The 111035-nt window shown below is 67.0% G+C and carries 104 protein-coding genes and 3 tRNA genes; 54 read left to right on the forward strand and 53 right to left on the reverse strand.

Features of this window, described 5'->3' with window-relative positions:
- Positions 1 to 79 precede the first annotated feature (79 nt).
- The 9 genes from AC3RCC_RS15125 to AC3RCC_RS15165 form a co-directional block, all read right to left on the reverse strand.
- Positions 80 to 904 (reverse strand): transporter substrate-binding domain-containing protein, encoded by an 825-nt coding sequence (locus tag AC3RCC_RS15125; RefSeq protein WP_291638363.1) that lies wholly within the window; start codon positions 902 to 904, stop codon positions 80 to 82.
- A gap of 25 nt (positions 905 to 929) precedes the next feature.
- Positions 930 to 1649 carry an amino acid ABC transporter ATP-binding protein gene (locus AC3RCC_RS15130; protein WP_492255782.1) on the reverse strand — a complete coding sequence of 240 codons (720 nt, stop codon included), beginning with the start codon at positions 1647 to 1649 and terminating at the stop codon, positions 930 to 932.
- Positions 1646 to 2377, reverse strand: a complete 732-nt coding sequence (locus AC3RCC_RS15135; protein WP_492255783.1) for an amino acid ABC transporter permease — start codon at positions 2375 to 2377, stop codon at positions 1646 to 1648. The genes AC3RCC_RS15130 and AC3RCC_RS15135 overlap by 4 nt, the downstream gene beginning before the upstream one ends.
- On the reverse strand, positions 2374 to 3057 hold the full coding sequence (locus AC3RCC_RS15140) for an amino acid ABC transporter permease (protein WP_291638366.1): 684 nt from the start codon (positions 3055 to 3057) through the stop codon (positions 2374 to 2376). The genes AC3RCC_RS15135 and AC3RCC_RS15140 overlap by 4 nt, the downstream gene beginning before the upstream one ends.
- A gap of 124 nt (positions 3058 to 3181) precedes the next feature.
- A complete protein-coding gene (locus AC3RCC_RS15145; RefSeq protein ID WP_492255784.1) occupies positions 3182 to 3544 on the reverse strand; it encodes a RidA family protein in 363 nt (120 codons plus the stop codon).
- Positions 3545 to 3568: 24 nt separating this feature from the next.
- The gene (locus tag AC3RCC_RS15150; RefSeq protein ID WP_492255785.1) at positions 3569 to 5041 is read right to left on the reverse strand and encodes a hypothetical protein; all 1473 of its coding nucleotides are present in this window, start codon (positions 5039 to 5041) and stop codon (positions 3569 to 3571) included.
- A 25-nt stretch (positions 5042 to 5066) separates the two neighbouring features.
- Positions 5067 to 6326 (reverse strand): NAD(P)/FAD-dependent oxidoreductase, encoded by a 1260-nt coding sequence (locus AC3RCC_RS15155; protein ID WP_492255786.1) that lies wholly within the window; start codon positions 6324 to 6326, stop codon positions 5067 to 5069.
- Positions 6327 to 6565: 239 nt separating this feature from the next.
- Entirely contained in the window at positions 6566 to 7465 is a 900-nt protein-coding gene (locus tag AC3RCC_RS15160; protein ID WP_492255787.1) for a LysR family transcriptional regulator, read from the reverse strand.
- Positions 7466 to 8148: 683 nt separating this feature from the next.
- A tRNA-Lys gene (locus AC3RCC_RS15165) sits at positions 8149 to 8223 on the reverse strand.
- Between the two features lie 194 nt (positions 8224 to 8417).
- On the opposite strand from AC3RCC_RS15165, the gene AC3RCC_RS15170 reads away from it, so the two are divergent.
- From AC3RCC_RS15170 to lpdA, 8 genes are all read left to right on the forward strand, one after another.
- The gene (locus AC3RCC_RS15170) at positions 8418 to 9497 is read left to right on the forward strand and encodes a hypothetical protein (RefSeq protein WP_492255788.1); all 1080 of its coding nucleotides are present in this window, start codon (positions 8418 to 8420) and stop codon (positions 9495 to 9497) included.
- Between the two features lie 34 nt (positions 9498 to 9531).
- Positions 9532 to 9843 carry a septum formation initiator family protein gene (locus AC3RCC_RS15175; RefSeq protein WP_291642354.1) on the forward strand — a complete coding sequence of 104 codons (312 nt, stop codon included), beginning with the start codon at positions 9532 to 9534 and terminating at the stop codon, positions 9841 to 9843.
- A 174-nt stretch (positions 9844 to 10017) separates the two neighbouring features.
- Entirely contained in the window at positions 10018 to 11109 is a 1092-nt protein-coding gene (gene pdhA, locus AC3RCC_RS15180) for a pyruvate dehydrogenase (acetyl-transferring) E1 component subunit alpha (protein ID WP_291642356.1), read from the forward strand.
- Between the two features lie 65 nt (positions 11110 to 11174).
- Positions 11175 to 12578, forward strand: a complete 1404-nt coding sequence (locus AC3RCC_RS15185; protein ID WP_492255789.1) for a pyruvate dehydrogenase complex E1 component subunit beta — start codon at positions 11175 to 11177, stop codon at positions 12576 to 12578.
- Positions 12579 to 12602: 24 nt separating this feature from the next.
- On the forward strand, positions 12603 to 12965 hold the full coding sequence (locus AC3RCC_RS15190) for a hypothetical protein (RefSeq protein WP_291642359.1): 363 nt from the start codon (positions 12603 to 12605) through the stop codon (positions 12963 to 12965).
- Positions 12956 to 14320: a pyruvate dehydrogenase complex dihydrolipoamide acetyltransferase gene (locus tag AC3RCC_RS15195; protein ID WP_492255790.1), complete on the forward strand. Its 1365-nt coding sequence runs from the start codon at positions 12956 to 12958 to the stop codon at positions 14318 to 14320. The genes AC3RCC_RS15190 and AC3RCC_RS15195 overlap by 10 nt, the downstream gene beginning before the upstream one ends.
- 7 nt (positions 14321 to 14327) lie before the next feature.
- Positions 14328 to 15020, forward strand: a complete 693-nt coding sequence (locus AC3RCC_RS15200; RefSeq protein ID WP_291641826.1) for an SGNH/GDSL hydrolase family protein — start codon at positions 14328 to 14330, stop codon at positions 15018 to 15020.
- A 74-nt stretch (positions 15021 to 15094) separates the two neighbouring features.
- The gene (lpdA, locus tag AC3RCC_RS15205) at positions 15095 to 16534 is read left to right on the forward strand and encodes a dihydrolipoyl dehydrogenase (protein WP_492255791.1); all 1440 of its coding nucleotides are present in this window, start codon (positions 15095 to 15097) and stop codon (positions 16532 to 16534) included.
- 9 nt (positions 16535 to 16543) lie between these two features.
- On the opposite strand, the gene AC3RCC_RS15210 is transcribed toward lpdA, so the two are convergent.
- Positions 16544 to 17167, reverse strand: a complete 624-nt coding sequence (locus tag AC3RCC_RS15210; RefSeq protein ID WP_492255792.1) for a hypothetical protein — start codon at positions 17165 to 17167, stop codon at positions 16544 to 16546.
- A 404-nt stretch (positions 17168 to 17571) separates the two neighbouring features.
- On the opposite strand from AC3RCC_RS15210, the gene AC3RCC_RS15215 reads away from it, so the two are divergent.
- The 5 genes from AC3RCC_RS15215 (at position 17572) to AC3RCC_RS15235 (ending at position 20140) form a co-directional block, all read left to right on the forward strand.
- On the forward strand, positions 17572 to 17820 hold the full coding sequence (locus tag AC3RCC_RS15215) for a GlsB/YeaQ/YmgE family stress response membrane protein (RefSeq protein WP_291641832.1): 249 nt from the start codon (positions 17572 to 17574) through the stop codon (positions 17818 to 17820).
- Positions 17821 to 17866: 46 nt separating this feature from the next.
- Complete coding sequence (locus AC3RCC_RS15220; protein WP_291641834.1) at positions 17867 to 18208, forward strand: GlsB/YeaQ/YmgE family stress response membrane protein; 342 nt, start codon at positions 17867 to 17869, stop codon at positions 18206 to 18208.
- A gap of 76 nt (positions 18209 to 18284) precedes the next feature.
- Positions 18285 to 18560, forward strand: a complete 276-nt coding sequence (locus AC3RCC_RS15225) for a GlsB/YeaQ/YmgE family stress response membrane protein (protein WP_291641836.1) — start codon at positions 18285 to 18287, stop codon at positions 18558 to 18560.
- A gap of 94 nt (positions 18561 to 18654) precedes the next feature.
- Positions 18655 to 19656, forward strand: a complete 1002-nt coding sequence (gene lipA, locus AC3RCC_RS15230) for a lipoyl synthase (protein ID WP_291641838.1) — start codon at positions 18655 to 18657, stop codon at positions 19654 to 19656.
- A gap of 13 nt (positions 19657 to 19669) precedes the next feature.
- The gene (locus tag AC3RCC_RS15235) at positions 19670 to 20140 is read left to right on the forward strand and encodes a type II toxin-antitoxin system RatA family toxin (RefSeq protein ID WP_492255793.1); all 471 of its coding nucleotides are present in this window, start codon (positions 19670 to 19672) and stop codon (positions 20138 to 20140) included.
- Here AC3RCC_RS15235 and AC3RCC_RS15240 read toward each other — a convergent pair.
- Positions 20132 to 20629 carry a CinA family protein gene (locus AC3RCC_RS15240; protein ID WP_452116197.1) on the reverse strand — a complete coding sequence of 166 codons (498 nt, stop codon included), beginning with the start codon at positions 20627 to 20629 and terminating at the stop codon, positions 20132 to 20134. The two genes, AC3RCC_RS15235 and AC3RCC_RS15240, sit on opposite strands and share 9 nt — an antisense overlap.
- Before the next feature lie 4 nt (positions 20630 to 20633).
- Entirely contained in the window at positions 20634 to 21821 is a 1188-nt protein-coding gene (locus AC3RCC_RS15245; protein WP_291645610.1) for a bifunctional 2-C-methyl-D-erythritol 4-phosphate cytidylyltransferase/2-C-methyl-D-erythritol 2,4-cyclodiphosphate synthase, read from the reverse strand.
- A gap of 214 nt (positions 21822 to 22035) precedes the next feature.
- On the opposite strand from AC3RCC_RS15245, the gene dusB reads away from it, so the two are divergent.
- The 3 genes from dusB to ntrC all read left to right on the forward strand — a co-directional run bounded on the left by dusB (position 22036) and on the right by ntrC (position 25695).
- Positions 22036 to 23058: a tRNA dihydrouridine synthase DusB gene (gene dusB, locus AC3RCC_RS15250; RefSeq protein ID WP_492255794.1), complete on the forward strand. Its 1023-nt coding sequence runs from the start codon at positions 22036 to 22038 to the stop codon at positions 23056 to 23058.
- A 109-nt stretch (positions 23059 to 23167) separates the two neighbouring features.
- A complete protein-coding gene (locus AC3RCC_RS15255; RefSeq protein ID WP_492258789.1) occupies positions 23168 to 24220 on the forward strand; it encodes a two-component system sensor histidine kinase NtrB in 1053 nt (350 codons plus the stop codon).
- A 23-nt stretch (positions 24221 to 24243) separates the two neighbouring features.
- Positions 24244 to 25695: a nitrogen regulation protein NR(I) gene (gene ntrC, locus AC3RCC_RS15260; protein WP_291645448.1), complete on the forward strand. Its 1452-nt coding sequence runs from the start codon at positions 24244 to 24246 to the stop codon at positions 25693 to 25695.
- 77 nt (positions 25696 to 25772) lie between these two features.
- Here ntrC and AC3RCC_RS15265 read toward each other — a convergent pair whose 3' ends face one another.
- Positions 25773 to 26573, reverse strand: a complete 801-nt coding sequence (locus AC3RCC_RS15265) for a bestrophin-like domain (RefSeq protein WP_492255795.1) — start codon at positions 26571 to 26573, stop codon at positions 25773 to 25775.
- A 252-nt stretch (positions 26574 to 26825) separates the two neighbouring features.
- Between AC3RCC_RS15265 and AC3RCC_RS15270 the strand changes: the two genes are divergently transcribed.
- The 4 genes from AC3RCC_RS15270 to hflX all read left to right on the forward strand — a co-directional run bounded on the left by AC3RCC_RS15270 (position 26826) and on the right by hflX (position 32285).
- On the forward strand, positions 26826 to 29075 hold the full coding sequence (locus AC3RCC_RS15270; RefSeq protein ID WP_492258790.1) for a sensor histidine kinase NtrY-like: 2250 nt from the start codon (positions 26826 to 26828) through the stop codon (positions 29073 to 29075).
- On the forward strand, positions 29072 to 30439 hold the full coding sequence (ntrX, locus tag AC3RCC_RS15275; protein WP_492255796.1) for a nitrogen assimilation response regulator NtrX: 1368 nt from the start codon (positions 29072 to 29074) through the stop codon (positions 30437 to 30439). The genes AC3RCC_RS15270 and ntrX overlap by 4 nt, the downstream gene beginning before the upstream one ends.
- A 196-nt stretch (positions 30440 to 30635) precedes the next feature.
- Complete coding sequence (hfq, locus tag AC3RCC_RS15280; RefSeq protein ID WP_066469118.1) at positions 30636 to 30884, forward strand: RNA chaperone Hfq; 249 nt, start codon at positions 30636 to 30638, stop codon at positions 30882 to 30884.
- A 3-nt stretch (positions 30885 to 30887) separates the two neighbouring features.
- On the forward strand, positions 30888 to 32285 hold the full coding sequence (gene hflX, locus AC3RCC_RS15285; RefSeq protein ID WP_291641854.1) for a GTPase HflX: 1398 nt from the start codon (positions 30888 to 30890) through the stop codon (positions 32283 to 32285).
- A gap of 174 nt (positions 32286 to 32459) precedes the next feature.
- Here the strand turns inward: hflX and hspQ are convergent, their stop codons facing one another.
- From hspQ to AC3RCC_RS15330, 9 genes are all read right to left on the reverse strand, one after another.
- Positions 32460 to 32789 (reverse strand): heat shock protein HspQ, encoded by a 330-nt coding sequence (hspQ, locus tag AC3RCC_RS15290; protein WP_291641856.1) that lies wholly within the window; start codon positions 32787 to 32789, stop codon positions 32460 to 32462.
- Positions 32790 to 32910: 121 nt separating this feature from the next.
- A complete protein-coding gene (locus AC3RCC_RS15295; protein WP_291641857.1) occupies positions 32911 to 33960 on the reverse strand; it encodes an HpcH/HpaI aldolase/citrate lyase family protein in 1050 nt (349 codons plus the stop codon).
- A 167-nt stretch (positions 33961 to 34127) separates the two neighbouring features.
- Positions 34128 to 35222, reverse strand: a complete 1095-nt coding sequence (locus AC3RCC_RS15300; RefSeq protein ID WP_492255797.1) for a DUF2865 domain-containing protein — start codon at positions 35220 to 35222, stop codon at positions 34128 to 34130.
- A gap of 157 nt (positions 35223 to 35379) precedes the next feature.
- Entirely contained in the window at positions 35380 to 36339 is a 960-nt protein-coding gene (locus AC3RCC_RS15305) for a DUF2865 domain-containing protein (RefSeq protein WP_492255798.1), read from the reverse strand.
- 152 nt (positions 36340 to 36491) lie between these two features.
- Complete coding sequence (locus AC3RCC_RS15310) at positions 36492 to 39632, reverse strand: efflux RND transporter permease subunit (protein WP_492255799.1); 3141 nt, start codon at positions 39630 to 39632, stop codon at positions 36492 to 36494.
- Positions 39632 to 40891, reverse strand: coding sequence for an efflux RND transporter periplasmic adaptor subunit (locus tag AC3RCC_RS15315; RefSeq protein ID WP_291642400.1), 1260 nt, complete (start codon positions 40889 to 40891; stop codon positions 39632 to 39634). The genes AC3RCC_RS15310 and AC3RCC_RS15315 overlap by 1 nt, the downstream gene beginning before the upstream one ends.
- Positions 40892 to 41117: 226 nt before the next feature.
- Positions 41118 to 41528, reverse strand: a complete 411-nt coding sequence (locus AC3RCC_RS15320; RefSeq protein ID WP_492255800.1) for an MAPEG family protein — start codon at positions 41526 to 41528, stop codon at positions 41118 to 41120.
- 49 nt (positions 41529 to 41577) lie between these two features.
- Positions 41578 to 43071 (reverse strand): IMP dehydrogenase, encoded by a 1494-nt coding sequence (gene guaB / locus AC3RCC_RS15325; protein WP_492255801.1) that lies wholly within the window; start codon positions 43069 to 43071, stop codon positions 41578 to 41580.
- 164 nt (positions 43072 to 43235) lie between these two features.
- On the reverse strand, positions 43236 to 43565 hold the full coding sequence (locus AC3RCC_RS15330) for a hypothetical protein (RefSeq protein WP_291642393.1): 330 nt from the start codon (positions 43563 to 43565) through the stop codon (positions 43236 to 43238).
- Positions 43566 to 43858: 293 nt separating this feature from the next.
- Here AC3RCC_RS15330 and AC3RCC_RS15335 point away from each other — a divergent pair, with 293 nt between their 5' ends.
- The 4 genes from AC3RCC_RS15335 to AC3RCC_RS15350 all read left to right on the forward strand — a co-directional run bounded on the left by AC3RCC_RS15335 (position 43859) and on the right by AC3RCC_RS15350 (position 48580).
- A complete protein-coding gene (locus AC3RCC_RS15335) occupies positions 43859 to 45298 on the forward strand; it encodes a DHA2 family efflux MFS transporter permease subunit (protein ID WP_492255802.1) in 1440 nt (479 codons plus the stop codon).
- A gap of 58 nt (positions 45299 to 45356) precedes the next feature.
- Positions 45357 to 47159, forward strand: coding sequence for a single-stranded-DNA-specific exonuclease RecJ (gene recJ / locus AC3RCC_RS15340; RefSeq protein ID WP_492255803.1), 1803 nt, complete (start codon positions 45357 to 45359; stop codon positions 47157 to 47159).
- A gap of 98 nt (positions 47160 to 47257) precedes the next feature.
- Positions 47258 to 47332, forward strand: a tRNA-Glu gene (locus tag AC3RCC_RS15345).
- A gap of 330 nt (positions 47333 to 47662) precedes the next feature.
- Positions 47663 to 48580, forward strand: coding sequence for a DMT family transporter (locus AC3RCC_RS15350; RefSeq protein ID WP_492255804.1), 918 nt, complete (start codon positions 47663 to 47665; stop codon positions 48578 to 48580).
- Positions 48581 to 48828: 248 nt separating this feature from the next.
- On the opposite strand, the gene AC3RCC_RS15355 is transcribed toward AC3RCC_RS15350, so the two are convergent.
- On the reverse strand, positions 48829 to 49254 hold the full coding sequence (locus AC3RCC_RS15355) for an Lrp/AsnC family transcriptional regulator (protein WP_291640977.1): 426 nt from the start codon (positions 49252 to 49254) through the stop codon (positions 48829 to 48831).
- Positions 49255 to 49386: 132 nt separating this feature from the next.
- Between AC3RCC_RS15355 and ocd the strand changes: the two genes are divergently transcribed.
- Positions 49387 to 50403, forward strand: a complete 1017-nt coding sequence (ocd, locus tag AC3RCC_RS15360) for an ornithine cyclodeaminase (RefSeq protein ID WP_492255805.1) — start codon at positions 49387 to 49389, stop codon at positions 50401 to 50403.
- Positions 50404 to 50493: 90 nt separating this feature from the next.
- Here ocd and AC3RCC_RS15365 read toward each other — a convergent pair whose 3' ends face one another.
- A complete protein-coding gene (locus AC3RCC_RS15365; RefSeq protein ID WP_492255806.1) occupies positions 50494 to 52059 on the reverse strand; it encodes a methyl-accepting chemotaxis protein in 1566 nt (521 codons plus the stop codon).
- A 172-nt stretch (positions 52060 to 52231) separates the two neighbouring features.
- Complete coding sequence (locus AC3RCC_RS15370) at positions 52232 to 53686, reverse strand: protoglobin domain-containing protein (protein WP_492255807.1); 1455 nt, start codon at positions 53684 to 53686, stop codon at positions 52232 to 52234.
- A 152-nt stretch (positions 53687 to 53838) separates the two neighbouring features.
- Here AC3RCC_RS15370 and AC3RCC_RS15375 point away from each other — a divergent pair, with 152 nt between their 5' ends.
- The 3 genes from AC3RCC_RS15375 to AC3RCC_RS15385 all read left to right on the forward strand — a co-directional run bounded on the left by AC3RCC_RS15375 (position 53839) and on the right by AC3RCC_RS15385 (position 56870).
- Positions 53839 to 54573 (forward strand): Crp/Fnr family transcriptional regulator, encoded by a 735-nt coding sequence (locus AC3RCC_RS15375; protein ID WP_492255808.1) that lies wholly within the window; start codon positions 53839 to 53841, stop codon positions 54571 to 54573.
- 189 nt (positions 54574 to 54762) lie between these two features.
- Positions 54763 to 55734 carry an AEC family transporter gene (locus AC3RCC_RS15380; protein ID WP_291640987.1) on the forward strand — a complete coding sequence of 324 codons (972 nt, stop codon included), beginning with the start codon at positions 54763 to 54765 and terminating at the stop codon, positions 55732 to 55734.
- The gene (locus AC3RCC_RS15385; RefSeq protein ID WP_492255809.1) at positions 55731 to 56870 is read left to right on the forward strand and encodes a CaiB/BaiF CoA transferase family protein; all 1140 of its coding nucleotides are present in this window, start codon (positions 55731 to 55733) and stop codon (positions 56868 to 56870) included. The genes AC3RCC_RS15380 and AC3RCC_RS15385 overlap by 4 nt, the downstream gene beginning before the upstream one ends.
- A 15-nt stretch (positions 56871 to 56885) precedes the next feature.
- On the opposite strand, the gene AC3RCC_RS15390 is transcribed toward AC3RCC_RS15385, so the two are convergent.
- Positions 56886 to 58064 (reverse strand): UbiH/UbiF family hydroxylase, encoded by a 1179-nt coding sequence (locus tag AC3RCC_RS15390; protein WP_492255810.1) that lies wholly within the window; start codon positions 58062 to 58064, stop codon positions 56886 to 56888.
- A gap of 54 nt (positions 58065 to 58118) precedes the next feature.
- Complete coding sequence (locus AC3RCC_RS15395) at positions 58119 to 59783, reverse strand: SulP family inorganic anion transporter (protein WP_492255811.1); 1665 nt, start codon at positions 59781 to 59783, stop codon at positions 58119 to 58121.
- A gap of 148 nt (positions 59784 to 59931) precedes the next feature.
- Here AC3RCC_RS15395 and AC3RCC_RS15400 point away from each other — a divergent pair, with 148 nt between their 5' ends.
- From AC3RCC_RS15400 to AC3RCC_RS15410, 3 genes are all read left to right on the forward strand, one after another.
- Positions 59932 to 60906 carry a quinone oxidoreductase family protein gene (locus AC3RCC_RS15400; protein ID WP_492255812.1) on the forward strand — a complete coding sequence of 325 codons (975 nt, stop codon included), beginning with the start codon at positions 59932 to 59934 and terminating at the stop codon, positions 60904 to 60906.
- 191 nt (positions 60907 to 61097) lie between these two features.
- On the forward strand, positions 61098 to 62213 hold the full coding sequence (locus tag AC3RCC_RS15405; RefSeq protein ID WP_492255813.1) for a hypothetical protein: 1116 nt from the start codon (positions 61098 to 61100) through the stop codon (positions 62211 to 62213).
- Between the two features lie 114 nt (positions 62214 to 62327).
- Positions 62328 to 62540: a hypothetical protein gene (locus AC3RCC_RS15410; protein ID WP_291641000.1), complete on the forward strand. Its 213-nt coding sequence runs from the start codon at positions 62328 to 62330 to the stop codon at positions 62538 to 62540.
- 25 nt (positions 62541 to 62565) lie between these two features.
- On the opposite strand, the gene rimO is transcribed toward AC3RCC_RS15410, so the two are convergent.
- The 21 genes from rimO to AC3RCC_RS15515 all read right to left on the reverse strand — a co-directional run bounded on the left by rimO (position 62566) and on the right by AC3RCC_RS15515 (position 83040).
- Complete coding sequence (gene rimO / locus AC3RCC_RS15415; protein WP_492255814.1) at positions 62566 to 63885, reverse strand: 30S ribosomal protein S12 methylthiotransferase RimO; 1320 nt, start codon at positions 63883 to 63885, stop codon at positions 62566 to 62568.
- Between the two features lie 188 nt (positions 63886 to 64073).
- Complete coding sequence (locus tag AC3RCC_RS15420) at positions 64074 to 64937, reverse strand: sulfurtransferase (RefSeq protein WP_291641003.1); 864 nt, start codon at positions 64935 to 64937, stop codon at positions 64074 to 64076.
- The gene (locus AC3RCC_RS15425; protein WP_291645422.1) at positions 64934 to 65371 is read right to left on the reverse strand and encodes an OsmC family protein; all 438 of its coding nucleotides are present in this window, start codon (positions 65369 to 65371) and stop codon (positions 64934 to 64936) included. The genes AC3RCC_RS15420 and AC3RCC_RS15425 overlap by 4 nt, the downstream gene beginning before the upstream one ends.
- 63 nt (positions 65372 to 65434) lie before the next feature.
- Positions 65435 to 66481, reverse strand: coding sequence for a sulfate/molybdate ABC transporter ATP-binding protein (locus tag AC3RCC_RS15430; protein ID WP_492255815.1), 1047 nt, complete (start codon positions 66479 to 66481; stop codon positions 65435 to 65437).
- 11 nt (positions 66482 to 66492) lie between these two features.
- Positions 66493 to 67386: a sulfate ABC transporter permease subunit CysW gene (cysW, locus tag AC3RCC_RS15435; RefSeq protein WP_492255816.1), complete on the reverse strand. Its 894-nt coding sequence runs from the start codon at positions 67384 to 67386 to the stop codon at positions 66493 to 66495.
- Positions 67379 to 68224 (reverse strand): sulfate ABC transporter permease subunit CysT, encoded by an 846-nt coding sequence (cysT, locus tag AC3RCC_RS15440; RefSeq protein WP_492255817.1) that lies wholly within the window; start codon positions 68222 to 68224, stop codon positions 67379 to 67381. Before cysT ends, cysW begins: the two co-directional genes overlap by 8 nt.
- 3 nt (positions 68225 to 68227) lie before the next feature.
- Positions 68228 to 69268, reverse strand: a complete 1041-nt coding sequence (locus tag AC3RCC_RS15445; protein ID WP_291641013.1) for a sulfate ABC transporter substrate-binding protein — start codon at positions 69266 to 69268, stop codon at positions 68228 to 68230.
- Between the two features lie 162 nt (positions 69269 to 69430).
- Positions 69431 to 70885 carry a siroheme synthase CysG gene (gene cysG / locus AC3RCC_RS15450; RefSeq protein ID WP_492255818.1) on the reverse strand — a complete coding sequence of 485 codons (1455 nt, stop codon included), beginning with the start codon at positions 70883 to 70885 and terminating at the stop codon, positions 69431 to 69433.
- Positions 70882 to 71121 carry a hypothetical protein gene (locus AC3RCC_RS15455; RefSeq protein ID WP_492255819.1) on the reverse strand — a complete coding sequence of 80 codons (240 nt, stop codon included), beginning with the start codon at positions 71119 to 71121 and terminating at the stop codon, positions 70882 to 70884. The genes cysG and AC3RCC_RS15455 overlap by 4 nt, the downstream gene beginning before the upstream one ends.
- 5 nt (positions 71122 to 71126) lie before the next feature.
- A complete protein-coding gene (locus tag AC3RCC_RS15460) occupies positions 71127 to 71639 on the reverse strand; it encodes a DUF934 domain-containing protein (protein WP_492255820.1) in 513 nt (170 codons plus the stop codon).
- On the reverse strand, positions 71629 to 73296 hold the full coding sequence (locus AC3RCC_RS15465) for a nitrite/sulfite reductase (protein ID WP_492255821.1): 1668 nt from the start codon (positions 73294 to 73296) through the stop codon (positions 71629 to 71631). Before AC3RCC_RS15465 ends, AC3RCC_RS15460 begins: the two co-directional genes overlap by 11 nt.
- Positions 73297 to 73299: 3 nt before the next feature.
- Positions 73300 to 73656, reverse strand: coding sequence for a DUF2849 domain-containing protein (locus AC3RCC_RS15470; protein ID WP_291641023.1), 357 nt, complete (start codon positions 73654 to 73656; stop codon positions 73300 to 73302).
- Positions 73657 to 73878: 222 nt separating this feature from the next.
- Positions 73879 to 74574, reverse strand: a complete 696-nt coding sequence (locus AC3RCC_RS15475; RefSeq protein WP_291645412.1) for a winged helix-turn-helix domain-containing protein — start codon at positions 74572 to 74574, stop codon at positions 73879 to 73881.
- On the reverse strand, positions 74571 to 77297 hold the full coding sequence (locus AC3RCC_RS15480) for a DUF4118 domain-containing protein (RefSeq protein ID WP_492255822.1): 2727 nt from the start codon (positions 77295 to 77297) through the stop codon (positions 74571 to 74573). The genes AC3RCC_RS15475 and AC3RCC_RS15480 overlap by 4 nt, the downstream gene beginning before the upstream one ends.
- 90 nt (positions 77298 to 77387) lie before the next feature.
- Positions 77388 to 77969 (reverse strand): potassium-transporting ATPase subunit KdpC, encoded by a 582-nt coding sequence (kdpC, locus tag AC3RCC_RS15485; protein ID WP_492255823.1) that lies wholly within the window; start codon positions 77967 to 77969, stop codon positions 77388 to 77390.
- A 21-nt stretch (positions 77970 to 77990) separates the two neighbouring features.
- Positions 77991 to 80027, reverse strand: coding sequence for a potassium-transporting ATPase subunit KdpB (kdpB, locus tag AC3RCC_RS15490; protein ID WP_492255824.1), 2037 nt, complete (start codon positions 80025 to 80027; stop codon positions 77991 to 77993).
- A 20-nt stretch (positions 80028 to 80047) separates the two neighbouring features.
- Positions 80048 to 81757: a potassium-transporting ATPase subunit KdpA gene (gene kdpA, locus AC3RCC_RS15495; protein WP_492255825.1), complete on the reverse strand. Its 1710-nt coding sequence runs from the start codon at positions 81755 to 81757 to the stop codon at positions 80048 to 80050.
- 25 nt (positions 81758 to 81782) lie between these two features.
- The gene (gene kdpF, locus AC3RCC_RS15500) at positions 81783 to 81869 is read right to left on the reverse strand and encodes a K(+)-transporting ATPase subunit F (protein ID WP_365879107.1); all 87 of its coding nucleotides are present in this window, start codon (positions 81867 to 81869) and stop codon (positions 81783 to 81785) included.
- Between the two features lie 303 nt (positions 81870 to 82172).
- Positions 82173 to 82334 carry a hypothetical protein gene (locus AC3RCC_RS15505; RefSeq protein ID WP_291641876.1) on the reverse strand — a complete coding sequence of 54 codons (162 nt, stop codon included), beginning with the start codon at positions 82332 to 82334 and terminating at the stop codon, positions 82173 to 82175.
- Positions 82335 to 82476: 142 nt separating this feature from the next.
- Positions 82477 to 82911, reverse strand: a complete 435-nt coding sequence (locus AC3RCC_RS15510; protein ID WP_291641878.1) for an acyl-CoA thioesterase — start codon at positions 82909 to 82911, stop codon at positions 82477 to 82479.
- A 39-nt stretch (positions 82912 to 82950) separates the two neighbouring features.
- Positions 82951 to 83040, reverse strand: a tRNA-Ser gene (locus AC3RCC_RS15515).
- Between the two features lie 409 nt (positions 83041 to 83449).
- Between AC3RCC_RS15515 and AC3RCC_RS15520 the strand changes: the two genes are divergently transcribed.
- The 7 genes from AC3RCC_RS15520 (at position 83450) to AC3RCC_RS15550 (ending at position 90824) form a co-directional block, all read left to right on the forward strand.
- Complete coding sequence (locus AC3RCC_RS15520) at positions 83450 to 84604, forward strand: septal ring lytic transglycosylase RlpA family protein (protein WP_492255826.1); 1155 nt, start codon at positions 83450 to 83452, stop codon at positions 84602 to 84604.
- Between the two features lie 66 nt (positions 84605 to 84670).
- Positions 84671 to 85864, forward strand: a complete 1194-nt coding sequence (locus tag AC3RCC_RS15525) for a D-alanyl-D-alanine carboxypeptidase family protein (protein ID WP_492255827.1) — start codon at positions 84671 to 84673, stop codon at positions 85862 to 85864.
- Positions 85865 to 85872: 8 nt separating this feature from the next.
- Positions 85873 to 86559 carry a dTMP kinase gene (tmk, locus tag AC3RCC_RS15530; protein ID WP_291645405.1) on the forward strand — a complete coding sequence of 229 codons (687 nt, stop codon included), beginning with the start codon at positions 85873 to 85875 and terminating at the stop codon, positions 86557 to 86559.
- Positions 86556 to 87626: a DNA polymerase III subunit delta' gene (locus AC3RCC_RS15535; protein WP_492255828.1), complete on the forward strand. Its 1071-nt coding sequence runs from the start codon at positions 86556 to 86558 to the stop codon at positions 87624 to 87626. The genes tmk and AC3RCC_RS15535 overlap by 4 nt, the downstream gene beginning before the upstream one ends.
- Positions 87627 to 87649: 23 nt before the next feature.
- On the forward strand, positions 87650 to 89209 hold the full coding sequence (metG, locus tag AC3RCC_RS15540) for a methionine--tRNA ligase (RefSeq protein WP_492255829.1): 1560 nt from the start codon (positions 87650 to 87652) through the stop codon (positions 89207 to 89209).
- A complete protein-coding gene (locus tag AC3RCC_RS15545; protein WP_492255830.1) occupies positions 89209 to 90009 on the forward strand; it encodes a TatD family hydrolase in 801 nt (266 codons plus the stop codon). The genes metG and AC3RCC_RS15545 overlap by 1 nt, the downstream gene beginning before the upstream one ends.
- Positions 90010 to 90026: 17 nt before the next feature.
- On the forward strand, positions 90027 to 90824 hold the full coding sequence (locus AC3RCC_RS15550) for an MBL fold metallo-hydrolase (protein ID WP_291645401.1): 798 nt from the start codon (positions 90027 to 90029) through the stop codon (positions 90822 to 90824).
- 146 nt (positions 90825 to 90970) lie between these two features.
- Here the strand turns inward: AC3RCC_RS15550 and AC3RCC_RS15555 are convergent, their stop codons facing one another.
- Positions 90971 to 91348 carry a hypothetical protein gene (locus AC3RCC_RS15555; RefSeq protein ID WP_492255831.1) on the reverse strand — a complete coding sequence of 126 codons (378 nt, stop codon included), beginning with the start codon at positions 91346 to 91348 and terminating at the stop codon, positions 90971 to 90973.
- Between the two features lie 387 nt (positions 91349 to 91735).
- On the opposite strand from AC3RCC_RS15555, the gene AC3RCC_RS15560 reads away from it, so the two are divergent.
- The 5 genes from AC3RCC_RS15560 (at position 91736) to AC3RCC_RS15580 (ending at position 96271) form a co-directional block, all read left to right on the forward strand.
- On the forward strand, positions 91736 to 92740 hold the full coding sequence (locus AC3RCC_RS15560) for an ABC transporter substrate-binding protein (protein ID WP_291639876.1): 1005 nt from the start codon (positions 91736 to 91738) through the stop codon (positions 92738 to 92740).
- A gap of 4 nt (positions 92741 to 92744) precedes the next feature.
- Positions 92745 to 93569, forward strand: a complete 825-nt coding sequence (locus AC3RCC_RS15565) for an ABC transporter ATP-binding protein (protein ID WP_492255832.1) — start codon at positions 92745 to 92747, stop codon at positions 93567 to 93569.
- Positions 93570 to 93577: 8 nt separating this feature from the next.
- Positions 93578 to 94483 carry an ABC transporter permease gene (locus AC3RCC_RS15570; protein WP_492255833.1) on the forward strand — a complete coding sequence of 302 codons (906 nt, stop codon included), beginning with the start codon at positions 93578 to 93580 and terminating at the stop codon, positions 94481 to 94483.
- 55 nt (positions 94484 to 94538) lie between these two features.
- The gene (locus AC3RCC_RS15575; RefSeq protein WP_291639869.1) at positions 94539 to 95513 is read left to right on the forward strand and encodes a Bug family tripartite tricarboxylate transporter substrate binding protein; all 975 of its coding nucleotides are present in this window, start codon (positions 94539 to 94541) and stop codon (positions 95511 to 95513) included.
- A gap of 74 nt (positions 95514 to 95587) precedes the next feature.
- Positions 95588 to 96271, forward strand: a complete 684-nt coding sequence (locus tag AC3RCC_RS15580; RefSeq protein ID WP_492255834.1) for an RraA family protein — start codon at positions 95588 to 95590, stop codon at positions 96269 to 96271.
- A 10-nt stretch (positions 96272 to 96281) separates the two neighbouring features.
- On the opposite strand, the gene AC3RCC_RS15585 is transcribed toward AC3RCC_RS15580, so the two are convergent.
- The gene (locus AC3RCC_RS15585; protein ID WP_291642602.1) at positions 96282 to 97208 is read right to left on the reverse strand and encodes a LysR family transcriptional regulator; all 927 of its coding nucleotides are present in this window, start codon (positions 97206 to 97208) and stop codon (positions 96282 to 96284) included.
- 266 nt (positions 97209 to 97474) lie between these two features.
- On the opposite strand from AC3RCC_RS15585, the gene AC3RCC_RS15590 reads away from it, so the two are divergent.
- The 10 genes from AC3RCC_RS15590 to AC3RCC_RS15635 all read left to right on the forward strand — a co-directional run bounded on the left by AC3RCC_RS15590 (position 97475) and on the right by AC3RCC_RS15635 (position 108193).
- A complete protein-coding gene (locus tag AC3RCC_RS15590) occupies positions 97475 to 98254 on the forward strand; it encodes an RraA family protein (protein ID WP_492255835.1) in 780 nt (259 codons plus the stop codon).
- Complete coding sequence (locus tag AC3RCC_RS15595) at positions 98251 to 99174, forward strand: NAD(P)-dependent oxidoreductase (protein WP_492255836.1); 924 nt, start codon at positions 98251 to 98253, stop codon at positions 99172 to 99174. The genes AC3RCC_RS15590 and AC3RCC_RS15595 overlap by 4 nt, the downstream gene beginning before the upstream one ends.
- Positions 99175 to 99194: 20 nt before the next feature.
- Positions 99195 to 99866, forward strand: a complete 672-nt coding sequence (locus AC3RCC_RS15600; protein WP_291645395.1) for a 4-carboxy-4-hydroxy-2-oxoadipate aldolase/oxaloacetate decarboxylase — start codon at positions 99195 to 99197, stop codon at positions 99864 to 99866.
- A gap of 76 nt (positions 99867 to 99942) precedes the next feature.
- On the forward strand, positions 99943 to 100917 hold the full coding sequence (locus tag AC3RCC_RS15605; RefSeq protein ID WP_492255837.1) for a quinone oxidoreductase family protein: 975 nt from the start codon (positions 99943 to 99945) through the stop codon (positions 100915 to 100917).
- A 20-nt stretch (positions 100918 to 100937) separates the two neighbouring features.
- The gene (locus AC3RCC_RS15610; protein WP_492255838.1) at positions 100938 to 102128 is read left to right on the forward strand and encodes a mandelate racemase/muconate lactonizing enzyme family protein; all 1191 of its coding nucleotides are present in this window, start codon (positions 100938 to 100940) and stop codon (positions 102126 to 102128) included.
- Positions 102129 to 102151: 23 nt separating this feature from the next.
- Positions 102152 to 102799, forward strand: a complete 648-nt coding sequence (locus AC3RCC_RS15615) for a 4-carboxy-4-hydroxy-2-oxoadipate aldolase/oxaloacetate decarboxylase (RefSeq protein WP_452116253.1) — start codon at positions 102152 to 102154, stop codon at positions 102797 to 102799.
- 54 nt (positions 102800 to 102853) lie between these two features.
- Positions 102854 to 103246, forward strand: coding sequence for a carboxymuconolactone decarboxylase family protein (locus AC3RCC_RS15620; RefSeq protein WP_492255839.1), 393 nt, complete (start codon positions 102854 to 102856; stop codon positions 103244 to 103246).
- 76 nt (positions 103247 to 103322) lie between these two features.
- Positions 103323 to 104711, forward strand: coding sequence for an FAD-binding oxidoreductase (locus tag AC3RCC_RS15625; protein WP_492255840.1), 1389 nt, complete (start codon positions 103323 to 103325; stop codon positions 104709 to 104711).
- A 19-nt stretch (positions 104712 to 104730) separates the two neighbouring features.
- Complete coding sequence (locus tag AC3RCC_RS15630; protein ID WP_492255841.1) at positions 104731 to 107043, forward strand: molybdopterin guanine dinucleotide-containing S/N-oxide reductase; 2313 nt, start codon at positions 104731 to 104733, stop codon at positions 107041 to 107043.
- Positions 107044 to 107212: 169 nt separating this feature from the next.
- Entirely contained in the window at positions 107213 to 108193 is a 981-nt protein-coding gene (locus AC3RCC_RS15635; protein ID WP_291642624.1) for a Bug family tripartite tricarboxylate transporter substrate binding protein, read from the forward strand.
- Between the two features lie 27 nt (positions 108194 to 108220).
- Here AC3RCC_RS15635 and AC3RCC_RS15640 read toward each other — a convergent pair whose 3' ends face one another.
- The gene (locus AC3RCC_RS15640; RefSeq protein ID WP_492255842.1) at positions 108221 to 108778 is read right to left on the reverse strand and encodes a regulatory protein RecX; all 558 of its coding nucleotides are present in this window, start codon (positions 108776 to 108778) and stop codon (positions 108221 to 108223) included.
- Positions 108771 to 109190: an alternative ribosome rescue aminoacyl-tRNA hydrolase ArfB gene (gene arfB, locus AC3RCC_RS15645; RefSeq protein WP_291642628.1), complete on the reverse strand. Its 420-nt coding sequence runs from the start codon at positions 109188 to 109190 to the stop codon at positions 108771 to 108773. The genes AC3RCC_RS15640 and arfB overlap by 8 nt, the downstream gene beginning before the upstream one ends.
- 37 nt (positions 109191 to 109227) lie before the next feature.
- Here arfB and mazG point away from each other — a divergent pair, with 37 nt between their 5' ends.
- Positions 109228 to 110067, forward strand: coding sequence for a nucleoside triphosphate pyrophosphohydrolase (mazG, locus tag AC3RCC_RS15650; protein WP_492255843.1), 840 nt, complete (start codon positions 109228 to 109230; stop codon positions 110065 to 110067).
- Between the two features lie 81 nt (positions 110068 to 110148).
- Here the strand turns inward: mazG and AC3RCC_RS15655 are convergent, their stop codons facing one another.
- On the reverse strand, positions 110149 to 110970 hold the full coding sequence (locus tag AC3RCC_RS15655; protein ID WP_291641737.1) for an invasion associated locus B family protein: 822 nt from the start codon (positions 110968 to 110970) through the stop codon (positions 110149 to 110151).
- Positions 110971 to 111035 lie beyond the last annotated feature (65 nt).

Here is a 111035-nt window from a genome sequence, read left to right on the forward strand (position 1 = left end):
GAGCTGTCCCGCCTGTGCGATTCTATTGTACGGCGTCCGGTAGGGAGCGCGGAGCCGCGCTCCCCCGGCCACGGATGGGCTACTGGATCAACTCGACCTTGAAGCTGCGTGGCATGTTGAATTTCGAGCTCTTGCCAAACCATTTGTCGTAAATTCGATCGATCTCACCGTTCTTGTCGGCCGCGACCAAAGTCTCGTTGATCTTGGCGAGGAGCTTGTCCTCGCCCTTGCGCACGCCGACGCCGACCTTCTCGATCATCAAGGTGGAGTCGTCGAGGACCGTCAGCGCGGTGTTGGTGTCCTTGCTGGTCACCGCGAAGTCGCGCAGCATCAGCTCCGACAAGACGAGCCCGGAGACCTTGCCCTGATTGAGGGCAAGCAATGCCTGCGGAACATCCTGGAAGGATATCACCTCGGTCGTCGGCAGCTTCTGCTTGGCGACCGCTTCCGAGGTCGAGGCGGTCTGGGCGGAGACGCGCTTGCCGTCGAGCTCCTTCATGGAGCGGAGCCCGGTCTTGGCCAATACGCCGATCATCTGGTTCGAATTGAAATAGGCATAGCTGTAGTCGACCTGCTTGGCGCGTTCCGGCGTCCAGCCGAGCGTTCCGGTGATCACGTCGAGCCGGCGCTGGTTGAGCTCGGGGATGCGCGCCGCACCCGCGACCAGCGCCAGCTTCGGCTGGACGCCCAACGCCTTGGCAATGAGCTGACAGATATCGGCATCATAGCCGACGGTCGTTCTGGTTGCCGGATCCTGGAAACTGAACGGGGGAACCGTGCCGATGGTCCCGCAGACGATCTCGCCCTTCGCCTGGATGTCGGCCAGTTGGTCGGCCGCGGCCGGAGCGGTAGCCGCCAGAAAGAACAAGCCGATGGCCGCGATATTCCTGGGTATCCTGGTCATTGTACATTCCCCGTTATTGCACTTGTCAGATTTGCTTGAGGAACTCGCGAGCGCGAGGACCTGCCTCTCCCTTGAAAAACTGTTCAGTCGTCGCGTCCGCCTTGAGTTCCCCCCTTTCCATGAACCAGATCCGGTTGGCGACGCGCTGCGCGAAGCCCATTTCATGGGTCACGCACATCATGGTCAGCCCATCCGCCGCGAGCGCCTCGATCGCACGCAGGACCTCGCCGACCATTTCCGGATCCAGCGCCGATGTGGGCTCGTCGAGCAGCAGGACGGCGGGTTTCATCACCAGTGCGCGCGCGATCGCGACGCGCTGCTGCTGCCCGCCGGAGAGTGCGCTCGGCATTTGTCGGGCCCTTTCGGCCAGGCCGAGGCGTTCGAGCTGCGCCAGGCCGAGGGCCTCAGCCTCCTTGCGCGGCAGGCCGCGGACATGCCGCAAAGCGAGTGTGACATTGTCCAGAGCGTTCAGGTGCTGAAAGAGCCCGAAAGACTGAAAGACGAAGCCGACCCCGCTCCTCAGCGCATTGACGGACCAGCCGCGCTCATGAATGTCGCGGCCGCCGATGAGGATCTGGCCGCTATTGATCGGCTCGAGCCGGTTGACCGTGCGGATCAGAGTAGACTTGCCCGATCCCGACGGGCCGCAGACGACCGTAACCTCGCCAGCGCCGACCTCGCCGCTGACCCCGCGCAGGGCGGGCAAGGCGCCATAGAATTTCGAGACCTCGGAGAAGCGGATCATGTTCGCACCGCCGCGGCGAGCGGTACGAACTCCGCAGCCGCCGCCCGCTGGCGCTGCTGCAGGATCCGTCGTTCGAGCATCTTCGCGATTCCCGCGATGCCGCCGCACAGGATGTAGTAACCCGCCGCCAGAACGCCGAAGACCGCGGCCGGCTTGGTGATCTCGAGATTGTTCGCCTGTGTCGCGGCGAAGGTCAGTTCCTGGGCGCTGATGATGTAGCCGATCGAGGTTTCCTTCACGATCGACGCAAACTGCGTGATCAGGCTCGGCAGCATGTTGAACAGCGCCTGCGGCAACACGATCCGCAGCGTGCGCACCCCATAGCGCAACCCCAGCGCGTGCGCGGCCTCGATCTGGCCCTTCGGAATCGCCTCGATGCCCGCGCGGACGATCTCCGAGATATAGGCCGCCTCATAGATCGTCAGGGCGACGATCATCGTCGTCGTGCCGCCGAGGGAAATGCCGAACAGCGCGGGAACGCCGAAATAGACCCAGAAGACGAACATTAGGAACGGCAGGCCGCGCACCAGCGAGACCAGCAGCGCCAGCGGCCGGCCGAGCCAGGCGATGCCGCTCGTGCGGGCGAGTGCGATCGCGATCGCCAGTGGCATCGAGATCGCCAGCACCGTCAACGCGATGATCAGCGTCATGGCGAGGCCGCCGAGCGGACCGTGCGGATACTGCCCGATCAGGAGCAGCAGCCAGTATTTCTGGATGATCTCGATCATCGCGCAGGCACCCCCTCGCGGCGGCGCAGCCATTCGCTGCCCGACATGATCAGCAGCGAGATCGCCAGATAGAGTGCGGTGGCGACCGCGAAGGTCTGGTAGGTCAGATAGGTGGCGTTGTTGATGGAGTAGGCGGCGTGGGTGAGCTCGGCAGCGCCGATCGCCGAGGCGATGCTCGTCGCCTTGAAATAGAGCAGGAACTGGTTCGTCAGTGCCGGCAGCGAGATGCGTGCGGCCTGCGGGATGATCACCAGCCGCATCGCCTGGATGTAGCTCAACCCGACGGCGCGCGCCGCCTCGTACTGAACCGGCGGCAAGGCGCGAATGCCGCTCCGCAAATCCTCCGAGACATAGGCGCCGAACGCCAGGCTGATCGCCCAGACCGCGAAATAGACTTCGCTCGAGCGTTGGTTGACCCAGTCGACGATGGCCGAGGGCAGCAGCTCCGGCGCGCCGAAATACCAGAACATCAGCTGGACGAGCAGCGGCACGTTGCGGTGGCAGGAAATGTAGAAAGCGATGACGGGATCGAGGCCCGGCACTGCCCGCAGCATGGTGAGAACGATTCCCCACAGCCCGCCGATCAGCACGAAGGCGACCGTCATCAGCAGGGTGAGCACGAGGCCGCTGGCGAACTGCTCCAGATAGGGCGAGGACAGGATGGTCGCAAAGCCGCTCATCGCGAGGGCCTCGTCGCTTTCGGATCGCGCCGGAGGGGACAGAACCAGGGCCGCGCGGCGGTGGCCCGACGGCTCCAGGCCGCCGGCCGGCGGCCCTTCTCCGGCCTTCGGGGCTTGCGGGAGATCATCGCGACGGCATCGCGGCGATGACGGAGATCTCGAGCTGGGCGCCGCCCTGCAGCGTGGCCTGGACGCAGGCGCGGGCCGGCTCGCGCTTGGCGACGAGCCAGCTGTTCCACGCCTCGTTGAATGCGGCGACGTCGCGATTGACGTCGTGCATCCAGATGGTCGCCGAGAGCAGCCGGCTCTTGTCGGTGCCGGCCGCCGCGAGCCGCTCGTCGATCTGCGCCAGCGCCTGCCGGGTCTGATCGGCGATCGTCACGCTGTTGTCGGCCGGAACCACGCCGGAAACATAGGCGACGCCGTTGAAGACGACCGTGTCGGACCGATGCTTGAGGCCCTTGGGGTTGAGATAGGTCGGTTCCATGGGAGCTCCGCTCGGTTGGATGCGCTAGGTTTCGGTAGCAGGCACCGCAGAGAAGGCGACCCGGCCGAACTGGCCGAAGGTCGTCGGTCCCTTGGTATGGCTCGCCGCTGCACCGAGTTCGACGAAGCCTGACATCGCATCGCTCGCACAGTTCTCGGCGACGAAACGGAAGCTCACCGTATTGCCCTCGACCATGTGGAAGGCCTGAAGCTCGAAGCCGTTCTCGGTCATGACGCCGCTGGCCGCGACCTCGCCGAAGGGCGTGAGGTGCTGGCCCTCCAGCCTGCCACCTTCGCGCCGCAGCCTCAGCTGATGGATGGCGGGCCGGACGGCGAAGTCCAGCGTGACGGTCCATTGGCCGGAGATCTCGACCTCGGTCGGCGGCGGGGCGGCCGCCGGCTGCCGTGCTGCCGTCAGCGCAACCTGCAGCGCGTCGCCGACCAGATCGATCTGCTCGTCGCCCAGGGCGAACGGGCTGATCATGGTCGAGTGCTCGCTGCCGCCGTAATCGTCGATCAGGATGCGCGGGCGCCGTTCGAGCAGCTCGCGTCGCAGCTCGCGGAAGGTCAGGTTCGGCTGCGCTTCGCTCCAGTCGATCTTCAGCCGCGGAATGCCGCCGGCCAGCGCGGAAATGTCGAGCTTGAGCCCGGGGATCGCTGCGAGCCGATCGCGCAGCGTCTGGACGCGCTGCCGCCATTGCCGGCGCTCGGCCTCGAGGTCGCGTGCGAACCACTGCTCCACCGCCGCGACCGCGCCTACCATCTCTTCCTTGGCGATCTTCATCGCGCGGCCGAAGCTCTGATGGGGCGGGCCGTTGAACCATGCCGCCTGCACGAGCGGCTTGCGCCCGAGCAGCAGGCCGGCAGCCGCAGGGCCGCGGATCAGCTTGCCGATGCTGTAGACGGCCAGATCGGCCCCGCGCGACGTCCAATGTTCGGGGCAGGCGAGCGGCTCCGACGCGGCGTCGACGAGGATTGGCAGTCCGGCCTTTCGGGCCAGCGGCAAGATCTCGTCGAACTTCAGGGAGGAGCTGGCGTCGCGCTCGCCGAAGAGCAGGATCATCACGACATGGCGCCTTCCCAACGCCTCGGCTAGCTCCGCCACATCCGAGACTTCGATGATGCGCGCGCCGGCGAGGCGCACGCTTTGATCATAGGCGAAGCGCTGCCCCTTCGGCGTCAGCACCACCCGCTCCTCGTTATGGAAGGGTTGCGGCAGCCGCAGCATCCGCAGCGGGTCATTGGCGGCGATGCAGGCTGCCGTGCCGAGGGCCAGACCACCGGCCGACCCGGCCGAGACGACTCCCCATTCGGCGCCGGTGAGTTCGGCGAGACGGCGGCCGACGGCGTCGCCTAGCTCCGACATCAGGACATAGTCCCGCGAGGCGCTGTCGATAGCCTCGCGCACCGGGTCGCTCATGATGCTGCTGCCGTAGAACGAGCGCGACGCGCCGCAGTTCACGACCGGTTCGATTCCGAGCTTCTGAAATACCGACATGGCTGTCTCGTTCCGCGGCGCAGGTCTAGGCCGCCCGCGCAAAGCGGGTCGGGCTGAAGGGGGAAAGGTCGCTCGGCTGGATGCGCTTCGCCAGGAGGTCGGCGATCAGCTTTCCGGTGGTGCCACCGAGCGTGAGGCCGGAATGGTTGTGGCCGAAGGCGAAGATGATGTTCGGATTGGCTGGCACGGGACCGAGCAGGGGCAGGCTGTCCGGCGTCGACGGCCGGTGCCCCATCCACAGGCTTTGCCCGGCCTCGTTCAACCCCGGCAGCAAATGCCTCGCGAGCGGCAGCAAGCGCATCGCGCGCTCGTAATTGGGAGGCGCGCCGACCCGGGCCAGCTCGGAGGAGCCGACGATCCGGACCTTGCCGTCGATCGGCGACAGCGCGAACTTGTACTCGCCCGACACGACGGTCCGGTTCAGCGCAACGCCCGGCTCCGGCAACATGACATGATAGCCGCGCTCGGAGTCGAGCTGCACCGCGATGCCGAGCTTTCTCGCCCAGGGCTTCGAGAAGGCGCCGAAGGCGAGGACGACCATCTCGGAGACGATTTCCCCGCCATCCGTCGTGATCGCGACCGGGCCGCCTGGGTGCAGGGCGATATCGGTGACTTTCGCCTTGATGAAGTGGCCGCCATTATCAGTGAAGTTTCGCGCGAGCGCGGCGACGAAGCGCTGCGGATTCACGGTCTGGTAGCAGTCCGGCAGGAACAGGCCGTGCCGGACGCTGCGCGCGAGGCCAGGCTCCATTTGCCGGACTGCGTCCGCATCGAGTTCGTCGACCCGTACGCCATGGGCCCGTCTGATGGCGAAGTTCGCAGCCTTGGCGTTCTCGAAGGCCGCGTCGGTTTCGAAGACGTGGAGCTCGCCGCTCGGCCGTACCATCGACTGGATGCCGGCGGCTTCGATCAGGGGGCGGTAGTCCTCATAGGCGCGCGGAACCAGGCTGGAGAGCGCGCGGGCATTCGCCTCGACCCGTGCAGGCTGTGCCTCCCGCAGGAAGCGCAGCAAATAGGGCGCCAGCGAGCCGAGATGGCGCCAGCGGATATGCAGCGGCTGGTTCTTGTCGAGCAGCATGCGCGGCACCGCGCCGACGATGCCGGGAGTCGCGACCGGCACGACGCTGGCGCATTGGATCAGACCCGCATTGCCATAGGAACATCCGCTTCCGGGTTCGTCCTGATCGATCAGGACGACGTCACGGCCGTCACGCTGGAGATAGAGCGCCACCGACACGCCGATCGCCCCGGCCCCCAACACCGCAATCGTGCCGCGATGCGTCATGGCCGGTCCTCGGTGCGGAGGGCTATGCCGTCGTCGCGATACGGCCGGCGGATGCGGACCAATCGGATACGCGGCGGCCAGCCGGACGGGTTCCGGCCCGGCATCCCCACGCTGCATCGGCGTCCTTCGAATGGGCTCAAGACGATCCTCCAGGCCAGCTCGCCCGAGGATTAGACCGCGATGCACTCTCCTAAAAAAGCGATATTTTTGACGCCTGACTGATGCATTAAAGTAATCAATCAGCCGTCCGCGGGCGGTGCGAAATCATGCTGCTGCCGCGCCATCTCGGCGATGCGCGCGCAGATCGGCGCCATCCGGTCGTTGCGATAGGCGGCGACGAAGCGCAGCGAAGGCGGAGGCGGCGTGGTCCGGATGATCCTGAGCGCGCCGCTGGCGACCTGCGGCAGGAAATAATTCGTCGGCAGGCAGGCCATGCCGAAGCCGGCCTTGGCGAGCTCCGCCACGGCTGAGGTGTGGTTGCAGATGATCGTGCGGTTGATCGAAACGTTGTGCTCGTTGAACCAGGCCGCCAGCAGATCGTAGATCGACGACTTCTCCGACTGGATCAGCACCGGAAACTCGACGATCCGCTCGATCGGCAGCATGTCGGGTCCCGCATAGAGGGAATGGCTGCACATCCATGACGTCGCGACGTCGCCGAGCGGGACATAGGGGAGGTCGAGCTCCCCACGAAGGCGCGGGGTCAAGACAAGGTCGAGGCTTCGGTCCCGCAGACCGCTGAACAAGGTCCAGGCGTCGTCGATCACCGGCTCGAGGACCACCTTCGGATAGGCTTCCTTGATCGCCGAAACCAGCTTGGGCAGCCAGCTCACCGCGATCATCTCGGTAGCTCCGAACTTGAAGCGCCCGGCGAACTGATCGGGGCTCCGCGCCAGCTGCCGGATCTCGTCCTGAAGATGCAGGCTCTGATCGACGAGGCCGATGATGCTGCGGCCGGTGGGCGTGAGTTCGACATGCCGCGTGGTACGGTCGAAGATCTCGCGTCCGAGGATCGTCTCGCATTCCTGGACACGCTTCGAGGCGGTCGATTGCGAGATGTTCAGATGGCGGGCTGCGGCATGGAATGTCCCGAGCTTGTTGACCCAGTAGATCGCCTCCATCTGCTTGTGCGAGATCATGCGCCGTTCCTTTTCGGCATCAGTCGAAAATCCTCATTGGTAGGGAGTATCTTCCCCCCGATCCGTCAAGAACAGTTCTGCACGCTGCGCGCTTGCCGCGTTCTTCCAGCTTGCCGGCGGCTTTAGCGAGCGCGGAAGGCCCAAGACCTGACCCCTTTTCTCACTCGACGTGTCGCTCGAGGAGCCGACTCCATAGGCCGGCAACTCTGATCGACTGCACAGTGCCTCTATGATCGTAGCCCATTGTCGTGCTGATCTGCGTGCGGGCCGCAGCCTTCAGCACATCGGCTGGATCCGCGCCGGCTCCGAAAGATTCGGATATGGCTCCCGCCCGACGGTCCATATTCCACAGACCCTTCGGCCAGCCGGTCGCGTCTGCGAGCTTTCGGAGCTGCCTAGAAAATGCTCTCGCCGATATGGCTGCTTGAAGCTGATTGCGATTATCGCGTCGCGGAGATCAAAGCCGACTGGAACCCGTATTAGCCCCGGATTCCTGCGGGGCGAATCTGGCCATCGGCGAACAAATGCGGGGGGCTTTGTACAAGTTTCGTACAGGCGCGGCGCAGGTAGAGGCTGTATGTTCCCGGCCTGTTCAGGGCAGGAGCCGGCTTCTCAGCCTCGGCAGGAGGGCTCTGGAGACCTCTCGAACGACCCAAGTCTTTGATAATAAACGACCTGGGCCGTGGTGAGCGGGGAGGGGATCGAACCCTCGACCACATGATTAAAAGTCACGTGCTCTACCACTGAGCTACCCGCCCTCACCGGGCGCTGAATAGGGAGCGACGGCTTTCCGGTCAACATTGTTCGCAGGCTTTCCTCATGGCAGAAGCGCCGCAGAGATTTTCGAGGTCGCCATCGCGCATGTTCCAGACGTCCCAGTCCACGCATTTTCCGGCCGCAACCGCGTCCCCGCGGCCCTTGCGGACGAGATGCGCCCGGAGCGCCTGAAGTTATGGAAAATCGCGATAGCCGCCGCTGGACGGGCTGGATCAAGGCGTTTTCGCTGGCTGCACTCGGAGTTGCCGGCGCGCTTTTCGGCTTCGTCGCCCTGCTCGATCCTTATGGCGTGCGAGTCGAGGCAGGCGAGTCGCCGCGCCCGCTGATGGATCTCAACCAGCGCTTCATGTACCCGCAGCTGGTGCGGTCCGGCGCCTTCGATTCCGCGATCATCGGAACCTCGACCATCCGGCTGCTCGACCCGGCGATTCTGTCGCAGGGCCTGCAGGCACGGTTCGTCAATCTCGGCATGAACGCGGCGACCCCATGGGAGCAGGTGCAGATCGCCGCATTGTTCGCGCGCAAGACCGCGGCGCCGAAGCTCGTGATCTGGGGCATCGACCTGCCCTGGTGCGAGGCCGATGCGACGAGCGAGGCGCGCAAGCTGACACCGCGGCCGTTTCCGCCCTGGCTCTATGACGACAGCGGCTGGAACGACTGGGCAAAGCAGCTCAATTTCACCACGCTCGAGATCGCCGTCAGGCTCGCCGGGAATCGTTTCGGCCTGGTACCGCCGCGGATCCGCGGCGACGGCTACGAGGTCTTCACGCCGCCGGAGGCGAGCTATGATCTCGACCGCGCCCGTTTCCACCTCTACCGCGGCAGCCAGGGCAAGGCGCCCGAGATTGCGCCGCTGACGCCGCCCGAGGCGGTCACGCCGGAACAGCGGGCGACATGGCGTTTTCCGGCGCTGGCCTGGCTCGATCAGGCCCTGGCGGTCTTTCCGTCGCAGACCAGGCGCATCCTTGTCCTGCCTCCGATCTATGGCGGCGCATTGCCTCGCGAGGGCACTGCCGCCCATCAGCGGGAACTCGCCTGCAAGGCGCAGATCGGCGCGATCGCGGCCCGGCACGGGGCGGTCGTCGCCGACTACGCCCATGTCTCGCCCCTGACCCGCGAGGATGCCAATTACTGGGATCCGGCACATTACCGACTGCCGATCGCCCGCCGGATCGAGGCCGATCTGATCGCACTCGGCAAGGGTGAGCCTGCGCCGGAGGATCCGGCCTTGCGGGTGTCGGCGCCTATTCGTTAACGCGCCATAAACCAAGCCGTTCTAGCGTCACGCCATGGTCATTCGTCGCGGCGTCCGCTCCATCCTGATCGCTCTGGCGCTCTACCTCGTGTCGGGCGCGGTCGTCGGCTATTTCCTGTTCCACGCCCAGCATGGCGCGCGCGGCCTCGAGGCGCTCGGCGGCCTGCGCGAGAAGCTCGGCGAGATGGAGGTCGAGATCGCCGCTCTGACGGCCGAGAGGCAAGGCTGGGAAAAGCGCCTCAGCCTGATGCGCGACCAGGCCGTCGATCGCGATCTTCTGGAGGAGCGCGGGCGCGCGGTGCTTGGCCGCATCCACCGTAACGATGTCGTGGTGATGGGGCGCTGAGCCGGCTCAGGGGGCGACGATAGTCGCAAAAAGATCGATTAACCGATATCAAGTTAATCGTTGATCTCTGAAATATATCAACAAACTAGCTCATGTTGCAGTGCGAGATGTCCATCTCGCCAAGGCTTTTGCGTTCCTCTACAACCGAAGCAGTTGAGCTTCGGAGGACTGCTTATGGCCATTGCCGCGCGTAAGACGAAGGCAGGCGATTCTGCCAAGGTGGCCGGAAAGACCCCGGCGAAGACCGCCACGCGGGGCAAGAGCGAGAGCAAGGCGATCTCCAACATTCCTGTCTTCGACAAGGAAGAAGAGCTGCACGCCTATCGCGAGATGCTGCTGATCCGCCGCTTCGAGGAGAAGGCCGGCCAGATGTACGGCATGGGCCTGATCGGCGGCTTCTGCCATCTCTATATCGGCCAGGAAGCCGTGGTGATCGGCATGCAGATGGCCTCGAAAGAGGGCGACCAGATCATCACCGGCTATCGCGACCACGGCCATATGCTGGCCTGCGGCATGGAATCGCGCGGTGTGATGGCGGAGCTGACCGGCCGGCGCGGCGGCTATTCGCGCGGCAAGGGCGGCTCGATGCACATGTTCAGCCGCGAGAAGAACTTCTATGGCGGCCACGGCATCGTCGGCGCCCAGGTCTCGCTCGGCGCCGGTCTCGGCTTCGCCAACTGGTACCGGCAGGACGGGCGAGTATCGATGGCCTATTTCGGCGACGGCGCCGCCAATCAGGGCCAGGTCTACGAGAGCTTCAACATGGCGCAGCTCTGGAAGCTGCCGGTCGTCTTCGTGATCGAGAACAACCGCTACGCCATGGGCACCTCGGTCAATCGTGCTTCGGCCCAGACCGATTTCTCGCGCCGCGGTGTCTCCTTCGGCATTCCCGGCGAGCAGGTCGACGGTATGGACGTCCGGGCGGTGCGCGCCGCCGGCCAGCGCGCCATCGATCATGCCCGCTCCGGAAAGGGGCCCTACATCCTCGAAATGCAGACCTACCGCTATCGCGGCCATTCGATGTCCGACCCGGCGAAGTACCGCTCCAAGGACGAAGTCCAGCGCATGCGCGAGGAGCACGATCCGATCGAGCAGGTGCGCGGCCGCCTGACGCGTGAGCACAAGGTCGGCGAGGATGAGTTCAAGGCGATCGACGCCAAGGTGCGCGAGATCGTCAACGACGCGGCCGAGTTCGCGACGCATGATCCCGAGCCGGACGTCTCGGAGCTCTTCACCGACATTCTGCTGGAGCCGGCGCAGGCCTGACCGGCGCTGCGCTCCCAAATCGCATTTTTCAGCCCGACGGGCTTTCCAGAAATCCAGGTGCGTTCATGCCGATCGACATTCTCATGCCTGCGCTGTCGCCGACCATGGAACAGGGCAAGCTCGCAAAATGGCTGAAGGCCGAGGGCGACAGGGTCAAGGCCGGTGACATCATCGCCGAGATCGAGACCGACAAGGCGACCATGGAGGTCGAGGCGGTCGACGAGGGCGTCCTCGCCAAGATCCTGGTCGCCGACGGCACCGAGAACGTCGCGGTGAATACGCCGATCGGCGTGATCGCCGCCGACGGCGAGGACGTGAACGCCGCAGCGAGTGGCGCCGCGAAGGCCCCCCCCGCGCCGCAGGCGGCGGAGGCTCCCGCACCGGCAGCGCCGGCCGAAGCGCCCGCTGCTCCGGCCGCGCCGCCGAGCGTTCCGGCTCAGGCGAAGTCCTATGACGCCGCGTCGGAATTCCCAGCCGGCGCCGAAATCGTCACGATGACGGTGCGCGAGGCCCTGCGCGATGCCATGGCCGAGGAAATGCGCCGCGACGCCGACGTCTTCGTCATGGGCGAGGAAGTCGCCGAGTACCAGGGCGCCTACAAGGTCACGCAGGGGCTGCTGCAGGAGTTCGGCGCGCGCCGGGTGATCGACACGCCGATCACCGAGCATGGCTTCGCCGGCATCGGCGTCGGCGCCGCCCTGACCGGGCTGAAGCCGATCGTCGAGTTTATGACCTTCAACTTCGCCATGCAGGCGATCGACCAGATCATCAACTCGGCCGCCAAGACGCTCTACATGTCCGGCGGCCAGATGGGTTGCCCGATCGTCTTCCGCGGCCCGAACGGCGCGGCCGCCCGCGTCGCCGCCCAGCACAGCCATGACTATGCCGCCTGGTATTCGAACGTGCCGGGGCTCAAGGTGGTGATGCCCTACAGCGCCTCGGACGCGAAGGGCCTGCTGAAGAGCGCGATCCGCGATCCCAACCCGATCATCTTCCTCGAGAACGAGATTCTCTACGGGCGCTCCTTCGAGGTGCCGAAGGGCGACGACTTCCTGGTGCCGATCGGCAAGGCCAAGGTCGTGCGCCCGGGGACGGACGTGACCATCGTCTCCTTCGGCATCGGCATGACCTATGCGCTCGGCGCCGCCGAGGCCTTGGCCAAGGAAGGCATCGAGGCCGAGGTTATCGACCTCCGCACCATCCGGCCGATGGACATCGAGACGGTCATCGCCTCGGTGCAGAAGACCAATCGCTGCGTCGCGGTCGAGGAGGGCTTCCCGCAATCCGGCGTCACCGCCGAGATCGGCATGAAGATCATGGAGGCGGCCTTCGACTATCTCGATGCGCCGGTCGCCCGTGTCACCGGCAAGGATGTGCCGATGCCCTACGCCGCCAATCTCGAGAAGCTCGCGCTTCCGAATGTCGGCGAGGTCGTCGCGGCGGCCAAGGCCGTCTGCTACAGGGCCTGACGCGTGCAGCTGACGATCGGAGCCATGATCGCTTCGGTCGCCCTCGCTTTGCTCGGGGGGCTGGCGGCCTATGCCTATGTCCAGCCCAAGCGCCGGCTGGCGCCACGCCCGCTGGTTGCCCGTGATCTCGCTCTGGCGAGGCTCAGCCTGCATCGCGTCGACCTTATTTCTTTCGTGCTGGCGGCGGCCGGCGTCCTGACACTCATCCCTGAATCGGTTCAGGCCTTCGCGCCCGAGCTGATAGGGGGACGGACACTCGCCGGCACCGCGCTCGAACGTCTCGACTATATCGCCTTCGTTCTCGTCTCCCTCAGCTTCGGCATGGGCACCGTCCGCCGTATGCTGCTCATCGCATTGGAAAAAGCGAGCCTCCAGCCATGCCCGTGAACATCCTGATGCCCGCGCTGTCTCCGACCATGGAGAAGGGCAACCTCGCCAAGTGGCTCAAGAAGGAGGGCGACAAGATCAAGGCCGGCGACATCATCGCCGAGATCGAGACCGACAAGGCGACCATGGAGGTCGAGGCGGTCGACGAGGGCGTGCTGGCGAAGATCGTCGTGCCGGAAGGCACCGCGGATGTCGCGGTGAACGAGGTCATCGGCGTGATCGCCGGCGAGGGCGAGGATGCCAAGAGCGTCTCCGCGCCGAGCGCCGCTCCGGCCAAGGCCGAGCCGGCTCCGAAGGCCGAGGCCAAGGCGGCCACGCCGGCTCCGGCAGTGTCCGCTCCGGCTGCAGCTGCGGCTACCGCCGCTCCGGCTGCGGCGCCTGCCGCTCGGGCCCCAGCAGCGGCCTCAGGCGAGCGGGCCTTCGCCTCGCCGCTGGCGCGCCGCCTCGCCAAGGAAGCAGGGATCGATCTCGGCAAGGTCCAGGGCTCCGGCCCGCATGGCCGCATCGTCGAGAAGGATATCGAAGCCGCCAAGCAAGGCGGGGCTAAGGCCGCCCCGGCCGCAGCCGCCGCTGCGCCTGCCGCAGCGAAGCCCGCTTCCGCGCCGCTCGCGGCCGGTCCGTCGGACGATCAGGTCAAGAAGCTGTTCGCGCCCGGCTCCTATGAGGAGATCCCGCATGACGGCATGCGCAAGACGATCGCGCGCCGCCTGACCGAGGCCAAGCAGACCATCCCGCATTTCTACGTCACGCTGGATTGCGAACTCGACGCGCTCCTGAAGCTGCGGGCCGAGCTCAATGCGGCGGCGCCGGAGAAGGACGGCAAGCCGGCCTATAAGCTCTCGGTCAACGATATGGTGATCAAGGCCCTGGCGCTGGCGCTCAAGGCGGTGCCGGACGCCAACGTCTCCTGGACCGAAGGCACGATGCTCAAGCACAAGCATGCCGATGTCGGCGTCGCGGTTTCGATCCCGGGCGGTCTGATCACGCCGATCATCCGAGACGCCTGCCACAAGACGCTCTCCCAGATCTCGAACGAGATGAAGGACATGGCGGCCCGCGCCAAGGCGCGCAAGCTGAAGCCGGAGGAGTATCAGGGCGGCACGACGGCGGTCTCCAATCTCGGCATGTTCGGCGTCAAGGACTTTGCCGCGGTGGTGAACCCGCCGCATGCGACGATCCTGGCGGTCGGCGCCGGCGAACAGCGCGCCGTGGTCAAGGGCGGCCAGCTCGCGGTCGCGACGATCATGTCGGTGACGCTCTCGACCGACCACCGCGCCGTCGACGGCGCGCTCGGCGCCGAGCTGCTCCAGGCCTTCAAGGGCTATATCGAGAAGCCGATGGCGATGCTGGTGTGAGGTAGTCATGACCCGTCAGGCGCGCATCCTCGCCTTCGGCGACTCCCTGACCTGGGGGCGCATCGCCAACCGGCCGGAGCGGCATGGCGACGATGTGCGCTGGCCGCGCGTGCTGGAGAAGGCGCTCGGCGGCTACGCCACGGTGATCGAGGAGGGGCTGAACGGGCGGCGGATCGCATTGGAAGACCCGCTGCGGCCCTATCGCTCGGGCATCTCGCTGCTGCCGCTGTTCATCGAGTGCCATGCGCCGCTCGATCTCGTCATCCTGATGCTCGGCACCAATGACTGCCAGCGCCAGCATTCGCTGGCGCCCTATGACGTGGCCCGCTCGATGCGGATGCTGGCCCAGGTGGCGCAGCGCCCGCCGGTCGAGCCCGGCATGCCGGTGCCGGAGGTGCTGATCGTCTCGCCGCCGGTGGTGCGTATGCCCGACGATCCCGAGCATGAAGCCAACTTCTTCATGGAGGGCGCTCCGGAGAAGATGGCGCTGCTGGCGAAATATTATCGGCGCATCGCCGATGAGATCGGTGCTCATTTCTTCGACGCGGCGGTGGTCGCGAGCGTGACCGGCGAAGACGGCATCCATCTTGACGCCGACAACACCCGCGCCATCGGACAGGCGCTTGCGCCGGTCGTCGACGGGCTGCTCGGCCTGCCGCTGCCGGCGCGTGGGCCGGCGCTGCGGATCACCGGTCCGTAAAGGGAATTACCGGGGCCTTGCCCCGCAACGTCAACGCCTCCCGAAAATGGGAGGACAGAGCCGAGGTGCCTTCCATGGCTGACTACGACATCATCATCATCGGCTCCGGCCCGGGCGGCTACATCGCGGCGATCCGCGCGGCGCAGCTCGGCTTCAAAACGGCGATCGTCGAGCGCGAGCATCTCGCCGGCATCTGCTCGAACTGGGGCTGCATCCCGACCAAGGCGCTGCTGCGCTCGGCCGAGATCCTGCATTACGGCCAGCACGCCAAGGATTACGGGCTGACGCTGGAAGGCACGTTCAAGGCCGATCTCGAAGCCGTGGTGAAGCGTTCGCGCGGCATCGCCGCCCGGATGAACAACGGCGTCCAGTTCCTGATGAAGAAGAACAAGGTCGACGTGATCTGGGGCGAGGCCAAGCTCACCAAGGCCAACACCATCGTGGTCGCGCCGACTAAGAAGCCGGCGATGCAGCCGCAGGTGCCGCCGCCGAAGAACGCCAAGGGCGAGGGCACCTACACCGCCGACCACATCATCGTCGCGACCGGCGCCCGGCCGCGCGTGCTGCCGGGGCTGGAGCCGGACGGCAAGCTGATCTGGACCTATTTCGAGGCGCTGGTGCCGCCGACCATGCCGAAGTCGCTGGTCGTGATGGGTTCGGGCGCGATCGGCATCGAGTTCGCTTCGTTCTACCGCACGCTCGGCGCCGAGGTGACGGTGGTCGAGGTGATGTCGCAGGTCGTGCCGGTCGAGGATGCCGAGATCGGCGCCTTCGCCCGGAAGGCGTTCGAGAAGCAGGGCATGAAGATCCTGACCTCGACCAAGGTCACCAAGGTCGAGAAGGGGGCGAACTCCGTCACCGCCCATATCGAGGACGACAAGGGCAACAAGCAGACGATCACCGCCGAGCGGATGATCTCGGCCGTCGGCGTCGTCGCCAATGTCGAGAATCTCGGGCTGGAAGCGCTCGGCGTGAAGCTCGATCGCGGCGTGATCGCGATCGACGGGCTCTGCCGGACCAATGTGAAGGGCGTCTATGCGATCGGCGACGTCGCCGGCCCGCCGATGCTGGCGCACAAGGCCGAGCATGAGGCGGTGATCTGCATCGAGGCGATCAAGGGCCTGCATCCGCACCCGATGGACAAGGCGATGATCCCGGGCTGCACCTATTGCCACCCGCAGATCGCCAGCGTCGGCCTGACCGAGGCCAAGGCCAAGGAGGCCGGGCACCAGCTCAAGGTCGGCCGCTTCAACTTCGTCGCCAACGGCAAGGCCGTGGCGCTAGGCGAGGACTCGGGCATGGTCAAGACGATCTTCGACGCCAAGACCGGCAAGCTGCTCGGCGCCCATATGGTCGGGCCCGAGGTCACCGAGCTGATCCAGGGCTTCGTCGTCGCGATGAACCTCGAGACCACCGAGGAAGAGCTGATGCACACCATCTTCCCGCATCCGACCCTGTCGGAGACGATGAAGGAGGCCGTGCTCGACGCCTATGGCAAGGTGCTCAACGCCTGAGCTGCGGCGCTAACGCAGGTCGATCCTGATCCCGACGCCGATGAAGTTCGAACCGGACTTCTTCGGCGCGATCAGGCCGAAGACACCGGACCGATGATGCAGCCGGGTGACGAACGAGACGCCCGGCGCAGAGGCGTGCGAGAACTCCGCCTCGAAGGCGAGATAGTTCAGCACCCGCGACGGCCGGACGTCGACGGCTCCCTCGAAGCGCGGCCGCTCGGATGCGACCGACAGGCCTTCGGCGATGGCGAGATTGGCTTCGAGCCCGCCGCCGAGTGGGATTTGCCCGGTGCGGAACATCAATGCCAGCGTGCCCTCCCAATGGCTCTGGCCGCCGAAATGCTTGAGAACTTGCCCTTCCAGCTCGATGCGGTTTCCGCGGAAAGCGAAATCGGAGAAGGGCAGCGGGATCGAGAAGGAGGGTACGACCACGCGCGACAGGCCGACGCCGGCGAAATTCGTGTCCGAGAAGCTCAGATTTCCAGTGACCGCCCGGGTCGGCACATCGAGAAGATCGGTGTTGACCCAGCGACTGACATAGCCGGTCGCATGCCAGCGCCGCTCCGTTTCGCGCTCCGAGGCGATTGATGCAGGGGCGCCGCCGAAGGCGGCAGCAAGGAAGCCTCCCGTCATCAGCACGCCCGAGCGGCGTGGACGGGTTCTGCCTTCAGGTGCGAGAGCGCCTTCGCAACAGGGCATGGCCGGCCTCGTCCTCCACGCTGCCGCAGAGCCAGAGCCTCCAGTCCGAGCGGCTAGATCACCGCGCGTCCGTTCGGACGCGGTCACGGTGATCTATGCCATTGTTACCGCATCGGAATTTTCCGAAAAGTGGATTCCACTTTTCGGTCCGATGCTATAGCGAACTCCCAAAACACTGCTCCGTCAACCGCAGCCGCCCGAAAGGCCTGGTTCGGAAGCGCCTTTGGCGCGCCGGCGGTTGTTTCCCGGCTGCTCCCGTCTATTCTCCATGGCCGCGACGCATTTCCGGGAGATCTGCGTCGAACGGGTACAAGGTCGATCGCTTCCGGAGGTTTCCGATGGATATGCGTGCAATCCTCGTCGCCATCGTCATCGGCCTCGTCGCCGGATGGCTCGCCAGCATCGTGGTCGGCGGCGGAGGCCTTATCCGCTACATCGTCACCGGCCTGATCGGTGCCTTCGTCGGCAGCTTCCTGCTCGGCGCCCTCGGCATCAATCTCGGCATCGGTAATCCGCTGATCTCGCAGATCGTCACCGCGACGATCGGTGCGATCGTCGTCGTGCTGCTGGCCCGGCTGATCGCCTGAGCGCTTTCCTCTGGAAACCGGCGAGCGCGATGGGCATATCGCTGCGATGACGACGACACGCACGCGCAAACCCCGCGGTCCCGGCCGGATCATCGAGGACGACAAGGTCGAGATCCTGCCGCCGAAGCGGGGCCTTGCGGTCGACTGGCGCCGGCTGCTGCCGCCGGTTGCCTTCGGTACGGCGGCCGGCTTCATCGCCAGCCTGGTCGTCGGTGGCGGCGGCTTCCTGCGCCATGCCGTGGTCGGCTTGCTCGGCATGCTGGTCGGCCAGGGTATCGTGCGCGTCACCGCCTGGCGGATCTCGACGGGTTCCCGCTTCGCCGACGACATGGCCATGGCGGTGATCGGGGCGATCCTGGTGGTGCTGCTGGCGCGCTTCATAGCCTGAGGCGGAACCGGACGGCACCGCCGGCGTTGTTCGCTCGGTCGCGGCGATTGCGACCGGCGAGGGCAGGGGGACTAGCATGAACAACGAGATCGTCGCCGCGCTCGGCACGCCGGGCTACGGCTTCTTCATGACGTTGCTGATCGGCATCGTTGCCGGCTGGATCGCCGAGCGCGTCACCTCTTCCGATCATGGGCTCTTCACCAACATGATCGTCGGAGTCGCCGGCTCCTTCGTCGGCAGCCGGCTTGCGGATCTGCTGGAGATCCCGGTCTACGGCTTCTGGCGCACGCTGACTGCAGCGATCGCCGGCGCCTGCCTGCTGATCGTGGTCTGGCGCGCCCTGCGCAACTGAGTCACGCGGCAGGGCGGGTTGCCCGCGCGCGCCATCGGGATTAGCTAGACGGCGAGGCCGCCTTCTCCTGCGGCCGCAGGAAACGGACCCATCCATGGCCGTCGTGCTCGACCTTCTGAACCGCGACCCGCGTCCCAATATCGGCAATCCGAAGGCCGAGGCGAAGCAGGGCGAAGTCCGCCATCCCGAAAAGCAGAAGCGCGCGGAGAATCCGATCCTGCGCAAGCCGGACTGGATCCGGGTCAAGGCGCCGGGCTCGCCGAAATGGGCCGAGACCCAGAAGATCGTGAAGGCCGAGAAGCTCGTCACCGTCTGCGAGGAGGCCGGCTGCCCCAATATCGGCGAGTGCTGGGAAAAGAAGCACGCCACCTTCATGATCATGGGCGACACCTGCACGCGGGCCTGCGCCTTCTGCAACGTCAAGACCGGCGTGCCCGAGGCGCTCGACCATGAGGAGCCGCGCAAGATCGCCGAGGCCGTCGCCAAGCTCGGGCTCGAGCATGTCGTGATCACCTCGGTCGACCGCGACGATCTCAATGATGGCGGCGCCGAGCATTTCGCTCGCGTGATCCGCGCGATCCGCGAGGCCTCGCCGACGACGACCATCGAGATCCTGACGCCCGATTTCCTGCGCAAGCCCGGCGCGCTCGAAGTCGTGGTCGCGGCCAAGCCCGACGTCTTCAACCACAATCTCGAAACGGTTCCCGGCAAGTATCTGACGGTGCGCCCGGGCGCCCGCTATTTCCATTCGCTGCGGCTGTTGCAGCGGGTGAAGGAGCTCGACCCGACCATCTTCACCAAGTCCGGCATCATGGTCGGCCTCGGAGAGGAGCGGAACGAGGTGCTCCAGCTGATGGACGATCTGCGCTCCGCCGAGGTCGACTTCATCACCATCGGCCAGTATCTGGCGCCCTCGCGCAAGCACCATGCGGTGATCCGCTTCGTCACACCCGACGAATTCAAGAGCTTCGAGACCATTGCCTATGTGAAAGGCTTCCTGATGGTCTCCGCGACGCCGCTGACCCGCTCTTCGCATCACGCGGGCGAGGATTTCGCCAAGCTGCGGGCGGCGCGCGCCGCGAAGACGGGCGCCTGAGAGCGGCTTTCCGATGCCGATGTTCAACAGCACCAGGCGGGTGAAGCACTCGTCCGCGGAGATGTTCGCTCTCGTGGCGGATGTCGAGAAGTACCCGCAGTTCCTGCCGCTCTGCGAAGGGCTCGTGGTGCGCAGGCGAACGCCGCGTGAAGGGGGAGGCGAAGTGCTGCTCGCCGACATGACCGTCGGCTACAAGGCGATCCGCGAGACCTTCACCAGCCGGGTGACGCTCGATCCGGCCAATCTGAAGATCCTGGTCGAATATGTCGACGGGCCGTTCCGTTATCTCGAGAACCGCTGGAGCTTCCGACCAGCCGAGAAGGGCTCGGAGGTGGTGTTCTTCATCTCCTACGAATTCGCCAGCCGCATGCTCGGCCTGCTGATGGGCGCGATGTTCGACAAGGCCTTCCGCAAATTCGCCGAGGCCTTCGAGCGCCGGGCCGACGCCGTCTATGGCGCCGGGGTGCCTCTCGCTTCAGGCTGAGGTCAGCGAGGCCTCGCGCAGCAGGTCGAGCGCCTCAAGCACGCTGAGGCGGCGGATCTCGTCGCGCCCGAGCGCGCCGAAGCGCTTTTCGCGATGCAGGGTCCGGTCTGCGCCGGCGCAGGCGAAATGCACGAGTCCGACCGGCTTCTCCTCGCTGCCGCCATCGGGGCCGGCGACGCCGGTGATCGAGACGGCGAGGCGGGCGGAGAGCCGTTCCCTTCCGCCTTCGGCCATCGCCCGCGCCACCGGCTCGCTGACCGCGCCATGTCGCAGGATCAGCTCGGCGGGGACGTTGGCAAGCGTGGTCTTGGCCTCGTTCGAATAGGTGACGAGGCCTCCCAGGACCACGCTCGACGAGCCGGCGATCGCGGTCAGGGCGCCGCAGACGAGCCCGCCGGTGCAGGATTCCACCGTCGCGACAGTGATGCCGCGCTCGCGCGAGATGTTCAGGAGCTCGGCAGCCAGCGAACGGGTCTCGAGGTCGAACATGCTCTCACTCCGGTTCCGGCAGACGGATGCTGGCGCAGGCCTGCGCCGCGAGTCCCTCGCCGCGCCCGGTGAAGCCCAGGCGCTCCGAGGTCGTGGCCTTGACCCCGACCTGGTCGAGCCGCAGGCCGGCGATCGCGGCGATGCGGGCACGGATCGCATCGCGATGCGGGCCGAGCTTCGGCGCCTCGCAGATGATCGTCAGATCGAGATGGTCGATCTTCCCGCCGCGGGCTGCGACGCGCTCCGCCGCGAAGGCGAGGAAGCGGTCGGAGGAGGCGCCGCGCCATTGCGGGTCGCTCGGCGGGAAATGGCTGCCGATATCGCCATCGGCAAGGGCGCCGAGCAGCGCATCGGTCAAGGCATGCAGGCCGACATCGCCGTCGGAATGCGCGGTGACGCCACGCGAATGAGGAATGCTGACGCCGCCGATCCAGACATGGTCGCCATCGGCGAAGGCGTGCACATCGTAGCCGGTTCCGATTCGGGGCACGAGATTGCGCCCCAGCCGCAGCTCGGCGGCAGTGAAGTCTTCGGGATGGGTGAGCTTCAGGTTCATCGGGTCTCCAGCGAAGGTCGCGACCTCGTGGCCGGCCCATTCCATCAGGGCGGAATCGTCGGTGAAGCCGTGAGCGCCTGCCGCGAAGGCCGCTTCATGCGCGGCGAGCAGGGGCGCGAAGGCGAAGGCCTGCGGCGTTTGCACCGAGACGAGGCGATCGCGCGGCGGGGTCTCGACGATGCGGCCGTCGGCATCGAGCCGCTTCACCGTATCGGTCAGGGCGAGGGCGGGGACGGCAGCCTGCGTCTTGCGGGCGGCGATGAGCGCCCTGTGGACCAGTTCGGGCGAGACGAGGGCGCGGGCGGCGTCGTGCACCAGCACGGCTCCGGCGAAGCCTGCCTCGGACAGCGCCTTCAGTCCGGCCCGGACCGAAGCCTGGCGGGTTTCGCCGCCATGGGTCGGCGGCAGCAGGCGCGCGCGCTCGGCTTCGCCTAGTTCCGCGACGGCATTGCGATAGCGCGCATCGTCCCTGGCGCCGATCACCACCAGAACGGGGCCGATGCGGGCTTCGGCCAGGAAGGGCGCGAGCGCACGGCAGAGCACGGGCTGACCGCCCAGACGGCGGTATTGCTTGGGCGCCTCGGCGCCGGCGCGCAGGCCGCGGCCGGCGGCGACGATCAGGGCGGCTACGGCCATGGTCATGAATGCGTCGGAAGCTCCGGATTCTGCTGGTGCTGGGTGATAGGCCGCGCAGCGCCGATAGCCAAGCGGCCTGCCGGCCCGATGGTCTGTGCCGACCTTGCTGCACATCGAAAATGCAGTCGTAGCCATCGGCGTGCGACCATGGTGCAATGCAGCATTGTCGAGAATTCCCTTGCGCAGCGCAGCAGATGTCCAATAAATCACCATAATGGAATCTGCCTCAAAATCAGGCGATGCGGTTACGGCCATCGGCGGGCTGATCCCGACCGCCCGTGCCTTCCTCGCGCCGATGTCGGGCGTGACCGATGTGGTCATGCGCCGGATCAGCGCGCGCTTCGGCGCCGGCCTGGTCGTTTCCGAGATGATCGCCTCGGACGAGCTGGTGCGAGGCAGCGAGGAAGCGCGCCTGCGGGCCGAGGGCTCGGGCGTGACACCGCATGTGGTGCAGCTTGCCGGCTGCGAGGCGCGCTGGCTCGCCGAGGCGGCGCAGGTCGCCGAAGCCTCGGGAGCCGAGATCGTAGACATCAATATGGGCTGCCCGGCCAAGAAGGTCGTCGGAGGCTGGGCCGGCTCGGCGCTGATGCGCGATCTCGACCATGCGATCGGGCTGGTCGAGGCCGTGGTCGCGGCCGTGAAGGTGCCCGTCACCGTCAAGATGCGGCTCGGTTGGGACGATGCCTCGCGCAATGCGCCTGAGCTCGCACGGCGTGCCGTCGCGGCCGGGGCTGCGGCGATCACCGTGCATGGCCGCACGCGCCAGCAATTCTACAAGGGCGTCGCCGATTGGGCGGCGATCGCGCCGGTACGCGCCGCAGGTGCCTTTCCGCTGGTGGCCAATGGGGACATCGCGACCGCGGCGCAGGCGCGCGACTGCCTCGAACAGTCCGGCGCCGATTATGTGATGATCGGCCGTGCCGCGCTGGGACGTCCCTGGCTGCCCGGCCAGATCGGCGCGGTGCTCGCCGGACGCGAACTCGAGACGATCGCCGTCGAGACCAAGGCCGAATTGGCGCGCGAGCATTATGATGGCCTGCTGTCACTGATGGGGCGGGAGGTCGGCGTCCGCCATGCCCGCAAGCATCTGGCCGCCTATGCCGACGAGGCGCTGGCCTGCGGGTTCGAGCCCGATGAGCAGGCGCGGCGCGAGCTCCTGACCACGGTCGAGCCGTCCCGCGCGCTCGCGGCGCTCGACCGTCTGTTTTCGACCGAGCGCCTCGGCGCAGCCGCCTGAACCACAGGGAAAACCGCGTATGACCATGGCGATATTCGGCGAAAGCAGAGAGACGCCGGGCGGCGCATTGTTGGATTCTCTCGAGATCCAGGCGCTCAACGTGCTGCCGATGCCGGTCATCGTGGTCGGGGAGGAGCATGCCGTGCTCTATGCCAATACGGCAGCCGAGGATTTCTTCCAGGCCAGCGCCGTGGTGCTGAAGCGCCAGCGGCTCCAGGATCTGATCGCCTTCGGTTCGCCGGTCCTGGCCCTCGTCGACGAGGTTCAGCGGCGCGGCGCCGGCGTCAGCGAGTACCGGCTCGAACTCGGCTCGCCCCGGCTCGGGCTCGACCGGATCGTCGACGTCTTCGCCTCGCCGCTGCCGGGGCAGCCGGAAGCGGTGGTGCTTCTGCTGCAAGAACGGACAATTGCCGAAAAAATGGACAGGCAGTTGACGCATCGCGGAGCAGCCCGCTCGATCACCGCGCTCGGCGCGATGCTGGCGCATGAGATCAAGAACCCGCTCTCCGGCATTCGCGGCGCAGCGCAACTCCTCGAGACCTCGGTGCCGGATGAAGACCGGTTGCTGACGCAGCTGATCTGCGACGAGGCCGACCGGATCGTGAAGCTGGTCGAGCGCGTCGAATTGTTCGGCGACGAGCGGCCGAGCGAGCGCGGCCCGGTCAACGTCCATGACGTGCTCGACCATGTGAAGCGGCTAGCGCAGTCGGGCTTCGCACGGCATATCCGTTTCAGCGAGGCCTATGACCCGTCTCTGCCGCCGGTCTCCGGCAGCCGCGATCAGCTCGTCCAGGTGCTGCTCAATCTGGTCAAGAACGCCGCCGAAGCGATCGGCTCCGATGCGATCGACGGCGAGATCACGCTGACCACAGCCTATCGGCCGGGCATCCGCATGCAGGCGCCGGGATCGCATGCGCGGCTTGCTCTGCCGCTGGAGATCGGCGTGCGCGACAACGGCCCGGGCGTCCCTGCCGATCTGCACGCCCATCTGTTCGATCCCTTCGTCACCACCAAGGCTCAGGGCAGTGGCCTTGGACTTGCACTCGTCGCCAAGGTGATCGGCGATCACGGCGGAATCGTCGAGTGCGAGTCCGTGCCGCGACGTACGACATTTCGGATCCGACTGCCCCTGCACGAAGCGCGCGAGCGTCAGGCAGGCTAAGCGCCACCAGGAAGCAGAGCTGCATGCCGACGGGTAACATTCTCATCGCGGATGACGACGCCGCCATCCGCACGGTCCTCAACCAGGCGCTCGCTCGCGCCGGCTACGAGGTCAGAACCACCGGACAGGCGGCGACCTTGTGGACCTGGGCGGCCCAGGGGCTCGGCGACCTGATCATCACCGACGTCGTCATGCCCGACGGCAACGCTTTCGATCTGCTGCCGCGGATCAAGCGGGTTCGGCCCGAGCTGCCGATCATCGTGATGAGCGCGCAGAACACCTTCATGACCGCGATCAAGGCCTCCGAGCGCGGCGCCTATGAATATCTGCCAAAGCCTTTCGACCTGAAGGAACTGGTCGCGATCGTCGGCCGCGCCCTGTCGCGCCCGCGCGGCGAGGTCGGGCGCGGGCACGCGGCTGAGCCCGACGACATCCCGCTGATCGGCCGCTCGCCGGCCATGCAGGACGTCTACCGCGCGCTGGCACGGCTGATGCCGATCGACCTCACCGTGATGATCAACGGCGAATCCGGGACCGGCAAGGAGCTGGTGGCGCGGGCGCTCCACGATTACGGCAAGCGCCGCAACGGGCCCTTCGTCGCGATCAACATGGCGGCGATCCCGAAGGACCTGATCGAATCCGAGCTGTTCGGCCATGAGAAGGGCGCCTTCACCGGGGCGCTGACCCGCTCCTCCGGGCGCTTCGAGCAGGCCGAGGGCGGCACGCTCTTCCTCGACGAGATCGGCGATATGCCGATGGAGGCCCAGACGCGGCTGCTGCGCGTGCTCCAGCAGGGCGAATACACCACGGTCGGGGGGCGCACGCCGATCAAGACCAATGTCCGCATCGTCGCCGCGACCAACAAGGATCTCCGCATCTCGATCGCGCATGGGCTGTTCCGCGAGGATCTGTTTTTCCGGCTGAACGTCGTGCCGATCCGCCTGCCGCCGCTGCGCGAGCGGGTCGAGGACGTGCCGGACCTCGTCCGCCATTTCTTCGGCCTGGTCGAGAAGGAAGGCCTGCCGCGCAAGCAGATCGATTCCGAGGCGATGGACGTGATGCGGCGCTATCGCTGGCCGGGCAATGTCCGCGAGCTGGAAAACCTCGTCCGGCGGCTGGCGGCACTCTATCCGCAGGAGACGATCACGGCCCCGATCGTCGAGGCGGAGCTGCAACCTGCCGCGGCGACGCCGAACTATGCCGGCGCCGGCGGCGGGCCGGAGCGCGCGGAGACGCTTTCAGGCTCGATGGAGCGTCATCTCACCCAGTATTTTTCGGGTTTCGGCGATCATGTCCCGCCTCCGGGGCTCTATCACCGTATCCTGCGCGAGATCGAGCCGCCTTTGATCGCGGCGGCGCTGGCGGCGACCCGCGGCAACCAGATCCGCGCCGCCGAACTGCTCGGACTCAACCGCAACACCCTGCGCAAGAAGATCCGCGAGCTCGACATGCAGGTGGTGCGCTCGCCGCGTTGAGGCTGCGGGCGAAAGTGATGGAGCATTTTTCGAGCGAACAGGGTGGCGCTTGGCGCACAGAAGGCGCTCCAAGCCAGTCACTTCGCAGCCGACTGCGTTACGAGCCCCTGCATGGCGATCGGCTGGATCGATATCTTGCCGACGAACGGCCTGTCATGCGCCAGGACCACGAAATAGGCCGCGGCGGCGACCAGCACATAGATCTGCGATGCCAGGACCTGCATGCGGAACGTGTGGCTGTGGCAGATAATGATCAATAGCAGAGTCGCCGTCGATATCAGCCACATCGCGCTCCATTGCGCCCATGTCGTCCCGGCCCGGGAGGCTGCGAGGCGGGCGAGCCGGGCGTGCCGGATCTCCAGCAATTGACCGAGCAGCGGTGAATAGCTCGTCCCGTCGCCCAGCGCGCGATTCTGCCGGGCGATCAGGTCGATCGCGCCAAGCAGGTGCTTTTCCGACTGATCGTAGACCTTGTCGTCGAGCGGCGTGCTCCTGGCCATGGCTGGCCAGTCCGTCGCGATGACCTCCTTGAGATAGGCTTGCAGACCACCGTTCAACCGGCTCTGCACCTCGTCCGGCAAGCCGGCCGAAACGACCAAGGCGTTCTCCACGGCATCGGCCTCGCGCTGAACCGCAGTGCGGGCGGAGACGGCGTCGTTCCAGATGCCGGCCGCCGAGAAGGCGACGATCAGGGCAAAGAGCGCGCCGCAGGCATTGATGAGGGAATCGCGAATCGGCAGCGGCTCGCTCAACCGGTAGCCCATGCGCGGCACGGCGAACCGGACGAAGCCGATCAGCAGCCAGCAGATCGCAGTGCTGATCGACCAGACGACCAGGAACATCGCGGCCAACGGTAGTTGATGGAAGGCGATGAGCATGATGGCCTCTGGGATCCGTCTTATGCACAGGCTAGAGACAGTCTGCGAGGGGGTATAGAGCCCTATCCGGGCTTCAACAGATTGGCTTTCACGGAGCTCTTGCCGGCAAGGTTTCCTGCCTTGCCCGTGTCATATTTTGACAACACCGTTGCGGCGGCGCATCACAGCGTCCGTTCGCCCGGCCCGCATTCCGACGGGGGGCGTCCAAGGAGCTTCGACCTCGTCTTGACTGCCTCGATCGGCGACCTTCGCATGACGCCGCGTACGGAAGAGCCTCCCAGGCGTTTCTCGGCCTGGCTCGGGGCGACGGTGGTCTGCTTCGCCCTGGTTTCCGGGCTTGCGACCTTCCTCGTCCTGGCCGGCGCGACGCCGGTGGCGCCGGTCCATGAGGTCGTGCTCGGCCTGTTCGTGCTGAACGGCTTCCTGATCCTGCTGCTGCTGGTCATCGTCGCCATCGAGGCGGCCGTGCTGATCCGCGCCCGGCGGGCGGGCGTCGCGGCCGCCGGCCTGCATGTGCGCATCGTCAGCCTGTTCAGCATCGTCGCCGCCCTGCCGGCCGCTCTGGTCGCCGTGGTCGCGACCGTCACCTTGGAGCGCGGCCTCGAGCCCTGGTTCTCGGACCGGATGCGCGATGTGATCTTCAAGTCGGTCGAGGTCGCCGATGCCTATACGGCGAACCAATGCCGCTCGCTCGGCCGGGAAATCCGCCTGCTGGCGGACGATCTCGCGCGTGCCAAGCCGGCATTCGACGTGGATCGGCCCTGGTTCGAGAATTTCCTGACGGCGCGCGCCACGGCGCTTGGCTTGCCGGTGGTCTGGATCATGAAGCCGCCGGACACTGTGCTGGTGCGGGCCAATATCGACGTGTTGCGCGGCGCCAGCAAACCGGATGCCGCCGCTTTCGAGGATGCCCAGACTTCGCCGGAGCCGATCTGTGTCGTGCCGTCGACAGGACGAATCTTCGGCGCGTTGGTGAAGCTCGCCTCCTATGACGGCGCGTTTCTCTATGTCGCGCGCGAGGTCGACCCGCTGGCGGTCGAATTCCCGGCGGTCGCCCGAGCGGCAGCGGTGGAATATCTCGGCATCGATGCGCGTCGCAAAGGCGTACAGATCGCCTTCGCCTCGATGTACGGCCTGATCGCGGTGATCCTCCTGCTCTCGGCGAGCTGGCTCGGGCTGAACTTCGCCAATGGACTGGTGGCGCCGATCCGACGGATGATCCACGCCACCGATCAGGTCTCCAGCGGCAATTTCTACGTGCAGGTGCCGATCCGGCGAGCCGAGGGCGACCTCGCCCATCTCGGCGAGACCTTCAACAAGATGACGGCCGAGCTCCGCCGGCAGCGCGACGGGCTGGTGACGGCGAGCGAGGTGATCGACCGCCGACGGCGCTTCACCGAGACCGTTCTGTCCGGCGTCTCATCGGGCGTGCTCAGCCTGGACGAGGGCGGGCATGTGACGATCAGCAACCGCTCCGCCGACGCTCTGCTCGGGACGGGCGGGCGCCTGCTCGGGCAGCCGATCGCCGAGATCGCCCCGGAGGTCGCGGAGTTCGTCTCGGAGGCGATGGCCAATCGCCAACGCATGAGCTCCGGTCAGGTCGTGATCACGCGCGGCGGACGCGACCGCATGGTCAACATCCGGGCCGTGCGCGAAGGCGAGGGGGCCGGTGCCGGACTGGTCGTGACGCTGGATGACATCACGGATCTCGTCACGGCGCAGCGCACGGCGGCCTGGGCCGATGTGGCGCGCCGGATCGCGCATGAGATCAAGAATCCGCTGACGCCGATCCAGCTTTCGGCAGAGCGCATCCGCCGCAAATTCGGCCGGGTCATCGTCGAGGACAAGGAGATCTTCGATCAATGCACGGCGACGATCGTGCGCCAGGTCGACGATATCCGCCGCATGGTCGACGAATTCTCCTCCTTCGCGCGCATGCCGAAGCCTTCGTTGGCGCGGGAGGACATCGTCGAGACGGTGCGTCAGATCGTCTTCCTGATGCGCGTCGGCAATCCCGAACTCATCATCGCCGATCGCCTGCCGGCCGAGCCGCTGCTCGCCCAGTTCGATCGCCGGCTGATGTCGCAGGCGCTGACCAATGTCATCAAGAACGCGACCGAGGCGATCGAGGCGGTGCCGGGCGAGGAGCGCGGCAAGGGCCGCATCGATATCTCCCTGGAACGCCACGGCGATGGCCGAATCGTTATCGACATCCTCGACAACGGCAAGGGTCTGCCGGCCGACCAGCGCCACAAGCTGCTGGAGCCCTATATGACGACCCGCGACGGCGGCACCGGTCTCGGCCTCGCCATCGTCGGCAAGATCCTCGAGGACCATGGCGGCGGCATCGAGCTGCTCGACCGGCCCGACAACGCCCGCGGCGCGCATGTCAGGCTCTGGTTCGTCGAGACCGGGCCGGCGGAGAGCGGCGAAGTGAACTCAGAAACGCGCAATAGACCGGCGGAGACAGCCGGAGGACAGATGAACGGGACCAAGGCATGAGCGCTGACATTCTCGTCGTCGACGACGAGGCCGATATTCGCGAACTCGTCGCCGGCCTGCTGGAGGACGAGGGCTACCGGACACGCAAGGCCGGTTCGGCAGACGAGGCCCTGGCGGCGATCGCCGCGCGGCGGCCGAATCTGGTCTTTCTCGACATCTGGCTGCAGGGCAGCCGGCTCGACGGGTTGCAGGTGCTGGAGCTGATCAAGGAGAGCCATCCCGAGCTCGCCGTGGTGATGATCTCCGGCCATGGCAACATCGAGACCGCGGTCTCGGCGATCAAGCACGGCGCCTACGACTTCATCGAGAAGCCGTTCAAGGCCGACAGGCTGGTGCTCGTCGCCGAGCGCGCGCTCGAGGCGTCGCGACTGCGTCGCGAGGTGCGAGACCTCAAGACGCGTTCGGTCCAGGCGAGCCGGATCGTCGGCCGTTCGAGCGCGATCAATCAGCTCAGGCAGACGCTGGAGCGCGTGGCGCCGACCAATGCGCGCGTGCTGATCACCGGCGAGCCCGGCTGCGGCAAGGAGCTGACGGCGCGGACGCTGCACGAAGCCTCGACCCGTTCCGGCGGCCCGTTCATCGTGATCAACGCGGCGACGATCACGCCCGAGACGATGGAGGAGGAGCTCTTCGGCGTCGAAGGCGGCGAGGGGCGCTCGCGCCGGGTCGGTGCGCTCGAGGAGGCGCATGGCGGCTCGCTCTACATCGACGAGATCGGCGACATGCCGCGCGAGACCCAGAACCGGATCCTGCGCGTGCTGGTCGACCAGAACTTCCAGCGCGTCGGCGGCGCGACGCGCGTTCATGTCGACGTCAGGATCATCTCCTCGAGCAGCCGCGATCTCGTCAGGCTGATCGCCGAAGGGCAATTGCGCGAGGATCTTTACCATCGCCTCGGCGTGGTGCCGATCCGGGTGCCGGCGCTGTCGGAGCGGCGCGAGGACGTGCCCGAGCTGATCGAGTTCTTCATGGAGCAGATCTCGGTGGCCAGCGGCCTGCCCAAGCGCCGCATCGGCGGCGAGGCCATGGCGATCCTGCAATCGCATGAATGGCCCGGCAATGTCCGTGAGCTGCGCAACAATGTCGAGCGGCTGATGATCCTGACCAAGGGCGATCCCGGTGCCGAGATCACCGTGGAGATGCTGCCGGCCGAGGTTGGAGCGATGGTGCCGACCACGCCGTCGGGAGCGGGGGGCGAAAAGCTGATGAGCCTGCCGCTGCGCGACGCCCGCGAGATTTTCGAGCGGGAGTATCTGATGGCGCAGATCGCCCGCTTCTCGGGCAACATCTCGCGCACGGCGGAATTCATCGGCATGGAGCGCTCAGCTCTTCATCGCAAGCTGAAATCGCTGGGAGTGGGGTAGCATAGTGCGTCCGCAATGCGTTTCACGCAGGGCGGTCGCCTAAAATTGTTGCACCGCAACCCTTGCGCGACATCGCGCCCTCACGATCTAATGGAGCGTCGGTGTTCCGAGGCTCGGCGGCTGTCGCCGTGCTCCCAACGGAACGATCTGGATCGCATGCGCAAGCCGATTGCGATCCCAACAACAGAGGCACAACATGGCCGCAGAGCGGGCTCAGAATCTCCAGGACACGTTTCTCAACCACGTCCGCAAACAGAAGATTCCCCTCACCATTTTCCTCGTGAACGGCGTGAAGCTTCAGGGCGTCGTCACCTGGTTCGACAATTTCTGCGTGCTGCTGCGCCGCGATGGCCATTCGCAGCTCGTCTACAAGCATGCGATCTCGACGATCATGCCGGGTCACCCCGTGCAGCTGTTCGAGTCCGAGGAACAGGAAAAGGCCTGAGCCATGGCCGGCAAGGCCGGGAGTGATTCCGACGCGTCGATCGCCAAGCCGATCGATGCGGCGGAGCACGCCATCGCGGCCGATACCCGCGCCTTCGTCGTCGGCCCCTATCCGGCCCGCTCCCTCCCGGGCCGGGCCGGCGCGGCCGATGAGAACCAGCGCAGTCATGCGGCACGCCTCGACGAGGCGATAGGCCTCGCCGGCGCGATCGACCTGCAGGTGGTCGACGCGATCCAGGTCATGCTGAGCGCGCTTCGGCCCGCGACCTATCTCGGCAAGGGCAAGGTCGAGGAGCTGGCGGAACGGGTGAAGCTCGAGGAGATCGGGCTCGTCGTGATGGACTGCGCCCTCTCGCCGGTGCAGCAGCGCAATCTCGAAAAGGCTTTCGGCTGCAAGGTCATCGACCGGACCGGCCTGATCCTCGAGATCTTCGGCCGGCGCGCCCGCACGCGTGAAGGCACGCTGCAGGTCGAGCTCGCGCATCTCAATTATCAGAAGAGCCGGCTCGTGCGGTCCTGGACTCATCTCGAGCGCCAGCGCGGCGGCTTCGGCTTCCTCGGCGGCCCCGGCGAAACCCAGATCGAGGCCGACAGGCGGGTCATCCAGGAGCGGATGACCAAGATCGAGCGCGACCTCGAGACAGTGAAGCGCACGCGCTCACTGCATCGCGCCAGCCGCAAGCGCGTGCCCTATCCGATCGTCGCGCTCGTCGGCTACACCAATGCCGGCAAGTCGACATTGTTCAACCGCCTAACCTCGGCCGAGGTCCTGGCGCAGGACATGCTGTTCGCCACGCTCGATCCGACGGCGCGGGCGCTGAAGCTGCCGCATGGCGCCAAGATCCTGCTCTCCGACACGGTCGGCTTCATCTCGGATCTGCCGACCCAGCTCGTCGCCGCCTTCCGCGCGACCTTGGAGGATGCGATCGAGGCGGATGTGCTGCTGCATGTCCGCGACGTCTCGCATGAGGACACGCAGGCCCAGGCCGCGGATGTGCGGGCGATCCTGCGCGATCTCGGCATCGACCCCGATGACGGCCAGCGCGTGATCGAAGTCTGGAACAAGGCCGATCTGCTAGGCGAGGGCGAGCGCGAACGTCAGGCGGCGCTTGCCGGGCTGAGGCCGGAGGCTTCCCGGCCCGTCCTGGTCTCGGCCCTGACCGGCGAGGGGATGACGCGCCTGACCGATGCGATCGAGGCCAGGATCGCGCGGAGCCGCCCGGTCTACCGGCTGGTGCTCGCGCCGGGCGACGGCAAATCGCTGGCCTGGCTGCACGCCAATGGCGAGATTCTGGCGCGCAGCGACGGTGAGGACGGCGCGCTGAGCCTGCTGGTGCGGCTGCCGCCCGAGCGGGAAGGGGCCTTCGCGGCGCGTTTTCCGGAGGCCGAGCCGGAGCGATAGGGCGGCGTCCGAGCAACACGCGCCATCATTCCGGCTGCGCTGCAAAAGGGAGCGCCGGAAGCCATCACAGCCCTCAGCGCTCTGCGATGAATTCCGGAGCTGCGCCGCATCGCGGCTTCCCCGGAGCGAGGTTTCGGTCGGCAGATTCGCTTCGTCCGAACGCTGGGGCCCTGCCTAGTTCAGCTCGGCCTTGTCGAGCCGATAGCGCCCCTTGCGGTCGCGCCGGAAGAATTCGCGCGCCTGGGGATGGCGGATCGGCTGTCCCGTCTCGTCACTGACCAGGTTCTGTTCGGAGACATAGGCGACGTATTCGGTCTCCTCGTTCTCGGCGAACAGATGGTAGAAGGGTTGATCCTTGGACGGGCGCAGATTCTCTGGGATTGCGAGCCACCACTCCTCGGAATTGGAAAAGACCGGATCGACATCGAAGATTACGCCGCGGAACGGGTAAACGCGATGACGTACCACCTGTCCGATGCGGAATTTCGCAGTTCTTGCTTCCATGCTTCTTCGATCTGTTTTTGATATGGCGGGGTTTCACCCCGCCAGAATGCGTCGCCGACCCAAGCCTGACCTAGGATTAGCTCGCCGTCAGGTCAATCTCCGTCGCGGTCACGACTTCGCGTCACAAACCGTAGCGGGCTGCGAGCGCCGGATCGCGCCCCGCGACCTGCCGCGCCAGATCGACGATGACCTTGGCCTGCTTCCAGGTGGCGTCGTCCTGCATCTTGCCGTCGATCATCACCGCGCCGGAACCATCCGGCATGGCGTCCAGGATGCGACGGGCGAAGGCAACCTCGTCCGGGTCCGGGCTGAAGACCCGCTTGGCGATCTCGATCTGGGAGGGATGCAGCGTCCAGGCGCCGGAGCAGCCGAGCAGGAAGGCATTGCGGAATTGTGCTTCGCAGGCGGCGGCGTCCGAGAAATCGCCGAACGGGCCGTAGAACGGCTTCAGGCCAGCGGAGGCGCAGGCGTCGACCATCTTCGCCAGCGTGTAGTGCCAGAGATCCTGCTGGGCTACGGCCCGTGGCCCACCATCGGCCTGGGGATCGGCGATCACTTTGTATTCAGGGTGGCCGCCGCCGACACGTGTCGTCTTCATCGCACGGGAGGCGGCGAGATCGGCCGGGCCGAGGCTCATGCCATGCATGCGCGGGGAGGCCGTGGCGATCGCATCGACATTCTTGACGCCCTCGGCCGTCTCCAGGATGGCGTGGATCAGCACCGGCTTTCGCAGGGCGTGCCGCGCCTCGTATTGCGCCAGCAGCTGGTCGACGAAGTGGATATCCCAGGGGCCCTCGACCTTCGGCACCATGACGACGTCGAGCTTGCCGCCGATCTCGCTCATGATGGCGGCAATGTCATCGAGGAACCAGGGCGAGTTCAGGGCGTTGACGCGGGTCCAGAGACCGGTGGCGCCGAAATCGGTGGCCTTGGCCAGTTCGATGAAGCCGTCCCGGGCGGCCTGCTTGGCCTCGACCGGAATCGCATCCTCGAGATTGCCGAGCACGATATCGACCTGGCCGGCGAGCTCGGGAACCTTGGCCCGCACCTTTTCGAGATGGGGCGGGACGAAATGGATCATCCGCTCCAGGCGCAGCGGCGGCTCCCGATAGGGCTCCGGCGCACCGATCGCCAGGGGGCGGTAGAACTGGCGGGGTGTCTTCGTGCTCATGCTCGGCTCCATGCTGCGCTGCAGCGAATGTGGCCGAGCGTGCTGGCGGCGTCCACTGGGCTTTGGGATAGAGATCTAGGTAAAATTGCCTGGGACTATTTTCTTATTGTAAAAATCAAGAAAATAATCTCATTTGACACCCCTTGGTCGGGCGCCTAGGTCCCAGCTCAATTCCGGGTGAAAGGTGTCTCGAGCACGATCCTCGGCGCAGGGCCCACGCGGTCGCGCGGTCCGAGTCCGCCGCGGAGCATGGGAGCGTCGCTGGCGAAGCTCGGATCCTGCAGACTGGCCTCCCGTACACGAATCCGGCGCTGGAAACTGCGCAGTTCGGCCTCGCGATGCGAGATGCCGACTCTTGCATCGATCTCGCGCCGCTGCCGCGCGTTGAGATCGGACGAGTCGCGGAAGTCGCGGAAATCGGAGGCGGTATAGGGCCATTTGGTCGAGCCGGCGAAGGTTCGCACCTTGCCGTCGAGAACGACGCTGTCGCCGGGACGCAAGGTGATGTCGCGCAGCAGGGAGACGCGGCGTTCGCCGGGGTTGACGATGGCAGGGCGGCAGGCCGGGTCCGAGGCTTGCTCATAGCCATAAGCGACCGGCAGAGCGCGATAGGTCCTGCCGTCCGAGGCGACCGCGCCGTCGATGGTCGTGGCCCCTGCGGCGACCTTGAAGACCTTGACCGGAATGCCGGGATTATTGGCCTGGCAAAGCGCCTCATGCGCCTTCAGATCGCCCTGGCTCCGGAGATAGCCGATCGGCGCGTGGAAGCCGTCGCACAGGCGCACACAGATGGTGCGCGTCATGTCGGCGGCGCCCGAGACGGTGTCAAAGCGGATCGCCGGTTGTCGGGCGGGCGCGCGCTTCGGCGCGGCTTCACGCCGCTTGAACGGGTTCAGCTCGACCTTCGGATGCGCGATCACGCCGTCGGGACGAGCCTGCCAGAGCGGCAGGGTCCAGAGATTGCGCTCGGGGGCATAGGCCCGCGCGGAGGCATAGACCGCTCGCGGCGCAGCCTGGTACCGGGCCTGCCGGGCCGCGGCCTCCTGCCGATGAAAGGCCCTGATTCCGGCGTCGTCCTCGGCCTGGACCAAGGTGACGGTCAGCACCATGCCGCCGGCGCCCAAGGCAAGGCCGAACCCGGTCATCGCCGCCAGGCGCATCAGCTTGCGCCCGCTGCCGACCCGGCCTGCCGCAGCAGGGGTCGAAGCGAGAGCGATGGCTGCCTTGGGAGCAATCGAATCGATATTACGGACACGAAACACCGCGATCACTCCATCGCTCGCTGGTTCAGCTGTCCGCCGCAAACGAGCCATAATTTACTTTTTGTTAGTATTCAATCGCCGGCGGCCGCAACGGCAAACGGGCGCGATGCTTAACGCCGCGCCCGCCGCAGAACTCGGGAGGTGAGCTGCACGCGCCTCAGCGCAGGATTGTCTCCCGCAGTGGCACGGCTATGCGGGTGTCAGAATCGAGCATGCCGCGAAGCTCGGCCACGCTGGCAAGTTCGCGCGGCGCTTCGCGCACCTGAAGGCTCTGGCGCAGGAATTTCTGGCGCGCCTCGGCTTGGCTGATGCCGACGGTCTCGTCGATCATCCGCTTCGTGGCAGAGCCGAGCTTGCCGGCCTGGCGAAAATCCTCGAAGTCGCCGGCCTCGTAGGGAAAGGCCGAGGCGCCCGTGAAGGTCGCAACCTTGCCGTCGAGGACGATGGAGTCACCGGGACGCAAGGTGATGTCGCGCAGCAGAGAAACGCGCCGTTCGCCGGCACCGGCAATGGCCGGCCGGCAGATCGGATCGGCCTTCTTCTCATAGGCATAGGCGTTCGGCAGCGCGGCATAGCGGGTGCCGTCGCCGGCTATGGCACGATCGACCGTCGCAGCGCCCGCCTGCAGTCGGAAGAGCTTGACGGGAACACCGGGGTTCTGCGCCTCGCACAAGGCTTCCTGGGCCCGGAAATCGGCCTGTGAGCGGGCATGACCGAGCGGAGCATGGAAGCCATCGCAAAGGCGCACGCAGACCGTACGGCCGGCACTGCCCATGCCGGCAAAGGAACCGCGATCGTGAGGGGCTGCCAGCCGCGGCTTGGGACGGGCAGGCTGGCCGAGGCGCCCTTCATTCCGTGCGGCGAGGGGCGGGCGGGCGAGCCAGAGAGGCGCCGGGGCAGAGGTCGCGGCCGGCCGGCCGGCCCATCTGGTCGCTTCGGCCCGGTGGAAGGCGCGGATTCCGGCATCGTCCTCGGCGCGTACGAATGAGGAGGCCGCCAACAGGGCGCCGGCGCCGATGGCGACGGTGAGGAGAGCAGAGCCATGAAAGAGCCGGGGCCGATAGCCGGCGGAATGCTTGCCAGCGCCGGGGCCAGCGGCGCGAGGCCACTCTGCCATCCCTTCCCCAACGCCCGGCATGTCCCTGCGCTCCCCCACGAAGCTCGTCATGTGGTGAGCGGTAGGCCGGGCGCTGTTCAGAATGCTCGAAAAAATTCTCGAAAATTTGAAGGATCGGCCCGCAGGCGCGGCGGATCCTTAACGGATCGCGATCAGCGCTCGGCGCGATGCAGGGCCTGCGGGACGGCGACCGGTGCAGCCTCGACCGGCGTTTCGTCGGGCTCGCCGCGGCCGCGCCCGGCGATCCAGCTGTCGACCTTGTCGAGGTAGAAATAGATCACCGGCGTGATGTAGAGCGTCAGGAGCTGCGAAACCAGGAGGCCGCCGACCACGGCGATGCCGAGCGGCTGGCGCAGTTCGGCGCCGGCGCCGGCGCCCAGCGCGATCGGCAGCACGCCGAAGATCGCGGCGAAACTTGTCATCATGATCGGCCGGAAGCGCACCAGCGCGGCTTCGCGGATTGCCGAGAGCGCATCGTCGCCATGGCGGCGGCGCTCGATCGCGAAGTCGACCATCATGATCGCGTTCTTCTTGACGATGCCGACCAGCATCAGGATGCCGATGATCGCGATCACCGACAGGTCCATGTGAAAGTACTGCAGCGCGAGCAGGGCGCCGAGGCCGGCCGAAGGCAACCCGGAGAGGATCGTGATCGGGTGAATGAAGCTCTCATAGAGAATGCCGAGGATGATGTAGATCACCAGGATCGCCGCGAAGATCAGCAGGCCCTGGCCCTTCAACGCATCCTGGAAGAGCTGGGCCGAGCCGGCGAAGCTGGTGACGATCGAGGCGGGGAGGTTCACGTCGCGCTCGGCGGCGCGGATCGCGTTGACGGCATCGCCGAGCGAGACGCCGGGCGCCGTGTTGAACGAGATCGTCACCGCCGGCTGCTGCGAGATCCGATTGACCGCGAGCGGACCGACGCTCGGCTTGATCGTCGCCACGGTTTCCAGCGGGACGTTCTGGCCGTTCGCGGTCTTGAGCAGGAGCCGCGAGAGCACGCCCGGATCCTGCTGATAGGCGCGGTTCGCCTCCATGATCACCTGGTAGTCGGTCGCGGGCGTGAAGATCGTGGCGATCTGGCGCGAGCCGAAGGCGTTGCCAAGCGCTTGGCGGATCTGGTCGCTGGAGATGCCGAGGCTGGCGGCGCGCTCGCGGTCGATGTCGATCGAGAGCTGCGGGTTGCGTAGCTGAAGATCGATGTTGGCGTCGCGCAGTTGCGGAATCTGGGCGAGCCGCTGCTGCATCAGCGGCGCGTAATTGAACAGCGCCGCGAGGTCCGGCCCCTGCAGCGAATAGAGATATTGGGCGCGCGAGGCACGGCCGGCATTGAGATTGATGTTCTGGACCTGCTGGAACACCGCCGTCATGCCGGGCACTTCGGCGGTGGCGCGGCGCAGGCGCGCAATCACCACATCGGCCTTGTCGCGCTCTGATTTGGGCTTCAGCGCGATGAACATGAAGCCATTGTTGGTGGCGTTGAAGCCGCCGATATTCGAGGTCAGGTAGTCGACCGCCGGGTCGGCACGGACGATTTCGGCGACGCGGATCTGGCGCTCCGCCATCGCCTCGAAGGAGGTGTCCGGCGGGCCCTCGGTCGCGCCGCGCAGCAGGCCGGTATCCTCGATCGGAAAGAAGCCCTTGGGGATGTCGATATAGAGCTGGACCGAGACATAGACCGTGCCGAGCGTGAACAGCAGCATCAGGAAGCGGGCCTTCAGCACATGGTCCAGCGTCCAGCGATAGGCTGACAGCATGCCCTGGAAGCCGGCTTCGAAGGTGCGGTCGAGCAGGTTCGGCTTCTTGTGCTGGTCATATGCCTTGAGGAAGCGGGCGCAGAGCATCGGCGTCAGCGTCAGCGAGACGAAGCCGGAGACGATGATCGCCGCGGCGATCGTGCCGGCGAATTCGGCGAAGACCTTGCCGACCACGCCGCCCATGAAGAAGACGGGGATGAAGACTGCGACCAGCGAGATGGTGATCGAGAGAATGGTGAAGCCGATCTCGCGCGAGCCGTCGAGCGCCGCCTGGAACGGCTTCTTGCCCATCTCGATATGCCGGATGATGTTCTCCAGCATGACGATCGCGTCGTCGACCACGAAGCCGACGGCAAGCGTCAGCGCGAGCAGCGAGATGTTGTCGAGCGAATAGCCGAGCGCATACATGATCGCGAAGGTGCCGATCAGCGAGATCGGCAGCGCCAGCGTCGGGATCAGCGTGGCGGTCAGGCTCTTCAGGAAGAGGAAGATCACCATGATCACCAGCACGATGGCGATCATCAGCGAGACCTCGACATCCTCGACCGCCTCGCGGATCGGGATCGAGCGGTCGTTCAACACCGCGAGGTTCATCGCCGCCGGCAATTGCGCGCGATAGGCTTCGAGCCGGTCCTTGATGCTGTCGACCACTTCGACGGTGTTGGCGTCGGATTGGCGATAGACGGCGAGGATGATCGAGCGCTCGCCATTATACCAGCTCGCGGTCTGGTTGTTCTCGACGGAGTCGAAGGTCTGGGCGACGTCGCTGAGCCGGATCGGGATGCCGTTCTTCTGCGAGATGATCAGGTTGCCGTATTCGGCGGCGCGTTCGAGCTGACCGGTGGCTCCCAGGGTCAGGCGCTGGTTGATGCCGTTCAGCGTGCCGACCGGCGAGTTCGAGTTGGCGGCCGAAACGGCGTTTCGGACATCGGCGAGCGAGAGCCCGCGTGCCGAGACCGCATCGGGATTGACCAGGATGCGCACCGCGTATTTCTGCGCGCCGAAGATGTTGACCTGGGCGACGCCCGGCAATTGCGCGATCTGCTGCTGCAGCACGTTCTCGCCGAACTCATGCACCTCGTAGAGCGGCTTGGTCGCCGAGGTCAGCACCATGAACAGCACCGGCTGGTCGGCCGGGTTGACCTTCCTGAAGCTCGGCGGGGCAGGGAGCTCCGGCGGCAGGCGCCGCGTCGTAGCGCTGAGCGCCGCCTGCACATCGAGCGCGGCGCCGTCGATGTTGCGGTTGAGGTCGAATTGCAGGGTGATCGAGGTCGAGCCGAGCTGCGAGACCGAGGACATCGAGGTGATGCCGGAGATCGAGGCGAATTCGCGCTCCAGCGGGGCGGCGATCGACGAAGCCATCGTCTCCGGGCTGGCGCCGGGCAGGCGCGCGCTGACATTGATCGTCGGGAAGTCGACGCGGGGCAGGGCTGCGACCGGCAATTGCTTGAAGGCGAAGAGCCCGAAGATCAGGAACGTCGCCATGACCAGAGTGGTCATGACCGGGCGACGGATGCAGAGCTCGGGCAGGTTCATCAGCCGGCGCTCCCGCGCTGCGAAGTCTGGTTCGGCGGTGGACTCTGGCCGCCGCGATCGCGCTTGCGCTCGACGGTGCGGGCCCCTTCGGTCAGCAGGAGCTGGCCGTCGACGACGACCGTCTCGTCGCCGACGAGGCCGGAGGCGATCACGACACGATCATCGACCGTGCGGTCGACGGCGACCGTCCGGGCCCGGGCGACGCCGTCTTCGACGACGAAGACGAAGGAGCCGTTCTGCCCGGTCTGGATCGCCTCCCGCGGCACGGTAACGGCGTCGGGGTCGACACGCAGCGTCACGCGGACCTGGCAGAGCGCGCCGGGCCAGAGGGTTTCGTCGGCGTTCTCGAAGGAGGCCCGGATCTGGATGGTGCCGGTCGTCGCGTCGACCAGGTTGTCGATGACCGCGATCGTGCCCTCGACGCTTTTCGAGACGCCATGTTGCGTCGCTTGCACGACGGCGGTCCCCGCCGCCATCGCTGTGCGGATATCCGGGAGGTGGCGCTGGGCGACGGCGAAGCTGACATAGATCGGGTCGATCTGGTTGATCGTCACCAGTACGGTCGAATTGTCGCCGGTCTTGGCGATGTTGCCTTCCTTAAGCCCGGCGGCGCCGATGCGGCCGGAGACGGGGGCGAGGATGGTGTAGTAGCTGAGCTGGACCTTGAGCGCCTCGACCGCAGCCTCGCCGCCGCGAATGGCCGCCTTCAGGGTCGCGACCTGGGTGCGCGCGGTATCGAGGCGCTGATCGGTGGCGAAATCGCGCTTGGCCAGTTCCTCGGCGCGCCTGAGATCAGTCTCGGCCGAGGCGAGCGAGGCGCGGTCCTTGGCGACACCGGCTTCCGATTGCTTGATCAGCGCCTCGGCCAAGCGCGAATCGAGCCGGAAGAGCACGTCGCCCTTCTTGACGTAGCCGCCATCCTTGAAGGCCACCTCGGTGATCTGCGTGTCGACGCGCGAGCGGACATTGACCGACGAGATCGCCTGGACGGTGCCGATCGCATCGAGGCGGACCGGCATCGCCCGGCGTTCGGCCTTGGCGGTGACGACCGTCACCGCCGGACGGCTGCCGGAGCCGCGCCCGCCCGGCCCGGTGGCGACCGGCGCAGGGGGCTTCGCCTGTGTCGGGATCAGCTTGCCATAGGGAACCTGGTCGAGTGGCCAGGGGATGGGGCGGCCGGTGTAGTGCAGAGCGGCGCCGACAGCGAGGATTCCTGCCGCCGAGAACAGGGCCAAACGCCCGAGAGACAGCCTTGCCATGAAGAGCCTTGCGCCATGCGAGCGGCCGGGCGGAACCTTACGGAACCGCCACCCCACCAACCATCGCCGCCGCCGAAATCAAGCATGCAGAGGGTTGTTTTCCGGCGCAAGCCGGCATCACGCATTGTTGCGGCCTATCGCGGCACGTCGCGACAATGTGACACGGACGACGAATACCTTGCGCCGCGTCGCTCATCCAAGGATAGCGGGTTAGGGCAAGTCCCGTTCACAGTATCGCGACGACGACACCTATCCACATCAAGAACAGGCAGGCGACGCCGGCGGCGAAGACGAGGGCGCGCCGGCGCAGGTCGTTGCCACCGGTGTGGATCAATGTGTGCACGATCCGCGTCGCCACGAAAGCCCAGGCCAGGGCCGCCATGGCATAGCCGGTGGCACCGACATGGGTCGCGATCAGCACCAGCGCGAAGAACAGCACCGGCGTCTCGAACTGGTTGCTGAAATTCGCGGCGGCGAGCCGGGCCGGCTCCGGATAGCGCTCGGTCGAGACGGCGACATCCGCCATCCCGACCTCGCGATTGTCAAAGGCCTTCTTGCGACGCAGGAACACGATCACCAGCACGACGAAAGTCCAGAAGATCTGGGCGAGCGCCGGATAGATCAGCTTGAGCGTCATGGCCTACCTCGTGAAGGACCCGCTGCAGACGTGCATCAAAGCAGGTTTCTCACGAGCGGGTCGGATAATTGGGGCTCTCGCGCACGATGGTGACGTCGTGGACATGGCTCTCGCGCAGACCGGCGCTGGTGATGCGGATGAAGCGGGCCTTGGCGCGGTAGTCCTCGAGGTTTCGCCCGCCGACATAGCCCATCGCCGCTCGCAAGCCGCCGGCAAGCTGATGCAGCACATTGGCGACGGGGCCCTTATAGGCGACCTGGCCCTCGATGCCCTCCGGCACCAGCTTCAGCGAGTCCTTGATGTCCTGCTGGAAATAGCGATCGGCCGAGCCGCGCGCCATCGCGCCGACCGAGCCCATGCCGCGATAGGATTTGTAGGAGCGGCCCTGATAGAGAAAGGTCTCGCCCGGCGTCTCGTCGGTGCCGGCAAGCAGCGAGCCGACCATGGCGCAGGAGGCGCCGGCGGCAAGCGCCTTGGCGAGATCGCCGGAGTATTTGATGCCGCCGTCGGCGATCACCGGAATGCCGGCCTTGCTGGCGGCGGAAGCGGCATCCATGATCGCGGTCAGCTGCGGCACGCCGACGCCGGCGACGATGCGGGTGGTGCAGATCGAGCCCGGGCCGATGCCGACCTTGATCGCGTCCGCGCCGGCATCGATCAGGGCCTGGGCGCCGCCGGCGGTGGCGATGTTGCCGGCGATGATCTGGACGGCGTTGGAGAGCTTCTTCACCCGCGTCACGGCTTCCAGCACCTTGGCGGAGTGGCCATGGGCGGTATCTACGACGATAATGTCGACGCCCGCGTCGATCAGCATCTCCGAGCGCTCGAAGCCGCTGTCGCCGGTGGTCGTCGCTGCCGCCACCAGCAGGCGGCCATGCGTGTCCTTGGCGGAGTTGGGATGCGCGACCTGCTTCTCCATGTCCTTGACGGTGATCAGGCCGATGCAGCGGAAATGGTCGTCGACGACGAGCAGCTTTTCGATGCGGAACTGATGGAGCAGGCGGCGGGCCTCATCCTGGCCGACACTCTCGCGCACCGTGATCAGCCGATCCTTGGTCATCAGCTCGGAGACCGGCTGCTCGGGATTAGCTGCGAAGCGGACGTCGCGATTGGTCAGGATGCCGACGAGGCGGCCCTTATGACCCTGCGGGCCGCGCTCGACCACCGGGATGCCCGAGATCGAGTTGTGCTTCATGATGGCGAGAGCATCGCCCAGCGTCTCGTCCGGGAAGATCGTGATCGGGTTGGCGATCATGCCCGACTCGAACTTCTTCACCAGCTTGACCTGCGCGGCCTGCTGCTCGGGGTCGAGATTGCGGTGCACCACGCCAAGCCCGCCGGCCTGCGCCATGGCGATCGCCATGCCGGCCTCGGTCACCGTATCCATGGCGGAGGCGATGATCGGCAGGTTGAGCGAGATCGTCTTGGTCAGCTTGGTCGAGACGTCGACATCGGCCGGCATGACCTCCGAGGGGCCCGGCTCGAGCAGGACGTCGTCGAAGGTCAGGCCGTCGCGAATAAGGCCGTCGGTGATCGTTGCCATCGTCAACTCCGGGGCCGGCAGGGCCGGCACTAGTTCATGGCCGGGCAGGGCGCCCATGGCCGAGTTGACGAGGCCCGTTATCACGCGGGAGACGAAGCCGCTAGGGGCTGGCGGCGGAAAGTTGTGTTGGGCGCACCCGCGAGGCGCGCCCAACCACGAGTCGGCTATTGCTGCTGGCCTGGGCGCGAGCGTCCAGCCTCGGCCGTCGAGGGGCTGACGAAGAAGCAGCCGCGCTCCATCATCATCGCGCCCTTGGCATTCGCCATCGCCTGGCATTCCTTCTGGCGGGCGCAGTTATAGGCGCGCAGCGCATCGCCGGAGCCGGGCGAGACCATGCGTTCGGCGCAAGCGCGTTCCCAGCTGTTCGACTGGGCGCTCGCGGCGGTGGAGCCGAGGCCGAGGAAGGCGAAGCCGGCGAGGATGGCGAAGGCGGCGGCGCGAACAGGCACGCCGACTGGCGCCAGGCGGTAAGAATGCTGCACTTGACTAGACATGGGACACCTTCGCCGGCGCGCCGGCCCTTCCGATCTCGAATGTGAAGATCTTCGCCCCGGACTTCACATAGGGACGCGCGCCCGTCTTTGACCTGCATCGAACGCATGGCCAGCTTGCCATCACGTCTTCGTGCCAAGGCTTGCGTCTGTCTCACAGTCACCTTGCGGGCGGTGGATGGATTCGTCATGCGGCAGGCGCAACTCGCGCAAGCCAGCGATTCTTGCCCCTGTCCTCTCGTCAGAGGGCGGATCGCGGATTAAGGCTGACGCGCAGCTCGCCAGAAAGTCCGCCCGTGCAGCGTGCCAAGCTCCTGCCTCTGATCGTCGCCTGTGCGCTGTTCATGGAGAACACCGACTCGACGGTGATCGCCACCTCGCTGCCGGTCATCGCGCAATCGCTCGGCGAGGACCCGATCGCCCTCAAGTTGGCGGTCACCTCCTATCTGGTCAGCCTCGCGGTCTTCATCCCGATCTCGGGCTGGATGGCCGACAGGTTCGGCGCTCGCACGATCTTCCGTACGGCGCTCGGCGTGTTCATGCTCGGCTCGGTGCTCTGCGCGCTCTCGAACTCGCTCGGCGCTTTCGTCGGAGCCCGCTTCCTGCAGGGCATGGGCGGGGCGATGATGGTGCCGGTCGGCCGCCTCGTCATCCTGCGCAGCGTCGAGAAATCGCAACTGGTCAGTGCGCTCGCCTATCTGACCGTACCGGCGCTGGTCGGTCCCGTGGTCGGCCCCGTGCTGGGCGGTTTCATCACCACCTATTTCGACTGGCGCTGGATCTTCTTCATCAATCTGCCGATCGGCCTGCTCGGTATCGTGCTGGCGACGAAGTTCTTCGAGGATATCCGCGAGGAGGACGTGGCGCCGCTGGACATCAAGGGCTTCCTGCTGTCCTCGACCGGCTTCGCCGCCCTGATGCTCGGCCTGGTGACCGGCGGGCGCCATCTCGTACCGGAGAGCGTCTCCTATGCCTGCGTCGCGTTCGGCGCACTGGCATTGCTGGCCTACTGGTTCCACGCCCGGCGCACCCCCCATCCAGTGCTCAATCTCGGGCTGCTGCGGATCCCGACCTATAATACCGGCGTGATCGGCGGCTCGATCTTCCGCATCGGCATCGGCGCGATCCCGTTCCTGCTGCCGCTGATGCTGCAGCTCGGCTTCGGCCTCAACGCGCTGCAATCGGGCCTGATCACCTTCGCCTCGGCGGCCGGCGCGCTGATCATGAAGACCCTGGCGAAGACGATCCTGCAGCGATTCGGCTTCCGCCGTGTGCTGACCTTCAACGCCCTGATCGGCGCCGCCTTCCTCGCCGCCTCCGGCCTGTTCACGCCGGCGACGCCGCATTGGCTGATGCTCTGCGTGCTCCTGATCGGCGGCTGCTTCCGTTCGCTTCAATTCACCGGCATCAATGCGCTGAGCTATGCCGATATCTCGAACCGCGACATGTCGAGCGCCACCAGCCTGTCGAGCGTCGCGCAGCAATTATCGCTGAGCCTCGGCGTCACCATCGGCGCCTTCGCACTGGAAACGGCCAATCTCGTCAATGGTGGGCAGGCGCTTGGCGCCGCCGATTTCTGGCCGGCCTTCGTGCTCGTCGGGCTGATCGCGGCCTCCTCGGCGCTGTGGATGGCGCGGCTCAAGCCCGATGCCGGCGCCGAGGTCTCAGGACATGCACCTGTCAGCGCCCGCAAGGCGACGGCGCAGGCGATCGCCGACCAGAAGCCGCTGGAATGACGGGCGGGCGGCATCGCGCCCCGTTGACGAAAGCGCCCCGCCGGGCGACCGGTGGCGGATGACTTCCCTTTCCCAACGCGCCTTTCTCGGCGTGGAGCGCTCGGCGCTCGGACGCCCCTGGCGTGATCGGCTCGACCTTGCGGGGCTGGCGCGGGCCGAAGCCCTGGCGCAGGTCGAAGGTGTCCCCGACGCCGTGGCGCGCATCCTGGCCGGGCGCGGCGTCGCCGCCAGCGAGGCCCTGCGCTATCTCGAACCGAAGCTGCGCGATCTGCTGCCGGACCCTTCCGTGCTGCTCGACATGGAACCGGCTGCTCAAAGGCTGGCGCAGGCGGCGCTGCGGGCTGAGAAGGTCGCGATCTTCGGCGACTACGACGTCGACGGCGCCTGCTCGGCGGCCCTGCTCGCGATCTTCCTCAAGCAGGCCGGGGCTCGCCCACGCGTGCATATTCCGGACCGGCTGATCGAAGGCTATGGCCCGAACAGCGAGGCGATCGCCATGCTGGCCGGGGAGGGCGCGACGCTCCTCGTCACGGTCGATTGCGGCACGACCAGCCATGAACCGCTGCGCGAGGCCGCGAGGCTCGGCCTCGATGTCGTCGTGCTCGACCACCATCAGGCGCCGGAGCAGCTGCCGGCGGCGGCCGCGATCGTCAATCCGAACCGGCAGGACGATCTCTCCGGCCTCGGCCATCTCTGCGCCGCCGGCGTGGTCTTCCTGACGCTGGTCGCGACCGCACGCGAACTGCGCCGGCACGGGCATTGGTCGGGCCGGGGCGGGGAGCCCGATCTTCTGGCGATGCTCGATCTCGTCGGGCTCGCGACCGTCGCCGACGTGGTGCCGTTGATCGGCCTCAACCGTGCTTTCGTGCGCCAGGGCATCGCCATTCTGAGGCTGCGCCAGCGAGCCGGTCTCGCGGCGCTGCTCGACGCCGCCGGGCTCGATGGCCCGGCCCAGCCCTGGCATCTCGGCTTCCTGCTCGGCCCGCGCATCAATGCCGGCGGGCGGATCGGCGATGCCGGCCTCGGCGCCCGCCTGCTGATGACCGATGACGAGGTCGAGGCACGCAGCATCGCCGCCGAGCTCAACCGGCTGAACCAGGAGCGGCAGGAGATCGAGCGCGCCGCCGTCGAGGAGGCCGTGGCCGAGGTCGAGCACCGTCTCGGCGACGCGGCCGAGCATCCGGTTCTGCTGGTCGGCTCGGCCGACTGGCATCCGGGCGTGGTCGGGCTGATCGCCGCCCGGCTCAAGGAGCGCTTCCGACGTCCTGCCTTCGCCCTGGCGCGGCATGCCGATGGCGGCGCGACCGGCTCCGGCCGTTCCGTCCCCGGCGTCGATCTCGGCGCCGCGGTGCGCCGGGCGGTCGAGGCCGGGCTCGCGATCAAGGGCGGTGGCCACGCCATGGCGGCGGGAATCACCCTGGCACCCGGCCAGGAGGCGCCCTTCATCGCCTTCATGAGCGCAGAGCTCGCGGCCAATGTCGCCGCCTCGCGCGAATCCGAGGCGCTGCTGGTCGATGCGGCGATCAGCGCGGGCGGTGCGAATCCCCGCCTGCTCGCCGAGATCGACCGCGCCGGCCCCTTCGGCTCCGGCTGCCCCGAGCCGGTCTTCGTGCTGCCGGCGCATCGGCTGGCCGATGTTGTCGAGATCGGCAGCGGCGGGCATTTGCGGGTCAGATTGCGCGCGGGCGACGGCGCCAGCATCGGCGGCGTCGCCTTCCGGGCGGCGCAGGAGCCGCTCGGCCAGGCGCTGCTGGCGGCGCGCGGCGAGCAGGTCCACCTCGCCGCGACGCTGACCCTGAATCGCTGGGGCGGTTCGGAGAAGGCGGAGCTGCGCGTGCTCGATCTGGCGAAGCCGTTGTGAGCCGTCGACAGAAATCCGAAAACCGGGCTTGCCCAACCGCGGCAGGGTGACTATAGCTCGCCCCGCTTCGCAGCAACGCCGCTTCGCGGCAGAAGCTCGCGACCTTCGTCTATCGGTTAGGACACCAGCCTTTCACGCTGGGGAGACGGGTTCGACTCCCGTAGGTCGCGCCACCTTTTTCTGGGTGGCCGTGCGAATATGAAATTACACGAAAATTAAAAGCGGAAGATCGATGGCGTCCCCCACGACGCTGCGATGGATGAAAGATCGCGAAGCTCCGACGCGGAAGCGGCCATGGTGCCGGGCATGAGCAACCGCTGAGCGGCGCGGCGCTTGACAGCTGTTTCCGGGCAAGCTGAGGCAAGCGAAGAGGGCGTCCGCAAACTTCGTGACGATCCCGGATAGCAGCAGCGGCGGGGGAGCTTCCGGCGCCGCGTTCCGATTGTCCCGCGCAAGAAGCTGAATTAAGGCTTCGGCCCAGCTTCCGTCTCCCGACTGCCCCCATGAGCGCACCCGCTGCTTCCCCTACCGGCGCATCCTTCCGAAACCTTACGGCGGCGCTATTCCTCGCTGTCGTGTGGGGGCTTTCGATTCCCATCACGAAGCTCGGCCTTCTTACGCTGCCCCCTTTGACCTTGACGGGGTTGCGCTTCCTGATCGCCGTGCCGTTGATGTTCCTCCTCGTCCTCGGAAAGCAGCGTCTACCACTCAGGGCGTTTCCCAAGGTTGCAGCGCTCGGCATCCTTGGCATTGGGATTGGACAGGTTGCTCAAACCTTCGGTGTCGTTGGAACCTCGGCCTCGGTGGCAACGACGATTTCTGCGGCGATTCCCGCTTTCGTCGTCATTTTCGCGGCGATGAGGCTCAAGCAGTCGGTGTCGAGTATCCAGGCCCTCGGCATTGCCGCGGCCTTCGTAGGAATCGCCTTGGTAGCCTGGGGACGCGGCGACGCGACTTCCGCTGCATCGCAGACAAGTTTGACGGGCGCGGCTCTCGTGCTGCTCTCCGCGTTGACGATTGCGTTCTATTATGTGTGGAGCGTCGAACTCTCGGAACGGCACGGGACCGTTGTCGTGGCGGCTTGGAGCACCCTGTTCGGCTTCATCGCGGTGCTGCCCTGGACTGTTTGGGAGATGTCGCGGGTTTCATTCGAGGTAACCGCTGTCGGCATCGCCTCGGCTGTCTATCTCGGCGTCATGGTGACCGTGGCCGGGCTCTTCCTCTGGCTTCATTTGCTACGGACGGTTCCTGCGCGCATCGCGGCAAGTATTCAGTATCTGCAGCCAATCGTTGGCGTCGCGGCTGCGGCGGTGATGTTCGGGGACGCATTGGGGCCGCTTTTCCTCATAGGCGTTGCCCTCGTGCTGATCGGATTGACACTCACTGTCGCAACACGGCGAAAGCAGAAGACCGTAAACTGACCGGGCCCCCGGAGAGCCCTCATCGCCTGAGGCTCCAAACATGAAGTCACTTCACTCTTCGCCACCATCCGGCTGCATCGCCCGCTGCACCCTGATCTTGTCCTCCAACTCCGCGAGCCGTGCCGACTCCTGACAGGGGCCGCAGGTCGCGTTGTCGCGATGAGGGAGGGCTTCGCCGGCTCGTCCTTCTTGCTGTCCCGAGGGCGTCCGACTACGGCGTCGCTTCTGTTGCCGGGCGAGCATGTCGATCAGACCGAACTCAGCAGGATGCTGGTTTCGCTGTTGAGGACGCCGTCGATGGTGCGGACCTCGCGCAGGACACGGTCGAAATCGCTCAGGCTGTCGGCCCGGACCTCGGCGATCAGATCCCAGCCGCCATTGGTGGTGTGCAGCGAATGCAATTCGGGGAAGCCGCGCAGCTGCCGGATCACCGCGGTCGTCGAACGGCCGGTGACCTCGATCATCATGATCGCCCGGATCGCCTTGTCGTCGGAATCCTGCCGGAACCGGACGGTGAAGCCGAGCACGGCCCCCGATTCGATCAGGCGGTCGAGCCGGCTTTGCACGGTCGCGCGCGACACCCCGAGGATCGTGGCGAGCTTCGAGATCGGCGCACGGCCATCCTCGCGCAGGGCGGAGATCAATCGATGATCCAGCTCGTCGAAAACATGCATGACAAAATGCTCAATCCCGATTGGCAGATTGTTCCGATTTCTGCATCTAAGTGCACTTGTTCGCTGTTCTTAGTGCAAATTGCTTTGCCGTAAAATGGAGAGAGAGAACGAGACAACGGAGGAGGGTGCGCGATGATGCGGTATGTGGGCGTCGACAACATGGTCCGGCTGGTCAGGGCCGTCGGGGTCGAGGCCTATCTGACCGGGCTCGCGGACTGTATCGAACAGGACTTCCGGCGCTGGGCCGAATTCGAGAAGGCGCCGCGCGTCGCCAGCCATTCCCGTGACGGCGTGATCGAGCTGATGCCGACCAGCGACGGCGCGCTCTACGGCTTCAAATATGTCAACGGCCATCCGAAGAACACGCAGTCCGGCCTGCAGACCGTGACGGCCTTCGGCGTGCTGGCGGATGTCGGCACCGGCTATCCGCGCCTGCTCTCCGAGATGACGATCACCACCGCCCTTCGGACGGCGGCGACCTCGGCCGTCGCGGCCCGTTATCTCGCGCGCAAGGATGCCGCGGTGATGGCGATCATCGGGCTCGGCTCGCAATCGGAGTTCCAGGCGCTCGCCTTCAAGGCGCTGAACGGCATCAGGCGCCTGCGCGTCTTCGACATCGATTCGACGGCGACCGAGAAATTCCTCGCCAATCTCGCCGGCCAGGGTTTCGAGATCGAGGTGGCGGCGAGCGCGCAGGAGGCGGTCCTCGGCGCCGACATCATCACGACGGTCACCGCCGACAAGCTGAAGGCGACGATCCTCTCCGACAACATGGTCGGAGCCGGCGTCCACATCAACGCGGTCGGCGGCGACTGCCCCGGCAAGACCGAGTTGCAGCGCGAAATCCTGCTGCGTGCCGACGTCTTCGTCGAACTTCCCGAGCAGACGAGGATCGAGGGCGAGATCCAGCAGATGCCGCCCGATTTCCCGGTGACCGAGCTCTGGCGGGTGATCGTGGGCGAGACGGAAGGGCGCCGCACCCGCGACCAGATCACGGTCTTCGATTCCGTCGGCTTCGCCACCGAGGATTTTTCGGCGCTGCGCTATCTCAGCGATCTGATCGAGGGCACGGACTTTTATGACGAGATCGACCTGCTGACCGAGCCGGAAGATCCGCGCAACCTGTTCGGGCTGCTCGCCGCCGCCTGAGGCCGATGGTCTTGCATCGCCGCGGGCCGGACAAGGCCGGGCCGCGGTTCGCGGATCGGGGTAGCGCAAACGGCGCGGCCGCGGCTGATGTCATGCGGCCCCCTTGCCGGCGAACGCGACCGAACGGAGAGGCGCTTCGGAGAGCACTTCCGAGGCAAGCGGCATCGACCGCGGGCCACGGGCCGCCGACAGGTCTACCCTGAACGTCGCGATCAGCCGATCCAGGGCCTGAACCTGGTTTGAAAGGGCCGCCGCGGACGCCGCGCTTTCCTCGGCCAGGGCGGCGTTCTGCTGTGTCGTCGCATCCATCATCGCCAGGGTCTGGCTCATCTCCTCGATGCCATTGGCCTGTTCCGACGAGCCGGCCGAAATGCCCGAGACGGCCGACGCCACCTGCTGCGAGGCGGCCACGATCCTCTCCAGCGCGGAGCCGGCGGAGCGCACCAGGGTGACCCCGCGCGCGACCTCGGCATTCGAGGCGCCGATCAGCGTATTGATGCCCTTCGAGGCTTCGCCGGAGCGTTGGGCGAGCGTGCGGACTTCGGAGGCCACCACGGCGAAGCCGCGGCCTGCATCGCCGGCTCGGGCCGCCTCGACGGCGGCATTGAGCGCAAGCAGATTGGTTTGGAAGGCGATGCCGTCGATCAGCGAGGTGATCTCGGCGATCTTCTTCGAGGCATCGTCGATCCCCGTCATCGCCTCGACCGCCTGACGGACGATCGCGCCGCCCTCTTCGGCGACCAGCATCGCCTCGCGCGCGGCCTGCTCGGCGTTGCGCGAGGTTTCCGCGTTGCTCTTGACCGAGGCGGCAAGCTCCTCGGTCGTCGCGGCGCTTTCCTCCAGCGAGGCCGCCTGTTCCTCGGCCCGCTCGGCCAGATTCTGCGATGCCTGCGAAACCTCCCCGACGCTGGAACGAATGTCCCGCGTCGTCGACAGGATGGTCCGCATCGTATCCTGCAAGGTGGCGACGGCCGCATTGAAATCGTCTCTGAGCTGGCCGTACTCGCCCGGCAGATCATCGGGCATGCGATAGGTCAGGTCGCCTCGGGCGATGGCGGCCATGGCCTGCCCCACCGAATTGACGACCGCCGCGCGTTCCTTTTCAAGCACCTCCCGTTCGGCTGTGAGCCGAGCAGCCTCGGCGGCCTCCAGATAAAGCGAGATCGCAAAATCCATGTCGAGCAGCGTTGCCTTGGCGACGGCGCTCACTTCCGCGGCGACCGATTGCGCGCTGGCCGCGGCGCCGCTCTTGGCCTGGCGGCCGCGAAAGGCCTTTCCCAGGACGCTCGACGCGGCACTTTCACCTTCGCCCCGAGGCCAGCGCGCCTCGATGAGCTTGCCGATCAGAGATTCGAGGACGAGGCCGTAGCCGCCGATATACCATCGCGGAGCAAGCCCGATCCGGGCATGGACCTGGCCGACGATCGAGACGGCGCTGAGATAATCGTCGTCGAACCGCCCACCCGAGATCATCTCCCAATGGGCGATCTGCTTGCCCTTGGCACCGGCGATCTGAGCCTCCCCCGAAAAGAAAGCCCTTGTTTCCGGAAACGCCCGGACCTGCTCGTAGAAATCGTCGAGCGCTTGCGGCAGCGCGCCCATGACGATCGGCTTTGCGCTCTGAAGATTGTCCAGGGCAGTCTTGCCCAGCTTCATGAATCGAAGACGTTCGGATAGGGCGCTAGACGACGACATGTGATGATCCCGATGGGTTGAGTGATGGCTGAAATCGCGGGCAGGCCAGGCTGGTCCAATAGGCCGGGAAAAAAACGCGCGGCTGATCGATCTCGCTTCCGCCGGAAAATCCCCTCCGGCGGCGGCGTGGCGGTCAGGCGGCTCGCACTGTCGCCAGGAAGCTTTCGGCTTCGGAGGAGAGCTTCTCCGCCTGCCGCACCAATTCGGTCGAAGCGGCGAGGGCGTGGGCGGACGCCTCGCTCGACTCCGAAGCGCGCCGGGCCACCCCCACGATGCCGTTCGCCACTTCAGCCGAGCTCTGCCAGGCTTGTCGGAGATTGCAGGCCGTTCGCTCGGTGGCGTGCTCCTGACCAGAGACCGCATGCGCGATCGCCGCTCCGATCTCGTTCATTTCCCGAATGGTCTGCCTGATCGCGTCGGTGGCGAGCGCGACATATTGGGTGAAGTCGCGGATGGCGCCGATCTGTGAGCCGATCTCGGCTGTCGCCTGAGCGGTTTGGGCGGCTAGCAGCTTGACTTCCCCGGCAACCACCGAGAAGCCTCGGCCCGTTTCACCCGCCCGGGCTGCCTCGATGCTCGCATTCATCGCCAGCAGCCTGGTCTTGCCTGCGATCTCGCGGATCGCCTCGACGATGCCGTCGATCTTGTCGACAGAGCCGGTCAATGCGCCCACTTGCAGGCTGATCTGTTCGGCTTCGGTGACGGCGCGCGTGGACACCAGACCGGAAGCTGCGATCTGTTCACCGAACTCGCTGAGGGACGCTGCCAGTTGGTCGGTCGAAAAAGCGACCGTTTCGATGGCCTTCGTCGCCTCCATCGAGGATTCGGTGGCGTCGCTTGCCCTGTGAAGGGTCTCGCTCGCCGAGGCCGCGAGCGACCCCGCCGATGCCTTCAGATCATTCGCGGCGATGGTGACCGAGCGAACGACGGTGGCGACCACCTGTTCGAAACTGCCCGCCAGCCTTTCGAGCGTCTCGCGACGATTGCGGCGCCCGGCCTCGAGATAGACCGAGATCGCCAGGTCCATGTCCAGCAGGGCAGCACGATTGAGCGCGATCGCCGCCCGGCGCATGCGGGGCTCCCGCCCGATCCGCCATGCGGCCTTCGCCTGACCGATACGGGCGGTCAATCCCGCGATGATGAAATTATAGCCGCCGATATACCAATGCGGCTCGAGGCCGAGCCGGCAATGCACCTCGCCGATGCGCCGGACCGAGCTGGCATATTGATCATCGAAGCTTGCCTCGGTGATCAGATCCCAGTGCGAAAGCTGCATCTGGCGGGCCCGTTCAATCACGGCATCGTTTGGAAACAACCGAGCGACATCGGGAAATGCGCGAATATGCCGGTAAAATGCGTCGAGCACCCCGGGCAGTTCTGCCGCTACGAGCGGCCGGATCTCGCGCAGCGCGCGGCGCACCTCGTCATCGATCCCGGCAAAGCTGAGTCTTTCGGCAATGTCGTCACCGCTCGCGCGATCGCCGGAGCCGCCCCGGCCAAAGGTGGGCCGCTCTCCCGGTGAAGGATGCGCGCTCCCGGAACCTGCTACGGACACCGCTCCCACCCCTTCAGGTCCAGCCAGACTCATGGAATGATGGCTCCCCCGCGGCTGATCGCCTCGCACCAATGGAGTCGAGATCGATGCGAACGATTCCGTTCTTATTGAGTACCGTATCGTACATTACGTAAGGTTAACAGGAAATTGTCCACCGCGGCCCAACGCAATGTCCGGGGGAATGCTTGACGCAAGAGTTGAGGGGCGATTTCGAGATTCGAAACCAGATCCTGCTTTCGGTTCGGCCCGAAGCGCGAGCGTTCCTCGCGCCGAGGCTGATCACGCGGCGACTATCGCCGGGCCAGGCGCTCTACCAGGAGAACGAACCGTTCACGCACGCGATCTTCCCGCATGAGGGCGTGATTTCGCTCAGAGCCGAGATGCATGACGGACGCAGCGTCGAAAAAGCCTCGATCGGCTATGAGGGCTTCATCGGCATCGCCTTGATCATGGGGGGAGGCGAGGCGATCAGCCAGTCGACGGTCGCCGTATCCGGCTATGCCTCCTGGCTGTCGATCGAGGATCTGGACGAGGCGATCGCCGGCTTCCCCTGCGTTCGTGACGCCATGCTGCGCTACGCCAAGAGCCTAATCATCCAGCTGCTCGAGACCGTCGCCTGCAACAGCCTGCACAGCGCCGAGGAGCGTATCGCGCGCTGGCTCGCGCATGCGCATGATCGGGTCGTAGGCGACAGTTTCCAGCTCACCCAGGCGGCGATCTCGCAAGCGCTCGGGCTGCGCCGCGCAACCGTCAACCAAGTCTGTTCGAAGCTGATGGAGAACGGCGCGATCGCCTATTCGCGCGGCGATCTGACCGTTCTCGACGGCGGTCGGCTTCAGGGTCATGCCTGCGAATGCTATGGCAGGGTCCGCAAGGCCTTCGAAATCAATGCGAAACCCGTCGAGCGCTTCATCAGATAGGGCGCGCGAGTTCTGGGCGCTTCGGCGCGACGCACCGGGCCTCTGCCGCCGATCAGGCTCGTCATGCTGACAGCGCATGGAACAGCAGGTTCTCATCCGCCGCCCCGCATCCTATAAGGCCGTACCGCGTGGTTCGAGCCTTTTCGGGAAGGCACCAGGTGGACACCCCCCACCGAGTACCGCGACCGCATGGCCGATCTCGCCAATCTCTTCAATCTGGTCGCGCCCTTCTTCGGGCTGATCGTGCTCGGCTTCGCCGTCGGCCGCTACAAGCAGCTGCCGGAGGAGGGGCTCGCATGGATGCAGTTCTTCCTGATCTATGTGGCGCTGCCCTGCCTGTTCTACCGGCTGATCGCCGACAAGCCGCTGAGCGACCTGACGAATTGGGGCTTCGTCCTGGCGACGACCACGGCGACCTTCCTTGCCTTCACGCTCTCCTTCGGGCTCGGCTACAAGTATACGCGGGGAAACATGCCCCAGGCGGTGATGCAGGGCGTCGCCGGCTCCTATTCCAATATCGGCTATATGGGACCGCCCCTGATCCTGGCGGCGCTGGGCCCGGTCGCGAGCGCCCCGGTCGTCCTGATCTTCGTCTTCGACAACCTCCTGCTGTTTTCGCTGATCCCGTTCCTGATGGCGGTCGCCGGCGTCGAGAAGCGCAGCCTCGCGGCGACGGCCGGCGACGTCGCCTGGAAGGTCGCAACGCACCCCTTCAACCTCGCGACCGTCGCCGGCGTGCTCGCGGCTTTCATCAAGCTCGAGCTGCCGACCGCGATCGACAAGATGACACTCTGGCTGTCGCAGGCGGCGGCGCCCTGCGCGCTCTTCCTGCTCGGCGTCACCGTCGCGCTGCGGCCGATGAAGCGCATGCCCGGCGAATTGCCGGCGCTCGTCTTCATCAAGCTGGTGCTGCACCCCTTGCTGGTCTGGGTGCTGCTCTCGGCGATGGGCAATTTCTCCGACGCCTGGATCTATGCGGCGGTGATCATGGCCGCGCTGCCACCGGCGCTGAACATCTTCGTGATCTCGACGCAGTACCGCGTCGGCGTCGAGCGCGCCTCGGCCTGCATCCTCGTCGGCACCATCGTCTCCACCGTGACGCTGACGGGCTTCCTGTGGCTGGTGAAGACGGGCAGGATGCCGGCCGACCTCTTCCATTGAGCGCCCCTCCGGGCCTCGCCAAGGGCCCGACGATGCAGCCGCTTTCCGATCTCCTCGTCCTCGATTTCTCGACGCTGCTGCCGGGACCGCTCGCCAGCCTGTTCCTGGCCGAGGCGGGGGCAAGGATCATCAGGATCGAGCGGCCGGAGGGCGAGGATATGCGCCGCTTCCCGCCACGGCTCGGCGAGACCTCGGCGCCGTTCGCGGCGCTCAATCGCGGCAAGACCAGCCTCGCCATCGACCTGAAGGCTCCCGATGCGTTGGAGCGACTGCGCCCGCTGATCGAGAAGACCGACATCCTGATCGAGCAGTTCCGGCCGGGCGTGATGGAACGGCTGGGTTTCGGGCACGAGGCCATGCGCGCGATCAACCCGCGGCTGATCTACTGCTCGATCAGCGGCTACGGGCAGGAAGGGCCCCGCGCGCTCGAAGCAGGGCACGACATCAACTACCAGGCGATCGGCGGGCTGCTCGGCCAGTCCCTGAAGCGCGGCGAGCCCGCGCCGCTGCCGCCGACGCTGGTCGCAGACATCGCCGGCGGGGCGATGCCGGCCGTACTCAACATCCTGCTGGCGCTGCGCGAGCGCGACCTTTCGGGGCAGGGCTGTCATCTCGACATCGCCATGACCGACGCGATGTCGACCTTCGCCTGGTACGGGCTGGCGCAGGGCCAGGCGAGCGGGCGCTATCCGCAGGGTGGCGAGGGGCTTTTGACCGGCGGCAGCCCGCGCTACGGACTCTATGCCACCGCCGATGGCTGGTTCCTCGCTGTCGGGGCGCTGGAAGAGAAGTTCTGGGCGATCTTCAGCGCGGCGATCGGTCTCGACGAGGCCCTGCGCGACGATCGCCGACAGGAGGAAGCAACGCGCACCGCCGTTGCGGCCCTGATCGGCGCACAGCCGGCCGCGCACTGGCGCGGGCTGCTCGAACCGCTCGACTGCTGCTGCACCGTGGTACGGACGCTCGAGGAGGCGCTGGCCGATCCGCAGCTCACCGCCCGCGGCCTGCTCGACCGGCAGGCCGAGGAGCCGGGCGGGCGCCGGATCGTCTCGACGCCTTTACCGCTGGCGCCGGTCTTCCGCGATGCGGCGCCGGCGCTGCGCAAGGTTCCGGCCGTCGGCGACGAGACGCTCTGAGCCTGAGGCGCGCGCTCAGCCTGCGGCGGTGCCACCCGCGAGGCCCTGGCGCATCACGAGCCGGCGCAGCGGCCCGAAGCGCGACAGCGCGAGCAGGCCGGCGCCGCGCAGGAGGTCGGCGGGCAAGAGATCGGTCAGCAGGGTCCGGTTGAGGGCGTCGACCGCACCGGTGCGCAACCGGACGTCGGTCTGGCGCGAAAGATCGTAGCGCGCCAGCGGCCCTTCCGCGCCGGGGTCCTCGACCTCGATCAGGGAATCGCGCAGCGCGGCGACGTCGCGTAGGCCGAGATTGAGGCCCTGCGCACCGATCGGTGGGAAGACATGGGCGGCCTCGCCGATCAGCGCGGTGCGGTCCGTGGCGAAGCGCTCGACGGAAAGGCCGCCCATCGGCACGCGCCCGCGCCGGCCCTCGACGGTCATCGCGCCGACGATCGAATGGGTCTGCCGCTCGACCGCGCGGGCGAAGTCGGCATCGTCGAGCGCGGCGACCTCGTCGGCCTCGCGCGGCGCCAGCATCCAGACAAGCGAGGAACGGCGGCCCGGCAGCGGCACCAGCGTGCACGGCCCGGCGCGGGTGTGGAACTCGGTCGAGGCGTCGCCATGCTCGCGGCGATGGCCGAGAATCGCGGTCAGCGCGACCTGCGGATAAGTCCAGTCGCGCGTCTCGATGCCAGCGGCGGCGCGAACCCGTGAATTGCGGCCATCGGCACCGACCACGAGCGCCGCATGCAGCGGCTCGAAGCCGGCGCCGGAGAGCCGCACCGCGTCAGGCCCGAGCTCGATCTCCTCGACCGGAAAGGGCACCATGCGGATCGCCGGTTCCTGCGCGGCGCGCGCGGCGAGCGTCTCGACCAGGGCGGCGTTCTCGACATTCCAGCCGAAGGCCGGAAGCCCGAGCTCGGCGGCCTTGAACTCGACCGGCGGCTGACGGAACAGGCTGCCGGTATCGTCGACCAGGCGCATGATCTCGAGCGGGGCGGCGATGCGCTCCAGTGCCTTGCCGAGGCCGAGTTCGCCGAGCAGGCGCCAGGAGCCGTCGAGCAGGGCGACGGTGCGACCGTCGCGCGGGGCGGTCGCGGCGCCAAACAGTACACTCTCCCGGCCAGTGGCGGCGAGGGCGAGCGCCGCGGCGAGCCCGACGGCGCCGGCGCCGACGATGGCGATCTGGCAATCCTGCATGCTTTGTTGCGTCATGCCGTCCTGGCTAGCTCATGTCGGCGGCGCTGGCGAGCGCGCCCTTGCCGCAGTTCAGGCATCGCGAAACCTCACCAGCCTATCGTCGATGCCTTCATGGCCGAGCACGCGGCGCACCGGCGCCGTCGCTCCGAGGATCTCGACCCTGGCGTCATGGCGGATCGCCTTGTCGATCATCGCCCGCAGCGCGACGGCGGCGCTGGAATCGGCAAAGGGGACGTCCGAGAGGTCGAGCACGATACGAGCCGGGAAGGGCCCGGTCCGATCGAGCACGGTCGCGACACTCATGCTGGCTCCGAAGAAGAGCGGGCCGGAAATGCGATAGCGGAAGCTATCGCCATTGCCGTTGCGGGGCACATCCACTTCGGCGGGCTCGGACATATCATCGTCGTCGACCAGGGCCGGGTCCATGCCGGCCTCGACGGTCACGACATTGGCCATGCGATGCATGAAGATCAGCGAGCCGAGCACGACGCCGACCCCGATGCCAACCATCAGATCCTCGAAGATCACCAGCAGGAAGGTTGCGAGCAGCACCACCGAATCGGCGCGGGAATGCCTGAGGATGGCGATGAAGGCCGCCTTCTCCGCCATGTTCCAGGCGACGACGGCGAGCACCCCTGCCAGCGCGGCCAGCGGGATGTAGGAGGCGAGCGGCGCCGCGACCAGCATGAAGAGCAGCACGAACAAGGCGTGCAGCATGCCCGCGATCGGCGTCTGCCCGCCGGCCCGGACATTGGTCGCCGTGCGCGCGATGGTCCCGGTCACGCAAATGCCGCCGAACAGGGAGGCGCCGATATTGGCGGCCCCCTGCGCCACCAGTTCGGTGTTGGAGCGGTGCCGCCGACCGGTCATGCCGTCGGCGACCACGGCCGAGAGCAGCGATTCGATGCCGCCGAGGATCGCGATCGAGACCGCTGCCGGCAGGACCGCGACCAGCTTGTCGAGGCTGAAGGCCGGCAGATGCGGGGCCGGCAGCGAGTTCGGAATGCCGCCGAAGCGGCTGCCGATGGTCTCGACCGGCAGCTTCAGCAGGAAGACCAGCGCGGCGGCGAGCGCGACTGCGATCAAGAGCCCCGGCCAGCCCGGCCGCCACCGGCGCAGGCCGAGGATGACGCCGATGGTCAGCGCCGAAAGCGCGACGGCCGCGGGGTTGATGGTGGCGAGCGCCTCCCAGAGCGCCTCCAGCTTCGGCAGCAGTGCCGCCGGCTCCTTGCCCGGCAGGGTCAGCCCGAAGAGGTCACGGATCTGGCTGGCGAAGATGATGATGGCAATGCCGGCAGTGAAGCCGACCAGGACCGGGTGCGGAATGTATTTGATATAGGTGCCGAGCCTGAGCAGCCCGATGGCGATGAGAATGGCCCCGGCGAGCAGCGTCGCCAGCACCAGCCCGTCGAAGCCATGCCGGTCGATGGTCGCGGCGATCAGGACGATGAAGGCGCCGGCCGGGCCGCCGATCTGGTGGCGGCTGCCGCCGAGGGCCGAAACCAGGAAGCCGCCGATGATGGCGGTGAAGAGGCCGGCCGCCGGGGTTGCGCCGCTGGCGATGGCGATCGCCATGGAAAGGGGCAGGGCGACAATGGCGACCGTCAATCCGGCGAGCGCGTCGGCCCGCAATCGGGCTGGGCCGTAGCCCTCCCGCAATACGGTGAAGAGCTTGGGAGCGAAGGTTCCATGCGAAGCCGTGTCGCTGCCAAGGCGCGCCCCTGGCTCGTTCATGTCTTGTTCCTGCGCTGCGATCCCACCAGCCCGACCGCGCTCCGGTACGCGACTCGCGCCGGACGCTGATCCCCATGCGCAGTCCAGCCGTTGCGCCGCCCGGATGCAAGTCCCTATGGTCGCGCACCTGCCTCGAGGAGAGATTGCCATGGTGAAGGCCATTCGCGTGCACAAGACCGGCGGACCGGACGTGCTCCAGCTCGAAGACATCGCGCTGCCGGCGCCCGGGCCCGGTCAACTGCTGATCCGCAACCGCGCCATCGGCCTCAACTTCATCGACACCTATTTCCGGACCGGCCTCTATCCGGCGCCGCAGCTCCCGTTCACGCCCGGCAACGAGTCGGCCGGCGATGTCCTCGCGGTCGGCGAGGGCGTCACCGAGTTCAAGCCGGGCGACCGTATCGCCTGCGTCGCCGGCCTCGGCGCCTATGCCGAGGAGCGGATCGTTCCCGCGGCTGCGGCCGTCGCCCTGCCCGATGCGGTGTCCTATGAAGCAGCCGCCAGCATGATGCTGAAGGGCCTGACGGCCGAGTACCTGCTGCACCGGACCTACAAGGTGAAGCCGGGCGACACGATCCTTGTCCACGCCGCGGCCGGTGGCACCGGCACCATCCTCTGCCTGTGGGGCAAGGCGCTGGGCGCCACGGTGATCGGCACCGCCGGCTCGAAGGAGAAGGCCGATCTCGCCAGGGCCCACGGCGCCGATCATGTCATCCTCTACGGCGAGGAGGACGTCGCGGCGCGCGTCAAGGAGATCACCGGCGGCCAGGGCTGCGATGTGGTCTATGACGGCGTCGGCAAGGACACCTTCGTCGCCTCGCTCGACTCGCTGAAGCCGTTCGGCCTGCTGGCGAGCTTCGGCAATGCCTCGGGCGCAGTCGACGGCGTCAATCTCGGCATCCTGGCGAGCAAGGGCTCGCTCTACGTGACCCGGCCGACGCTCAACACGCATACCGCCAAGCGCGAGACCATGGTCGAGATGGCGAAGAACCTGTTCGGCGCGGTGAGCTCCGGCAAGGTCACGGTGGCGATCAATGCCCGCTTCCCGCTGGCCGAGGCGGCTGCGGCCCATCGCGCCCTCGAAAGCCGCGGCACCACCGGCTCGACGGTGATCATTCCGTAGCGCATTTTCGAGCGGAGTGGGCGCCGGTTCGTCTGGAGAAAATGCGAACTGGAGCAGTCATGCGTTTCAACGAAGCGCAGAATGCTCCAGCCACCGCAGCATCCGGAGCGCTATTCCGCCCGAATTGCCGTTTAGGAACGGTCCTGCCGGAAGCGCTTTTCGGCTGGAGCGGGCTGCGAGCGGGTTTCGGGATGAACAGGTTGGGGCTGGCGCTGCTGCTGGCGCTCGGGCTCGCCGGTGCTGGGGCGCTCGTCGCACCACCGGCCTTGCGGCTGTGGGAGCTTCACATGGCCGCCGATGACCCGGTCGCTCTGTCGCAGCTGCGCCTCGGCGAGACCCTCGATGCGGCGCGCGTTGCAACGGGGATCGACGCAGCGATCGATGCCGGCGACGCCGAGCTCGCTGACAGCTTCATCTCACTCGCAGCCGAACGCGGCATAGCGGTGGCGCCCGAGCAGCTCCGGCGACTCCAGGCGCTGCGCGACGGTGCCTGGCTGCGCTCCGTTTCCGATTTCGGACATGGTTTCCTCGCCGGTGCGCGCGATAGCGACGCCGCCTTCGCCGGAGCGCTGGCGAGCGATGTCAGCGGCTTTGGCGATCTGCGCGATCTTGCCCTCGAAGGACGCAAGCTGCTCGGCGGGGAGGGCGCGGACGAAACCGTTCTTGCCCTCTCGGCCGTCGGGCTCGCCGTCAGCGCCGCTACCTGGGTGAGCCTTGGTGGCGGCCTGCCGGCCCGCGGTGGCCTGAGCGCCGTCAAGGCCGCCGGCAAGGCGAAGCTGCTGTCGCCGGCCCTCACCGCCAGTCTCGGCCGTGCCGCCGCAGGCGCGCTCGACAGGCCGGCCCTCGCCGCCAGCTTCGGCGCCGCCGCGCGGCTCGACCTTGCCGCGGCGAAAGTCGCGGCCGGCGGGATCGTCCGCCCGGCAGCGCTGGCACGCTTCACGGCGCTCGGCCATGATGCCGGTGTCCTCTATGCCCGTACCGGCCAGCGCGGCCTGCGTCAGGTGCTCGCCATAGCCGACGATGCCGGCGATATCGGCAAGGCGGCCCGGCTCGGAGCGGCGAAACCTTCGACCTTGCGGGCGACACTGAAGGTGCTCGGCCGTTCGGCCCTGGTACTCGGAACGCTCAGCCTCAGCGCCGCGAGCTGGATGCTGGCCCTGATCGGCTATGCGCTGGCGCTCGCCATGGCGGCGCAGCGCTTCGGCTGGTGGCTCGGCCGCCTCGGCCGTGGCCGCAGGCGGGAGCGAGCGAGACGGCAAGGGGCCTCGGTCCTTCGCTGGCAGCCGGCCCTGCCTGCCGCGGCGTGAGCCGGCGCGAAGCCGCCCGAAGAGAAAAAAGCGAAAGCAGGCGAAAGCGAGAATCGAAAGCGCTTCTGCCGACGGCAATGACCGGGAAGCAAATCACTTCCCGGACCTTACGTCATGTACCGCTTCCTGCGCCTTGCAGGCTTCAGCCTCTCCTTCCTGATCGTCGCGACCGTTCTCTTCGGCCAGCTGACCAGCCGGCCGACCATCAACGTCGCGCTGCAGCTCGAAGAGGGCCAGGCCCGGCTCGAGAAGCCCTCGCGGATGCGTGTCGGGCGTGTCGCCGAGATCCGCCGCATGCCGCGCATCGTCAGCGCGAGCTTCGCCTGATCAGAGGAAGCGAGGAGAGGTTCCGTCAGACCGCAACCCCGTGGAGGTCATAGGCGTCGGCGCGCTCGACCTTGACCGTGACGATGTCGCCCGGCCGCAGCGGCCGCCGGCTCGCGACATAAACATTGCCGTCGATCTCCGGCGCATCCCATTTCGAGCGGCCCTTGGCGACCGTCGGGCCGGCCTCGTCGATGATCACCGGAATGCGCTTGCCGACCCTGGCCTTGGCAAGGCGGGCGCTGACCAGCGCCTGTGTCTTCATGAAGCGGTGCCAGCGCGCTTCCTTCTCCTCCTCGGCGATGGCGGGCAGGCCGAGATCATTGGCCTTGGCGCCCTTCACCGGCTCGTATTTGAAGCAGCCGACGCGCTCGAGCTTCGCTTCCTTCAGCCAGTCGAGCAGGAAATCGACATCCTCCTCGGTCTCGCCGGGGAAGCCGACGATGAAGGTCGAGCGAATGGCGAGATCGGGGCAGATTTCCCGCCATTTGCCGATGCGCTCCAGCGTCTTCTCGTGATGGGCCGGCCGACGCATCGCCTTCAGCACGCTCGGCGAAGCGTGCTGGAAGGGGATGTCGAGATAGGGCAGAACGTGCCCTTCCGCCATCAGCGGGATGACCTCGTCGACATGCGGATAGGGGTAGACATAGTGCAGGCGCACCCAGATGCCCATCTGGCCGAGCTCGCGCGCCAGCTCGAAGAAACGGGTGCGGATCTCGCGATCCTTCCACATCGAGGGTGCGTATTTGATGTCGAGGCCGTAGGCGCTGGTGTCCTGCGAGATCACCAGGAGTTCCTTGACCCCGGCCTTGACCAGCTTCTCGGCCTCGCGGAGCACCTCGCCGATCGGCCGCGAGACGAGGTCGCCGCGCAGATTCGGGATGATGCAGAAGCTGCAGCGGTTATTGCAACCTTCTGAAATCTTTAAATATGCGTAGTGGCGCGGCGTCAGTTTGATGCCCTGTTCGGGGACCAGGTCGACGAAGGGGTCGTGCTTCGGCGGCACCGCCTGATGGACGGCCGAGACGACGCTCTCATAGGCTTGCGGGCCGGTGATCGCGAGCACGTTCGGGAAGGCGCCGCGGATCTGCTCGGGTTCGGCGCCCATGCAGCCGGTGACGATGACCTTGCCGTTCTCGGCCATGGCCGAGCCGATCGCCTCGAGCGATTCCTGCTTGGCGCTGTCGAGGAAGCCGCAGGTGTTGACGATGACGAGGTCGGCGCCCGCATGGCTCTTGCTGAGCTCATAGCCCTCGGAGCGCAGCGAGGTGATGATGCGCTCGGAGTCGACCAGGGCCTTCGGGCAGCCCAGCGAGACGAAGGAGATTTTCGGCGCGACGGCATTCATCGGCGGCTGGACTCGATGTCAGGAAAAGGGAAAGGCGCGGCAGGGCCGGCGCATTGGCGCTTCCTTTGATCCTTTTTCGACGAATTTGCAAATGCCGGATGAGCGCAGGCGGGTTTCGAGATGGCTTTCGGGATGATCGTCATCATGCCGAAAGCCGCGTGAATGGTGTCGGCCTCGCCCCAAACGCCTTAGCCGGCCGCGGTTGCGACCGGCCGCTCGGGATCCTGGGTCCAGTCGGTCATCGAGCCGTCATAGAGCGAGACCTCGTCGCGACCGAGCACCTCGGAGAGCACAAACCAGTTCAGAGCCGCCGTGTGGCCGGTGTTGCAATAGGAGATCGCCGGACCGCCGGGCACGGATCCATAGAGCGCGCCGAGATCGTCCCGCGACTTGAGCTTGCCGGTGACCGTATCGAAGGCCGCCGCATAGTCGCGCGAGACCGCGCCCGGGATATGGCCGGCGCGCGTCGCCTCGGCCGCCTTTTCGCGACCGTCGAAATAACTGGCGGCGCGCGCATCGACCAAGGTCGCGAGCTTGCCGCGTGCGGCGACGAAGGTCGCATCCGCCGTGCTGCGCAGTTCCTGCTTCACGACCACGGGATAAGGCGCGGCCGGCCTGGGCTGCGACGGACCGGTCGCGGCGGGGCGCCCCGGGTCGGCCTGCCAACCCTTGAATCCGCCATCGAGAATCGCCTGCTGGCCATGGCCGATCAGCTTCAGCGTCCAGTAGACGCGCGCCGCCGCAGCGAGATCGGTGGCCGCGAGGCCGGCCGGAACGATCACGACCCGGCTTTCCGGCCGGATGCCGAGCCTGCCGGCAAGGGCGGCGAGATGGTCGAGCGGCGGCAGCATGCCGGGCGCATTGCCGATCCTGGCGCGCCAGCCATCGGCGGCATAGTCGCTGTGCACCGCTCCGGGGATGTGGCCGGCCTCGAACGCTGCCCGGCCGCCTTCGGCCGTGCTGCGGATGTCGAGGATGACGAGGTCGCTTCGGCCGAGAGAGGCCTGCAGGATCTCGGGCGAAACCAGTCCGGATACGGGGAAATCGCTCATTCGGCTGCCACCTGCTTCAACTCGTCGATAACCTCGAGCGAGGCGCTCATTTCCGCGGTCGCGCCGAGCATGATCGAAGCCGAGCAGTATTTTTCCTTCGACAATGCGACGGCACGCTCGGCCTTGGCCGGGGAGAGGCCGCGCCCGCTGATCCGATAGGAGATATGGATCCTGGTGAAGACCTTGGGATCTTCCGCCGCGCGCTGCGCCTCGACCTCGACCTCGCAGCCGGTGACGTTCTCGCGGCCCTTCTTCAGGATCTGCACCACGTCGAAACCGGTGCAGCCGGCGAGCCCGATGAGCAGCATCTCCATTGGGCGGATGCCGATATTGCGGCCGCCATATTCGGGGGCGCCGTCCATGACCACGGCGTGACCGCTGCCGGCCTCACCCATGAAGGCCATGCCCTCGACCCATTTCGCGCGCGCTTTCATCGCCATCTCCTTCGGCCTGTTTCGCTATCGGAATAGCCCGGCGCGGCGCGCGAAGCGAGAGGGTCAGGCCGCAGCGAACAGGCTGCCATGCGAGATGCGCAGCCGCACGCGCTCGCCGATCGCCGGGGCGACCTGGCTGGCGAGATCGACGTCGAGGCGTTTCGGCAGGCCCTCGACGGCGACCTCGGCGCGGCGCAGCGGTCCGTTGCGGCGCAGATGCTCGACGATGCCGGGCAAGGCGAGCGGCGCATCGTCGACGATGCGCAGATGCTGCGGACGGACATAGAGCGAGGCCGGGCCGCTCTTGTTCTGGGAGAGGCCGCCGAGCACCGGCCGGTCGCGGAAGAAGGCCTGGCTGCCGACGACCTTGACCGGCAGATGGTTGGCGTCGCCGAGGAATTCGCAGACGAAGGGTGTCGCCGGGTGGTCGTAGACATCGTCGGGCGAGCCGACCTGTTCGAGCCGGCCATCGCTCAGGATCGCGACACGGTCGGCGAGTTCGAGCGCCTCTTCCTGGTCGTGGGTGACGAAGACGGTGGTGTGGCCGGTACGCTGGTGCAATTGGCGCAGCCAGGCGCGCAATTCCTTGCGGACCTTGGCGTCGAGCGCGCCGAAAGGCTCGTCGAGCAGCAGCACGCGCGGTTCGATGGCGAGGGCGCGGGCAAGGGCGACGCGCTGGCGCTGGCCACCCGAAAGCTGGCTCGGATAGCGTTTCTCCAGCCCGGGAAGCTGGATCAGTTCGAGCAGCTCGGAGACGCGGCGGCGAATCTCGGCCGGCTCCGGCCGCTCGCCGCGCGGGCGCGATTTCAGCCCGAAGGCAACGTTCTCAGCCACGGTCATGGTCTTGAACAGCGCGTAATGCTGGAAGACGAAGCCGATGCGCCGGTCGCGCAGGGAGAGATCGCGGGTGTCGGTGCCGCCAAAGAGCACACGCCCGCGCTCGGCCTGCTCCAGCCCGGCGATGACGCGCAGCAGCGTGGTCTTGCCCGAGCCGGAAGGGCCGAGCAGGGCGACGAGCTCGCCGGGCTGAATGTCGAGCGAGACGCCGCGCAGGGCAGGGAAGCTCTGGAAGCGCTTCTCGACGGTTTCGATGGTGACGGCGACGGACATGGGACGAGCTCTCAATGACGTCGGCTGGCGGCGATCGCGTCGGCGAAATGCCATTCCAGCAGGGTTTTCAGGGCGAGCGTGACGAGGGCCAGGCCCGCCAGCAGCGAAGCGACGGCGAAGGCGGCGGCGCCCATGTATTCATTATAGAGGATCTCGACATGCAGCGGCATGGTGTTGGTCAGGCCGCGGATCTTGCCGGAAACCACGGCGACGGCGCCGAATTCGCCCATCGCACGGGCGTTGCAGAGCAGGACGCCGTAGAACAGGCTCCATTTCACATTTGGCAGCGTCACGGTCAGGAAGGTGCGCCAGGGCGACGCGCCGAGCGTCAGCGCCGTCTCCTCCTCGGCCGAGCCGAGCGACTGCATGTGCGGGATGAGCTCGCGGGCGACGAAGGGGAAGGTGACGAAGATCGTCGCCAGCACGATACCGGGCAAGGCGAAGACGATCTGGATGTCGTTCGCCTTCAGCCAGGGGCCGAAATAGCCCTGGGCACCGAAGAGCAGCACGAAGACCAGGCCCGAGATCACCGGCGAGACCGAGAAGGGCAGATCGATGAAGCTGGTCAGCAGGCTCTTGCCGCGGAACTCGAACTTGGCGATCGCCCAGGCGGCAGCGATGCCGATGACGATGTTGAAGGGCACCGCGATGGCGGCGACGAGCAGCGTCAGGCGGATAGCGGCGAGCGCGTCGGGCTCGAGGATGGCTTCGCGATAGGCCTGCCAGCCCCGTGCACCGGCTTCGACGAAGACCGTGATCAGCGGCAGGAAGAGGAACAGGCAGAGGAAGGCCAGGGAAATCGCGACCAGCAGCCATTGCACCAGCCGGGACTCGCCGGAGATGCGCCTCGCAGCGCGGGCGGGCTCGAGGTCTTCCGCCTGAAGGGGGAGGCTCGCATCAGACATTGCCGAACCTCCTTCGAGCGCGGGCCTGGACGAGATTGACCAGCAGGATCAGGGCGAAGGACAGCAGCAGCATCAGGGTGGCGACCACGGCCGCGCCGGCATAGTCGAACTGCTCCAGCCGAATCACGATCAGCAGCGGCGCGATCTCCGAGACCATCGGCACATTGCCGGCGATGAAGATCACCGAACCGTATTCTCCGACCGCCCGGGCGAAGGCGAGCACGAAGCCGGTCATCAGCGCCGGCAGGACCGGCGGCAGCAGCACCTGGAAGACGGTGCGCCAGCGGCTGGCGCCGAGTAGAGCCGCGGCCTCCTCGATATCCGCCGGCAGCTCCTCCAGAACGGGCTGGACGGTGCGCACGACGAAGGGCAGGCCGATGAAGATCAGCGCCACCATCACGCCGAGCGGCGTGTAGGCGACCTGGATGTCGTAGGGCGCGAGCAGGCCGCCGACCCAGCCATTCGGCGCGTAGATCGCCGCCAGCGCGATGCCGGCGACGGCGGTCGGCAGGGCGAAGGGCAGGTCGACCGCGGCGTCGATCAGGCGCCGGCCCGGAAACTCGTAGCGCACCAGTACCCAGGCCAGGATCAGCCCGAACACGGCGTTGACCGTGGCGGCAAAGAGCGCACCGAAGAAGGAGAGTCGCAGTGCCGCGAGCGTCCGCGGCGAGGTTGCGACGGCCCAGATGTCGGCCGGGCCGGCGCTCGCCGCCTTCAGGAACAGCGCGGCGAGCGGGATCAGGACGATCAGCGACAGCGCCGTCAGCGTGATGCCGAGCGCCAGGCCGAAGCCGGGCAGGACACTGGGCTCACGCCAGCGGGAGACCGTCGCGCTCATGGTTCAGCGCGTCGGCTTGTAGAGCTGGTCGAAGGTGCCGCCATCGCCGAAATGGGCGGGCTGCGCCTTGGACCAGCCACCGAAGGCGGCATCGATGGTGATGAGCTCGACCTTCGGGAACTTGGCGATGTCCTTGGGATCGGCGGCCTCGGGATTGCGCGGGCGATAATGATGCTTGGCGATGATCGCCTGCCCCTTCGGCGTGTAGAGGAAGTCGAGATAGGCCTGCGCTTCGGCCCGCGTGCCCTTGGCGTCGACATTACCGTCGACCACCGTCACCGGCGGCTCGGCGAGGATCGAGAGCGAGGGTACGACGATGTCGAACTTGTCCGCGCCGAACTCCTTCAGCGCCAGGAAGGCCTCGTTCTCCCAGGACAGGAAGACGTCGCCGATACCGCGCTGGGTGAAGGTCGTGGTCGCGCCGCGCGCGCCGGTGTCGAGCACCGGAACGTTCGCCAGGAGCTTGGCGATGTAGTCGCGGATCTTGGCCTCGTCCTTGTTGAAGGCCTTCTCGGCATAGGCCCAGGCGGCGAGATAGTTCCAGCGTGCGCCGCCCGAGGTCTTCGGGTTCGGCGTGATGATCTGGACGCCCGGCTTCACCAGATCGCCCCAGTCCTTGATCGCCTTCGGATTGCCCTTGCGGACCAGGAAGACGATGGTCGAGGTATAGGGCGAGGAGTTGTGCGGCAGGCGCGACTGCCAGTTCTCCGGCAGTTTCTTGGAGCGCTGCGCCACGGCGTCGATGTCGCCGGCGAGCGCCAGCGTCAGCACGTCGGCATTGAGGCCGTCGATGACCGTGCGGGCCTGCGCGCCGGAGCCGCCATGCGATTGCCGGATCGTCCGGATCGTCTTCTGCGGATTCCTGGCGTTCCAATCGGCGATGAACGCCGCATTGATCTCGCGATAGAGTTCGCGGGTCGGGTCATAGGAGACGTTGAGCAGCTCGGTCTGGGCGCGGACACCGGTCACGAGCCCGAAGCAGAGCGAGAAGGCGCCGAGCGTCAATCCGGCGTGAAGCAGATGGCGAAGTCTCTGTCGCGTCATGTCAGTGCTCCGTATTGAACGGCCCGGGGAGGGAAAGACCGTTCGAAATAACAAACGAAACGTACTGAATTAGCGGCATGCACTCAACGGCGTGTGGCAGTAGAGCCTTTCCAAACATCGATCGCCAGAGAGAAAACGCCTCTCCGGCCGATCGGTTCAATCTCAGGCGCGAGCCTGCTGGCGAATGGCAGCCGACACGGCCGCGCCCATGGCGTGGCCGATGATCACGAGGACCGGCCCCTTGCTCGGCAGCTCGCCGAGGCGCTCGGGCAGATCAGCGACCGTGCCGGAGACTCGCGCCTCGTCCGGGCGCGTCGCCCCGAAGATCGCGATGGCCGGCGTCGCCGGATCGATTCCGGCGGCGAGCGCGCCGTCGCGGAAGGCGGCGAGGGTGGCCCGCGCCATGTAGACCACCGTCGTGGCGACCGGGTCGGCCATCGCGGCCCAGTCGATATCCCTGGGCAGTTGCCCGTCGCGGGCATGGCCGGTGACGAATTGTAGCCGTCTTGCGTGGTCGCGATGGGTCAGCGACAGGCCGAGCGACGCGGCTGCGCCCTGAGCGGCCGAGATGCCGGGCACGATCGCGACTGGAATGCCGGCCTGGGCGCAGGCTTCGATCTCCTCGCCGGCGCGACCGAAGATGCCGGGGTCGCCGCCCTTCAGCCGGACGACATGCTTGCCCTGGCCGGCGAGCGCCACCAGCATGGCGTTGATGTCGTCCTGTTTCACGGACGGGCCGTAGCCCTGCTTGCCGACCAGCAGCCGCTTGGCCTCGCGCCGGGCGAGTTCCAGCACATCGGTGGAAACGAGGTCGTCGTAGAGAATGATGTCGGCGCTCTGCAAAGCGCGGATCGCCTTCAGCGTCAGCAATTCGGGATCGCCGGGGCCTGCACCGACCAGGGTTACGCGCCCACCTGCCGAACCCGACGCCTCGATCTGGTCGAGCGTGCTGCGCAGGCTGGCATGATCACCGGCATCCGGCCGGCGCTGCGGCTCGCCGAAGGCAAGACTGGTGAAGCTCTCCCAGAAGGAGCGGCGCGCGGGAAAGGCGAGCTCGCGCTCCTGCACGGCCGGGCGCCAGTCCTTGGCGGCCTGGGCCCAGTGCTTCAGCCCGGCCGGCAGCAACGCCTCGATCTTGGCGCGAATCGCCTGGCCGAAGACGGGAGCGGCGCCGTCGGTCGAGATCGCCACGACCAGAGGCGAACGGTTGACCAGCGAGCCGAAGGCGAAATCGCAGAATTCCGGCTTGTCGACGAGATTGACGGGAACGCCGAGCTGGCGTGCGGCGGCGGCGAAGGCCTTCGCCTCTTCGACCGCGTCGATATCGGCGATGGCGAGCGTCGCCCCGTCGAGATCGGCAGCTTGCCAGTTGCGCGCGAGGACTTCGACCGTGCCGGATGGCGGATCGGCGGCGAGTTCTGCGAACATCTCGGCGCTGCCGCCTGCGAGGATCAGAAGGTTGCAGCCGGCGGAAGCCAGCAGCTCCGCCTTCCAGAGCGCACCCTCGCTTGAACCGGCCAGCACGACCTTGCGCCCGTCCAGCTTGTGGAACAGCGGCAGGGTCGCGAGCCGCTCGATGCGGCGCGGGGGGGTCGGGCGCGGGGCTCTGTCGGTCATCTTGGCGTCACTGCTGCTTTCACGTCCGGCGGCCCTTGCGTCTCGCTGCTCGGCGGCATGAATAGCCAAAGCCCGGCGAGCGCAAGGATGATAAGGCGGAAGCAAAGATCGAACCAGCGTTCGCGGGGGCTGGACTCCAGCTGGTCGAGGGCGCTCGTCAGCATGGCTTCCTCCCAATGATCGTCGCTGTGGCGATCGGCCGGCCGCAGTTCACGCTGCTGCGCCGCGCTGCTCATCGCCGTCAGCCCGCCGCCTGCGCCAGGCGCTTCGCCCGGCGCTGGTCGAGGATGCTGCCGCCGTCGCCATAGCCGCGCTGATAGCGCGCGCCGACATGGCCTAGCGCCCGCTGCCATTGCTCCGCCGGCTGGCGCCCGGCGCTGGAGGCCGGCAGCGCGATCTCGTCGAAGCCGCAGAACAGCGCATAGGCGAACTGGTCGACGATCAGCGGACCGCTGGCGCGCAGCCTGCCGGTGAAGCCGGCACGCCGCAGCTGTTTGGCAAGACTGAAGCCGCGGCCGTCGGAATAGGCGGGAAAGCCGACAGCGATCAGCGCAAGCTCCGGCAGCAGCGCCTCGATCTCGGCGATGGCGAGGCTGTTGGGAATCACCACGCCGATCTGCTGGCCCGGCGCCCTGTTGGCGAGAGCTTCCGGCAGCGCCTCCCAAGGGACGAGGGCGAGCGGGATATTGCCGATGGCGGCGCCATCGCTCTGCGTCCAGGGATCGGATGCGGGTCCGTTGCGATCAAGCAGCACGGTCGAGCTCCAGGAAAGCGGCCTTGAAGGGAGCAAGGCCGAGGCGGCGGACATTCTCGATGAAGCTTTCGCCGGCTTGGCGCTGCTCCAGATAGACCGCGACGATCCGCTCGATCGCATCCGGCACCTCCTCGGCCGCGAGGCCGGGACCGAGAATCTCGCCGATCGCCGCATCCTGCGTGGCGTCGCCGCCGAGCGTGATCTGGTAGGATTCGATGCCGCGCTTCTCGAGGCCGAGAATGCCGATATGGCCGACATGGTGGTGGCCGCAGGCGTTGATGCAGCCGGAGATCTTGATGTTGAGCGCGCCGATCTCTTGCTGCCGCGCATCCTCGGCAAAGCGGCGGGCGATGGCCTGGGCGATCGGGATCGAACGCGCCGTGGCGAGTGCGCAATAGTCGAGGCCGGGGCAGGCGATGATGTCGGTGATCAGGCCGATATTGGCGCTCGCGAGCCCGGTTTCCCCGAGGCGCCGCCAGATCGCGAAGAGATCCGACAGCTTCACATGCGGCAGAACGAGGTTCTGCGCATGGGTAACGCGGATCTCCGAGAAGGAGAACTCCTCGGCGAGATCGGCGACGAGCCGCATCTGTTCGCTGGTCGCGTCCCCGGGCGCCTCGCCGACCGTCTTCAGCGAGATCGTCACGGCCGCATAGCCCGGCTGCTTGTGGGCGGTGGTGTTGACCTCGACCCAGCGATCGAAATCGGGATTGCCGGCCCGGGCTGTCTCCAGCGCCGAGCTCGTCTCCGGCAGCGCCAGGAAGGTAGGCGGCGCGAAATAGGCGGCGATGCGCGCGACCTCTTCGGGATCGGCATTGATCGAGGGGCCGTCGAGCTCGGCGAACTCCACCTCGACGCGGCGGGTGAACTCCGCGAGGCCGGTCTCGTGGACGAGGATCTTGACCCTGGCCTTGTACTTGTTGTCGCGTCGGCCTTCGAGATTATAGACCCGCATGATCGCCTCGAGATAGGCGAGCAGATCGGCCTTCGGCAGATAGTCGCGCACCACCTTGCCGATCATTGGCGTGCGCCCGAGGCCGCCGCCGACGCTGACCTCGTAGCAGCTCTCGTGCGTATCCGGATGGCGACGGATGCGCAGCCCGATATCATGGGCCTTGATCACCGCCCGGTCCTGCTCCGCGCCGGTCACCGCGATCTTGAACTTGCGCGGCAGGTAGCTGAATTCGGGATGCTGCGACGACCATTGCCGGATCAATTCGGCGGTCGGGCGCGGATCCTCGATCTCGTCGCGGGCGATGCCGGCAAAATGGTCGGCCGTAACGTTGCGGATGCAGTTGCCGGAGGTCTGGATGCAATGCATCTCGACATCGGCGAGCAGCCCGAGGATCTCGGGCACGTCGCGCAGCTTCGGCCAGTTGAACTGCAGGTTGGTGCGCGTGGTGAAATGGCCGTAGCCGCGGTCGAAGCGCTCGCCGATCAGCGCGAGCTGGCGGAGCTGGCGTGAGGACAGCGTGCCATAGGGAATGGCGATCCGCAGCATATAGGCATGGAGCTGGAGATAGACGCCGTTCTTCAGCCGCAGCGGCTTGAACTCGTCCTCGGTCAGCGAACCGTCGAGGCGGCGGGCGACCTGATCGCTGAACTGCGCCACCCGCTCGCGCACGAAGCGCTCGTCGAATTCATCGTAACGATACATCTGTCAGGCCCTCTGACCGGAAGGCGCAATGCCTTCGCCGGCCTGCTTGCCGAGATCCCGGCGATTGCTCGGTCCGAGCGTCTTCATCCGCTCGCGATAATGGCGGGGCACCGGACGGCCGGTCTCCGTCTCGACGTCGACGAGATAGGCGTCGACGACGCGCTGAGCTCCGAACTCGGCCACGGCGAAGGCTTCCAGGCGCTCGGCGCCGGGATCATCATTGGCGACCAGCGCCAGCGCCGGGTCGCGCGTCCAGGCCAGTGCTGCGCCCGCCGCGGAGGCGAAGACGACATCGCCATCGCGCAGGTCGTTGGCGAGCAGGATCGCGGGCAAAGCGGGGCGCTTCGCTATGGCCGCCATCACGCGCTCCCGCCGCCCTGGCGGGGCGCGATGCTCTCGTTCTCGATCGATTTCGGACTGGACACTGGCGCTCGCTACGTTCGCTATTACGAACGCTGAAAATAAACCGCCGAACGCCCCGCATCAATTCACGTTGGATAGCGTGATTTTTCTTATTTCCGTTCAAATGTGGGAAATCTGTCTTTCGAGCCCTGTGCCGAACGACAGATGGCTTGCCCTTTGTCAGGCGAGACCGCCGAGCCGGTAGCCGACGCCGGGTTCGGTCTCGATCAGCCGGGGGGTCGACGGGTCGTCCTCGAGCTTCTGGCGCAACTGGCCGACGAAAACGCGCAGATATTGCACGTCGTGCTCATGGGCCGGGCCCCAGACGGCGGTCAGGATCTGCTTGTGCGTGAGCACGCGGCCATGGCCGCCGGCAAGGCAGGCGAGCAGGTCGTATTCCTTGGGAGAGAGCTTGACCGGGGCGCCGGCGCGGCTGATCCGGCGGTTGACCAGATCGATCTCGACGCTGCCGGCGACCAGCACCGGCTCGGCGCCCTGACGCTCGATGCGGTGGCGCAGCGCGACGCGCAGGCGCGCCAGCAATTCGCCGACGCCGAACGGTTTCTCGACATAATCGTCGGCACCGGCGTCGAGTGCGTCGATCTTCTCGGTCTCGCGGTCGCGGGCCGAGAGGATGATCACCGGGCCATCATAGAAGGCGCGTGCCTTGGCCAGCGCCTCCTTGCCGTCCATGTCGGGCAGGCCGAGATCGAGCACGACGGCGTCGGGCGGCTTGCGGGCGATCTCGCGCAGGCCGGCCGTGGCATCGTCGGCGCGGATCGGCTCGTAGCCGGCGGCATCGAGGGCAGGGCCGAGAAAGCGATGGATCTGCGGCTCGTCGTCGATAACGAGGATGCGGGGGCGAAAAGCGGTCATGCTTCGGGTTCTCCGCCCGCTATGTCCTTGCGCAGGCTGATCAGGATACGGGTGCCGCCCTTCGAGCCGTCCGGCCGCTCGCGGATCGGGCTGGCGGCGGCGATGCGCCCGCCCATGGCCTCGACGAAACCCTTCGCGATGGCAAGACCGAGGCCAGCGCCCTTGCCGCGCTCGCCACCGCGATCGATCGCCTCCTCGAGCCGGCGGAACTTCTCGAAGACGCGCTCCAGCTCGGCGGTCGGAATGCCGCGGCCTTCGTCTTCGATCGAGATCACGACATTGCCCCGGTCTTCAAAGGCCGCCGTCTCGATCAGCGCGCCATCCTCGCTATAGGTGATGGCGTTTTCGAGGATGTTGACCAGCACCTGTTCGAGCAGGACGGGGTCGGCCCTGACCATGGAGAGCTCGGCCGGGAAATCGCGCAGCGCCCGGCGCTGGCCGAGCCGACGGGAGACGCGGGCCAGCGCTGCCGCAATGACGTCGCGGACATCGATCCAGTCCCGCCGAGCCACCAGAGCGCCGCCTTCCAGCTTCGTCATGTCGAGGAGGTCGCCGACATAGCGGTTGAGCCGTTCTGCCTCCTCGCGGATCGAAAGCAGGAGATCGTCGCGCACGGCCGGCTTCATGCCGCTGCCATAGTCGATCAGGGTGGTCGCCGAGCCGAGCACGGTGGCGAGCGGCGTGCGCAGATCATGGCTGACCGAATTGAGCAAAGCCGCGCGCAGGCGGTCGCTGCGGCGCAGCGCCTCGGCATCGACCGCCGCCGCGGCGAGCTCGGCGCGCTCGATCGCGATCGCGCCCTGGTCGAGCAGGGCGAGCGCGAAGCGTTCGTTCTCTGCGGTCGCCAGCGCGCTCGGCTCGAAGCCGACGACCCCGGAGCGCAGGCGCACGCCCTGCAGCGCCCGGAAGGTCCAGCCGGCATTGGGCAGGGTGCCGGTGCCGGCGCCAGCCGGCTCGCCACGATTCCAGGTCCAGCGCGCCGCGGTCATGTCGGCGGTCGAGAGCGGCTCGATCTCTGGCGCTCCGGCAATGGCGGCGATCTCGCCGCCATCGGTCGGCAGCAGAACGACGACCTTGCCGGAGGTCGCGGCCGAGACCTGCTCGGCGAGGATCGCCGCGGCGTCCTCCTTGCGGGCGGCGCCGGAAAGGCGGCGGCTCGCGGCGAGCAAAGCGGTGATCGCCGAGGCGCGCCTTGCGGTCGCTGTCGCCTGGTCGCGGACACGACCGGTCAGGCTGCCGGTCGTCATCGCGACCGCAAAGAAGACGAGGAAGGTCAGGAGATCGGCCGGGTGACCGATCCAGAAGGAGAGCCGTGGCTGCAGGAAGAAAAAGTTGTAGGCGAAGGCGGCGAGCCCCGCGGCGGTCACGGCCGGCCAGAGCCCGAAGGCGAGGCCTGCGCCGAGCGCTGAGACCATGAACAGCATGGCGAGGTTGGCGTTCTCGACATGCTGGTCGAGCAGGGCGGCGAGGCCGATCGCGGCACCGACCATGGTGACGGCGCCGACATGGCCGCGCCATTGGAACCGCGGCTTCGGGCCCGTGAAAGCGGGCGCCGCGGACGGACCCGAGCCCATCTCGGTGATGATGTGCAGTGCGGCGCCATTCTGCGCCTTGAGCAGTTCCGGAGCGAGCGAGCGGTGGAACAGCGAACGCCAGCCGCGCCGATGCGACTTGCCGACGACGATCTGGGTGACGTTGTTGCGCCTGGCATAGTCGAGCACCGCGCCGACGAGATCGTCGCCATTGAGCACGACGCTCGCCCCGCCGAGCTGTTCGGCGAGCTTTAGGGCCTCGATGAGCGGTGCGCCGCGCCCGGGATCGTTATCGGCTCGGTTCGGCCGCTCGACATGGGCAACCGTCCAGGGCGCATCCATCATCATGTCGGAGAGCCGTCTGCCGGCGCGAACCAATGGGCCCGCCATGGCGTCGGGACCGATCAGGACGAGGATGCGCTCGCCAGCCGCCCAGGGCCCCTCGACGCCTGCGCGCTTCATCGCCTGGCTGAGCTGGTCGTCGACGGTCTGCGCCGCCCTGCGCAAGGCGAGCTCGCGCAGGGCGGTGAGGTTCTCGGGCTTGAAGAAGTTGCTGGCGGCGAGCCGCGCCGTCTCCGGCAGGTAGACCTTGCCTTCGTCCATGCGCTGGCGCAGCTCGGTCGGCGTGATGTCGATCAGCTCGATCTCGTCGGCGCGGCTGAGCGCGCTGTCGGGTACCGTCTCGCGCTGGCGCACGCCGGTGATCTTCCAGATCACTTCGACCAGGCTTTCGAGATGCTGGACGTTCAGCGTCGTCCAGACATCGATGCCGGCCTGGAGCAGCTCCTCGACATCCTGCCAGCGCTTGGGATGGCGGCTGCCGGGCGCATTGGAATGGGCGTATTCGTCGACCAGCAGCAGGCGCGGCTTGCAGGCGAGCGCCGCGTCGAGATCGAATTCCATCAGGATGCGGCCGCGATGCTCGATCGGCCGGCGGGCCATCACTTCGAGCCCCTCGAGCAGGCTTTCCGTCTCGCGGCGGCCATGGGTCTCGACGACGCCGACCAGTACCTCGCCATGCTCGGCCTGGGCCCGGCGCCCCTGCGTCAGCATCTCGTAGGTTTTGCCGACGCCCGGCGCCATGCCGAGAAAGATCTTCAGCCGGCCGCGCTTGCCGCGGCCGGCCGATGACAGCAGGGCGTCCGGATCGGGCCGGCCCGCCTCGCGGAACTGGGTTTCGTCGCTGGCCATCACCCGACGTTCTCAACCATCTTTCATGGTCGTCCCGGGCCAGCATTTCGCTCCGCCCGGGACGATCCGACCTATAACCTGTTTCCGGCGCTAACGCTGCGGCTGGGGCCAGCGCGCGTCGAGCGCCAGATTGGTGGTGAACACGTTGACGCGCGGCTCGCCGAGCACCCCGAAGGTCGAGCCCTCGGTGTTGGCCGCGATCACCGCCAGAACCTCGGCCGGCTGGGCCTTGCGGGCCGCGGCGATGCGCGCCACCTGCCGGGCCGCATAGGCCGGCGAGATATGCGGATCGAGCCCCGAGGCGGAGGTGGTGACCGCGTCGACCGGGATCGGCCCCGCCGCCTCGGCCCGCAGCGCCTCGGCCTCGGCCTTGATGCGCGCCGCGAGATCCTCGTTCAGCGGGCCGAGATTCGAGCCCGAGGAAGAGGAGGCGTCGTAGCCCTCCTTGCCGGCGGCGGAGGGGCGGGGACGTAAGTAGGCCTCGCCCTTGAAGTTCTGGCCGATCCATTGCGAGCCGATGACCACGCCGTTGGCGTTGCGGATCAGCGAGCCGCCGGCCTGGGCCGGAAACAGCGTCTGGGCGAGGCCGGTCACGCCAAGCGGATAGGCGAGGCCGAGCAGGAGGGTGAAGAAGACCATCGCGACGATGGCGGGGCGCAGATGCGAGATCATGACTCTTGTCCTTTCCGCGGCTCAGGCCAGACCGAGGGCTGAAACGAGCATGTCGATCAGCTTGATGCCGACGAAGGGCGCGATCAGACCGCCGATGCCGTAGAGGGTGAGGTTGCGCGAGAGCAGCTTGGCCGCACCGATCGCGCGGTAGCGCACGCCGCGCAGGGCCAGCGGGATCAGCGCGACGATGACGAGCGCGTTGAAGATCACCGCCGAGAGGATGGCGCTCTGCGGACTCGACAGGTCCATGACATTGAGCGCCCCCAGAGCCGGCAGCGAGACCACGAACAGCGCCGGGATGATGGCGAAATACTTCGCGACGTCATTGGCGATCGAGAAGGTGGTGAGCGCGCCGCGCGTGATCAGCAACTGCTTGCCGACCTCGACGATTTCCAGGACCTTGGTGGGGTCGCTGTCGAGATCGACCATGTTGCCGGCCTCGCGCGCTGCCTGGGCACCGGTCTGCATGGCGACGCCGACATCGGCCTGGGCGAGCGCCGGGGCGTCGTTGGCGCCGTCGCCGCACATGGCGACGAGGCGGCCCTTGGCCTGCTCGGCCCGGATGATGCGCAGCTTGTCCTCGGGTGTGGCCTCGGCGAGGAAGTCGTCGACGCCGGCCTCGGACGCGATCGCCGCGGCGGTGACCGGGTTGTCGCCGGTGATCATCACGGTGCGCACGCCCATGCGGCGCAGATCGGCGAAGCGGTCCTTGACGCCCGGCTTCACCACGTCCTTGAGATGGATGACGCCGGCGAGCGCGCCGTTCTCGCTGACCGCGAGCGGCGTGCCGCCCGAGCGGGCGATGGCGTCGACCGCCTGGCGCAGCTCGGCCGGCACCTGCGCCTCGCTGAGGTCGAGCGTCCGGATCACCGCGTCCACCGCGCCCTTGCGCCAGGATTTGCCATCGGAATCGAGGCCGGACTGACGCGTCGTCGCGCTGAACGGGATGGCGTTGGCACCGTGCGGAATCTCGGCGGTAACGCCGAGACTGCGGGCGAGGTCGACGATCGAGCGGCCTTCCGGCGTCTCGTCGGCGAGCGAGGCCATCAGGGCGGCGCGCAGGGCCGCTTCCGGACGCATGCCGGGAGCGGGAACAACCTCGACCGCCATGCGATTGCCGAAGGTGATGGTGCCGGTCTTGTCGAGCAGCAGCGTGTCGACATCGCCGGCGGCCTCGACGGCGCGGCCGGAGGTGGCGAGCACGTTGACCTTGAGCAGCCGGTCCATGCCGGCGATGCCGACGGCGCTGAGCAGGCCGCCTATCGTGGTCGGGATCAGGGTGACGAAGAGGGCACCGAGCACCATCGGGTCGAGCGAGACGCCGGAGAAGGCGCCGAGCCCGGTCAGCGTCACCACTGCGATCAGGAAGACCAGGGTCAGGCCGGCGAGCAGCACGGCGAGCGCCAGCTCGTTCGGGGTCTTGCGCCGGTCGGCGCCTTCGACCATCGCGATCATCCGGTCGAGGAAGGACGAGCCCGGACGCGAGGTGACGCGGACCTTGATCCAGTCCGAGACGACGGTGGTGCCGCCGGTGACCGCCGAACGGTCGCCGCCGCTTTCGCGGATGACCGGTGCGGACTCGCCGGTGATGGCGGCCTCGTTGACCGAGGCGACGCCCTCGATGATCTCGCCATCGGCCGGGATGACGTCGCCGGCCTCGACCAGGACGATGTCGTCCGGCGCGAGTTCATGCGCCGGCGTCGGGATGATCGCATTGCGCGAGGCGTCGATGATCAGCTTGGCCTTGGTGGTGACGCGGGTGGCCCGCAGCGCGTCGGCCGCAGCCTTGCCGCGCCCCTCGGCGATCGCCTCGGCGAAATTGGCGAAGATCACGGTCAGCCAAAGCCAGGCCGAGATCTGGATCGGGAAGGCGGCCGGGTGGCCGCCCGCGATGGCGACCACGGCCGAGACCGTGGCCAGAATGGCCACGACTTCGGTGGCGAGGATCACCGGATTGCCGGCGAGCGCGCGCGGGTCGAGCTTGGTGAAGGCGCTCTTCAGAGCCGTGAGGACCACGGCCCTGTCGAAAGCGCCGGATCTGGCGAGAGAGAAAGACATGAGTGCGTTCTTTCGTTGGCTCAGCGAGCGGCCGCAAGCACCTGGAAGTGCTCGACGATCGGCCCGAGCGCGAGCGCGGGGAAGAATTGCAGGCCGCCCAGGATCAAGATGATTCCGATGAGCAGGCCGACGAAGAGCGGGCTGTCGCTCGGCAGCGTTCCGGCGGTCGGCTTGAGCTTCGGCTTGGCGGCGATGGCGCCCGCCAAGGCGATCACCGGGACCATGTAGGCGAAGCGGCCGAGCAGCATGGCGATGCCGAGGGTGGTGTTCCACCAGGGCGCATTGGCGGTCAGCCCCGCATAGGCCGAGCCGTTGTTCCCGGTCGCCGAGGAGTAGGCATAGAGGATCTCCGTGAGCCCGCGCGGCCCCTTGTTCAGCAGCCCTTCCAGCGCGACCGGCAGCACGGCCGAGATCGCCGAGAAGCCGAGAATGGAGAGCGGCAGGATCAGCACCGCCAGCATGGCGAACTTGATCTCGCGCGCCTCGACCTTCTTGCCGAGATATTCCGGGGTACGCCCAACCATCAGCCCGGCGACGAAGACCGAGAGCAGAGCCATCACCACCATGCCGTAGAGGCCCGAGCCGGCTCCACCGGGCACGATTTCGCCGAGCTGCATCAGGAACATCGCGACGCCGCCGCCGAGCGGCATGTAGGAGGCGTGCATCGAATTCACCGAACCGTTCGCGGTGCCCGTGGTCTGGGCGGCCCACACGGCCGAGGCGGCGGCGCCGAAGCGCACTTCCTTGCCTTCCATATTGGCGGGCGCGTCGGTGATGCCCGCTGCGACCATGGCTGGCTGCGGCGTCAGCGTCTCCGCGGCATAGATCGCGGCAGCGCCGAGGCTGAGGAGGATCACCATCGCCGCGATCAGCGCGCGCGCCTCCTTGCGGGCACCGGCGACACGCCCGAAGGCGACGACGGTGGCGAAGGCGATTGCGTTCAGCGAGACGACCTCGATCAGATTGGTCAGCGGCGTCGGGTTCTCGAACGGATGCGCCGAGTTGACGTTGAACAGGCCGCCGCCATTGGTGCCCCACTGCTTGATCGCCTCCTGGCTGGCGACCGGGAAGAGCGCGATGATCTGGTCGGCGCCCTCCAGCGTCTTGGCCGTGACATTGGCGAGCAGGCTCTGCGGCACGCCCGCGGCGACCAGTGCGAGCGCGGTGACGATCGAGACCGGCAACAGCACGTAGAGCGTGCTGCGGGTCAGATCGACCCAGAAATTGCCGAGCGTTTCGCCACGATCGGCGGCAAAGGCGCGCGCCATGGCCGCCGCCACCGAGAGACCGACCGCGCCCGAGACGAAGTTCTGCACGGTGAGGCCCAGCATCTGGCTGAGGCTGCTGACCGTCGTCTCGCCGCCATAGGACTGCCAGTTCGTGTTGGTGACGAAGCTGACGGCGGTGTTGAAGGCGAGATGCGGCGACAGCCCGTCGAAGCCCTGTGGGTTCAACGGCAACTGCCCCTGCAAGCGCAGGAGAGCGTAGAGCAGCGCGAAACCTGCGGCGCTGAAGGCGAGCACCGCGCCGGCATAGCCGAGCCAACCATGCCCCTTGTTCCGGTCGACGCCGAGCGCCGCGTAGAACCCGGCCTCGACCGGCTTCAGCACCGGATCGAGAAAGGTGCGCTCGTCTGTCCAGACGCGCGCCATATAGATACCGAGTGGCCAGCCCACGGCCACCGTCAACGCGATCGTAAAGACGATCTCGGCCCAGCCCCGCCAATCCATGCGAGGTCTCCTTTATTATTCGAGTTCAGAAGCGGTCGGGGCGCAGCAGCGCGGCGACCATGTAGACCGCGAGCCCGAGGGCCGCCGCGGCGTAGAGAAGGGTGAGCGCCATGGCCCTCAGACCTTGCGCAGCAGCGCCGCATAGAGGCCGAAGAGCGCGAAGGCCCCGGTCCCGAGCGCGAAGAAAAAGATGTCGGCCATATCGGTCTCCAGCCTTGGTTTCAGACCGGAGATGTGGGGGCGGGCAGGGTAAGCGTTCGAGCGGGAAGGCCGGGGAGGGGCATAAGGGCCGCGTAAAGACCTGCCGCGCGTAGAGCCTGCCGAGAGCCAAAGGAGCCCGGCTGCACGGCGTGCAGGAGTCACGCCGAACAGGCAGGCCGTCAGATCAGGTCGGAGGAGCGCTTTTGGAGGCGGCTCAGCTCGACGCTTCGAGACCGGCCGTGGTGATGAAGGCCGAAATGGCGAGGCCGGCCCAGAAGAGCTCGTTGAGAATACCCTGCAGGGGCACGGCCCCCATGGTCACGGTTGAAAGCCCGCCGGCCAGGAACAGCGCCGAAACCGCAACAAGGCTGCTCATGATGTCCTCCCGCATTTTGGCTTCGAACGCGGCGAGGGCGATTCGGTTCCTCCCATTCGATACGATGTCGAGCAATATGTATTGATCGAGCCTCGGCCTGACAGCAGGATCTGTGATGTCTCGGACTGCGCGTGACTGATGGTCAGGGCGCTGGGGTATTTGGCATCAGCCTGAGCAGCCGCTCGCGCACAGCGTCGGAGAAGGGGCGCGACTTTCGTGTCGTTTCGTCCACCAGGACGATCACCGTGACCGCGCTTGCCGCGCAGCGCCCGGCCTGAAAGATCGCCTGCTCGAGCCGAACCGAGCTGCGGCCGACCGAAGCGACACGCAGCCCACTCTCGACCTCGCCGGGCCAGAGCAGTTCCGCCCGGAAATCGACTTCCAGCCGGGCGATGACGAAGGCCGTTCCGGGCTCGGCCAAAGGATGTTCCGGATCGTAGATCAGCTCGACGCGGCCTGTTTCGAACAGGGTCGAGAATACCGCGTTGTTGACGTGCCCCTGCCGGTCCGTATCGCCGTAGCGAAGCTTGTCACGGGTTCGGAGCGGATACTCGGCGAGGGGGATTTCGACAGACAAGGCGGCCTCCGGTCGCGGCCGGAAGCTTGCCGCCGGCGCTGGCGGAAGGGGTGGGATTCGAACCCACGGTGGGCTTCCACCCACGGCGGTTTTCAAGACCGCTGCCTTAAACCACTCGGCCACCCTTCCGGTGTGACCGTCATTGCCGCCGGTTGCGACGTTTTGCAAGCGCCCTGCGGCCCTGCGCCGCCGAAAGGGCGCCCTCCGGAACGGCAGTCGGCCCGAAAATCCATGCCTGTCAATAGCTTGCGCAATCTCACGACGCCGCGCGCTCGTTTAGAGGCCGCGTCGAGAGCGTCGTTGCATCGAGGCCACGCCGGCCCGAAAAATGGCGGAGAGATGGAGGCGGGTTGACAGCTGCCGCATTTCCGACACCTTTGTGCCCGCCCAAAGGGGGCAGCTGGGCTTTTGTTAACGGTGTCGCCTGCGTGCTTCGCCGCCTTAACGATCCCTTAATTGAATCGGCCGAAAGCTGGCGTATCGCTGCGTTCCCGCGGCGAGCGTAGTGCTGTTTTTGGCGAATCGCAGGAATTTGGGCATGATGGGACGCGCGAGCTCTTCGGCACCGGTGGCAGCCAGCGCCAATGAAGCCCGCGACGACTCCCGTTCCCGCACCCCCTTGATCAAGACGGCTGCCCGCCTCGGCTGCGTCATGGTGGCCGGCGTCTTCCTTGCCAACTGCGCCAATGACGGCGTCGCCCGCCGCGGCAAGTCGAAGGAGATCGGCGCCTTCCCGTCCTCGAAATACGGTCCAGCCAGCGCCCGCGTCGTCCAGGAAGGCCAGCCGGTCCCGAAGGGCGGCGGGCGCCAGCTGATCGGCCGCAGCTATACCGTCGCCGGAAAGCGCTACACGCCTTACGACAAGCCGGTCGGGCATACGCTGGTCGGCACCGCCTCCTGGTATGGCGAGGCCTTCCACGGCCGCCGCACCGCCAATGGCGAAATCTATGACCGACACGCCATCAGTGCCGCGCATCCGACCATGCCGCTGCCGGCCTATGCCCGCGTGACCAACGTAGCCAATAATCGCTCCATCATCGTGCGCGTCAACGACCGCGGCCCGTTCCATGGCGGCCGCCTCATGGACGTGTCGCAACGCACGGCCGACGCGCTCGCCTTCCGCCATCTCGGCACGGCGCGCGTCAAGGTCGAGTATCTCGGCCAGGCCTCGCTCGGCGGCTCCGACGACAAGCTGCTGCTCGCATCGCTTCGTACCGACGGCCAGCCGGCCTCGATCCCCGGTCAGAGCTCGCGCAGCCTCGTCGCCGGCAATACGCAGGTCGATTCCAGCTCCGATTCGGAAGAACAACGCCCGCAGCCGGCTCCGGTTCCCGTCCGGGCGGCGCCGGTCTCGCAGCCTGTGGTTCAGGCCTATGCCGAGCAACCGCAGCGCGCGCCACTCCAGAGCCCGATCCAGGTCTCGACCGTCCGCACCGCCGGCGACGGCGTTCCGATGCGCGGTGTCAGGCTGCCGCCCGAGCGCCCGTTCGATCTCGACACCATCGCCAACGCCAGCAAGCCCGTCCCGGTTCTGCGGCCAGCCGTCATGACCTCCGCGTCGGCGACGCCGCGGACCAGCGTCGCCAGCCTCTTCGCCGCCCCGGAAAAGGCGCCGTCGGCGCGCTTCGCCGCCGGCCACCCGCTGGCCTCGGGCGTCAAGCCGCAGATTCTCCAGCCGCTTGCGCGGAATTGATCCACGCCGGGCTTGACCGCCCGTACGGCGCCATCATCTGATCGAGAGATGGCGCGAGGTCGTTCTATGCTGGTGTTCGGCCGTTTTCTGGCGCGTGGCGGGCGCTCGCTCGGTGCTTTGGTGTTTCTGCTCGCGGCCATTCCCGGCGCCGGCGCCCAGAGTTTCCAATCTGCCGCGCCCCATGCCGTGCTGCTCGATTCCGGCAGCGGCGCCATTCTCTACGAAAAAGCTGCCGACGAACTGATGGTGCCGGCGAGCCTCGCGAAGATCGCGACGGCGCTGGTCGCCTTCCAGGAGATCGAGCAGGGCAAGATGACCCTCGATACCGAGATATCGATCTCGGAGAACGCCTGGCGCAAGGGCGGGGGCGTCTCGGGTGGCTCGACCATGTTCGCGCTGGTCAACAGCCGGGTGAAGCTTGGCGACATCCTGCAAGGCCTGATCGTGCAATCCGGCAACGATGCCGCCATCGCCCTGGCCGAAGCGGTCGCCGGCACCGAGGCGAACTTCGCACGGTTGATGACGGAGCGGGTCCGGGCGCTCGGCCTGAGCAAGTCCGTGTTCCGCAATGCCACCGGCATGGCCGACCCCGAGCAGAAGGTCACGGCCCGCGAGCTGGCGCGCCTCTCCGACCATCTGATCAAGACCTATCCCGATCTCTACAAGATCTTCGGCCAGCGCGAGTTCACCTGGAACAAGATCAAGCAGCAGAACCGCAATCCCTTGCTTGCGATGGATATCGGCGCGGATGGCCTCAAGACCGGCAATGTCGACGATTCCGGCTATGGGCTGGTCGGCTCGGCGGTACAGAAGGACCAGCGCCTGATCGTCGTGGTCGCCGGGCTGAAGAACGCCCGCGACCGGGCGAGCGAGGGGCGCAAGCTGCTCGAATGGGGCTTCCGCTCCTTCGAGCAGCGCCAGGTCTTCGCTGCGGACGAAACAGTCGGCGAAGCCAGCGTCTATGGCGGCGACAAGGGACGCGTCGCCCTCAAGGCCAGAGGGCCGATCAACCTTTTGGTGCCGCGGGGCAGCAATGAACGCCTCAACGCCCGCATCGTCTATCGCGGGCCCTTGCAGGCACCGGTGGAGGAGGGCGCCCAGGTGGCGCGGCTCCTGGTGACGCGCGGCGAGGTCAAGACGCTCGACATCCCGCTCTACACGGCCGAGGCGGTGAAGGTCGGCAGCCTGCAGCAGCGCGCGCTCGATGCCCTGTTCGAGGTCTCGACCGGCTGGATCCGCAAGGCGCTCGGGCGGAGCTGAGCGCGGCGATGACCAAGCAGAACACCAGCGCGTCGGCGCCGGAAGCCGGCCACTTCATCACGCTGGAGGGCGGGGAGGGTGCCGGAAAGTCGACGCTGGCGAAGGCGCTGGCCGCCCGGCTCGGCGCGCTCGGCCTCACCGTCGAGCTGACGCGCGAGCCCGGCGGCTCGCCGAAAGCCGAGCGGATCCGGAACGCGCTGCTCGCCGGCCAGATCAAGCCCTATGGCGCCTTCGCCGAGGCGCTGATGTTCTCCGCCGCCCGCATCGACCATGTCGACCGGCGCATCAAGCCGGCGCTGGCGCGCGGAGCCTGGGTGATATGCGACCGCTTCATCGACTCGACGCGGGTCTATCAGGGTGCATTGGGCGCGATCGGCCCCGAGAAGCTCGCGGCACTGGAGACCGTCGCCATTGCCGGGTTGAAGCCGGAGCTCACCCTCATCCTCGACCTCGCGCCCGAGATCGGGCTGGCCCGTGCTGCGAGCCGCCGGTTGCCGGGCGAGGCGGTCGATCGCTTCGAGGGCGAGACGCTCGACTTCCATCGCCGGCTGCGCCAGGCCTTCCTCGACATCGCAGCGGCCGAGCCCGGCCGCTGCGTCGTGCTCGACGCCAGCCGGTCTCCAGAGCAATTGGCTGAGCAGGCCTGGCAGGCGCTGGCCAGCCGGCTGCGGCTACCGCAGATTGCGCCGGCATGATCGAATCGAGCAATGAACCCGACCGCCTGCCCAATGCGCCGCATCCGCGCGAAACGCTGGCGCTGATCGGCCATGAACGCCAGGAGCAGGCCTTTCTCGCGGCCTTGCGCTCCGGCAGGCTGCACCATGCCTGGCTGCTGGGTGGGCCGGAGGGCATCGGCAAGGCGAGCTTCGCCTATCGCGTCGCGCGCTTTCTGCTGGCGGAGGGGGATCCGATGCGCCGCGCCAGCGCCGCAGGCGATCTTTCCATGCCCGCCGATGATGGCGCGACGCGCAAGATCATGGCGCTATCGCATCCAGACCTGCATCTGCTGCGCCGGATCCCGAAGCCCGACGGCAAGAGCTTCACCAGCAACATCCCGGTCGATCTGGTCCGCCGCGTGCTCGAGCGCTTCGGCTCCAGCGCCGGGGAGGGCGGCTGGCGCGTCTGCATCGTCGATTCCAGCGAGGAGCTCGACCGCTCGGCCGGCAATGCCCTGCTCAAGCTGCTCGAGGAGCCGCCGGCCCGCACACTCTTCCTGATCGTCGCGCATGCGCCGGGCCGGATCCTGCCGACAATCCGCTCGCGCTGCCGGCTGCTCGGCTTCGAGCCTCTGTCCGAGGGCGATGTCGCCGAGGCCGGCCGGATCGCGCTCGAGCGGATGGGCCTGCCTTATGACGGCTCCGCGCTCCAAAGGGCGGCGGCACTCTCCGAAGGCTCGGTGAAGCGGGCGCTCAGCTATGTCGACCCGGCGACGCTGGCTCTGGTCGAAGCGGTGAGGGCGCGGCTCGACGCGCTGCCGGGCGTTGATCTTCCGGCCCTGCTGGCTCTTGGAGAGGATGTGGCGGGCAAGGCCGGAGAGGCCGAGTTCGCGGTGATGATCGAGACCATCCAGGGCTGGCTCAGCGCCCATCTCCATGCGCATGCCGCGGCCGGGCCGGCACGGCTTGCACCCCTGGCGGAGGTGTGGGAGAGACTTGCGCGCTCGGCCCGGGAGGTGGAAACCTATAATCTCGACCGACGCCCCCTCGTCATGTCGCTGTTTCACGATCTGTCCGAGGCGGTAGCGCGATCGCGCGCGGCGTGAAACGAGACAGCAGCGGACAGACCATGGCCTCGGCCCCGAAGTTCTACCTGACGACCGCGATCCACTACACCAACGGCCCGCCGCATATCGGCCACGCCTATGAGATGGTGGCTGCGGATGCGATCGCCCGCTTCAAGCGCCTCGACGGCTACGACGTCTTCGCCATGACCGGCACTGACGAGCACGGCCAGAAGGTGCAGCGTACCGCCGCGCAGAACGGCCTTTCGCCGCAGGACTTCGTCGACGGCTTCGCCGCGCGCTTCAAGGAGATGGAGCAGCAGCTGGGCTGCTCCTTCGACCGCTTCATCCGCACCACCGATGCCGACCACCTGCCTTCGACGCAGGAGCTCTGGCGCCGGATGGAGGCCAATGGCGACATCTATCTCGCCAAATATTCCGGCTGGTATTCGGTCCGGGACGAGGCCTTCTATGGCGAGGAGGAGACGACCCTCCAGCCCGATGGCACGCGCCTGGGCGGGCAGGGCACGCCGGTCGAATGGGTCGAGGAGGAGAGCTATTTCTTCCGCCTCAAAGCCTATCAGGACAAGCTGCTCGCGCTCTATCGGGATGTGCCGGACTTCGTCTCACCCGAGACGCGACGCAACGAAGTGGTCTCCTTCGTCCAGAGCGGACTCGAGGATCTCTCGATCAGCCGCACCACCTTCGACTGGGGCTTGGCCGTCCCGGGCGACCCGAAGCATGTGATGTATGTCTGGGTCGACGCGCTCAACAACTACCTCACGGGCTGCGGCTTTCCCGACGAGAGCAACCCGCGCTGGCACTACTGGCCGGCCGATGTCCACATCATCGGCAAGGACATCGTGCGCTTCCACACGGTGTATTGGCCGGCTTTCCTGATGTCGGCGGGGCTGCCCTTGCCGAAGCGCGTCTTCGGGCATGGTTTTCTTTTGAACAAGGGAACCAAGATGTCGAAATCGCTCGGCAACGTCGTCGACCCATTCGGGCTGGCGGATGCCTATGGCGTCGACCAGCTGCGCTATTTCTTCCTGCGCGAGGTCTCCTTCGGCCAGGACGGCAATTACAGCCATGAGGCGATCGTCGGGCGGATCAATGCCGACCTCGCCAACGATCTCGGCAATCTGGCGCAGCGCTCGCTGTCAATGATCGCCAAGAACCGTGAGGGCAGAGTGCCACCGGCCGGCGCGCTGACCGAGGCCGACCTCGCCATGCTGGCGCAGGCCGACGGCCTGCTGGCGAAGACGCGCGCCGCCATGCAGGATTTCGCCTTGCACGTCGTGCTGGCCGATATCTGGGCCGTGGTCGCCGAGGCCAACCGCTATTTCGCCAATAATGAGCCGTGGAAGCTCTCCAAGAGCGACCCGGCCCGGCGCGATACCGTGCTCTACGTCACGATCGAGACGATCCGCCAGGTCGCACTCCTCACCCAGCCGGTCATGCCGCAAGCCATGGCGAAGCTGCTCGACCTGCTGGCGATCCCGGACGAGGCGCGCAGCTTCGCCACGCTCGGCGAGGCTGGGCGCCTGACCTCGGGCACGGTGCTGCCGGCGCCGAGCGCGGTCTTCCCGCGCTATGTCGAGCCTGAGGAGGCTCCGGCCTCCTGATGCTGATCGACACGCATTGCCACCTCGATTTCCCCGATTTCGCCGGGGATATCGAGGCCTATGTCAGCCGGGCGGAGGCTGCCGGCGTCAACCGGATGGTGACGATCTCGACGCGGGTCGCGCGCTTTGCGGCCTATACCGCACTGGCCGAACGTTTCCCTTCGGTCTGGTGCACCGTCGGCACGCATCCGCATGGCGCCCATGAGGAACTCGACGTCACGGCCGCGCAACTGGTCGAGCTGTCGCGGCATCCGCGCTGCGTCGCCATCGGCGAGGCCGGACTCGACTACCATTACGACAAGAGCCCGCGTGAGGCGCAGAAGCAGGGCCTGCTGACCCATATCGCCGCCGCCCGGGAGACGCAGCTGCCGCTCGTCATCCATTCGCGCGAGGCGGATGAGGACATGGCGGCGATCCTGCGCGAGGAGATGGGGAAGGGCGCCTTCCCCGCCATCCTGCACTGCTTCACCGCCGGCGAGATGCTGGCGCGGACCGGCGTCGCGCTCGGCCTCTACGTCTCCTTCTCCGGCATCCTGACCTTCAAGACCTCCGAGGCGCTGCGGGCCATCGCCCGCGAGATCCCGCTGGAACGCCTGCTGGTCGAGACCGATGCGCCCTACCTCGCCCCGACGCCCTATCGCGGCAAGCGCAACGAGCCATCCTATGTCGTTGAGACTGCAAAGATTTTGGCTGATGTGAAAGGCGTCTCCTTCGACGAGATCGCGCGCATCACCACGGAAAATGCGCGCCGCTGCTATTGGAAGATGGACCACGCCACGCGCCCGGCGCAGGTCGGCTGATCCGGGTTGGTGTCCGCATGAGCCTGAAGGTCACGATCCTCGGCTGCGGTTCCTCCGGCGGCGTGCCGCGGCCAGGCTCCGGCTGGGGTGCCTGTGACCCCGCCAATCCGAAGAACCGCCGCCGGCGCTGCTCGGTGCTGGTCGAGCGCCAAGGCGCCGGAGGCACGACGAGCGTGCTGGTCGACACCACGCCGGATCTGCGCGAGCAGCTGATCGACGCCGGCGTGACCCGGCTCGATACCGTGCTGTTCAGCCATGACCATGCCGACCACACGCATGGCATCGACGATCTCAGGGCGCTCGTCCTGCACATGCGCAAGCGCATTCCGGTCCATGCCGACGCGGTGACCGGCGCGACGCTGCGCTCACGCTTCGCCTATCTGTTCGAGACGCCGCCGGGCAGCCTCTATCCGCCGATCCTCGATCTGGCTCCGCTCACGGCCGGCGAGCTCCAGGTCGTCGACGGGCCAGGCGGCGCGATCGAGGCCTTGCCGTTCCGGCTCGAGCACGGCCCGGGTTACGACGCGCTCGGCTTCCGCTTCGGCGGCATCGGTTACGCGCCGGATGTCAGCGCGATCCCGCCTGAGGCCATGGCGGCGATGGCCGGGCTGGACCTGCTGATCCTCGACTGCCTGCGCGATGCGCCGCATCCGAGCCATTTCAATCTGGAGCAGGCGCTCGGTGCTATCGAGACGCTGGCACCGCGGCGGACGGTGCTGACCAACCTGCATGTCGACTTCGATTATGTACGCCTTTCCAAGCGTTTGCCGGCGAATGTCGAACCTGCCTATGACGGCATGACCCTGACGGTTTGACGAGGCGGCTCATGGAAGCGCCGGCCGTCTGCAGCTCCATGGGTCAGATTTAAGTTCCATAATATGTCTTATGCGAATCGTGGCTATTGAGGCGCAGGCAGACAAACTGGCGAATGTCCGCCTGCTCCGTCCAGCCGCGGCGCGCATCAGCCGGCAGCTTCGATGCGATCGAGCACCTGCTGCTTGCTCTCCTTGACGAGCACCACGCCGCGCTGGGGCTTCATCTTGACGACAGCGCCGGCCTTGCCTTGCGTGACGGTGTCGATCATCGCGACATTGAACCAGGCGGGACCTTTGGCGGAAGCGAGCCCGCCTTCAGGCAAGGTCAATTGGATCAGCTTGGCATGGCCGCCGACAGCCGCGACGATTTCGTCCGGCTTGGCGAGCAAGCTGCGAATTGTCCCATCGTAGACCATATTGCTCTTGGCCTTCGGTGGGCTAAGAAACTTCGAATAGAAGATCAGTACGATCCTGTCGGGATCGAATTCGCGCTCGTTCCCCTCGGGGTCCTTGAGCTTGATCATCTGGCGCCCTTTCATTCCTTCCCTTTGGTCAGCTTAACGCGCGTATCGAAACTGTCCAGATACAGCACGATTCCATCTTGGTTTGTCTTTCGCTGACGCGCTGCTCGGCTGCCGTTCCCGGCACGCTTTGGTCCCGGCCAGAGCCGAACACCGGCGACTCGGAGTTTTCGAGCGGCCGGCGGCGGCCGGCGCAATGATCGCCCAAACGGCGCGAGACCAATGCTCTCCAGCTGCCCCGTTGCGTAGATGATAATTCCAAAAAGCGATTGTCATAGCTGAACATTGTTCTCTTTACTTCATGCCCTCCAGTTTTAGGCTGGTCCCAGGGGCAAAGCCCCATCTAAGTAGTCGGCACAGATCGACCTTCTCAATGGGGATTGAAACGTCATGAATCTTAATCGCCGCAAGCTGTTAGCGGGAACGGCGGCCACGCTGGCCCTGCCCGCGCCGGCCGTCTGGGCGCAAACCAAGCCGATCACTTTTGCGATCCAATATGGCCTGCCCTATCTGAATTTTATCGTTGCCGAGCGGCAGGGCCTGTTCACCAAGGCGGCCGAGAAGGCGGGCGTGCGCGATCCCAAGATCAACTTCGTGCGCCTGAGCGGTCCGACAGCGATCACCGAGGGGCTGATCAGCGGCAACATCCAGGTCGGCGCGCTCGGTACGCTCGGCCTGCTGATCGCCCATGAGAAGACCCGGCGCGCCTACGATCTCGGCGGGCTCAGCGCCTATTGGAAGGGCGTCTACACGATCTTCGCCAACGACCCGGCGATCAAGTCGCTGAAGGACATCCGCCCGACCGACAAGATCGCGACGCCGGGCCCGACGAGCTCGCAGGCGCTGATCCTGCGCCGTGCCGCCGAGAAGATCTTCGGCCCGGGTGAGGCGCTGCGCTTCGACAAGCAGATCGTCTCCCTGCCCCATCCGGATGCGGTCGCGGCGCTGACCACCGGCAATACGGTCCAGGTCTATTTCGCGCTGTCGCCCTTCGCCGAGTTCCTGGCGCAGCAGCCGAACGTCCACGTCATCGGCCGGACGACGGAGTACAATCCGCCGAACATGACCAATGGCGTGGTCGGCGTGCTCAGGAAGTTCGTCGAGGAGAACAAGGAGCTGTCTTCCGCGGTGGTCGCGGCGCTCGACGAGGCTGGACGCTTCATCCAGAGCGAGGTCGCCGAAACAGCCAAGATCTACACCGCCGCCGAGCCGAGCAAGCTCTCGGCCGAGGAGATGCTCAAGGTCATCGAGAACAACAAGAACGAATACACGACCGAGCCGAACGGGATCATCGACACTGCCAATTTCATGGTGAAGCTCGGGCAATTGAAAGCCGCGCCGGCCAAGTGGCAGGACGTGTTCTTCCCGCCCGTCAACCAGGGCTCCGGCAGCTAGTGCGATGGCTCTTGCTATGATGCGCGAGCCGATGGAAGCGCCGGCTCAGCAGGCGGCGACGCCCCTACTGAGCGTCCGTGACGTGACGCTCCAGTACCAGACGCGCCGCCAGATCGTCACGGCGACCTACCGCGTCTCCTTCGACGTGCAGCGGCAGGACCGCTTCATCCTGCTCGGCCCGTCCGGCTGCGGGAAATCGACGCTGCTCAAGGGCATTGGCGGCTTCCTGACACCGGTCGAGGGCGAGATCAGCCTCGCCGGCAAGCGCATCACCGGCCCGGGGGCCGACCGGATGATGGTCTTCCAGGAGTTCGACCAGCTCCTGCCCTGGCAGACCGTGCTCGGCAATGTGATGTTCCCGATGCGCAAGACCGGGCGCTTTCCGCGCTCGGAATGGCGGGACCGGGCCATGCGCGCGGTCGAGAAGGTCGGGCTCGCCAAATTCGCCGACAGCCACCCGCACACCCTGTCGGGCGGCATGAAGCAGCGCGTCGCGATCGCCCGGGCGCTCGCCATGGAGCCTGAGATCCTGCTGATGGACGAGCCGTTCGCGGCGCTCGACGCGCTGACGCGCCGGCGCATGCAGGATGAGCTGCTCGAGCTCTGGAACGAGATCCGCTTCACCCTGGTCTTCGTCACGCACTCGATCCAGGAGGCGATCGTGATCGGCAGCCGGATCGTGGTGATGACCCCTCACCCCGGCCAGATCCGCGCCGAACTCGATGCCACGCCCTTCAAGCAGGAGGATGCCGGCAGCGAGGAGTTCATGGCCTTCAATCGCAAGATCAACGGCATGCTCTTCGGCGAGGAGAAGATCGCACATGGATAGGCAGGTCGATGGCTGAGGCGATTCACGCAATGCGCGGCCGGACGCGCTTCAAGGAACTGCCGGCACGCCCGAGCATCGAGCACCAGACGCTCGATGCCGCAGCGATCGGCGAGATCGTCCGCGATGTCGGGCTCTGGCAGCGCGCCATGGCGCATACGCCGCTGCGGCGGGGCCTGGTGCTGATCGCGCTCGGCATCCTCTGGGAGGTCTATGCGCGCTTCGCCGACAACCCGCTGATGTTTCCCTCGCTGAGCGACACGCTGGTCGCCTGGACGACCGACATGTCGAGCGGCGTCCTGCTTTCGGCGGTCGGCAATTCGGTGCGCGTGCTGCTGATCGGCTATGGCACGGCAGTGCTGCTCGCCGCGGTCCTGACCACGATCGCGATCTCGACACGGATCGGCACAGACCTGCTGGCGACGCTGACGGCGATGTTCAACCCGCTGCCGGCGATCGCGATCCTGCCGCTGGCGCTGCTCTGGTTCGGCCTCGGCCTGGAGAGCCTGATCTTCGTGATCGTGCATTCGGTCTTGTGGGCGGTCTCGCTCAACGCCTTCACCGGCTTCCTTTCGGTGAGTCAGACGCAGCGCATGGTCGGCCGGAATTACGGGCTGGGCGGCCTGCGCATGGTGCTCTCCATCCTGATCCCGGCCGCGTTTCCCTCGATCCTGGCCGGGCTCAAGATCGGCTGGGCCTTCGCCTGGCGCACGCTGATCGCGGCCGAACTGGTCTTCGGCGTCTCGGGCAGCTCGGCTGGTCTCGGCTGGTACATTTTCCAGAACCGCAACGCGCTCGAAACCGCGCATGTCTTCGCCGGACTCTTCACGGTGATCGTCATCGGACTGATCGTCGAGGGGGTGGTCTTCCGGAGCATCGAGGCGGCCACGATCCGGCGCTGGGGCATGCAGAACTGATCCGGCGGCGGCGCCTGCTGCCGCCGCCGTCCAACGCTCGAAAAGGACCGATATCGTGGACCGCAGAACCTTCCTCGGCGGCATGGCCGCTGCCGCCTGCGCGGCACTGGGGCATTCGCCGGCACTGGCGCAGGACTACCCTGCCCGCCCCGTCACCATTCTCGTGCCCTTCGCCGCCGGTGGTGGCCAGGACATCTTCATGCGCCTGATCTCGCCGGGCGTTTCGGAGGCGATCAAGCAATCGCTGGTGATCGACAACCGCGTCGGCGGCGCCGGCAATATCGCGGCGAGCGCCGTCGCGCGTGCCGCGCCGGACGGCTACACGCTGCTGCTGGGAACGGCCGCGACCCACGGCATGAACCAGGCGCTCTACAAGTCGCTGGGCTTCGACGCGCAGACGAGCTTCGAGCCCGTCGCGATGCTGGCCGAGGTGCCGCTCGTGCTGGTGGTGAACCGCGATGTGCCGGCGAAGACCGTGGCCGAGCTGGTCGCCTATCTCAAGGCCAATCCCGGCAAGATCAATTACGGCTCCTCCGGCGTCGGCGGACCGCTCCACCTCGCCGGAGAGCTGTTCAAGACGGCGGCCGGGGTCGAGGCCGCCCATGTGCCCTTCCGCGGCTCGGCGCCGGCCATCACCGAGCTGCTCGGCGGCCGGCTGACCTTCATGTTCGACACCTTCGCCGCGACCGAGCCCTATATCGCCGATGGCAGCTTGCGCCGCCTGGCGATCGCCGCCGGGATACGCGCCGCGAACGCGCCGGACCTGCCGACCATGGCGGAGGCCGGCACCCCGGTCGAAGCCTATTCCTGGAGCGGCGTCTTCGCGCCGGCCGGAACCCCGAAGCCGATAGTTGAGAAACTCGGCAAAGCCTTCAGCGACGCCGTGGCGAGCCCTGCCCTGCGTGCGCGCCTCTATGAGATCGGCTTCCTGCCCGCGCCCGACACCCCGGAGGCACTGCGCAAGCGCGTCGGCTCCGAGCTGATCAAATGGAAGGCGGCGGCCGAGACCGCCGGCCTCAAGCCGCAATAGCCCGGCCGAGACGGCCCCCATTTCACCGAACGCCCGCCCCTGGCCGGCCGGGCTCCGATGCCCAGGAGACGATCATGTCCTCAGCCACCCCCGCCAACGATCCCGAGCTCTCCCAGTTCGAGCACCTGCAGGTCTCGACCCTGTCCGACGCGATGTTCGCGCTCGGGCTCAAGGATACGGCGCTCGGCCCGTCCGTGCGCCTGCTCGTCGGCAAGCGCATTCTCGGACGCGCCCGGACGATCGGGCGCGTCCCCCTGCCCTCCAATGGCGGCCAGCAAGAGATCAAGCCCGAATTCTCGCTGGCGATCCAGGAGGTGATCGACGGCTGTGGTCCCGGCTCGATCATGGTGATCGCGACGCAGGGCATCGCCACCCATGCCAACTGGGGTGGCAACATGGCGACGCGGGCGGCCGCGGTCGGGGCGCTCGGCCTGATCACCGACGGCGCGATCCGCGACCTCGAAGAGATGGGGCCGCTCGGCATGACGATCTTCGCGCAAGGCACCTCGCCGCGCGCCGGTCACTTCCGCTTTGCGACCGCGATCCGCAACGAGCCGGTGATCTGCGCCGGCGTGCTGATCCGCCCCGGCGACATCATCGTCGGCGATGCCGATGGCGTCATCGTCATCGACCCGGCCCAGGCCGGCGCGATCGCCGCCAAGGCACATGCGCTCGTCGAGGTCGAGGAGGAGATGCAGGGCTTCATGCGCACCGGCGCGACGCTCCAGGATGCGGTGCGCAAATACAAGGTGCGCTGAGCATGCCCGCTCAGGACGCCTCGCGGGCCGCGCTGGCCTCCTCCGGCCGGCGCCAGCGCGGGATCCCGAAATCGCAGGTCTCGCGCGCCAGCTGCGCGATCCTGCGGCTGACGGCGTCGTTGCGATGAACGGCGAGGTATTCGAGCGGCGGCAGGACGAGATTGGTCCGCACTGGCCTGAGATAGCCCTCCTGGCGATAGGCGGAAAAGTAGCCGGTCGGCAGATAGGTGATGCCGAGCCCGGCGCTCGCCATTTCCGCCAGCGCGATCATGCTGTTGCAGGTGATGGTGTTCTGCGGCTTGATGTCGATCGCCGCCAGCGCCTGCAGCAGGTTGAGATGCAGCAGCGAGCCCTCGGCATAGGTCAGCAGCGGCAGCTCCATCAGGCGCTCGATCGGCACGACGCCCTTCGCTCCCACCAGCGAGGGGCTGCACATCCACTCCGATTCCAGGAAGTCGAGCGGCACCGTCGGGAAGCTGTTGTCGGTCTTTGGCGCCGGGCAGATGATCATGTCGAGCCGATGCGTGACCATCTGCTGGCGCAGATTGACGGTCAGATCGATCTTCGGCTCGAGGATGATGTCCGGATAGAGCTGCTTGATGCCGGCGATCAGGGCCGGGAGCCAGGTCAGGGCGACCATCTCGGTCACGCCGAAGCGGAAGCGCCCGGCATAGGAGACGTCACTGCCGACGCGGCGCACGACGTTCTGCTGCAGATCGAGCATCTGGACGAAATCGTCGATCAGCTCGCGCCCCTTGATGGTGAGCTGCGTCGTCTTGTTGCTGCGGTCGAAGATCTCGATCGAGAGGTATTTTTCGAGCTCGGCGATGCGCTTGGAGACGGTCGACTGGGTCGTGTTGAGCCGTTTCGCCGCGGCATGGAAGCTGCCGAGCTTGCTGATCCAGTAGGCGGCTTCGATTTGCTTGAAGGTCAACATGGCTGGCCCCTTTCGCCGGTCCATAGACCGAATAGAAAAAGCAATCACTCAAGTCAAACTTGGTCGCTTTTTCGATCCAGATCGATCCAGCTGAGAATTACCGATCGTGGCGAGACAAATACGAGAAACACCGACTCTTGCCACTCAGGAAGGCCGAGCAGGAATGATGCAGTTTTGCGATCGATGAAACTGAATTTAATTCGCTTTATGGCATGCGAAGCGCATGCCATTGAATCGAGCAATCGGTACGAGGCGCGTTCAGCGGCATGACAACCAGCATCGAAAAACAGCTCGCCGCCTATGAGGGCCGGCTCCTCGGAACGATCCCGGTCGAGCGTATCCGCGCCGTCGCATTCGAGCGTCCGTCGGCTGATCTGGTGGCGCGCTTCCGGCAATTGCCCGACCTGACCTCCGCCATCGCCGACATCCTCGACGAGTACGGCGTCGACTCGGCGATCCCGACGACGGCCCTGCCGCCGATCGCGCCGGGCCAGCGCATGGTCGGCCCAGCCGTCACGGTCAAGCACGGCGCCGCCCGGCTGACCAGCGGCTACAACATCGCCAACAAGACCTCCCCTCGCCTCGGTGCGCTCGACGCGGTGACTTTGTCGCAGCGCGGCGACGTGATGGTGATCGACGGCAGCGCCTGCCCGGCGGCTTCCAATATCGGTGGCATCATGGCGACCGCCGTCGCCGCGCACGGTTTTGCCGGCGTCGTCGTCGACGGCTGCGTGCGCGATACCGACTCGATGCGCCGCATGGGCCTGCCGGTCTGGGCGCGCGGGGCGACGCCGCGCACCGGCAAGCACCGTTTCGAGCTGCTGGAGTTCAACGGCATCGTCGAGATCGCCGGCGTGCAGATCCGTCCGGGCGACCTGATGCTCGGCGATTCCGACGGCGTCATCGTCGTGCCGCTTTCCATCGCCGCCGAGGTGCTGGCGCGGGCCGAGGAGGTCGCCGCCAAGGAGAAGACGCTGATCGACGCGATCAGCACCGGCGCGTCGGCCGCCGAGACGGCCGCGATCGTGGCGCCCGAGAAATGGTGAGCGCCGCAGCACGCAGGTTTCGGCTCGCCTTCGTCGGCTTCGGCGAGGCGGCCTTCTCGATCGCCAGCGGCCTGCGCGAGGCGGGTTTCGATGGCATGGCCGCCTTCGATGTCGCCGCCGACCGGGAGCCGTTCCGGACACGGATCCGCGAGCGGGCCGAGCTGGCCGGGGTCACGCTTCTCGACGGCCCCGAGGGACTTTCCGGCGCCGAGACCGTGTTCGTGCTGGTCCAGCCCTCGGCCTCGATGGCGGTCGCCCAGAGCTGCGCGAGCGATGTCAGTCCCGATGCGCTCTATGTCGACCTGACCTCGCTCGGGCCGACCGACAAGGCGGCGGTCGGCGCCTATGTCGCCGCCGCCGGGCGCCGCTTCGTCGATGCCGCGATCCTCGGCTCCGCCCCGACCTCGCGAAATCGCGTGCCGATCGTCGCGGCCGGGCCCGAGGTCAACCAGTTCGTCGAGCGCTTTGCGCCCTATGGCATGGACATCTCACCGGTCGGCGAGCGCTTCGGCGCGGCTGCCGGCATCAAGATCGTCCGCAGCGTCCTCGCCAAGGGGCTGGAGGCGCTCTATGTCGAGGCCCTGATCGCGGCGCGGCGCATGGGCGTCGAGGCGGAGGTGCTGCAGAGCTTCTGCGCCTTCCTCGATGCCCGCCCCGCCCTCGACACCGCCGCGATGCTGGTGCGCTCGCATGTTCCGCATGCCGGCCGCCGCGCCGACGAGATGCGCATGTCACGCGCCGCCGTCGCCGAGACCGGCCTCGATCCGCTGATGACCGACGCCATCGTCCAATTGATGGAGCGCAGCGCTGCCAGCGGCGTCGTCGCGGCCAGCGGCGGCAGTCAGCCGCCCTCGCTCGACGCCGCGCTCACCATTCTCGACGCGGCCCTCGCTGCCGCGCCTCGCCCCGCCAAGTCCTGACGTTTTTGACGAGAGCCGCCATGTCCACAGCCCCCCTGCCCCCGCGCATTTCGCCCGAGACCTGCCAGGCCCTGCTCGCCTATGGCTCCGCCACCGTCTTCGAGGCGCAGGGCCGCCGCGGCGCCTTCGCCTCCGGCATCAAGCCGGTCGACGAGGCGATGACGGTCGCCGGCACCGCCTTCACCTGCGAATGCCCGCCCAATGACAATCTCACGCTGCATGCCGCCCTCAAGATGGCGAAGCCGGGCGACGTCCTGGTCTGCGACGCGCATGGCTGCACGGAGCAGGGCATGTTCGGCGACGTGATGTCGAGCTGCGCCGTCGGCGCCAAGCTCGCGGGCCTCGTCACCGATGGCGGCGTGCGCGACTCCGCGACGATCTGCGAGGTCGGCTTTCCGGTCTTCGCCGGCGGCATCTGCATCAAGGGCACGATCAAGGAGACGCTGGGCTCGCTGAACGAGCCGATCGTCCTCGGCGGCGTGCTGGTGCGCCCCGGCGACGTGATCATCGGCGACGCCGACGGGCTGGTCGTGGTGCCGTTCGAAACCGTCGATGCGGTGCTCGCGGCCTGCAAGCTGCGGGCTGAGAAGGAGGCCGCCGCAAAGCAGCGCTTCGCTTCCGGCGAGACGCCCTGGGACGTCTACAAACTCGGCGAATTGCTGACCCGCAAGGGGCAGGCCTCGCCCGTCTGACGAGACGCGATCTCCCGGATGCCGGCAGCCGGCAGCCGGCAGCCCGATTCAAGATGAATAAAATGAAGGACAAGACATGAGCGGGGCAATCATCCTGCGCCAGCATGGCGGGCCGGGCGTGCTCGAATGGGTCGATCTCGACCCCGGCAAGCCCGGCCAAGGCGAGGTTCTGCTGCGCCACACGGCGATCGGGCTGAACTTCATCGACATCTATGTTCGCACCGGCCTCTACAAGATGGGCACGATGCCCTGCTCGCCCGGCATGGAAGCCGCCGGCGTGGTCGAGGCTGTCGGCCCCGGCGTCACCGGCCTCAGCACCGGCGACCGGGTGGCCTATGTCACCGGCGCTCCCGGCGCCTATGTCGAGCGCCGCGTCATCAACGCTGCGGCCCTGGTCAAGCTGCCGGGCGACATCTCCGACGATCAGGCCGCAGCGCTGATGCTCAAGGGCATGACGGCCGAGATGCTGCTCTTCCGGATGACGCAGGCAAAGGCCGGCGACGCCGTGCTGATCCATGCCGTCGCCGGCGGTGTCGGCCTGCTGCTCGCCGCCTGGGCAAAATCGCTCGGCTGCCTGGTGATCGGCGCCGCCTCCAGCGACGAAAAGGCGGCCAAGGCCCGCGCCGCCGGCGCCGACCATGTCATCGTCACCAGCCGCGAGGATGTCGCGGCCCGGGTGCAGGAGTTGACCGGCGGCCGCGGCTGCCACTGCGTCTATGACGGCGTCGGCAAGGATACCTTCGAGGCCTCGCTCGCCGCGGTCGCCGAGTTCGGCCACATCGTCAGCTACGGCAATGCCTCGGGGCCGGTTCCGCCCTTCGCCATCGCCGGCCTCGCACCGAAATGCGCGACGCTGTCGCGCCCCTCGATCTTCCCCTTCATCAAGGACCGGGCCCGGCTCGAGGCGATGTCGAGCAACCTGTTCGAGGCGATGCGCCGCGGCGTGATCAAGGCGGAGATCGACCAGGTCTTCGCCCTGAAGGAGGCAGCGGCTGCCCAGACAGCCCTCGAAAGCCGGGCCACCACCGGCCAGACCATCCTGCGGCCCTGAGCCCAATTCCGGAGCTGGCGATGAAGATCGCGCGTATCGAAACCTTCTTCTTCCACCCCGGCAGCGGCAAGAACCTGCTGTTCTGCCGCATCGAGACCGATGACGGCCTCTATGGCTGGGGCGAATCCTATGTCGGCGTGAAGAAGGAGAAGGTCGTCGACGACTATATCCGCGCCATGGCGCCCTATGTGATCGGGCGCAGCCCGCACAATATCCGCCACACCGCACAGGTGATGTTCGACGACTTCGCCATCAGGCGCTCCTCGGTCGACTTCTTCTGCGCCTGGAGCGCGATCGAGCTGGCGATGTGGGACATCGTCGGCAAGAAGGCCGGACAGCCACTCTACAACCTGCTCGGCGGCGCCTCGCGCGAGAAGGTCCGCGTCTACGCCAATGGCTGGTGGTACGGCGTCACCGATATCGAGTCGACGGTGGAGCGGGCGCTCCAGGTCAAAGAGATGGGCTATACGGCGCTGAAATGGGACCCGTTCCCCGGGCCGTGGCGAACCTTCATCACGCGCGAGGAGGAGGATTACGCCGTCGCCAACGTCAAGGCGATGCGCGAGGCGCTAGGCCCCGACATGGACCTGCTGATCGACGCGCACCGCCGCGTCGCGCCGCATCATTCCATCCGCGTCGCCAAGCGGCTCGAGGAATACGGCATCTTCTGCTATGAGGAGCCCTGCCTCTCCGACAATCTCGACCTCGTCGCGGAAGTCCGCCACGCGATCTCGACGCCCGTCGTGACCGGCGAAACCCTCTATACCAAGGAGGATTTCGCCCGGGTCTTCGAGAAGCGCGCGGCCGATATCCTCAACCCCGACATCTGCGCCGTCGGCGGCCTTCAGCAGATGCTCGACATCGCAGCGATGGCCCAGCCGCACGCGATTGCGATCAGCCCGCACAACTACAACAGCACCATCGTCGGGCTCGCCGCGACGGTGCATTTCTCGGCGGTGATCCCGAACTTCCTGATCGCCGAGTGCTTCATCAACCTCAACGAGGCCTGCGACGAGATCGGTTCGCCCGGGCTGAAGGTCGAGGATGGCTGGATCGACCTGCCGACCGCGCCGGGCCTCGGCGTCGACATCGATGTCGAGCGCATGCGCAAGCGGCCATACAAGGATTTCCCGCACAAGGACATGCGCCAGTACTGGGAAGAATTCCCCCGGAAGAACTACGTCTGGGGCGTAGCCAACGTTACCCGCTGACCCTCCTTCATCGGATAGAGATCATGACCGAATTCAACTATCGCGAAGCCTATGCTTCGGTCGCCTCGGCTACCGCCCATGAAGCCATGGAACGCCGCGGCGCGCTCGATTCCAGCATCAAGCCCGTCCGGCGCGGCATGAAGGTGCTGGGGCCGGCCTTCACCTGCGTCTGCCCGCCCGGCGACAACCTCACCTTGCACGCGGCGCTGAAGATGGCGAAAGCGGGCGACGTCATCGTCTGCGCCTCGGCCGGCTTCACCGAGCAGGGCCTGTTCGGCGACGTGATGGCGAGCTGCGCCATGGGCAAGGGCATTGCCGGCCTCGTCGTCGACGGCGGCGTGCGCGACGGCGCGACCATCGCCGAGATCGGCTTCCCGGTCTTCGCGCGCGCCTTGTCGATCAAGGGCTCGGTGAAGGAAACGCTCGGCGCGCTGAACAAGCCGATCGTTGCCGGCGGCATGCTGGTCGAGCCCGGCGACCTCGTGATCGGCGACGATGACGGCGTCTGCATCGTGCCGAAGGCGGAGATCGCCGCCATCGCCGCGGCGTCCAAGACCCGCGAGGAGAAGGAAGCCCGTTTCCGCCGCGAGCTGCTCCAGGGCAAGACGACCTGGGACATGCTCAATCTGAGCGAGCTGCTCCGCAAGAAGGGTATCGAGCTCAACATCTGACGGCGTTCGCAGCGATCCTGCCGAACCCCGAACGACCATACCGGAGACATCAAGATGAGCCGATTGAAGCCGATCGAATATGCCGACGCGCCGCCAGCGGTCCGCGCCGTCTACGACGACATCAAGACCTCGCGGAACCTCAAGGACGTCAACAACTTCTGGAAGTACCTCGCACATGATCCCGTTGGTCTGCGGCGTACCTGGGAGAGCGTGAAGGAGGTGATGGCGCCAGGCGCGCTCGACCCGCTGGTCAAGGAGATGATCTATCTCGCGGTCAGCACCAGCAATGGCTGCGGCTACTGCATCGCCAGCCATACCGCCGCCGCCCGCAAGGCCGGGATGACCGACGCGATGTTCGGCGAGGTCATGGCGGTGGTCGGCATGGCCAACGAGACCAACCGCCTGGTCAACGGCTACCGGGTTCCGATCGACCCCTCGCTCGAGTAAGCGGCTTGCCGAGCGAACCCGCCCCCGATGCCACGCGCATGCCGGGGGCGGACCTGCAGACAGATGGATTGCGATCATGAGCTATGGCGATACGGCGGCCGTCGTCGAAACCCTGCGCGCGCATTTCGGCGAGCGGATCTCGACCGCCGAGGCGGTCCGCCGACACCATGGCGAGGATCTTTCCTATCTGCCGACCATGCTGCCGGATGCGGTGGTTTTCGTGGAGTCGACCGCCGAAGTGCAGCGCGTCGTCGCGGCCTGCGCGGCGGCGCGCGTACCGATCGTGCCCTATGGCGTCGGCAGCTCGATGGAGGGCCAGATTCTCGCCGTCGCCGGGGGCGTCAGCCTCGACATGTCGCGGATGAACCGCGTCCTCGCCGTGCATGAGAGCGATTTCGACGTGGTGGTCGAGCCCGGCGTGACGCGCAAGGCCCTCAATGAGCATCTGCGCGCGACAGGGCTGACCTTCCCGGTCGATCCCGGCGCCGACGCCTCGATCGGCGGCATGGCCTCGACCCGCGCCAGCGGCACCAATGCGGTGCGCTACGGCACCATGCGCGAGAACGTGCTGGCGCTCGAAGTGGTGTTGCCGAACGGCGAATTGCTGCGCACCGGAAGCCGGGCGCGCAAATCCTCGATGGGCTACGACCTGACCAAGCTCTTCGTCGGCGCCGAGGGAACGCTGGGCGTGCTGACCAAGATCACGCTTCGGCTGCATCCGGTTCCGGCCGCGATCTCGGCGGCGGTCTGCCCCTTCGACAGCCTGAAGGGCGCCGTCGACACCTGTATCGCCACGATCCAGAGCGGCGTGCCGATCGCCCGCATCGAGTTCCTCGACGACATCGCGATCGCGGCCTCGAACCACTACTCCAAGATGAGCCTCGCGGTTGCGCCAACCCTGTTCCTCGAATTCCACGGCACCGAGGCCGGCATCCGCGAGCAGGCCGAAATCGTCGAGGCGATCGCGGCCGAGAATGACGGACGCGGCTTCCAGTGGGCCACGCAACGCGAGGATCGCGAACGTCTGTGGAAGGCCCGCCACGATTCCAACCCGGCGACGCGCGCCATGCGTCCGGGTGCGGCGATGTTCGTGACCGACGCCTGCGTGCCGATCTCGGCACTGGCGGACAACATGACCGCGGCCCGGGCCGATGGCGACGCCTCCTTCCTGAAGTTCAAGATCAACGGCCATGTCGGCGACGGGAATTTCCACGTCTCCTATCTCGTCATGCCCGATGCCGAGGAGGAAGTCGCCGAGGCCAAGCGCCTGGCCGAGAACGTCGTGATGCGCGCCCTGGAATCCGGCGGGACCGCCAGCGGCGAGCATGGCGTCGGCCTCGGCAAGCTGAAATATCTGCGGCGCGAGCACGGCAATGGCATCGAGGTCATGGGGGCGCTGAAGCTGGCGCTCGACCCGCACGGGATCATGAACCCCGGCAAGCTCGGCATGAGCGCCACCCTCTGACGGAAAACAAGGCAATGCCATGCTGATCACGCCCGAGCAGCCGACCGTCACCACCCATTGGGGCGTCTATCGGGCGCGGATGCAGGACGGGGCGGCCGTCGCGCTCGAACCCTATGAGCACGATCCCGACCCCTCCCCGCTCGGCGCCTCGATGATCGGCGCGCTGGACGATGGCTGCCGGATCAGGCGGCCCTCGGTGCGCGCTTCCTTCCTCGAAAAGGGCGCTACCGCCGGCGGCGCCGGACGCGGGGCTGAGCCCTTCGTCGAGATCGACTGGCCGCAGGCACTCGATCTCGTGGCGCGCGAGATCGAGCGGGTGCGCGAAAGCCATGGCAATGGCGCGATCTTCGGCGGCTCCTATGGCTGGTCGAGCGCCGGCCGCTTCCATCACGCCCAGAGCCAGGTGCATCGCTTCCTGAACGCGATCGGCGGCTATGTCCGCTCGATCTCGAACTACAGCTTCGCCGCGGCCGACGCGATCCTGCCGCATGTGCTCGGCGACAAGCGCGGCCTCGACGCCGGGCACACGAGCTGGGGCCAGCTTGCCGGCCATGCCGAACTGATCGTGATGTTCGGCGGCACCCCGCACAAGAACGCGCAGGTCGGCTCAGGCGGCATCAGCCGTCATCTGCTGCGCGAGGGCCTGACCGCCTGTCGCGACCAGGGGGCCTCCTTCGTCTGCATCAGCCCGATCCGCGACGACGCGATGGCGGAGCTCGATGCCAGATGGATCGCGCCGCGGCCCAACACCGATGTCGCGTTGATGCTCGCGCTCGCCCACACACTGATCGAAGAAGGCCTGCACGACCAGAAATTCCTGGCGCGCTGCACGACTGGGTTTGAACGATTTGCCGGCTATGTTACTGGCACCGACGATGGCGTGCCCAAGACCCCCGAATGGGCGCAGGCGATTTCCGGCGTTCCTGCCGAGGCGATGCGGGCGCTGGCGCGCGAAATGGCCCGGCGCCGCACCATGATCATGATGTCCTGGTCGCTGCAGCGGGCCGAGCATGGCGAGCAGCCCTATTGGATGGCGATCGCACTCGCCGCGATGATCGGCCAGATCGGCTTGCCCGGCGGCGGCTTCGGCTTCGGCTACGCCTCAGCGAACGGCGTGGGCAATGCGGTCTATCCGTTCTCCTGGCCGACCCTGCCGCAAGGCAGCAACGCCATCGCCGACTCGATTCCGGTCGCGCGGATCGCCGATGCGCTGCTGCATCCGGGGGCGCCCTATGACTTCAACGGCGAGAAGCGGCGCTATCCCGATATCCGGCTGATCTACTGGGCCGGCGGCAATCCGTTCCATCATCACCAGGACATCAACCGGCTGATCGCGGCCTGGCGCCGGCCGGAGACGGTGATCGTCCACGAATCCTGGTGGAATGCGACGGCCCGCCATGCCGACATCGTGCTGCCGGCCAGCACCGCCATGGAGCGCAACGACATTGCGAGCTCGGCCCGCGACCGAATGATCGCCGCCTGCCACCCGATCAGCGCGCCGATCGGCGAAGCGCGCAGCGATTACGAGATCTTCGCCGATCTCGCCGGCCTGCTCGGCGCGCGCGAGACCTTCACCGAAGGCCGCGACGAGGAGGGCTGGATCAGGCACTTCTATACCGTGGCGCGCCAGCGCGTCGCCGAATACGGTATGGAACTGCCGGATTTCGAGAGCTTCTGGCAGGCCGGCATCGTCACCCTCCCCGAGCCGCAGGATCAAAAGCCGCTGCTGGCCGAATTCGTCGCCGATCCGCAAGCCCGGCCGCTGAAGACACCTTCCGGCCGTATCGAGCTGTTCTCGGAGAGGATCGCGGGCTTCGGCTATGACGATTGTCCGGGCCATCCGAGCTGGCTCGTGCCGCGCGAATGGCTCGGCGCAGCGCTCGCCGAGCGCTTCCCGCTGCATCTCATCTCGAACCAGCCGGCGAGCAAGCTGCACAGCCAGTACGACAATGGCGCACTGTCTCGTTCGACCAAGATCGCCGGTCGCGAGCCGCTGCGCATCCATCCCGAGGATGCGCGCTTGCGTGGTCTATCGGACGGCGACATCGTGCGTGTCTTCAACGACCGCGGGGCCTGTCTCGCCGGCATCGTCGTCTGCGATGCGGTGATGCAAGGCGTCGTGCAGATGGCGACGGGCGCCTGGTACGACCCACTCGAACCAGGCCTCGTCGGCTCGCTCGACAAGCACGGCAATCCGAACGTGCTGACCCAGGATCGCGGCTCGTCCAGGCTCGGACAGGCGACGATCGCCCATTCCTGCCTGGTCGAGATCGAGCGCCATGAGGGCGAGCTTCCGCCGATCACCTGCTACGAGCCGCCCACCCTGATCTGAAGCCCCGATTTGGGACGAACTGGCGGTCGCGGAACGGCGGCGGCGCTCTCTTGCCATTCGTCAGCAGTGATGTCCTAATCCTCGCGAACGCTCGGCTGCCATTGCCGGGCTTGCAGGCGGGCACGAGGCCGGAAAGAGCCTCTCCCGCGTTCCATTGGGGAGGATCAGAATGCTCAAATCCGGTTGGCTCGGCGCGATCGCGCTCGCCGCCCTCGTCCAGCTCGTGCCCTCGGCGCCGGTACAGGCTCAGGCCTGGCCGCAGAAGCCAGTCAGCTTCATCGTACCTTTCCCGGCCGGCGGCGGCACGGACGCCTTCGCCCGGCCGCTGGCCGCGCAGCTCGAGCAGCAGCTCGGACAGCGCATCCTGATCGACAATCGCGGCGGCGCCGGCGGCACGGTCGGCGCCTCGGCCGCATCCAAGGCGGCGGGCGACGGCTACACCTTCTTCATCGGCGCGGCCCACCACGCCATCGCGCCGGCGCTTTATCCCAAGCTCGACTACAACATCCAGACCGACTTCATCCCGATCGGTATCATCGCGCAGCCGCCCCAGGTCGTGGTCGTCCACCCCGGCAAGGTCGAGGCCAAGACGCTGGCGGAGCTGATCGAGTTCGGCCGGAAGAACCCGGACAAGCTCAATTACGGCTCGGCCGGCAACGGCACGACGCATCACCTCGCCGGTGAACTGTTCAAGCTGATGTCGAAGGCCAATTTCACCCATGTGCCTTATCGCGGCGCCGGCCCGCTGATGCAGGACCTGGTCGCCGGCCAGGTCGATCTTGCCTTCGACGGGCTCGGCTCTTCGGCAGCACAGATCGCCGGCGGCAAGCTCCGGGCGCTGGCCGTCGCTGCGCCCAAGCGCACCGCCGCCTTCCCCGACGTGCCGACCGCGGCTGAGGCCGGCCTGCCCGGCTACGAGGTTTCGACCTGGTATGCGATGTGGGCGCCGAAGAACACGCCGCCGGAGGTCGTCGAGAAGATGACGGCGGAAGTGAAGAAGGCGCTCGCGGCGCCGATGGTCAGCGAAGCCTGGAAGAAGAACGGCTCGGAAACCCCGAATCTCTACGGCCCGGCTTTTGGCGCCTTCGTCAACGCCGAGGTCGCGCGCTGGGGCAAGGTCGTCGCCGACGCCAACGTCAAGCCGGACTGAGCGCTTCAAGACAAGGCCGATACGGGCCTAGATGTCGCCCGCGCTGTCGATCACGGCGCGGGCGATTTTCATGCTGAAGCCGGCGCGCGCCAGTGCGGCAAGCTGCTTCTGGCGATCCGGTTCCGAGCCGGGGCGGCTCCAGGGGCCGAGCCGCTTGCGCCTTGCGGCGATGCGCGCCGCCGCAAGCTCGTCCTCCTCGCTGTCGGGCAGGGCCGCCGCGACGATCTCGCGCGCGATACCCTTGGCCGCGAGCCCGGCCGTGACGGCCCGGGCCGAGCGCCCCTTGCGCCGAAGGGTCTGCGCCCTCGCCTCGGCAAAACGCTGGTCGTCGACCAGGCCACTCCTGACGCAGGCCGCAACCGCCTCCGCGACCATCTCGGAAAATTCACGCGGTTCGCCGCCATGATGGCGGCAGCTGCGCTCGACCTTGCGTTCGAGAACGCGCTGCAACTGGCTCGACGAGGCGGCATAGCGATGGAGGTAGTGCATCGCCGCTCTTTGCAGATAGGTCGGAGTGATCGGCCGCGGCGCCCGGCCCTGCCCTGCGCTTCGTGCCCGGCTCGCGCCGGCCTCTGTCTCAGTCATCGCCGGGCTTGCCCGAGCGCAGGCTCTTGTCGCGGCTGCGCTTCGCCTTGGATGCGAGCCTGCGCTGCTGCGAGCCATAGGTCGCCCTGGTCGGCCGCCGGGTCTTCTGGCGCTCGGCCGCCTCGCGCAGGATCGCGAGCAGGCGTTCGAGCGCGTCCTGCCGATTGCGCTGCTGGTCGCGAAAGCGCTGCGCCACGACGATGATGGTGCCGTCCTGGGTCATGCGCTTCCCGGCGACGCGCGGCAGCTTCTCGCGCAGATGGTCCGGAAGATCGGCCGCCGCGCTGTTGAAGCGCAGCTGGACCGCCGAGGAGACCTTGTTGACGTTCTGCCCGCCCGGCCCCGAGGCGCGCACGAAGCTCTCCTCGATCAGGCTCTCGTCGATCGCAATGGACGGTGTCACTTGAATCATGGGAGGACGGTAGCGCAGCCCAAGGAGAATTGCAGCGTTGAAGCCCGATCGCGATATCGCCCGCCTGATCGAGATCATGGCCGCCCTGCGCACGCCGGGAACCGGCTGCCCCTGGGATCTCGAACAGGACTTCGCCTCGATCGCTCCGTATACGATCGAGGAGGCCCATGAAGTCGCCGACGCCATTGCCCGTGGCGATCTTGTCGATCTCAAGGACGAGCTCGGCGACCTTCTGCTCCAGGTGGCCTTCCATGCCCGCATGGCGGAGGAAGCCGGCGCCTTCGCCTTTCCCGATGTCGTCGAGGCGATCACCGGCAAGCTGATCCGGCGTCACCCGCATGTCTTCGGCGATGCGCGCGACCTCTCTCCGGCGGAGGTCAAGCAGCTCTGGGGCCAGATCAAGGCGCAGGAGCGGGCCGACAAGGCGGCGACGCGGCAAGCGGCCGGGCTGCCCGCCCCGGCGGAGGAGCAAAGCGTCCTGGCCGGGATTCCGACCACCCTGCCGGCCCTCACCCGCGCCTGGAAGCTGCAGGCGAGAGCCTCGACGGTCGGCTTCGACTGGAAGGATGCCCGGCTCGTGCTCGACAAGATCCGGGAGGAGACCGACGAGATCGCCGAAGCTCTGGAAGGCGACGACAAGGCCGCCATCGCCGAGGAGATCGGCGACCTGCTCTTCGTCGTCGCCAATCTCGCCCGCCATGTCGATATCGATCCGGAGGCCTGCCTCGCCGCGGCCAGCACCAAGTTCGAACGGCGCTTTGCCGGAATCGAAGCGCGCCTGGCCGAGGATGGGCGCAAGCCCGCCGAGGCCTCGCTCGACGAGCTGGAGGCGCTCTGGCAGCAGGTCAAGCAGGCCGAGCGCGCCGGCCAGGACTGAGCCCGCGCCGTCCGACCGTCCCCGGAACGAAAAACGCCGGACCTTTCGGTCCGGCGTCGGAATTGAGCGCGTGATGCGCGATCAGGGCTTCGGGGCCGGGGTCGCGCCGGGCGCGGGCATGGTCCCGGCGCCCGGGGCCGCCGGCGCACCGGGGGTGCCCGGAGCGGCGCTGGCGCCGCTGCCACCGAGGCGCTTGCGCAGCTCGTCCTGGCGCTTGGCCAGCTCGTCCTGGAGCTGCTTCTGCTGCTCCTCGAGCACCTTGGGATCGATCGGCGCGCCGTCGAAGCCCTTGGCGAAATCCGTCAGCGGGATCGAGAACGAAACCTCGCGAGCGCCCTGGTTCTGGACGCTGATGTTGAGATTCGAGCCCTTCTTCATCTGGTTGAGGAAGTCGTCCTTGACCTGCGCCTCGGCGAAGCAGCCATTCGGGAAGCAGATCGCGAAGCGGCCGGGGCTAGGCTGGGCGGTGTCGACGCCGAAGCGGATGCCGGGCTGGATCAGCAGGCCGAGCGGCATCAGGAAGCGCACGATCTTGTTCGGGTCGCCCTTGACGTCATACACGGCGACGGCAAGCACCGGCTGGCCCTGATCCGAGACGAAGTCACGGGTGGTGTAGCAGATTTCCTTGTTGGCGGCCGGGTCCTTGCCGCAGACCTTGGTCCAGGTCGTCTGCGAGGGCTCGGGCTTGACCTGCACAACGGTCGGGCCGTTCTGGGCGGCCTGGCCCTGAGCCGGCTGCTGTTGCTGCTGAGCCGCCGGCGGCTTGGCGGCAGGACGCTGGGCCTGGGCAAGGGCGGAGAAGGGGGCGAGAGCGACGGCCGCGCCCAGCACGAGCGCGAGGCCGCGGATCGTGCTCTTCGCGGTGGCGCCCTGGTGCAGGGGCAGGCAAGACGAAGCGGACATCTGAAGTTCCTCGAACGTGCAAACTGGGGAAGCGCCACCAACTGGCCGCGCGCAACACCGAAAGC

The sequence above is a fragment of the Allobosea sp. GW823-FHT01F03 genome, assembly GCF_058798075.1.

Excerpts from the sequence above, each read along its gene's own strand:
- kdpC (WP_492255823.1), bottom strand. The coding sequence starts at position 77,969 with ATGATCTCGCATCTGCGCCCCGCCATCGTCGCGATGGTCTTCTTCACC.
- AC3RCC_RS15420 (WP_291641003.1), bottom strand. The coding sequence starts at position 64,937 with ATGAGCGATTTCCCCGTATCCGGACTGGTTTCGCCCGAGATCCTGCAG.
- pdhA (WP_291642356.1), top strand. The coding sequence starts at position 10,018 with ATGGCCATTGCCGCGCGTAAGACGAAGGCAGGCGATTCTGCCAAGGTG.
- AC3RCC_RS15400 (WP_492255812.1), top strand. The coding sequence starts at position 59,932 with ATGGTGAAGGCCATTCGCGTGCACAAGACCGGCGGACCGGACGTGCTC.
- AC3RCC_RS15315 (WP_291642400.1), bottom strand. The coding sequence starts at position 40,891 with ATGGCAAGGCTGTCTCTCGGGCGTTTGGCCCTGTTCTCGGCGGCAGGA.
- AC3RCC_RS15295 (WP_291641857.1), bottom strand. The coding sequence starts at position 33,960 with ATGAGCACGAAGACACCCCGCCAGTTCTACCGCCCCCTGGCGATCGGT.
- AC3RCC_RS15555 (WP_492255831.1), bottom strand. The coding sequence starts at position 91,348 with ATGATCAAGCTCAAGGACCCCGAGGGGAACGAGCGCGAATTCGATCCC.
- AC3RCC_RS15155 (WP_492255786.1), bottom strand. The coding sequence starts at position 6,326 with ATGACGCATCGCGGCACGATTGCGGTGTTGGGGGCCGGGGCGATCGGC.
- AC3RCC_RS15270 (WP_492258790.1), top strand. The coding sequence starts at position 26,826 with ATGACGCCGCGTACGGAAGAGCCTCCCAGGCGTTTCTCGGCCTGGCTC.
- AC3RCC_RS15630 (WP_492255841.1), top strand. The coding sequence starts at position 104,731 with ATGCTGATCACGCCCGAGCAGCCGACCGTCACCACCCATTGGGGCGTC.
- AC3RCC_RS15615 (WP_452116253.1), top strand. The coding sequence starts at position 102,152 with ATGACCGAATTCAACTATCGCGAAGCCTATGCTTCGGTCGCCTCGGCT.
- AC3RCC_RS15465 (WP_492255821.1), bottom strand. The coding sequence starts at position 73,296 with ATGTATCGTTACGATGAATTCGACGAGCGCTTCGTGCGCGAGCGGGTG.
- AC3RCC_RS15350 (WP_492255804.1), top strand. The coding sequence starts at position 47,663 with ATGAGCGCACCCGCTGCTTCCCCTACCGGCGCATCCTTCCGAAACCTT.
- arfB (WP_291642628.1), bottom strand. The coding sequence starts at position 109,190 with ATGATTCAAGTGACACCGTCCATTGCGATCGACGAGAGCCTGATCGAG.
- AC3RCC_RS15135 (WP_492255783.1), bottom strand. The coding sequence starts at position 2,377 with ATGATCGAGATCATCCAGAAATACTGGCTGCTGCTCCTGATCGGGCAG.
- AC3RCC_RS15225 (WP_291641836.1), top strand. The coding sequence starts at position 18,285 with ATGAACAACGAGATCGTCGCCGCGCTCGGCACGCCGGGCTACGGCTTC.
- AC3RCC_RS15200 (WP_291641826.1), top strand. The coding sequence starts at position 14,328 with ATGACCCGTCAGGCGCGCATCCTCGCCTTCGGCGACTCCCTGACCTGG.
- AC3RCC_RS15130 (WP_492255782.1), bottom strand. The coding sequence starts at position 1,649 with ATGATCCGCTTCTCCGAGGTCTCGAAATTCTATGGCGCCTTGCCCGCC.
- AC3RCC_RS15215 (WP_291641832.1), top strand. The coding sequence starts at position 17,572 with ATGGATATGCGTGCAATCCTCGTCGCCATCGTCATCGGCCTCGTCGCC.
- kdpA (WP_492255825.1), bottom strand. The coding sequence starts at position 81,757 with ATGGATTGGCGGGGCTGGGCCGAGATCGTCTTTACGATCGCGTTGACG.
- AC3RCC_RS15590 (WP_492255835.1), top strand. The coding sequence starts at position 97,475 with ATGACAACCAGCATCGAAAAACAGCTCGCCGCCTATGAGGGCCGGCTC.
- AC3RCC_RS15185 (WP_492255789.1), top strand. The coding sequence starts at position 11,175 with ATGCCGATCGACATTCTCATGCCTGCGCTGTCGCCGACCATGGAACAG.
- AC3RCC_RS15210 (WP_492255792.1), bottom strand. The coding sequence starts at position 17,167 with ATGACGGGAGGCTTCCTTGCTGCCGCCTTCGGCGGCGCCCCTGCATCA.
- AC3RCC_RS15170 (WP_492255788.1), top strand. The coding sequence starts at position 8,418 with ATGGAAAATCGCGATAGCCGCCGCTGGACGGGCTGGATCAAGGCGTTT.
- AC3RCC_RS15255 (WP_492258789.1), top strand. The coding sequence starts at position 23,168 with ATGCCGGTCATCGTGGTCGGGGAGGAGCATGCCGTGCTCTATGCCAAT.
- AC3RCC_RS15545 (WP_492255830.1), top strand. The coding sequence starts at position 89,209 with ATGCTGATCGACACGCATTGCCACCTCGATTTCCCCGATTTCGCCGGG.
- AC3RCC_RS15570 (WP_492255833.1), top strand. The coding sequence starts at position 93,578 with ATGGCTGAGGCGATTCACGCAATGCGCGGCCGGACGCGCTTCAAGGAA.
- lipA (WP_291641838.1), top strand. The coding sequence starts at position 18,655 with ATGGCCGTCGTGCTCGACCTTCTGAACCGCGACCCGCGTCCCAATATC.
- lpdA (WP_492255791.1), top strand. The coding sequence starts at position 15,095 with ATGGCTGACTACGACATCATCATCATCGGCTCCGGCCCGGGCGGCTAC.
- AC3RCC_RS15560 (WP_291639876.1), top strand. The coding sequence starts at position 91,736 with ATGAATCTTAATCGCCGCAAGCTGTTAGCGGGAACGGCGGCCACGCTG.
- AC3RCC_RS15305 (WP_492255798.1), bottom strand. The coding sequence starts at position 36,339 with ATGGCAGAGTGGCCTCGCGCCGCTGGCCCCGGCGCTGGCAAGCATTCC.
- AC3RCC_RS15655 (WP_291641737.1), bottom strand. The coding sequence starts at position 110,970 with ATGTCCGCTTCGTCTTGCCTGCCCCTGCACCAGGGCGCCACCGCGAAG.
- rimO (WP_492255814.1), bottom strand. The coding sequence starts at position 63,885 with ATGAATGCCGTCGCGCCGAAAATCTCCTTCGTCTCGCTGGGCTGCCCG.
- AC3RCC_RS15640 (WP_492255842.1), bottom strand. The coding sequence starts at position 108,778 with ATGACTGAGACAGAGGCCGGCGCGAGCCGGGCACGAAGCGCAGGGCAG.
- AC3RCC_RS15580 (WP_492255834.1), top strand. The coding sequence starts at position 95,588 with ATGTCCTCAGCCACCCCCGCCAACGATCCCGAGCTCTCCCAGTTCGAG.
- AC3RCC_RS15520 (WP_492255826.1), top strand. The coding sequence starts at position 83,450 with ATGATGGGACGCGCGAGCTCTTCGGCACCGGTGGCAGCCAGCGCCAAT.
- cysW (WP_492255816.1), bottom strand. The coding sequence starts at position 67,386 with ATGTCTGATGCGAGCCTCCCCCTTCAGGCGGAAGACCTCGAGCCCGCC.
- AC3RCC_RS15160 (WP_492255787.1), bottom strand. The coding sequence starts at position 7,465 with ATGATCTCGCACAAGCAGATGGAGGCGATCTACTGGGTCAACAAGCTC.
- kdpB (WP_492255824.1), bottom strand. The coding sequence starts at position 80,027 with ATGTCTTTCTCTCTCGCCAGATCCGGCGCTTTCGACAGGGCCGTGGTC.
- AC3RCC_RS15550 (WP_291645401.1), top strand. The coding sequence starts at position 90,027 with ATGAGCCTGAAGGTCACGATCCTCGGCTGCGGTTCCTCCGGCGGCGTG.
- AC3RCC_RS15405 (WP_492255813.1), top strand. The coding sequence starts at position 61,098 with ATGAACAGGTTGGGGCTGGCGCTGCTGCTGGCGCTCGGGCTCGCCGGT.
- AC3RCC_RS15610 (WP_492255838.1), top strand. The coding sequence starts at position 100,938 with ATGAAGATCGCGCGTATCGAAACCTTCTTCTTCCACCCCGGCAGCGGC.
- AC3RCC_RS15635 (WP_291642624.1), top strand. The coding sequence starts at position 107,213 with ATGCTCAAATCCGGTTGGCTCGGCGCGATCGCGCTCGCCGCCCTCGTC.
- AC3RCC_RS15395 (WP_492255811.1), bottom strand. The coding sequence starts at position 59,783 with ATGAACGAGCCAGGGGCGCGCCTTGGCAGCGACACGGCTTCGCATGGA.
- hfq (WP_066469118.1), top strand. The coding sequence starts at position 30,636 with ATGGCCGCAGAGCGGGCTCAGAATCTCCAGGACACGTTTCTCAACCAC.
- AC3RCC_RS15265 (WP_492255795.1), bottom strand. The coding sequence starts at position 26,573 with ATGCTCATCGCCTTCCATCAACTACCGTTGGCCGCGATGTTCCTGGTC.
- AC3RCC_RS15240 (WP_452116197.1), bottom strand. The coding sequence starts at position 20,629 with ATGTTCGACCTCGAGACCCGTTCGCTGGCTGCCGAGCTCCTGAACATC.
- AC3RCC_RS15535 (WP_492255828.1), top strand. The coding sequence starts at position 86,556 with ATGATCGAATCGAGCAATGAACCCGACCGCCTGCCCAATGCGCCGCAT.
- dusB (WP_492255794.1), top strand. The coding sequence starts at position 22,036 with ATGGAATCTGCCTCAAAATCAGGCGATGCGGTTACGGCCATCGGCGGG.
- AC3RCC_RS15140 (WP_291638366.1), bottom strand. The coding sequence starts at position 3,057 with ATGAGCGGCTTTGCGACCATCCTGTCCTCGCCCTATCTGGAGCAGTTC.
- kdpF (WP_365879107.1), bottom strand. The coding sequence starts at position 81,869 with ATGGCGCTCACCCTTCTCTACGCCGCGGCGGCCCTCGGGCTCGCGGTC.
- AC3RCC_RS15430 (WP_492255815.1), bottom strand. The coding sequence starts at position 66,481 with ATGTCCGTCGCCGTCACCATCGAAACCGTCGAGAAGCGCTTCCAGAGC.
- hspQ (WP_291641856.1), bottom strand. The coding sequence starts at position 32,789 with ATGGAAGCAAGAACTGCGAAATTCCGCATCGGACAGGTGGTACGTCAT.
- AC3RCC_RS15585 (WP_291642602.1), bottom strand. The coding sequence starts at position 97,208 with ATGTTGACCTTCAAGCAAATCGAAGCCGCCTACTGGATCAGCAAGCTC.
- ntrX (WP_492255796.1), top strand. The coding sequence starts at position 29,072 with ATGAGCGCTGACATTCTCGTCGTCGACGACGAGGCCGATATTCGCGAA.
- AC3RCC_RS15190 (WP_291642359.1), top strand. The coding sequence starts at position 12,603 with ATGATCGCTTCGGTCGCCCTCGCTTTGCTCGGGGGGCTGGCGGCCTAT.
- cysG (WP_492255818.1), bottom strand. The coding sequence starts at position 70,885 with ATGACCGACAGAGCCCCGCGCCCGACCCCCCCGCGCCGCATCGAGCGG.
- AC3RCC_RS15525 (WP_492255827.1), top strand. The coding sequence starts at position 84,671 with ATGCTGGTGTTCGGCCGTTTTCTGGCGCGTGGCGGGCGCTCGCTCGGT.
- AC3RCC_RS15625 (WP_492255840.1), top strand. The coding sequence starts at position 103,323 with ATGAGCTATGGCGATACGGCGGCCGTCGTCGAAACCCTGCGCGCGCAT.
- hflX (WP_291641854.1), top strand. The coding sequence starts at position 30,888 with ATGGCCGGCAAGGCCGGGAGTGATTCCGACGCGTCGATCGCCAAGCCG.
- AC3RCC_RS15600 (WP_291645395.1), top strand. The coding sequence starts at position 99,195 with ATGTCCACAGCCCCCCTGCCCCCGCGCATTTCGCCCGAGACCTGCCAG.
- recJ (WP_492255803.1), top strand. The coding sequence starts at position 45,357 with ATGACTTCCCTTTCCCAACGCGCCTTTCTCGGCGTGGAGCGCTCGGCG.
- AC3RCC_RS15330 (WP_291642393.1), bottom strand. The coding sequence starts at position 43,565 with ATGTCTAGTCAAGTGCAGCATTCTTACCGCCTGGCGCCAGTCGGCGTG.
- AC3RCC_RS15235 (WP_492255793.1), top strand. The coding sequence starts at position 19,670 with ATGCCGATGTTCAACAGCACCAGGCGGGTGAAGCACTCGTCCGCGGAG.
- ntrC (WP_291645448.1), top strand. The coding sequence starts at position 24,244 with ATGCCGACGGGTAACATTCTCATCGCGGATGACGACGCCGCCATCCGC.
- AC3RCC_RS15475 (WP_291645412.1), bottom strand. The coding sequence starts at position 74,574 with ATGACCGCTTTTCGCCCCCGCATCCTCGTTATCGACGACGAGCCGCAG.
- guaB (WP_492255801.1), bottom strand. The coding sequence starts at position 43,071 with ATGGCAACGATCACCGACGGCCTTATTCGCGACGGCCTGACCTTCGAC.
- AC3RCC_RS15425 (WP_291645422.1), bottom strand. The coding sequence starts at position 65,371 with ATGAAAGCGCGCGCGAAATGGGTCGAGGGCATGGCCTTCATGGGTGAG.
- cysT (WP_492255817.1), bottom strand. The coding sequence starts at position 68,224 with ATGAGCGCGACGGTCTCCCGCTGGCGTGAGCCCAGTGTCCTGCCCGGC.
- AC3RCC_RS15195 (WP_492255790.1), top strand. The coding sequence starts at position 12,956 with ATGCCCGTGAACATCCTGATGCCCGCGCTGTCTCCGACCATGGAGAAG.
- metG (WP_492255829.1), top strand. The coding sequence starts at position 87,650 with ATGGCCTCGGCCCCGAAGTTCTACCTGACGACCGCGATCCACTACACC.
- ocd (WP_492255805.1), top strand. The coding sequence starts at position 49,387 with ATGATGCGGTATGTGGGCGTCGACAACATGGTCCGGCTGGTCAGGGCC.
- tmk (WP_291645405.1), top strand. The coding sequence starts at position 85,873 with ATGACCAAGCAGAACACCAGCGCGTCGGCGCCGGAAGCCGGCCACTTC.
- AC3RCC_RS15480 (WP_492255822.1), bottom strand. The coding sequence starts at position 77,297 with ATGGCCAGCGACGAAACCCAGTTCCGCGAGGCGGGCCGGCCCGATCCG.
- AC3RCC_RS15175 (WP_291642354.1), top strand. The coding sequence starts at position 9,532 with ATGGTCATTCGTCGCGGCGTCCGCTCCATCCTGATCGCTCTGGCGCTC.
- AC3RCC_RS15410 (WP_291641000.1), top strand. The coding sequence starts at position 62,328 with ATGTACCGCTTCCTGCGCCTTGCAGGCTTCAGCCTCTCCTTCCTGATC.
- AC3RCC_RS15310 (WP_492255799.1), bottom strand. The coding sequence starts at position 39,632 with ATGAACCTGCCCGAGCTCTGCATCCGTCGCCCGGTCATGACCACTCTG.
- AC3RCC_RS15565 (WP_492255832.1), top strand. The coding sequence starts at position 92,745 with ATGGCTCTTGCTATGATGCGCGAGCCGATGGAAGCGCCGGCTCAGCAG.
- AC3RCC_RS15145 (WP_492255784.1), bottom strand. The coding sequence starts at position 3,544 with ATGGAACCGACCTATCTCAACCCCAAGGGCCTCAAGCATCGGTCCGAC.
- AC3RCC_RS15455 (WP_492255819.1), bottom strand. The coding sequence starts at position 71,121 with ATGAGCAGCGCGGCGCAGCAGCGTGAACTGCGGCCGGCCGATCGCCAC.
- AC3RCC_RS15605 (WP_492255837.1), top strand. The coding sequence starts at position 99,943 with ATGAGCGGGGCAATCATCCTGCGCCAGCATGGCGGGCCGGGCGTGCTC.
- AC3RCC_RS15390 (WP_492255810.1), bottom strand. The coding sequence starts at position 58,064 with ATGACGCAACAAAGCATGCAGGATTGCCAGATCGCCATCGTCGGCGCC.
- AC3RCC_RS15470 (WP_291641023.1), bottom strand. The coding sequence starts at position 73,656 with ATGGCGGCCATAGCGAAGCGCCCCGCTTTGCCCGCGATCCTGCTCGCC.
- AC3RCC_RS15370 (WP_492255807.1), bottom strand. The coding sequence starts at position 53,686 with ATGAGTCTGGCTGGACCTGAAGGGGTGGGAGCGGTGTCCGTAGCAGGT.
- AC3RCC_RS15365 (WP_492255806.1), bottom strand. The coding sequence starts at position 52,059 with ATGAAGCTGGGCAAGACTGCCCTGGACAATCTTCAGAGCGCAAAGCCG.
- AC3RCC_RS15125 (WP_291638363.1), bottom strand. The coding sequence starts at position 904 with ATGACCAGGATACCCAGGAATATCGCGGCCATCGGCTTGTTCTTTCTG.
- AC3RCC_RS15380 (WP_291640987.1), top strand. The coding sequence starts at position 54,763 with ATGGCCGATCTCGCCAATCTCTTCAATCTGGTCGCGCCCTTCTTCGGG.
- AC3RCC_RS15320 (WP_492255800.1), bottom strand. The coding sequence starts at position 41,528 with ATGACGCTCAAGCTGATCTATCCGGCGCTCGCCCAGATCTTCTGGACT.
- AC3RCC_RS15220 (WP_291641834.1), top strand. The coding sequence starts at position 17,867 with ATGACGACGACACGCACGCGCAAACCCCGCGGTCCCGGCCGGATCATC.
- AC3RCC_RS15355 (WP_291640977.1), bottom strand. The coding sequence starts at position 49,254 with ATGCATGTTTTCGACGAGCTGGATCATCGATTGATCTCCGCCCTGCGC.
- AC3RCC_RS15245 (WP_291645610.1), bottom strand. The coding sequence starts at position 21,821 with ATGGCCGTAGCCGCCCTGATCGTCGCCGCCGGCCGCGGCCTGCGCGCC.
- AC3RCC_RS15150 (WP_492255785.1), bottom strand. The coding sequence starts at position 5,041 with ATGTCGGTATTTCAGAAGCTCGGAATCGAACCGGTCGTGAACTGCGGC.
- AC3RCC_RS15445 (WP_291641013.1), bottom strand. The coding sequence starts at position 69,268 with ATGACGCGACAGAGACTTCGCCATCTGCTTCACGCCGGATTGACGCTC.
- AC3RCC_RS15620 (WP_492255839.1), top strand. The coding sequence starts at position 102,854 with ATGAGCCGATTGAAGCCGATCGAATATGCCGACGCGCCGCCAGCGGTC.
- AC3RCC_RS15505 (WP_291641876.1), bottom strand. The coding sequence starts at position 82,334 with ATGAGCAGCCTTGTTGCGGTTTCGGCGCTGTTCCTGGCCGGCGGGCTT.